The sequence below is a fragment of the Curtobacterium sp. MCBA15_007 genome (assembly GCF_001864905.1).
GTDB lineage: Bacteria > Actinomycetota > Actinomycetes > Actinomycetales > Microbacteriaceae > Curtobacterium > Curtobacterium poinsettiae.
Genome location: NZ_MJGM01000015.1, coordinates 1 through 115,343, shown reverse-complemented (window position 1 = coordinate 115,343; position 115,343 = coordinate 1). Strand labels below are relative to the sequence as shown.

The window sequence follows — 115,343 nt, the reverse complement described above, 5'->3', positions numbered from 1 at the left end:
CACGACCGCGTGGTGGCGCTCGAGGAGCGCGAGTCGTTCGGCGTCATCGGCACCGGCTCGGTACGCGGCCGCGTACTCACGCATCTCCCGCACGTTCATCCCCGTACCGCGGAGCATCACCGTCCCGGCGAGCCAGCGCAGCGCAGCCGTGTCGTACCGCCGCCATCCATCCGGACCACGCTCGGGCGCGGGCGCGATGCCTTCCTTCTCGTAGTAGCGGATCGTGTCGATGGTGATCCCGAGCACGTCCGCCGCGACGCCGATCGTCACCGGTTCGACGACGTGGACCTCGGGAAGCAGCACAGGGCGCAGTCTCGCACTTGACATGGTGTGCGCACCAGGGTGGATCGTCATCCTCGCCCGGGTCCTCCCCGGAGAAGAACGGAGCACTCCCGTGCAGCAACTCCCCCTCGGCTCGCAAGGCCTCGTCACGTCCGCACTCGGGCTCGGGTGCATGGGGATGAGTGCCTTCTACGGCGGTGCCACCGAAGCCGGGTCCGTCGAGACCATCCGCCGCGCACTCGACACGGGGATCACCCTGTTCGACACGGCAGAGGCGTACGGGCCGTTCGCGAACGAGGAGCTGCTCGGCCGGGTCCTCGGCGCCGACCGGGGCCGCGTGGTCGTCGCATCGAAGTTCGCCACCGACTTCGCCGACGACGGCACCCCGATCGGACTCGACGGGTCCCCCGAGCACGCCCGCCGCGCGATCGACCGCTCCCTCAGCCACCTCGGCACCGACCACGTCGACCTCTGGTACCTGCACCGCGCCGACCCGAACGTGCCGATCGAAGACACGATCGGTGCGATGGCTGAAGCCGTCACCGCCGGCAAGGCCCGTGCCATCGGCGTCTCGGAGACCTCCGCCGAGACCCTGCGCCGTGCGCACGCGACGTTCCCGATCACCGCGATCCAGTCGGAGTACAGCCTGTTCGAGCGTGACGCCGAACACAACGGCGTCCTCGACACCGCCAGGGAGCTCGGCATCGGGTTTGTGCCCTTCTCACCGCTCGGGCGGGGGTTCCTGTCCGGGAACATCACCAGGAAGGACGGCCTCCCCGCCGGCGACGCCCGACGGAACCTCCCCCGGTTCTCCGACGAAGCCATCGACGCGAACCTCCGCATCGTCGACGCACTCACGGTCATCGCAGACGAGAAGGGCGTCACCACGGCGCAGCTCGCCCTCGCGTGGCTGATCCGGGCCGGTACCGTGCCGATTCCCGGCACCACGAGGGCATCGCGTGTCGAGGAGAACGTCGCCGCTGCCGACGTGGTGCTCACCGACGGCGACCTGGATCGCATCGAGGCGGCCGCACCGCACGGTGTCGTCGTCGGCGCCCGCAACACCGAGGCCGGGATGGCGCGAGACCGCGGCTGACCGAGGTGCGTGGCGGGAGTGCTCACTGCACCCTGCTGCTCGGAGGTTCGTCGCGGATCAGGTCGACGGGTCGAACCGGTACATCCACGCCGCAGGTCCCCCACGGTCTCGCCGCGCCGTGAACGCTGCGCCGGGCAGGACGAACCGATCGCGGACGATGGATCCCACCCTGCCGAGCGTCTTGCTCGTGTCCAACAACTCCCCTTGGCGCGTGATGGCGCGCACACGCTGACCGCGTCGCTCGTGCATGTGGACCGCAAGGGTCGTTGCCGGCACGCCACTCGCCACCAGCGAACCGAGGATGACGGCGTCCTCGAGAGCGAGGGAAGCACCCTGCCCCGCCGTCGGAGGAATCGCGTGTGCCGCGTCCCCGACGAGGACCACCCGCCCGCATCCCCACCGCACCGGGCGCGGCGTGGTGCGCGACGCCCACACGTCCACGTCGGCCGAGCCCGCCAGCAGGGCAGGCGTCGGCAGGACGTCCCGCCCGACGAGACGCGGGAGCATCGCGACCCACTCGGCTCCGGTCATCCCGACTGCAGCTGAGGCGCCGCCGTCCACGGCGCTGAGCCGGGGGTTCGCGAACCACATGACGGTGGAAGCGTCGACCCGCAACGTGCAGACGAAGCAATCCCTGCCGAACCGGAACTGCAGGGTGCCTGCGGGACCGGTCTCGGATTCCGTGAGCCCGGTGCCGGAGGAACTGCCACCGATGTTGACGACGGGAGCCAGCACATCCGTCGGGGTTGCGCCACCGTGCTCGGGTCCGTGGCTCCCGAAGGTGCGTCGGACAGCGGAACCGATGCCGTCGGCGCCGACGACGATGTCTGCGGTGAACCGCTCGAGCGTCTCGGTGAGCACGCTCGCCCGGTCACCCTCGTCGACAGCGCTCAGCACCCGGGCGCCCTGGATGATCGTGATGCCCCGCTGTTCCGTGTCGGTCCGGAGGAGCCGGTGGAGATCGGCTCGTTGCAGCGAACGGGTCGCGCCCTCCTCCTGCTGGAGCCCGAGCGGGAGCTCCGCGGTCAGCCGCCCCTTCGGGTCGAAGGTCTGCAACCGCGGCGTCGGGACCCCGATCTTCGAGACGGCGGCGCCGAGACCGAGCGCACGGAGCGCTCCGACCCCGTTGCTGGCCACCTGCAACCAGGATCCGGCGTCGTCTGCAGCGCCGGTGCTCCGCTCGAGCACGATCGGGACGTGCCCTGCTCGGTGCAGCGCGATGGCTGTGGCGAGGCCTGCGACACCGCCCCCGACGACGATTGCGTGCATGCGATGAACCCGTTCGTCTCGTCACGGAAGTCGTCGCACTCGCGCCGGACCTGCCGGGGTTGCGCTCGTGAGACGATCGTATGACCGGACGCGACCAGGTGCGCTGAGAAGCGTTGCAGGCTCACTCGCTGGACAGCGCGCCGTCGGACTCCCGCGCCCTTCGATCGCCATCCGGCAAGGTGGATGCATGACCGACTCCGACCCGTCCACCGTCCACTTCCACCAGAAGCACCACGAAGCGATCATCAGCGGCGAGAAGGTCACCACCGTCCGGTGGAACGAATCCGTGCGGGTCGGCGATGCGACGTTCGTGTTCGACGACCACCCGGCTGCCGAACCGCTGGCCGGCACGATCACCGCCGTGCACCAGTACCGGCTCGACACCCTCACCGCAGAACAGGCGCGCCAGCCTCCTGAGACGGACATGCGGCTCTTCGGGCAGCAGCTCCGCGAGAACTACTACCCCGACATGCCGGACGATGCTGTCGTCGAGGTGGCCGAACTCTCGATCAAGCCCGCTCGATAGCCGTTCCGGCTGCGTGTCGTCGCGGTCCGCTGTCCGGGGATCGAGCGCGTGCGGAGCGCTGCGGGTCTCGGGAACCTGGCCAGCACCCCGACAACACGTCTCGCTCGCCGATCTGCTGGCGGCGTCGTCCCGCGAGCCGATCGACCTTCGGGCGGTGGTCTTGCCTGCGACGGCTGGCCGAGCTCCACACCAACTATCTTGGGGTGAGCAGAAGTTGGAGGGAGCGATGTTGTTGCTGCAGTTCCTCGTGCCGGTCGCACTGGTTGTCGTCGTCGTGCTCATCTTCCTCGCCGCTCGCGGAAGCATGGGCCGGAGCCCGCTGCAGGATCAGCAGGACGCCGAGTGGCGAGCACGGCGTGACGAGCGACGGCGAGCCCGAGCAGCGCGTCGTTCCGGCGGCCGGTAGCCGATCCGCTGCCGACACCGCGTCTCGATGTTCGGCGTGCCGGTTCGTCCTACGCTGGCGGTGTGGACGAGTGGTGGGATCTTGTGGACGCGGCCGGGGTGCCGACGGGTGGGACGTTCCGGCGCGGTGACGCGGGTTGGCCGGGTGGGGCGTTCCATCTGGTGGTCACGGTGTGCGTCCACCGGGCCGACGGAACCGTCCTGCTCACGCAGCGGGCGCCGACGAAGGAGTTCGCCTTCGGGTGGGAGTTCCCCGGTGGGAGCGCGTTCGCAGGCGAGACTGGTCGTGCAGCTGCGTGCCGAGAGCTGCTCGAGGAGACCAACGTCACCGTCGAGCCCGAGGCGCTGCGCCGCGTCGGCCGCTTCACGGAGGAGACGGCGCTCGTGGACCTCTTCGTCGTGCAGGAGCCGAGTGGTTCAGCGGTGCAAGCGGATCCTGCCGAGGTGATGGACTGGCGCTGGGTCTCCCTGTCGGAGGTCAGCACGCTTCGCACGAGCGGGGTGATGGCGGCCCCGTGGGGGCCGCGGCTGGATGCGCTGTGGCCCGCGGCGACGGCAACGATCCTGGCCGCCGACGACTCCCGAGAGCGCACGTCTCCGCCGCACGAGAGCTGGTGACACCCTTGCGCCAGGCCGGAGACCCTGATCGATCGACCTCGCCGCCTCACCGCCAGCTGACGAGAGAACGATCGACCACAGCTCGCGCACGCGCGATGTGACCACGCACGGTCGAGTGCGGCAGACCCAGCGCCTCGGCGATCTCGGCGTAGGACCGACGCTCGAGATGGCGCAACTCCCAACACCGTCGCTGCATCGGCGCCATACCGTCGATGACCCGCTGCGCGGCTGCGACCAGCGATACTCGCTCCGCGACGGCTCCCGGGGCGTTGTCGACGGATTCAGGAGCCGTCTCATCGAGTTGCGTCCGGTACCGCGTCGCAGCACTCCGGAGCCGATCGAAGCTCCGGCGTCGGACCGTGGTCACGAGCCATGCCGTGACCGCGTCAGCATCGCGCAGCGCTTCGAGATGGGTCCACGCGGCGATGAAGGTCTCCTGCACGACGTCGTCGGCTTCACTGGACCCGCGCAGGATCCGCACGGCGATCGTTCGGAGCAGCGCAGCATTCCGCCCGACGATCATCGCGAACGCGCGATCGTCCACGGCGCCGGGAGCCACTCGCATCGGTGCCGCCGGCGGAGCGAATGCGTGCTGCTCCTTCACTGGGTTCCGTCGCCGGACCGGGGACTCGAGCACCCCGGTCGGGGCGGACGCGGTCTGCTGCAGTGTCATCATCGACATACGGGTCCACTCCTCGGATCAATTGCGTGAGGATGTTTCGGACTCGTGGAGCAGGAGGGTGGGTGGGCGAAGGTCCCCAGTGCGAGGGCCAGGACGCCGGAACGACAACCGCTCGCTGCGGAAGCGCGGTCCGGAACCGGACGTTCTACCGAGGCAGAGAACGGGACCGCGGCGATCCGGTCGGCGACGCGGTGGATGCGGCGGCGATCGTCTACGAGCCGACGAGCCCCGTTGCCAAGGCGACGATCACACCGACGCCGGCGAACACTGCAACCAGACCCCCGACGATCGCGGCGAGCTGCTGGTCCTTGTTCATCCCCATGGTCGGAGCATACGAGTTCCGACCGCTCGGTCGTGGCCTTCGGTCTCTGTAACGGACCCTGCAGCACCGTGGTCCCGAGCCGGACTGCATGCGTTGTGGCGCAGCCCCAGCACGTTCTGGTCCGGCCTCGTGAGTGGGCCCTGCCGGGATCGAACCGACGACATCCACGGTGTAAACGTGGCGCTCTACCAGCTGAGCTAAAGGCCCTCACCACGATCCTAGGGTGTCAGCGCTCGATCGTCGTCGAACCGAGCAGGCACGTCACGACGTCCCGCACCGGGGTCGATCGCACCGGATCACGAGGCCAGGCACGTCCTCGTCCCGGTCTTCCGTCGCACCACCGGACAGCACGATCGGGGTGTCGTCGGCGGTCAGGCCGATCGCCAGTGTGCCGGTGCTCGACCGTGCGTCCTGCAGCGGCGGGAACCGGGCGATCGTCGTCTGCTCGGAATCGGTGCACCGCGCATCACGGCACGACAGGAGTCCCAGGGTGCCGCGTTCCTCGTCACGGACCGCGACGAGTGGCCGCCCCGATCGGTCGATGACGAACGCCGGGAGCAGGTTCGTCGGCCCGTTCGGCGTGATGTCCGTGTGTGACGAAGACGAGCACGCCGCATCCGCGCAGAACGTCAGCCGTTGGGTCGCGATCCCGTTCGACCGCGCGAGCACGACCGGGTTCCCGTCGCCGCCGATCGCCACCCGTGCGTCGTACGCCTCGTCCCACGCCCGGACCGGCTTGCCCGGCGGGATCGCGTGCGACAGGTCGCGGACGACGGGCTGGCCGCCGTCCGGGCGGAACGACACCAGCTGCAGGGCGGAGAAGGTCGGTGAACCAGCGTCGGTCTCGGACACCAGCGAGACCACGGCGGTGCCGTCCGGCGCGACGGCGACGTCCACACCCTGGTGGTCCAGCGGCGGGATCCACGGCAGCGCCACCTGCCGAACCGTGTGTTCGGCGCAGGACACGTCCTCGCAGAACACGGCGACCAGGTGCGAGCGTCCTTCCGGTTCACCGCCGCGGGCGATCCCGACCACGACCGGCCGGTCGCCGGAACTCGCGACTGCCACGTCGGTCATCCAGTAGCTGACGCGCCCCTGCTCGGTCTCCACGATGTCGACGGCGGCGACCGTGGTGCGGCGCCCTTCCGGGCGGTCCACGGCCGGCGCCTCGTCGGCGGAGTCACGCTTCTCCGCCCGTCTCCCCGCGGGCCAGGCGGCACCGTCCGACTTCGGTGCCACATCGAGTTGGTCCGCGCGTGAGTGCACGACCTCGAGCTCGTACTGCTGCGCTTCCTCGCCGTCGAACCGCACCTTCCACTGGGCGGTGAGCAACCCACCGTCGCCGGCGCTCCCGATCGCGGAGCCGCCGGTCAGGCCGGGCATCTCGACGGGGGTGTCGCACGACGCGTCCCCACACATCCGCAGACGGCTGGGCGGTGTCGACGGCGTGCTCACGACCGCCGTCCGGCCTCCGACGTCCGCGATGTCGCCGCCGAGCAGGCCGCGCGCATCCGCAGGGGCGGCGTCGTACTGCACGACGCCGATCGGATTGCTCGAGACGATCACCGCGAACACCACCGCCGGGACGACCACCACGCCCGCTCCGACGAGTCCAGGTCGCGCCCGTCGTCCCCCGGCCACCGGGTCCGTCGTCAGCGGTGACCGGAGCCGACCGCCGTCGTTCCGTGTCGCGGCCCCGCGCACCGCGATCGCGACGACGACCAGCACCAGGCCGGTCACGGCGATGCAGCACCAGGCCACGACGACGCTGCTCCGGAGCGCCGACGGCGGCAACAGGCGCAGCAGCAGCAGGACGCCGACCCCGAGCACCGTCACCAGTGTCGCTCCCCCGACGAGCGCACGACGTGGCGTCGCCGTCGCCTCGTGTCCACCACGGACGATGACCCGACCAGATCCCCAGGCGCGACGGTAGGCCGATCGACGGGGCACACCGGCCACGACCAGCGCCCAGCCGAGCAGCAGCGGCGCCACGATGACGGCACCGACCGCCAGCAGCACGACGATCACGACGGTGCCCCATCCACCTGCCCGCCACCACACAGCGGTGGCCGTCACCACCGCCACCGCCACCAACGCGACGAGAGCGGCCTCGACGACGAGCCGCCGGTGGTGGACCGACCACCGCCAGGCGTCGCGCGGCCCCGCCACCGCATCGTCTGCGGCCGCGAGCACGACCACGGTGGCTGCGGTCACCCCGAAACCGACCCCGAGCGCCGCGATGACCGCGCCCACGGCGAAGAGGGGCGCAGGCACCCCGGTCCCGTCGAGGGCCGCGAACGCACCGTTCACCAGGGCGACCCGACCACCCGGTACGCCGAGCAACAGCACCACCCCGGCCAGCAACAGCCCGGCAGCGAACGGCACCCCGAAGGCGAACACCGCACGGCCACCGCTCCAGGCGATCAGCGGCACGGGTGGTGGGCCGTACTGCCGCCGCACCGCGGTCCCCGTCGATCCGGCGCCTGCGACACCCGTCCCCGGTCGTGCATCATCCATCTGCTCGTCCCCCTCCGACAGCGTCCGCCCATGCTGTCAGGTTCGACGGCACACGTCCAGAAGGTGACATTTCAGCCGTCAGCCCGCCCCGGTGCACAAGCAACCGACCCGAATGGTTTAGCCCAAACCTTACTTTCAACGATATGAAGCTCTACGCTTAACCCATGCAGCCCGAGCCCGTGTTCGCCGTGATCGTCGACCTGGTCGACTCCCGCACGCTCGCGGACCGCTCCGCAGCCCAGCACGACGTCGAGCGCGCGTTCGACAGTACCGCTGACGTCACCGCCCTCGATCCCCTGCGCGCCACCGTCGGCGACGAGTTCCAGGTCATCTACAACACGCTCACCGACGCGCTGCTGGCGACCACGGCAGCGACCCTCGCGCTCCCCCAGACGGTGCAGATCCGGCTCGGCATCGGCCGCGGACAGGTCCGGACGATCGGTACCGGCGGCGGGGGCCCCCTGCAGGACGGCCCCGGCTGGTGGTCGGCGCGGGACGCCATCAACGAGACCCACCGCCGCGAGGACGGCCGGACCGCGTTCCTCCGGTCCTGGTACCACGACGCGGACGACCGCCACGGAACGACAGAACGCCTCGTGAACGCCTACTTCCTCGGTCGCGACCACGTCGTCTCGCGGCTCGCACCCCGCGCCCGCCGGATCGCACTCGGGCTCGTGCAGGGCCGGACGCAGGCGCAGATCGCCGCGGACGAGGGGATCAGCCCGTCGGCGGTGTCCCAGACCGTGCAGAAGTCGGGCGTGGCAGCCGTGGTCGAGGGCCTCCGCGTCCTCGGGGACGGGGACCGCTGATGCTCGCCGGTGTCCTCCTCGCCCTCGTCGGGCTGGCCGACGTCGTCCGAGCACGGACCGGGACGGACGCGGCACCACGGCGCGTGCTGACCACCACCGTGATCGTCCTGCTCTGGGCCGCCGTGACGACGACGGCGGTGCTCGGCCTCGGCCTCGCCGTCTGGTCGGCGCTCGTCACGGTCGTCCTCGCAGCCCTGTGGGTCGCGACCACGATCCCGGTGCGCTCCGGCGGAACCCCCGGCGGTCGGGATCGACCACTCCCCTGGCTCCGCCGCTCGGGGTCCTGGCCGGCCGTCCTGCTCGCGGTCGCCGTCGCCGTGCTACTGCTCTGGGCGCCGGGCCCGGACGCGTCCGGCTTCGTGGTCGACTGGCACCGCGACGCCGGCCCGACGTTCGTCGGAGCCGTCCCGCTCGCAGCGATCGTCGCCGGCGTCGGCTCGGCGCTGTTCCTGGTCGACTCGGCCAACGTGGTCGTCGCCCAGGCGCTGCCACCGGGGCTGTCGTCCGACGCACGGCCCGACGCGGCGGCAGTGGCCGAGCAGACCCGCCGCAAGCGCTTCGGCTGGCGCCGCACCGCCAAGGCACCCGCGGCCGACGCAGCCGCAGCCGCAGCCGCGGACAGCACGGTCACCCTCAAGGGCGGACGCATGATCGGCCCGATCGAGCGGCTGCTGCTGGCCGGGTTCTCGTTGGCCGGCGCCTTCCCCGTCGTCGCCGCCCTGATCGCCGCGAAGGGGATCGTCCGGTTCCCCGAGATCCGCCGCGAGACGACCGGGTACCAGGCCGAGTACTTCCTGATCGGCAGCCTGGTGAGCTGGGCGATGGCCTTCGCCGCCGCCGGTATGTGCTGGTTGCTGGCCCTGGGCTGACGAACGCACCCGGCCCCCGATGTCCGCAGGTACGCTCTCCTGCGTGAACGGTGTCGGAGTCGGTGTGCTCGACGAAGCCGGGCGGCTCCGCCTGCTCGGTGCAGGTGTGACGGGTGCCGCCTTCGCCGTCGTGCTGGTCATGCTGGTCCTGTCGTCGTGGACCGAGGCGACGACCACCGTCCTGGTCTCGGTCGGCATCCCGACCGCGGCGGCCGGAGCCGCGATCGCCGTCGTCCTGCAGCGCCGAGCCTGGCGCGCCGAGGGCGGCTACGAACGGTCGATCGTCGTCCGCGAGTGGATCGCCGACGGCCAGGTGCCCGCCGGGGTGCCGGCAGACCAGTGGATCCCGCTCGTGCAGGCCCAGGCCGACCGCGAAGGCGCCGGCTGGGGCAAGGTCGTCCTCGGCGTGCTGTGGATCGCGATGACGTGGTCGATGCGCGACCAGCACGGCACGCTCATCACGACGATGCTCATCGTGCTCTGGAGCGCGATGGCCCTGTGGGCGGCCGTCTGGGTCATCCCCCGTGCCCGGGCAGCGCGAGCGCTCCTGCGTCGCGGCGTCTCCACGATCGGCTGAACCCCGCTCGGCTGAACCCCGCTCGTGCGCGCCTGACTACGCTCGGACCCATGCAGAGTCGCACCCTCGGCCGCACCGGCCGCTCCGTCTCCCCCATCGGCCTCGGCACCTGGCAGTTCGGCGGTGACTGGGGTCCGGTCTCCGAAGCCGACGCGAACGCCGTCATGGACGCCTCCGTCGAGTCCGGCGTCACCCTGTTCGACACCGCCGACGTCTACGGTGACGGCCGGAGCGAGCAGCTCATCGGCGCGTGGCGCGCCGCGAACCCCGACGTGCCGCTGACGATCACCACGAAGATGGGCCGTCGCGCCGACCAGGTCCCCGAGAACTACGTCGCCGCGAACTTCCGCGAGTGGGTCGACCGCTCCCGCCGGAACCTCGGTCAGGACACGCTCGACCTCGTGCAGCTGCACTGCCCGCCGACCCCGGTCTACGCGGACGACGCCGTCTACGACGCCCTCGACGCCCTGGTCGCCGACGGCTCGGTCGCCGCCTACGGCGTCAGCGTCGAGACCGCCGACCAGGCGCTCACCGCGATCGCCCGGCCCGGCGTCGCGAGCGTCCAGATCATCCTCAACGCGTTCCGGCTCAAGCCGCTCGACCGCGTGCTGCCGGCCGCTCTGGAGGCAGGGGTCGGCATCCTCGCGCGCGTCCCGTTGGCCTCGGGGCTGCTCTCCGGCAAGTACACGACCGACACGTCGTTCGCCGAGGGCGACCACCGCAACTACAACCGCCACGGCGAGGCCTTCGACCAGGGCGAGACCTTCAGCGGCGTCGACTACGACGACGGCGTGCGCGCCGCCCAGACCTTCGCGGCGTCCCTGCCGGACGCCGTCTCCGTCCCGCAGGCAGCGCTCGCGTGGATCATCGCGCAGGACGGCGTGACGGCGGCGATCCCGGGCGCGCGCAACCCGGAGCAGGCGCGTTCGAACGCCGCTGCCGGCGACCTGCCGCCGATCGAGGGACTCGACGCCACCGTCCGCGACCTGTACGACACGTGGTTCCGCGCGAGCGTCCACGACCGCTGGTGAACCTGCGGAGCGTCGCGGTCGCGGTGGCCGCACTCCTGCTGCTGTCCGGGTGCGCGGCGCCCGGAGCGGTGACCACCCGTGACGCTCCGCCGTGGCCACGCCCGACGGACCTGACGGCCCGCGCGGAGTCCGCCGGGCTGCACAACGTCTGGGGCGAACGGCTGGCCGAGCACGTGCACTCGCACCTGACGATCCTGGACGGCGACGAACCGGTGACCGTCCCGGCGAACATCGGTCACTCCGACGACCGCGAGTTCGCCGCCGAGATCCACACGCACGACACCTCGGGCATCGTGCACGTCGAGTCCCCGACGAAGCAGACGTTCACGCTCGGGCAGTTCTTCGACGAGTGGGGTGTCTCGCTCGGCCCGGAGCACGTCGGTGGCCTGCGCGGCGAACTGACCGTGTGGGTCGACGGGCACCGACGGATCGGCAACCCGCGGTCGATCGAGCTGACGGACCTGCGGCAGGTCGTCCTCATCGTCACGACCGTGGGCGAGGTCCCCCGCCTGCCAGCTCCCTTCGACTGGCCGCCGCAGTACGACTAGCGCCGGAACCGGCTCGCTTCAGGCCTCCTTCGCAGCGACCCACGACAGGTCGAGGTCCCACTGCTCGACCGAGCCGGCCGGCAGCTGCCACACGTACTCGTTCTTGAGCTTCTTGCCGTCCTCACGGAACGGCCCCGTCCGGTACGGGTAGAACGCGACCGTCGGCAGTGTGCCGGGCGGGGCCGTGCGGATCGCGTTCGAGAAGTCCTTGTTCAACCGGCGGAGCTCGGCGATCACGGCGCCGCGAGCGGCATCGGCGTCGAACCCACCGGCGCCCGAGGCGAGCTGGAACGCGATGTGCAGCTGCCGGTCCCCGTGGTCGTCCTCGTAGCTGATCAGCCGGTGGTTCTCGACGGCTTCGAGCAGCTCCGGGTCGCCGTACACGACGTCCCGCACCACGTCGGGCGCGACGACGGCCCCGTTGTAGTCGACGGACAGGTCGGACCGGCCGTAGTGGAACAGCAGCGGCAGGTCGAGCTCGGCCTCGGCGGCGAGCGCCGCGTGCCCCGTCGCCCGCAGCACGGAGCGGAGTTCCTTCATCCGCACCACGTGTCCGCGGTCGTGGATGTTGTACCGGATGCGGGGGCTGATGTTCTCGGAGCGGGCGATCGTCACGACGAGTTCGCCGAGGTCGTTCGTCTCGATCAGGTAGCCGAACGGGTTGAACTGGAACACCATCGGGAGCACCCCGTACTCGCCCTGCTTGGTCAGGGCGGCGGAGAGTTCCGGTGAGGCGGCGATCGCCCGGCGGAGCTGCACGCTGAACGGTGTCTCGATGCCGAGGTTGATCTCGAGGTCGCTCGCCCCGTAGGAGCCGAGGACGGCCTGCGCGTACTGCTCGATGTGGGCGCGCATGTTCTCGCTGATGCCCTCGCCCCCGAACGCGGCGACGATCGTGTACTGGCTCCAGTCGAGCCGGTCGTCCTCGAACAGGGCCTTCAGGAACGGTGGGTAGCTGCAGATGATGTAGGTGAAGTCGGTGCCGAACTCGCGCATCGTCTGCACGATCTTGTCGCGGTCCGGGCCGATCGACTTGATCATGGAGGACTCGGTGAGCGAGGCGGTGACGTTCATCCCGGTGGCCCAGGCCCCGAGCGAGAAGGCGTTGAGCACGAACGGCTGTTTGGACAGGTCCTTCGCGGTGCGGGAGAACCCGAGCTGCAGCAGCTGTCGGGTGGCCTGGCGTTCGTCGGGGCCGCGCACCCAGCTGGTCGGGGTGCCGCTCGATCCGCTGGACTCGTCGACGACGACGCCGCGTCGGGGCAGGCGTCCGTCGATGCAGCGTTCGGGGATGCTCCAGCGCTTGACGTAGGAGTCCTTGTCCATCTCGGGCAGTCCGGAGATCGCCGCGGCGATCCCGCCGCGGGTGTCGAGCCTGGAGGCGCGTCCGGACTCCGCCAGGAACGCGCGGTAGGCGGGGACCCGCTTGGCGGCCCGTTCGGCGGTCCGCCAGGCGCGCCAGCGTCCGAGGGTCCAGCGGAGCGGCTCGATGCCGGGCGTGAGCAGGAGCTTGTGGGTGCCGACGCGGGGCATGAACAGTGCGACGAAGGTCTCGACCACCCACACCACCGTGAACACCGCTGCGCGCTTCACCGGGTCCCCCCGACGGTCATCGCTGCTGCGGGGCGGCGGTGTGCCAGGGGTGGTGGGTCGCTGTGTCCGAAGCGGAACAGCATCCAGGCCATCCGCCCGTCGGACTCGTCGACGCCCGCGCGTTCCACGAACGCGGCGTGTGACCGCGGGTTGGTGATCACGGTGCCGAAGGGGTGCATCGCGATGCCGCGTGCGGAGAACTCGAGCCAGATGCGCATGAAGACCCGGCCGGCCTCGACGTACTCGGCCGGGGTGCTGAACGGTCCTTCGAGCCAGGCGAGCTGTCGGACGCCCCGCATGGTGGACAGGTACACCCTGCGGAAGACCCCGCCGATGCCCGGTGCCTGCCAGAGTCCGCGGTGCTCCATGGCGAACCGGAGCACCGGGCCGGGCATGAGCATCGTCTCGGCGGACAGTCCGTCGCCGGTGGCCGCTGCCTGTCGCTTCGAGAACCGCAGCCAGTGCAGGATCTCGTCGTGCACGGCGTCGTGCTGCAGGTCGTCGAACAGGGTCTCCTGGTTGACGCGGACGATCTCGTCGACGGTGGCACGGTCGTCGGTGGTGCGGAAGCGTTGCCCGGCCGCCGAGGCGATGGCGGCTGCGGCCTCGATCGCGGTGGCGTCCACCAGGGTCGAGTCGTAGGGCCTGCGTGAGGTGCGCCGGGCGAGGAAGCCGGCCAGGGCCTCCCGGTCGTCGGCGGTGACCACGTGCGGACGCAACGTCACGGTGCCCAGCCGGTGCAGGTGGTCCTCGGCACCAGCGCCGAGCCGACCGAAGTCCATCTCGGCGTGGTCGAGCTGTTCCTGCACGGTGAACCCGTGCGCCCGTGCCACCACGTCGAGCCCGGCCAGGAACACCCCGGCGCAGACGTGCCCGAACGGGATGCCGAACGATTCCGCCGGCAGCCCCCGTCGCAGGTCGTAGAACACGGTCGCGGTGTGGTCGTCCTCGACGCGCACGACGATCGGTTGCGAGTTGTGCGGCGACGGGTAGTGCCGCGCGTCCTCGATGATGCCCGTCCACGGTGATGCCATCGTTCCCCCTCGGTGGTCCCTGGCGACGATCATACGAACCCCTGCCGTCCGCCATGCCCGTCGGGGCATGCACGGTGGAGGACTCCTGCGTACCCTGCTCCTCGTGCAGACCATCCGGACCGGGACCGACCTCGCCGCGGTCGAGGACGTCGTCGACGCCGTCGCGGCCCACGGCGAGCGGTACCTGGACCGCGTGTTCACCGTCCGGGAGCGCGCCGACACCGGTGACGACCCGGAGCGCCTGGCGGCTCGGTTCGCCGGCAAGGAGGCCGTGGTGAAGCTGCTCCGGCCGGCCCCGGACCAGGCGATCCCGCTGCGTGACGTCGCCGTCGTGCTCGACGCCGCCGGCGCCCCCACGGTCACGCTCTCCGGGGCGGCGGCAGCGCTGGCGGAGTCGATCGGGTGCGGCCCGATCGCGATCTCGCTGGCGCACGAACGGGGGCTTGCGGTGGCGACGGCGGTGGCCCTTTCCGAGTGGTGACCCGGGGCGCGTGACAGGGGTGCGGTTTCCCGCATCCGCACGGCGGTTTCCCGAGGGCTGTTCCTCCTTATGGTTGCCGTCATGGAACAGGACCCGAACCCCTCCAGCGCCACCGCGACGATCGCCGGACCGGCCACCGACCAGGCTGTCCGCCGCGCCCTCGCCGAGCACGGCCGGCTGACGGTCGACGCGTGGGACGTCGCGCCGATCGCCGACCTCTACGTCCTCGGCCTGACCTCGCACGCGACCGTCAACGTGATGCTCGCGGTGGAGTCCGAGCTCGACGTCGAGTTCCCCGACTCCGTGCTCAACCGGTCCACCTTCGCCAGCGTCGAGTCGATCACCGCCGCCGCGGAGCTCGCCGCGGAGCTCGCCTCGTGACCCTGGTCCTGCCGGCACCGTCGGTCGTCGACCGGTTCGCCGAGCGTGCGAGCGCGGTGGCCGAGGTCGCCGCGCAGTTCGCCGACGAGGTCGACCGCGACGCCCGGCCCCCGCGTGAGGCCATCGCCGCGATGCGGGAGTACGGCCTGCTCGCGGCAGCGGTGCCGACCGAGCACGGTGGCGAGGGCGCCTCCGTGGCCGAGCTCTCGGCGATCGCGACCGAGCTCGGCCGGGCCTGTGCCGCGACCGGCATGGTGTTCGCGATGCACCAGGGCCAGGTCATGGCGCTCTGGCGGCACGGCGGCGACGGTGCCGGCGTGCTCGAGACCATCGAGGCCGTCCGGGGCGGGGCACTCGTCGCGTCGGCAACGAGCGAGCGCGGCGTCGGCGGCGACGCCCGGCGTTCCACCTGCTCCATCGAGCCGACCGACGACGGCCGGATCCGCCTGCGCAAGGACGCGCCGGTGATCTCCTACGCCACCGAGGCCGACGCGGTGTTCGTCACCGCGCGACGCGACCCGGACGCCCCGGCGTCGGACCAGCGACTGCTCATCTGCCGCACCGACACGATGGTCCTGTCGCAGACGTCGACCTGGGACACCTTGGGGCTCCGCGGCACCTGCAGCAACGGGTGGATCCTCGACACCGAGACGACGACCGACCGGGTGTTCCGCGACGACTACGCCGCGATCTCCGCCCAGACCGTCCTGCCGGTGTCGCACGTGCTGTGGGCCTCGGTCTGGCTCGGCATCGCCGTGTCGTCCGCCGAACGTGCCCGCAGCGCCGTCCGCAAGCAGGCCCGGGCAGCCGTCGGCACGACCCCGCCCGGTGCCCTCCGGCTCGCCGAGCTCCTGGTCGACCTGCAGGCGCTGGCCGACTCGGTGCGCCACGCCGCCGAACGGTTCGACGCCGCCGCCGACGACCCGGACGTGCTGGCCTCGAGCGCGTACGCCCTCGCCGCGAACGCCCTGAAGATCGGTGCGTCCGAGCGCGTCACCGACATCGTCACGAAGGCGCTGCGCATCGTCGGGATCGCCGGCTACGCCGCATCGGGTCCGATGAGCATCGCCCGCCACCTCCGAGACGCCCACGGTGCCGCCGTCATGGTGAGCAACGACCGTCTCCTGGGGAACGACGCCGACCTGGCCATCATGACGGGAGTGATCCTGTGACCACCACGGACACCACCACGCACACCACCGACGCCTCCACCGCGGACACCGCGGACACCGCGGACACCGCGGACACCGCCGGCACGGACACCGCCACGGCGCTCGACGCCGCCCGCGCCGCCCTCCGCGCCCGCCTGCTCACCGACGGCGTGCTCCTCGACCTCGGCACGCCCGGCCTCTACGGCCGCACCGGGGTCTTCGAGCGCGTCTCCGCCGCGGTCGACGCCGCAGCGGTCCGCAGCCAGCAGCACCTCGGCGCCGAGGTCCTGCGTTTCCCGCCGGTCGAGCCGCTCGCGTCCTTCGAGCGCACCGACTACATCGCGTCGTTCCCGGACCTCGCCGCGTCGATCTCCGGGTTCACCGGCGACGACCGCACCCACCGCGCGCTGCTCGCCGCCCGCGAGCGCGGTGAGCGCTGGGAGGGCTTCCTCGAGCCGGCCGACCTCATGCTCACCCCCGCTGTCTGCCACCCCGTCTACGGCCTCCTCGGCGACACCGTCCCGCAGCAGGGTCGGTTCCTCGACGTCCTGGGCGACTCCTTCCGCCGGGAGCCCTCGCTCGACCCGATGCGCCTGCAGGCCTTCCACATGCACGAGTTCGTGCACGTCGGCACCCCCGCGTCCGCAGCGGCCCACCGCGACGGCAGCATCCCGGTGATGCGCGCCCTGCTCGAGTCAATCGGGCTCGAGATCGACGTCGTCCCCGCCAACGACCCCTTCTTCGGCCGCGTCGGGCAGATGCTCGCCCGCAACCAGGTCGAGCAGGCCCTGAAGTTCGAGTTCGTGACGAAGGTCTACGGCGCCGACCACGACGCCACCGCGATCAGCTCCGCGAACCTGCACGAGGACCACTTCGGCACCTCGTTCGGCCTGCGCACCGAGGACGGGCAGGTGGCGCACAGCGCCTGCATCGCGTTCGGCCTGGAACGCATCACCATCGCCCTGTTCGCCGCCCACGGCACGGACCTCGACGCCTGGCCGGCGTCCGCCCGCGCCGCCCTGGCACTGTGACCACGCTGCACGGCTGGTCCGGATCGCCGGCGATCCGCGCCGCGGTCCAGCTCCCCGCCGCCGCGCGCGCCGGTGTCGTCATCTGCCCGCCGCTCGGGCAGGAGGGCGTCATCGCGTACCGCACGCTCCGCCTGCTGGCCGACCGTCTGGAGGCCCATGGCATCGCCTCGGTGCGCTACGACCCGTCCGGACGTGGTGACGGCGCACCCGACACCACGTCCGACGCGCAGGTCCGGTCCGCGCGCCACGCCGCTGCGCTGCTCCGGTCGACGGGCATCCGGGACGTCGCGTTCGTCGGGCTGGCGTCCGCCGCAATCGTCGCCGCCGCTGCCGCCCAGGCGACCGACGGCCTGCTCGTCTGGGACGCCCCGGCGTCCGGCAGGGGCTGGCTCCGCCGACAGCGCGCCCTGGCGACGATCACCATCGGGGCCGATCGGGTCGTCGACGGTGTCGAGAGCCTCATCGGCATCGAGGTCGACACCGACGAGGCCGCCGCACTGTCCGCCCTGGCGTTCGCTCCGCGCACCGGACCGACCGTCGCCCTCGTCCGTCCGGGTACCCGTGCGCCGAAGCCCCTCGGTGGCGTCGAGGTGACCGAGGTCACCGGCAGCGCTGAGCTGCTCGACGGCACGAGCATCCACGCCCGGATCCCCGGCACCGCCATCGACACCGCCGGCGCCTGGCTCGGTGCCTGGGCACCCACCGCTGCGGCACCCGTCGCCCCGCCCGAGCTCGACGAGGTCCTCGACGTGGACGGCCGCGTCTCGGAACGGATCGTCCGCCTGGGCCCCGAGCGGCTGTTCGCCGTCGAGACCGTGTCGTCCGCGCAGCACCACGACGCCCCGCTCGTCGTCCTGCACAACGGCGCCGCGGAGCACCGCGTCGGCGCCACCGACTACCAGGTCGGACTCGCTCGGGCCCTGGCACGCGACGGCGCTCGGGTGGTCCGCGTCGACCGCCGCGGCACGGGCGAGAGCAGCGCCGTGCACGAGGACGAGCGCAGCTTCCTGTTCGCCCAGGAGTGGGTCGAGGACCAGTCCGCCGTCGTCACCGCCCTCGGCGAACCCTCGGACCGTCTGGTGCTCGTCGGCATGTGCGCCGGTGCCTGGCTCGCGGGCCGCTCGGCCGAGGAGGCCCCACGCCTCGTGGTCGAGATCAGCCCGAACGACTACCGGCGGCATCCCGCGGCCCCCGGGAGCTACGAGGACGCCGTCCGCGCGATCGACGCCCCCTCACCGACGCGACTCTGGATCCGGCACCGCTACAACGCCCTGGTGCCGAAGGCCCTCCGCGACCGCATCGCCCGACGCGACCGGGTCGGCGGCGTCGTCGAGCACGTGCGCCCCCTCGTCGAGCACGGCACCGACGTGGTCGTGATCGTGGCCCCGGACGACGCCGCACTGTTCGACCGTCTCGGCGGGCAGAAGGCCGTGCGTCGCTACACCGGCACCGGCCGCCGTGGCGCCCTGTCGGTCGTGCGGGTCGAGGCCGGCGACCACTCGCTGTTCTCCCCCGTGATGCGGCAGGCGGTGCAGGCCGAGGTGCGCTCCCGCGTCGCGGCGACGTTCCCCGTGCCCGCCTGACGGCTGCCGACCGTGCGGCAGGCCGGCGTGCAGGAGCTCAGACGAACCCGAGCTCGTGCGCGACCGCGTCGGGACGCTCGACGTGGGCGAAGTGCCCGCACGCCTCCAGCAGCACCGTGCGGGTCTGCGGCACGAGCGCCCGCACTGCGGCCAGGTCCGAGACGCGGGCGAACACGTCGTCGCGGCCCGCGATCGCCGTCACCGGGCACGTGATCGCGCGCCACCGGTCGACGTCGTACGCCGCCGCCGACCGTGCCGCCTCGGTGAACTGCTCCGGCCGGAGCTCGTCCACGAAGGCCGCCAGGACGCTCGGGTCCAGGCGTCGCACGTGCGTGAACACCGGCGCCGCGACGAGCGGCAGCAGGCCGATCCGGGCGATCCCCCGGAGCAGCGGACGAGCGGCGCCACCGGTCACCGTCAGGCCGGCTCGCAGCAAGGTGAACGCCGGCAGGGTGCCGAGCGCCCGGACGGGGTGCCGCGCCGCACCGGCCGTCGCGACCGTCGTGCCGGACACCAGCGCGAGCGACCGGACCCGCTCGGGCGCCACCACGGCCAGGTGCAACCCGACGAACGCGCCCATGGAGTGCCCGACGACGTCGACCGCACCGAGGTCCAGTGCTCCGAGGACCGCGGTCACGGCAGCCGTGACGGCGTCGAGCCCGAGCGGACCGTCGGGGGCCGGCGAGGACCCCCAGCCGGGCAGGTCGACGAGCACCAGTCCGCGGGCACCGATGCCGTCCGCGGCGCGCAGCAGCGGGGTCCACGTCGACCAGGAGCCGGCGATGCCGTGCAGCAGCAGGAGCGGGTCCGGGCCGACGCGGTGGTGCACCACCACTGGCCCGGTCGGGGTGTCGACGACCGTGCGGGTTAGGCCCCAGGCGCCGGGCGTGACGCGCACCGGGTACGGGGCGTAGCCGTCGGAGGCGACCCCGCGACCACGCGGGTCGGTGTCGATGGCGTGCACCGGGCCTCCTGTCCGACCGTCGACGCGGATGCGTCCGTCAGCAGGGATTCGGAACGCTAGCCGACGGGGACGGGTGCCGAGCAGGCGGCGAGCCGGTCGAGGGCCGCCTTGTACTCGGCCACGTCGCGCTGCAGGCCGGGCTCGGTGATGATCGAGGCCTTGATGCGGCCCTGCACGTCGATGACGAAGGTCGCGCGGGTGGCGAAGCCCTTGTGCTCGAGGAACACGCCGTACTCCTTCGAGACCGCGCCGTGCGGCCAGAAGTCGGCGAGCAGTTCGAAGTCGTAGCCGTTCGTCTCGGCGAACGACCGCAGCGTCGCCTTCGAGTCGACCGAGATGCCGAGGAGCTCGATGCGCTGGTCCTGGAACATCGTGATGTTGTCCTGCAGGGTGCAGAGCTCGTTCGTGCACCCGGACGAGAACGCCAGCGGGAAGAAGACGAGTGCGACCGGGCGGTTGCCGCGGAAGTCGCTGAGTCGGACGTGCTCACCGAACTGGTTCGGGAGCTCGAAGTCCGGCGCGAGTGAGCCGATCTCCAGTGCCATCGCTACGTGTGCTTCTTCCTCGGGCGTGGGGTGTGCCCGTCGGGTCCGTGCGCCGCGGATCGCGTGTGCACGATCGGCCATGCTACGCCGACGACACGCGAATGCAAGCACCCGTCCACCTGCACGTCACCATCAGCATCAGCGTCGGTCCTGGGGCCTAGAGTGGACGGGGCCCCAGCCGGTCGCGACCCGACCACCGGAGCCACCATGTCCACCACCACGAGAACGAACGAGGTCAAGGGTGACGGTGAACGACCAGGACCCGTACAGCACCGGGGCGAACGACCAGGATCCGCAGGAGACCGCCGAATGGCGTGAGTCCCTGGACGGGCTGGTCCAGACCCACGGACACCAGCGCGGTCGCGAGATCATGCTGAGCCTGCTCAAGCGGTCCAAGGAACTGCACCTCGGTGTGCCGATGGTCCCGACGACGGACTACGTGAACACCATCGCGCCGGAGAACGAGCCGGAGTTCCCCGGCGACGAAGAGCTGGAGCGCCGGTACCGCCGCTGGATCCGCTGGAACGCGGCCATCACGGTGCACCGCGCGCAGCGTCCGGGCATCGCGGTCGGCGGGCACATCTCGACGTACGCGTCGAGCGCCGCGATGTACGAGGTCGGCTACAACCACTTCTTCCGCGCGCAGGACCACCCCTCCGGTGGCGACCAGGTCTTCTTCCAGGGCCACGCCTCCCCCGGCATGTACGCCCGCGCCTACATCGAAGGGCGCCTGTCCGAGGACCAGCTCGACGGGTTCCGGCAGGAGAAGTCGCACGCCGGCGGCGGCCTGTCGTCGTACCCGCACCCGCGCCTCATGCCGCACTTCTGGCAGTTCCCGACCGTGTCGATGGGCATCGGCCCGATCAACGCGATCTACCAGGCGCAGCAGGCCAAGTACCTGTCGAACCGCGGCATCAAGGACGCCATGGACCAGCAGGTCTGGGCGTTCCTGGGCGACGGCGAGATGGACGAGGTCGAGTCCCGCGGCCAGCTCCAGGTCGCTGCGAACGACGGCCTCGACAACCTGAACTTCGTCATCAACTGCAACCTGCAGCGACTCGACGGTCCGGTCCGTGGCAACGGCAAGATCATCCAGGAGCTCGAGGCGTTCTTCCGCGGTGCGGGCTGGAACGTCATCAAGGTCGTCTGGGGCCGCGAGTGGGACGACCTGCTCGCCCGCGACACCGAGGGCGCGCTCCTCAACCTGATGAACCAGACGCCGGACGGCGACTACCAGACGTACAAGGCCGAGAACGGTGCCTACGTGCGCGAGAACTTCTTCGGGCGCGACCCGAAGGCGCTCGAGCTCGTCCAGGACTACACCGACGACCAGATCTGGAACCTCAAGCGCGGTGGCCACGACTACCGCAAGGTCTACGCCGCCTTCAAGGCCGCGACCGAGCACAAGGGCCAGCCGACCGTCATCCTGGCGAAGACGGTCAAGGGCTACGGCCTCGGCCCGAGCTTCGAGGGCCGCAACGCGACCCACCAGATGAAGAAGCTCACGCTCGACAACCTCAAGCAGTTCCGCGACGAGATGCGCATCCCGATCTCCGACGCGCAGCTGGAAGAGAACCCCTACACGCCGCCGTACTACCACCCGGGCAACGACGACGAGGCGATCCAGTACATGCACGAGCGCCGTCGCGCGCTCGGTGGCTACGTGCCGGAACGTCGCACGAAGTACACGCAGTTCACGCTGCCGGACGACTCGAAGTACCAGGTCGTGAAGAAGGGCTCCGGCAAGCAGGAGGTCGCCACCACCATGGCGTTCGCCCGCCTGCTGAAGGACCTGCTGCGCTCGCCCGACTTCGGCGACCGCGTGGTCCCGATCATCCCGGACGAAGCACGCACGTTCGGCATGGACGCCTACTTCCCGTCGGCGAAGATCTACAACCCGAACGGCCAGCACTACACGTCCGTCGACCGCGAACTCCTCCTCGCCTACAAGGAGAGCCCGCAGGGCCAGATCATCCACGTCGGCATCAACGAGGCGGGCGCCCTGGCGGCGTTCACCGCGGTCGGTACCTCGTACTCGACGCAGGGCGAGCCGCTCATCCCGGTCTACGTCTTCTACTCGATGTTCGGGTTCCAGCGCACCGGCGACGCCATCTGGGCCGCCGGCGACCAGATGACCCGTGGCTTCATGATCGGCGCGACCGCCGGCCGCACCACGCTGACGGGCGAAGGCCTGCAGCACGCGGACGGCCACTCGCCGCTCCTCGCCACGACGAACCCGGCCGTCGTCTCGTACGACCCGGCGTACGGCTACGAGATCGGCCACATCGTCAAGGCCGGCCTCGACCGCATGTACGGCACGAACGAGGACGGCTCGCCGAAGCACGCCGACCCGAACGTCATGTACTACCTGACGGTCTACAACGAGCCGCTGGTGCAGCCGGCCGAGCCCGAGGGCGTCGACGTCGAGGGCATCCTCAAGGGCATGTACCTGCTCAAGCCGAGCGAGCACGACGGCCCGAAGGCCCAGCTGCTCGCGTCCGGTGTCGCCGTGCCGTGGATCCTCGAGGCGCAGCAGCTCCTCGCCGAGGACTGGGGCGTGTCGGCCGACGTGTGGAGCGTCACGAGCTGGGGTGAGCTGTACCGCGACGGTGTGGCCGCCGAGCAGCAGGCGTTCCTCAACCCGAACGAGCCGGCCCGCACGCCGTTCGTCACCGAGCGTCTGCTCGGCACCGAAGGACCGGTCGTCGCCGTGAGCGACTTCATGCACCTGGTGCAGGAGCAGATCCGTCCGTTCGTGCCGACCGACTACGCCACCCTCGGTGCCGACGGCTTCGGTTTCTCGGACACCCGTCCGGCCGCTCGCCGCTTCTTCCACATCGACGGCCCCTCGGTCGTCGTGCGGACGCTGCAGCAGCTTGCCCGCCAGGGCAAGGTCGACGGCGCGCTCGTCCAGCAGGCGATCGACAAGTACCGCCTGCACGACGTGACCGCCGGCACCACCGGCAGCGCGGGCGGCGAGAGCTGATCACCCCGTGACGACGGTCCGCCCGGACCACGAGAGCCAGGAGAGCGCGCGTGAGCGTGCGCTCTCCTGGCTCCGTCAGGTGTCCGGAGAACTCTCCACCGCGACCATCAAGCGGCTCGAGGACACCCTCCCCTGGTACAGCGAGATGCCACCGGGGCGCCGCTCCGCCGTGGGCCTCGTCGCCCAGGCCGGCATCACGTCGTTCATCAGCTGGCTCGAGGGCACTGCGTCGACGCCGTGGATCGCCGCGGCCGACGTCTTCGGGTCCGCCCCACGGGAGCTCCTGCGCTCGGTGAGCCTGCAGCAGACCCTGCAGCTCATCCGCGTCGTCGTCACCGTGGTCGAGGAACGCGCCGCCGACGACGAGATGCTGCAGGAGGCGATCCTCAAGTACTCCCGTGACATCGCGTTCGCGGCCGCCGACGTCTACGCCCGCGCGGCCGAGGCCCGCGGCCTGTGGGATGCCCGGCTCGAAGCCCTCGTCGTCGACTCGATCCTCTCGGGCGAGTACGACGACGAACTGCCGTCCCGCATCGCCGCCCTCGGGTGGCACGGGCACGGCGAGGTCGCGGTGCTCGTCGGCACCGCGCCGAAGCAGCTCGAGGTCGACCAGGTCCGTCGCACCGCACGGCACATGGACGCCGACGTGCTCGTCGGGGTCCAGGGATCGCGGCTCGTCGTGGTCATCGGTCGCGCCACCCCGCGTGACGACGTGCCCGAGGGCGAGGAGCCCGTCTCCTTCACGACCATCGCGCAGGCCCTCGAACCGCTGTTCGGCGACGGCCACCTGGTCCTCGGCAACGAGGTCCCCGGGGTCGTCGACGCCTCGACCAGCGCGAAGGCCGCCTTGGCCGGGTTCGCCGTCGCGCGTGCCTGGCGCGGTGTCCCCCGTCCGGCCCTCGCCGACGACCTGCTCCCCGAGCGCGCCCTGGCCGGTGACCCGCTGGCCCGCTCGGCCCTGGTCCAGCGCATCTACGTCCCGCTCAAGGACCAGTCGACCGAGCTCCTGCAGACGCTGTGGTGCTACCTGGACACCGGCCGCTCGCTCGAGGCCACCGCCAGGGAGCTCTTCGTGCACCCGAACACCGTGCGCTACCGCCTGCGCCGCGTCGCCGACATCATCGGCTGGGACGCCACGAACGCCCGGGACGCCCTGATCGTGCAGTCGGCGCTCATCCTCGGCGCGATGTCGGAGTCCGCGACCGGCCGTCGCCGCATCACACCCCGACGCTGACGCGCCGGGACGTAGAGAACCGACAATGTCCCACCGGGATTCGTGTGGGAAGTCCACACGTGCCCTGCGGGGCGAGAACGCGAGGATTGTCCGGTGATCGTCGTCGTCGCGCCCGGACAGGGCTCCCAGACCCCCGGCTTCCTCGCCCCCTGGCTCGAGGACGCCTCCGTTCGTGAACGCGTCGGGCAGTGGTCGGAGTCGATCGGCGTCGACCTCGCCGAGCACGGCACGAACTCCGACGCGGACACCATCAAGGACACCGCGCTCGCACAGCCCCTCATCGTTGCCGCCGGCCTGGTGACCGCCGACGCGCTGCTCGCCGAGGGCCGTCGTGCCCTGGTGGGCGGGGTCGCCGGGCACTCGGTGGGCGAGTTCACCGCTGCCGCGGTCGCCGGGATCCTCGAGCCGACCGACGCCGTCGCACTGGTCGCCGAGCGGGGCCGGGCGATGGCCGACGCCGCCGCGCTCGAACCGACCTCGATGGCCGCCGTCCTCGGTGGCGACGCCGATGCGGTCGCCGCCGCCCTCGCCGAGCACGGCCTGGTGCCCGCGAACCACAACGGTGGCGGTCAGACCGTCGTCGCCGGCGCCGCGGACGCCATCGCCGCCCTCGCCGCGGCCCCGCCCGCCAAGGCCCGGGTCATCCCCCTCGCCGTCGCCGGCGCGTTCCACACCCGCTACATGGCGCCCGCCGTCGAGCGGGTCGCACCGGTGGCGGCCGCCGCGGCCGTGCAGGACCCGACCCTGCCGATCTGGACCAACGCCGACGGCTCCCGGGTGGACGACGGCCGACGCTTCGTCGACCTGATGGTCCAGCAGATCGCGAACCCGGTGCACTGGGACGCGGTCATGGAGTCCTTCTCCGCCGCCGGCGTGACCGGCATCATCGAGCTCGCACCCGCCGGTGCCCTCGTCGGCCTGGCGAAGCGCGGCCTCCGCGGCACGCCGACCGTCGCCATCAAGACCCCCGACGACCTGCCTGCAGCGATCGACCTGCTGCAGCGCGCGGGCCAGGAAGCAGACGCAACCGCATGACCGACCCGACCACCCCGACGGACGCCCCCACGGGCCTCCCGACCGGATCCGCGCGCCCGCTGCTCCAGCAGCGCCGCGGCCACGAGTTCACCCGGATCCTGGCGTTCGGCGCCGCCCGCGGCGAGAACGTCGTGCCGAACGACGACCTCGTCGGCCCGATCGACTCGTCCGACGAGTGGATCCGCCAGCGCACCGGCATCATCACCCGCAAGCGTGCCGGCGAGGACGTCGAAGCCGTCGACCTCGCCGAGACCGCCGCACGCGAGGCGATCGAGAAGGCCGGCATCGAGCCGTCCCAGATCGGCGTCGTGCTCGTGAGCACCGTCACGCACACCGTCGCCACCCCGTCGATGGCGTCGCTGCTCGCCGAACGCATCGGTGCCACCCCGGCCGCCGCGTACGACATCAGCGCCGCCTGCGCCGGGTACGCCTACGGCATCGCCCAGGCCGACTCGTTCATCAAGTCCGGGCTCGCCGACCACGTGCTGGTCGTCGGGGCCGAGAAGCTCAGCGACGTCGTCGACCCGACCGACCGCTCGATCTCGTTCCTGCTCGGGGACGGTGCCGGCGCCGCCGTGATCGGCCCGAGCGACTTCCCGGGCATCGCCCCCACCATCTGGGGCTCGGACGGCTCGAAGTGGGATGCCATCGGCATGACCGCGACCTACAACGAGTGGGAGGCCGGTGCACCCCGCCCGACCATGCGCCAGGCCGGCCAGACGGTGTTCCGCTGGGCCGTCTGGGAGATGGTCAAGGTCGCCCGACAGGCGCTCGAGACCGCCGGGGTCCGCCCCGAGGACCTCGCCGCCTTCGTGCCGCACCAGGCGAACATCCGCATCATCGACGAGTTCGCCAAGCAGCTCGGCCTGCCCGAGACGGTGACGATCGCCCGCGACATCACCACCACCGGCAACACCTCCGCCGCGAGCATCCCGCTCGCCACGCACCGCCTGCTCGAGGAGCACCCGGACCTGTCGGGCGGCCTCGCCCTGCAGATCGGATTCGGCGCCGGACTCGTGTTCGGCGCCCAGGTGGTCGTCCTCCCCTGATCCCACCCCGGTCGCGCACCCGCGCGACCGGTCCCCATCCCGACGAGCCTCCGCGCACCCGGACCCCGCGTGCCCTAGGCTGGTCAACGGTCAAACGACACCCCCCTTCAAGGAGAACACTCATGGCCCTGTCCAACGAAGAAGTCCTCGCCGGCCTGGCCGAGCTGATCAACGACGAGACCGGTATCGCCACCGACACCGTCGCCGCCGACAAGTCCTTCACGGACGACCTCGACATCGACTCCATCTCGATGATGACCATCGTGGTCAACGCCGAGGAGAAGTTCGACGTGAAGATCCCGGACGAAGAGGTCAAGAACCTCAAGACCGTCGGCAACGCGGTCGACTACATCGTCAAGGCCCAGGCCTGACACGAGCTTCCTGAGCGCCGCGGCCCGCGGACCCCTGCGGGCCGCGGCGTTCATCTTGTTCACCCCAACGAAAGAACACGTCGTCCCATGACCAAGAAGACCGTCGTCGTCACCGGGATCGGTGCGATCTCACCCCTCGCCGCGACCGCCCCGGACACCTGGGACGCGCTGCTCGCCGGCAAGTCCGGCATCACCCGCATCGAGGACCCCCGCTACGCCGACCTCGAACTCCCCGTGGAGTTCGCCGGCCAGGCGCGCACCTTCCTCACCGACCAGCTCACCCGCCCCGAGTCGAAGCGCCTCGACCCCTCGTCGCAGCTGTCGCTCGTCGCAGCGCGCGAAGCATGGGCCGACGCCGGCATCGACGACGAGTCGGTCGTCCCCGAGCGCTTGATCGTCGACTGGGCAACGGGCATCGGTGGCGTGAACACGCTGCTCGACGCCTGGGACACCCTGCGCGAGAAGGGCCCGCGTCGCGTCCTGCCGATGACGGTCCCGATGCTCATGGCGAACGGTCCCGCCGCCGCCATCGAGATGGAGTTCGGCGCCCGTGGCGGCGCCCGCACCTACCTGTCGGCGTGTGCCTCGTCGACCGAGTCGCTGGCCGAGGCCTACCGGCACATCGCCGACGGCGACGCCGACATCGTCATCACCGGTGGCGCCGAGGCCGCGCTGCACCCGCTCCCGCTGGCCGCGTTCGCCGCCATGCAGGCCCTGTCGCGCCGCAACGACTCCCCCGAGACCGCGTCGCGCCCCTACGACGTCACGCGTGACGGCTTCGTCCTCGGTGACGGCGCCGCGGCGCTCATCCTCGAGTCGAAGGAGCACGCCGAGGCCCGCGGCGCGACCATCTACGCCGAGGTCGCCGGCTCCGGCATCACCTCGGACGCCTTCCACATCACCGCGCCGGACCCCGAGGGCAGCGCCGCCGCCCGTGCGGTCCTGCAGGCCCTCGAGCACGCCGACGCGAGCATCGAGGACGTCGTGCACGTCAACGCGCACGCCACCTCGACCCCCGTCGGGGACGTCGCCGAGTACCACGCGATGCGTCGGGTCTTCGGCGACCACCTGGACAACGTCGTGGTGTCCGCCACCAAGGCGTCCACGGGCCACCTGCTCGGTGGTGCCGGTGCGATCGAGGCGGTCTTCACCGTCCTCGCGCTGCACAACCGCGTCGCGCCGCCGACGATCAACCTGCACGACCAGGACCCGGAGATCGTCATGGACGTCGCCCGCGAACCGCGTCCGCTGCCCGAAGGCGACCTGCTCGCCGTCAGCAACTCGTTCGGCTTCGGCGGACACAACGCCGTGGTCGCGTTCCGCAGCGTCTAGTCACGGCAGCACCTGCCAGGAGGCCCGTCCCGCGTCGTCGGGGCGGGCTTCCGTCGTTCCGGTGCCCGGGTCAGCCCCCCGTCCACACGCCGTCGTGTCGCTGCCGCGCCCTGGGAACGACGAGACGCCGCCGTATTCGGCGGCGTCTCGAGTCTGTGGCGGTGTCCGGGCGACACGCCGGCGTCTGGCGCACCCGACACGCCGGCGTCTGGCGCACCCGACACGCCGGCGTGCGGCGAGTCCGGGTCAGCCGACGCGGTGCAGCCAGACGACCGGGTTGCCCTCGGCGGCGTGGCGGAAGGGCTCGAGCTCGTCGTCCCAGGCCTGCCCGAGGGCCAGTCGCAGCTCACGGTGCAGTTCGAGGGCGTTGCTGCCCGCGACCTCCATCGCGTAGCGCACCCGGTCCTCGGGGATGACCATGTTGCCCGTGACGTCGGTCTGCGCGTAGAACACCCCGAGGTCGGGCGTGTGCATCCAGCGACCGCCGTCCGAGGCGCTCGTCGGCTCCTCGGTGACCTCGTACCGCAGGTGCTCCCACCCGCGCAGGGCAGAGGCGATCGCGGCACCGGCACCGACCGCACCGGTCCACGTGAACTCGGTCCGACGCGCACCGTCCTGCGCGGGCTGGTCGAGCCACGAGAAGTTCACGGCGCGGTTCATGGCGCGACCTGCTGCCCATTCGACGTGCGGGCAGAGCGCGCGGGGTGAGGAGTGCACGTAGAGCACTCCTGTCGTCGTTCCGTTCACGGTTCCTCCGATACGTCAGGTGCGACTTCCCCATCGACCTGGTGCGGAGGATCCTGACCCGAGGGGCCACGGAACCATCGGTATGCGATTGTGATGTCCCGACGGGACACGCCCATTATGCAGCGCCACGCCTGGGAACGGCAAGGACCCGACCGGGTTCAGTGCAGGACGGCACCGCTCGCGTCGACCGGGTGCCGCTCCCCCGCCGTGATCGGCACGGGGACACGGTTCTCCTCCGGAGGGATCGGGCAGGCGTACTGGTACGAGAACGCGCCCGGCGGCAGGACCAGCAGGTTCCAGTCGAGCTCGACCGTTGCCTCGGCACCGGGGTCGTCGAGGTACAGGAACCGACCCATCGAGTAGCTGCTGCTCGGGTCGTCCTCGGCCAGGGCACTCGTGGCGTCCTGCACGATGAGCTGCAGTCTCGCGACTCCGCGGAACGCGGCCGACCGGACAGCGACGAACCGCACCGTGGCGCCATCAACGACGGTCTCGACGTGTCCGGCAACCGGCAGGGCGTCGCCGGCGGCGTCGCGGACGCTGCCACGGGCCTCCTGGCCGTCGTCCACCAGCGGGACGTACGTGCCGGACGTCACCCGGTCGCCGGACCGCGCGAAGCGGGCGATGTGCGCGAAGCGGGCGATCGCCTCGGACGACGGGTCCCAGACACGCAGGGTGTCGCCGGTGACGGTGCCGGCGAAGCCGTCCGGCAGCGCGACAGTGGACGGGACGACGGCGGTGTCCCCCGCGACCAGCACCGTCCCGTCGACCGGCACGCCGTCCACGACGATGCCGTCGGACGCCTCGGCCGTGACGGTGAGTCCGCCGGGCGCCGGAGCCCAGGTGCCGGGGACCGGCCAGACCGGCTGCGAGTGGTCGACGTGTTGCGCGTTCACCAGGGCGAGCGGTCCGCGAGCACTGCGCGCCCAGCGGTCACGTTCGTCGACGTGCTCGGCGAAGGCGGCGACCGCGGCGCTCGCGCCGTCGCCGCGCGTCACGACTGTTCCTGGCGGGGGTAGATGACCTTCTGCACGATGATGATGACCGACGCCGCGACGGGCAGGGCCACGAGTGCGCCGAGCACACCGCCGATGGTGCCGCCCGCGACGGCGGCGATGACCACGAGCGCACCGGGTACCTGGACCGCTCGCGACATGATGCGCGGCGAGATCAAGTAGGCCTCGACCTGCATGTACACCAGGTAGTAGATCGCCGCGGCGAGGGCGGTCGCCGGTGACGCGAAGAAGCAGAGCAACGAGATCACGATCGCGGCGGCCAACGTTCCGACGAGCGGGATGAGCGAACCGAGGAACGCGAACGACGCGAGCAGCACCGGCAGCGGCGCCCCGATGATGAGCAGGAAGAAGAAGCTGAGGATGCCGTTGATGAGCGCCTGGGACACCTGCCCGACGACGTAGCGACCGACCGCCTGCGTGATCTGCTCGCTCACGTCGATGAAGTTCTGACGACGCGACGCCGGGACGAACCGGTACGCCGCACGCTTCATGCCCCGCATCGACGCGAGGAAGTAGAGCATCAGGATGATGACGATGAGCGCCCCGGTGACCCCGGACAGGATCCCGCTGCCGACCGCCAGGATCCCGCCGCCGACACTGAGCAGGTTGCCCGGCTTCTCGACGAAGGACTGCAGCGACTGCAGCGCGTGGTCGATGTCGAACGACCCGGCGAACTGCTTCGACAGGTCCTGCACCCACTGCTGCTGCGAGATGTCCTGCACGATCTCGGGGAAGTTCTGGATCAGGTTCGACGCCTGGTCCACCAGGATCGGCACCACCGCGAACACGATGCCGGCGAAGGCCCCGAGCACCCCGACCACGACGATCGTGATGGCCGCCCACCGCGGGATGATCCGCTCGAGGAACGACACGAGCGGGTCGATGCCGAGCGCCAGGAACAGCGCGACCCCGATGTAGACCAGGACCGTGCTCAGCTCGTTGATGATCGACCCGGCGAGCAGGGCGACGAGGACCCCGATGGCGCCCATGAACCCCAGCCGGAACGCGTTCACGCGCACGCCGGTACCGCCACGGGTCACCTCGAAGGTGACGTTCGGTGTCGGTGCGTGGTCGTCCTGCGACGTGTCGCGCTTCCTTGGCATGTGCACGTAGGGCGGGCGGGACTCGAACCCGCGGATCGTTCGGTTATGAGCCGACTGCCTTGACCAGCTTGGCTACCGCCCCTCGCCGGAGGCCCTCAAGCCACCGGCTCACCACGATACAGCGACTCGAACGTCGACAGCGTGCGGTTGATGTCGTGTGCCTCGATCATGGCCAGACTGCGTTCCCGCATCGCGACGTAGTCGGACTCCGGGGCGGTGAGCACCGTCGTGAGCTTCGCTGCCAGGTCGTCCACGTCGCCCGGGGTGAACAGGTACCCGTTGCCGTCGATCAGGTGCGGGAGCGCCATCGAGTCGGCTGCGACCACGGGGAGCCCGGACGCCATCCCCTCGAGCGAGGAGATGCTCTGCAGCTCGGCCGTCGACGGCATCGCGAACACCGTCGCGTTGGTCAGGGCCTCCTGCTTGCGCTCGTCCGAGACGAAGCCCAGGAACCGCACGCGGTCCTCGAGCCCGAGCTCCTTCGCCAGTGCGGTGAGCTTCGGGATCATCTCGCCGTCGCCGACGATGGTCAGGGTCGTGGCCAGCTCGGCCGGCAGCAGCGCCACGGCACGGACCAGGACGTCGAGGTTCTTCTCCGGGGCGACCCGGCCCACGAAGACGATGTCGTTGTTCACCGGGCGCCCCTCGCGCGCGACGTAGCGGGACGCGTCGATGCCGCACGAGATCGCCAGGACCTGCTGGCCGGCGATGGCCTTCCGCAGGTAGTCGGCGGCCAGGTTGGTCGGCGTCGTGATCGTGTCGGCCAGCCGGTAGGTCTTGGCGGCGTCGCTCCACGCGATCTTCAGCGCGAGGGGCAGCGTCCACTTGCCGAACGGCGTGTACTCGAGCAGGTTCTCCGGCATGAAGTGGTTCGTCGCGATGACCCGGATGCCGCGGTCGTTCGCCTCGTGCACGATGCCACGACCGATGACCACGTGCGACTGGATGTGCAGCACGTCGGGCTTGACCGCGTCGAGGATCGGGGCGGTCCACTTCCGGACGCTCCACGGCCACACGAAGCGCAGCCACGGGTGCAGCGGCCACTTGTACGACTTCAGGCGGTGCACGACGAGGGTGACGCCGTGGTGCTCCTCGTCGAAGGTGCCGTAGTGGCGGCTCGACGCCGGGGCCACGATGTGCACCTCGTGCCCGCGCTCGGCCAGTCCGACGGCGAGCTGCTCGGCGAAGGTCGCGGCGCCGTTGACGTCGGGGGCGAAGGTGTCCGCTGCGATCAGCACGCGCAGCGGTCGGTGACCGCCCGTCGCACCCGTCGGTCCGGCGGTGGCGGTGGTGGCGTCTCCTGACACGGCTGAGTTCGTCCTCTCGTGGGCGATGGCTGGTCGGCTGTGACGCTATCGCACCAGGATCGACGGTCGCGTCAGCCGCGCGGATGAGCGCCGCGACCACCGGGCGCCGAGCGCCGAGCGCGCCGCGGCCGTCAGGTCCGGGTCTGGGGGTGGTGCTTGGCGAGCAGGAACACCCCGGTGATGGCGATGCCCGCGGCGACCACGAACCCCGCCACCGCGAACCACGGCGCCCCCGTTGCCTCGCCGAGCACGATCACGCCGATGCCGACCGCGACGATCGGGTCGATGACGGTCAGCCCCGCGATCACCAGGTCGGCCGAGCCGCTGGAGTACGCGTTCTGCACGAAGTACCCCCCGAGCGACGCCGCGACGACCACGCCGACGATGGCGAGCACGGTCAACCAGTCGAAGGTGTGGTTCACGAACCGGTTCAGCACCACCTTGGCCAGCGTCGCCACGAAGCCGTAGAGCACGCCGGCGCCGACGATGTAGTACAGGGCGTTCCGGCGCTTGGCGACCAGGCGGAACGACACGAGCACCAGCACCAGCACGACCGCCAGGATCACCAGCACGGTGACGAGCTGCTGGCGGGTGATCGCGCTCTCGTGCCCGACGAACGCCGCGATCCCGACGAAGATGCCGACACCGATGATGCACGTCCACACGGCACGACGAGCACGACGGCCGAGCGGGATCCCCGACGCACGCGACGAGAACCACGTCGTGATCACCAGCGCCACGGCACCCAGCGGCTGCACGACGATCAGCGGCGCGAACGTGATGCTGATGAGCTGCAGCACCACCGCGATGCCGAGCATGAGCGTGCCGAGCACCCAGTAGCCGCTCGAGACGAGCCCCACCACGTGGCGGACGCTCAGCCCCTTCGACTGCCGACCGAGACGCGCTTCGACCCGCTGCACCCCACGGCTCTGGAACTGCGCCCCGAGCGACAGGAACACGGCACCGACCAGGGCCACCGGGATCATCAGCGCCTGGAACGGCGTGAGGTTGCTCACGGCGTCGGGCAGCTGGAGGTCCGTCGTCACGCGTCGAGGCTACCGTCCCCCGCCGGATAACCTGGGTGAATGGCCGTTCTCCCGATCCGCATCACCGGCGAACCCGTCCTGCACGAGCGTGCAGCCGAGGTCACCGCGTTCGATGACGACCTCCGTTCCCTCGTCGCCGACATGCTCGAGACCATGGACCTGGCACCGGGCGTCGGCCTGGCCGGACCGCAGGTGGGCGTCGGTAAGCGCCTGTTCGTGTACTCCTACACCGACGACGACGACGTGCTGCACCGGGGCGCCGCCGTGAACCCCGTCCTGTGGACCACGCCCCCGGTCCCCGAGTCCGTCGAGGAGCTCGACGAGGACGAGGAGTCCGAGGGCTGCCTGTCGATCCCGGGCGAGCGCTTCCCGCTCCGCCGCTCCGAGGGCGCCCTGCTGCGCGCCTCCGACGAGCACGGCACCCCGTTCGAGGTCGAGGCGCACGGCTGGCTGGCCCGCATCTTCCAGCACGAGTACGACCACCTGGACGGCTGGCTCTACGCCGACCGTCTCGTGCACCCCTACGGCAAGCAGGTCGCCAAGGCGATCCGCAAGAGCAGCTGGGGCGGCCCCGGCCAGTCCTGGCTGCCGGGTCGCGACCACCCCGAGGGCTGACGCCCGTCCCGCGGCCGTCGGTCGGTCGTGGGTCAGGCGGTCGGTCTGGAGGCCCGGGTCAGCCCCGGTACGCCGCCAGCGCGTCCCGCAGGCGGTCGGTCTCCGGGTGCCCCGGGCAGTACCGCAGGAGCCCCTCGGCCACGTGGGCACCGCGCTCGTCGGCGACCGCCGACGTCCACGGCGCCGAGTCCCGCACCGCGCAGGCGCTCGCGAGCTCGACCAGGGTCGCGTCACCGCGCGCCGCCGTCACCGCGGACTGCTGCTGGCTCGACGGCACCGAGCCGGTCAGCCGCTTCGCCGAGCAGTCGGCACGCGCGGCTTCCCACACCGCTGCGTAGGTCGTGTAGCTCGCGCGGTCAGCGCCGTCCCCGCCGCAGACGAACGCGAAGACGACCGGTGACGCGCCTGAACCCAGCCCGGTGTCCGAGCTCGTCGGGTCCTCGGACGCATCGGTGTCAGGGCCGACGCTGCTGCAGCCGGTGAGCACCGCCGTCACCGCCACGACGACGCCCAGCAGGGCGGATCGAGGGGAACGAGAACGGGGCACCTGTGAACGCTAACAGCATCCGCCGGGTACCAGCCGCACGAGCGACGTCGGTCAGGGTGTCGGGCCGGTGACCGTGATCGTCGCGCGCTGGTCGAGCCGACCACCGCGGTCGGCATCGGTGCTCATCCGGCAGCGCACCTGGGTGGTGCCGACCGGAGCCTGCACGTCCTGTCGGACGCAGCTCGTCGACGACACCCCGCGCGGCAGGTCGAGCCGGATGGGCACGGTCACCGGCTTGCCGTCGGGGCTCTGCAGCGTCCGGTCGGCGAGTTCCAGTGGCGTCCCCGTGACGGTCAGACCGGCCAGCTTCGCCTTGCTCAGGTCGATGCCGTCGATTTGCGCCCCGCTGATGTCGGCGACCGTCAGGTCCGCGCTGCCCAGGTCGGCGTCACGCAGGTCCGCCCCCCGCAGGTCCGCGCTGTACAGGTCGACACCACGCAGGTCCGCTCCGCGCAGGTCCGCCCCCTGCAGGTCGGCGCCGTAGAGCACGCTGTCACGCAGGTCCGAACCGCGCAGGTCCGCGCCGTGCAGGTCGGCCAGACGCAGGTCGACGGTGGCGAAGCGCACACCGGCGAGGTCCTGTTCCGGGCAGGTCGTGACGGCACCCGGCTCGGGCGCCGTGCGGACCGTGCACGAACCGATCTGGCGTTCCCCGGCGCTGGTCCCCCCGGTGCGCGCGAAGGCCGCGACGCCGATGACGACGAAGAACAGGATGGTCAGGGCAGCCACGACGACGCCGCGGAACCGTGCGGCGCGGTTCACGAGCGCACCCCCGTGAGCCACTGGGGCAGGACGTCGCGGGCCCAGCTCGAGTACCAGGCCGCCGAGTTGGCGTACGGGAAGAAGGCGCTGATCGGGTTGTAGAAGACGAAGAGCACGACACCCACCACGATCACGACGACCCACGCCACGGTGGCTGCGCGTCCGTGCAGCCGTCGGATCCACGAGGCGAGACCGAGCAGCACCACGGCCGCGATCATCGGCAGCACCGGCAACAGGTAGCGGCCCGAGAACGCGAAGTCCTGCCGGAGGTTCACCGCGGTCGCGGCGTTGAAGCACAGCACCGCCACCGTGTAGGCGACGGGGACGGCTGCCAGCCACCACATGGCCGCGTTCCGGAGCACCCGGCGCATCTGGGTCACCGCGATCGCCACGGCACCGACGCTGGCGACGGCGCCGAACAGCACGACGGCGGTGTTCGGGCGCCAGGGCAGCGACGGACCCCAGAAGAAGAAGAGCGACCGGAAGTAGGTGGTGATCCACATCCAGAGGAAGGAGACCGGCCGGAACGGTTCGAGCGTGCCGGCGGCGACCTCGAGGTCGTGGGTCCGGACCGCGTTGTAGTTCCGACGGAAGATGCCGAAGTTCATGCACGCGTCGCGGCTGTGGATCTCGGCGCAGTCGGGGTTGAGTGCCCGGTAGACGAGCAGGTTCACACCGAAGCGCTCGAGCACCAGGGCGAGCAACGCGCCGCCGATCACCACCAGGACGACGGACCGCCACGGCCGCTCGCGGAAGCCCGAGACGGCTCGACGCACGGGGTGCCGGAGCCACGAGAAACCGTCGACGCGGTACCGGAACAGCACGGCGAAGAAGGCTCCGGCCAGCACGAGCGGCGCCTGGGAGTACTTGAACATGAGCGCCAGCATCGCGGTGACGACCAGCCACGCGAGCGTTCGCAGTCCACCGCCACGGGCGACCTTGACCGCGACGGCGGCGAAGAGGAAGAAGGCGGCCATCGACGGCGCGTCGTAACTGATGGTGGCGGCCTGCCAGGCGTAGCGGCCGGTGGAAGCGGTCACCACGGTGGCGAGCAGGCCGATCGCCGTCGGGACCCCGGCGTTCCGGAACATCGCACGGAGGGCGTACAGACCGGCCCCGGCAGCCAGGACGTCGATGCTCCGCAGCACCATCACGGTCTGTTCCAGGTGGAGCCCGAGCGCCTGCGTCCCCTTCGCCGGGAACGACATCAGGTAGTAGTAGAGGTACGCCGGGAACCGCGTGACCTCGCCGAGCCACAGCTTCGACGCGTCGACGTCCTGCAGGAACGGGCCGGCGTTCCACGGGCGAGCCGCGTAGAGCATGATGTTGCCGATGTGCCGACGCTCGTCCGGGGCCGCCGAAGCAGGGACGTGGATCGTGACGGCGAACAGGAAGCCGACGAGCAGGAACGCCACGAGCACGACCACGAACGCGGTGCGGGAGGAGAGCACGCGGTTGGCCCGGTCCAGCAGACCCGTGGACCGGTCACCGGTCACACGTCCGGTGGCGGACTCGTGGGTCAACGACATCGAACAGTGGCCTTCCGTGGTTCTGGGTGCGCCCGCCCAGGCTAGCAGCGCGCCCCGCTGGGCCCGACGAGGGCATTCGGACCGTCGGGAACACAAAAGGTCCTCACCCCGAGGGGTGAGGACCTGTCGCTCCCCGAGTTGGACTCGAACCAACAACCTGCCGGTTAACAGCCGGCTGCTCTGCCAATTGAGCTATCGAGGATCACTGTCCGCTGGCGAATGACGTGCGAACAACGGGTAACAGCATAGCAGGACCCTGAGGCCCGCCACCGCATCGGACACGCCGCCCGGGCGCGCCGCGCGGCCGACCCCCGGAGTCAGTACCCGGCGACCGGGTCGACGACGCCGACGAAGCCCTCGCCGGCACCCCCGAGGAAGGCGGTGGTGTTGAGCCGGACGCGCTCGGCGAGCAGGGGCGCGACCATCTCCGGGGTGTCGGCCTGGTGCGGGGTGATGACCGCGCCGGGCTCGGACCAGAGCGGGTGGCCGTCGGGCAGCGGCTCCGGGTCGGTGACGTCGAGTCCCGCCGCGGCGATCTCCCCGGCACGCAACGCGGCGACCAGGGCATCGGTGTCGACGAGTCCGCCGCGCGCGATGTTCACGAGCCGAGCGGACGGCTTCATGATCCGGAATTGCCGCTCGCCGAAGAGCTTCGCGGTGCCCGAGGTCATCGCCGCCGCGATCATCACGACGTCGGCGTCGGGCAGGACCTGGTCGAGTTCGTCGGTGGTGACGGTCCGAGCGGCTCCCGGTACGGGGTCGGGCGAGCGACGCACCACGGTGGCCTCGACGTCGAACGGCGCGAGCAGCCGGAGGTACTCGAGCGCGATCCCGCCGGCACCGATGACGACGACGTTCCGCCCGTACAGCGAGACGCCCTCGGGCTCGGTCGCCCACGACGACGCACGGGCACGCTGCTGCAGGACCCGGAGCGTGCCGAGGGTCAGTGCCAGTGCGTGCTCGGCGACGGGCTCCGCGTAGGCGCCCTTCGCCGAGGTGAACAGCACGCGGTCGCCGTGCTCCTGGATCAGGTGCGCGAAGGCGTCGACGCCGGCGAACGGCAGCTGGACCCAACCGACCCCGGGCACGGACGACAGGGCGTCGGCCAGGCCGGACGGGTCGTGGGGGTCGAGCCAGACGATCCCGCGGGTGTCGGCGTCGAGCGGCGCGACGGTCCCACCGGCCGCGGTGACGGCGTCCACGTGCAGGTCGGTCGGCTCGGGCAGCACGGCGACGGGACCGGCCTGCGGGGCCTCGACCGGCAGCGGCGCACCCGAGGTGGGGACGACGGCACGGTGGCCGCGCGGGCCCTGGGTCGGGGTGCTCATGCGTTCTCCTGACGGTCGGTGCGCGGGCCGGTGCCGGCGGCGAGCGGACGGCGCGGCGCGGACGAGCGGCGGGCCGTCGTCGGCGCCGGACGGCGCTTCACACCACGCGCCGCGGTCGACGCGAGGGTCTTCACGTAGGGGTCGACGGGGTTGTCGAGGACCTCGTCGAAGGTGCCGAGCCCGACGAGCCGGGCATCGGCCATCACGGCGACGCGGTCGGCCAGCGCACGGGCCTCGCGCAGGTCGCTCGACACGACGACGGCGGAGAACTGTCGTCCGCGCTGCAGGGTCGCCAGGGCCTCGAGCACCGACTGCCGCACCAGGACGTCGACGCCGCGCGCGGGCTCGTCGGCGACCAGCAGCTGGGGTTCGAGCACGAGCGCCTTCGCCAGCGCCACCCGCTGGCGCTGACCGCTCGAGAGCTCCCACGTGTTCAGGCGCATCGTCCCGAGCGGCAGGTGCACGGCGTCGAGCAGCCGAGCCACGATGAGCCCTGCTTCACGCCGGTCGAAACGGCGGTCGCGTGCGTAGATCGGTTCGGCGACGGCCTCGCCGACGGTGAGGTCCGGGCTGAGCCGGTCTGCGCCGTCCTGCGGCAGGTAGCCGATCCGGCCGCTCAGCCGTTCGAGCTTGCGCGACGAGGGACGCAGGCCCCGGGTCTTCTGCCCGAGCACGGTCAGCTCGCCGCCGACGATGTGTCGGCGCAGCGCACCCTCGCCCTCGCCGTGGGATCCGAGCTGACCGGCGATGGCGGCGGCGAAGGTCGACTTGCCCGACCCCGACTCGCCGAGCAGGGCGAGGATCTCCCCCTGCCGCACCGACAGGCTCACGCCGTCGACGGCCCGGATGGACTCGCCCCCGCGTCCGCCCCGGTACTCGATCGACACGTCGTCCGCGACGACCGCCGGTCCGTTGACCGCGATCATGGGTCCCCTTCCACGCCGCCCCCTGGCGACGGTTCGCGACGGGCCGCCCTGGCAGGCCCGTCGTGCGTACAGCAGTGGAGGTGACCACCCTGGAGGCGCGGCGTGCGTCGACGACGTCGGCCGGGCCTCCGGGGCGGGTCACGTCGGGTCAGGACCCGACGTTCTCCAGTCGCTCCAGCGTACGCCGTCGCTCCGCCTGCTCCGCTGGGTCGGGCACCGGCAGCGACGCGAGGAGTCGCTGCGTGTACGGGTGCTGCGGGGCGCCGAGGACCTCGGCCGTCGTGCCCGTCTCGACCAGGTCACCGCGGTAGAGCACGGCGATCCGGTCGGACAGCGCGCCCACGACCGCGAGGTCGTGGCTGATGAACAGCGACGCGAAGCCGAGGTCCTGCTGCAGTTCGAGGAAGAGCTCGAGCACCCGAGCCTGCACCGAGACGTCGAGCGCGCTCGTCGGCTCGTCGGCGATGAGCAGCTTCGGCCGGAGCGCCAGCGACCGGGCGAGTGACGCGCGCTGGCGCTGCCCACCGGAGAGCTCGTGCGGGTAGCGGTCGCCGTACGCTGCCGGCAGCTGGACGGCCTCGAGCAGCTCGTCGACCCGCTTGCGCGCGGCGCGGGGGCTCGAGACCTCCTTGTGCACGACCAGCGGCTCGGCGACGCACTCGGCGATCGTCAGCAGCGGGTTGAACGAGGTCGCCGGGTCCTGGAACACGAACCCGATGTCCTTGCGCAGGTGCTTGAAGTCGCGTTCGCGGTACCCGAGCATTTCCGCGCCGAGGACCGTGAGCGAGCCGCCCGTGACCTTCGTCAGACCGGCCATGGCGCGGCCGATGGTGGTCTTGCCCGAGCCGGACTCCCCCACCAGGCCGAGGACCTCACCGGGACGGATCGCCAGGTCGATGCCCTTGACGGCCTTGAACGCCGGCGAGCCGAGCCGGCCGGGGTACTCGATCTCGAGCCCCTTCGCCTCGACCAGGGGCGTGACGTCCTCGGAGATCGCGGCACGCCGGGCCACCCCGGTCGACGCTTCGAGCCGCGGCACCGCTGCGAGCAACCGCTTGGTGTAGTCGGCCTGCGGCGTCGCGAAGAGCGCCGTCGCCGTGGCCTCCTCCACGATCTCGCCCTGGTACATCACGGCGACGCGGTCGGCCAGGTCGGCGACGACGCCCATGTTGTGCGTGATGACGACGATCGCCGTGCCGAACTCGTCGCGGCACCGGCGCAGCAAGTCGAGGATCTCGGCCTGCACCGTGACGTCGAGCGCGGTCGTGGGCTCGTCGGCGATGATGACGCTCGGCTCCAGGGCCAGGGCGCTCGCGATCACCACGCGCTGCTTCTGCCCACCGGAGAACTGGTGCGGGTAGTGGTCGACGCGGGTCTCGGGGTCGGGGATCCCGACGCGACCGAGGTAGTCGATGGCCCTCGCCCGTGCTTCCTTCCTGGACACTCCGCCGTGGGCACGGAGCCCCTCGGCGATCTGCCACCCCACGGTGAAGACCGGGTTGAGCGCGGTCGACGGTTCCTGGAACACCATCGCCCCGGCCGTTCCGCGCAGGCTGCGGAGCTTCTGCGCGCCGACGCTCACCACGTCGGTGCCGTCGAGCAGCACCGCGCCGCCGAGCGTCGCCGTCTCCGGCATCAGCCGCAACATGCTGCGCGCCGTGACGGACTTGCCGGAGCCGGACTCGCCGACCAGGGCGAGGACCTCGCCGGGGCGGACGTCGAGGCTGACGCCCTTGACCGCGTCGACGGCGCCGCCGTCGGTCGCGAAGGTGACCGTCAGGTCGTCGACGACGACGACGGGTTCGGTGGTGGTGTCGCCCGGTTGCAGGCGGGTGGTCGGGGTCATGCGCCCGTCCCTTCCGTGTCGTTCCGCGTGTCGGGCGCTGCGTCGGCGTCGGGCGATGCCTTGCCGTCGGGGGTGTGGCGCGCGTCGCGCGCTGCCTCGGTGCCGCGCGCGTCGCTCGTCGACACCAGCTGCTTCAGCCGTCGGCGTGCACGCAGGCGGGGGTCGGAGATGTCGTTCAGGCTCTCGCCGATGAAGGTCACGCCGAGCACGAGCACCACGATCGCGACACCCGGGTACACCCCGGTCCACCAAACGCCGCTCGCGACGTCGGAGAGTGCGCGGCTGAGGTCGTAGCCCCACTCGGCGCCGGACGTCGGGCCGATGCCGAACCCCAGGAAGCCGAGCCCGGCCAGGGTCAGGATCGCGTCGCTCGCGTTGAGCGTCAGGATGAGCGGCAGGGAACGCGTCGAGTTCCGCAGGACGTGGCGCGTCATGATGCGCCACGGGTTCGTGCCCATCACGCGCGCCGACTCGACGAAGGCGTCGTTCTTCAGCCGGACGGCCTCGGCACGGACCACGCGGAAGTACTGCGGCACGTAGACGACGGTGATCGAGATCGCCGCGGCGATGATGCCGCCCGAGTAGCTCGAGTTGCCGCCGGAGATCACGATGGACACGATGATCGCGAGCAGCAGCGACGGGAACGCGTAGATGGCGTCGGCCACGACCACCAGGACGCGGTCGAGCCAGCCGCCCAGGTACCCGGAGACCATGCCGAGCAGGACGCCGACGATGATCGAGACGATCACGGCGACGATGACGACGAGTACGGCCGTGCGGGCTCCGTAGAGCACGCGGCTGAACACGTCGAAGCCGCCGACCGTGGTGCCCCAGATGTGCTCGGCGCTCGGTTCGCCAGTGCGGGGGAAGCTCTCGCCGTCCGCGCCCTGCAGCTGGCCGAAGCCGTACGGGGCGAGGAGCGGGGCGAACACCGCGACGAGCAGGTACAGGGCGCAGATGACGACGCCGACGATGAGCATCGCGCGCTGCCAACCGGTGCTCTTGCGGAGCTGGACCACCACCGGGAGCCGTTTCCAGAGCGGCTCGTGGCGGTCGACGAGGGTGGTGTCGGCCATCGTCAGAACCTCACTCTCGGGTCGATCAGGGCGGCGACGACGTCGACGATGAAGTTGGTCACCGCCACGATCACCGCCAGCATCGCGACGATGCCCTGCACCGCGACGAAGTCACGGGCCGACAGGTACTGGTTGAGTTCGAAGCCCAGGCCGCGCCACCCGAAGGTCGTCTCCGTGAGCACCGAGCCGCCCAGGAGCATCGCGATCTGCAGCCCCATCACGGTGATGATCGGCACGAGCGCCGGACGGAACGCATGGGTGCGCACCAAGCGCGACTCGCGCACACCGCGGGAACGGGCGGCGTCGACGTACTCGGAGCCGAGCGACCCGATCATGTTCGCGCGCACCAGGCGCAGGAAGATGCCGGCGGTGAGCAGGCCGAGCGTCAGCGCGGGCAGGACGGCGTGCTGGAGCACGTCACCGATGACCTCGGCGTTGCCGGTGCGGAGCGCGTCGACGATGTAGATCCCGCTCGCGCCGGGGATGCCGTCGAGGATGAGCGACACCCGGGTCGACGCGCGGTCGCCCAGGGGCAACCAGTCGAGCCACACCGAGAAGACGAGCTTGAGCAGCAGGCCGCCGAAGAACACCGGGGTGGCGTAGGTCAGGATCGCCAGCGCACGGAGCAGCACGTCCGGCCACTTGTCGCGGGTGTACGCGGCGAGCATGCCGAGCGGGATGCCGAGCACCAGCGCGACGATGAGCGCGTAGAACACGAGCTCCGCGGTCGCGCCGCCGTACGTGACGATGATGTCGGTGATCGGACGGTTGTCCGTCGACGAGGTGCCGAAGTCACCGCGCAGGATGTTGCCGAGGTACTCGAAGTACTGCACGAGCACCGGTCGGTCGTACCCGGCGGCGTGCAGGCGTTCCTGCAGCTGGCTCGGCGTGAGCCGGCCGCCGACCGACGCGGTGATCGGGTTCCCGATGACGCGCATCAGGAAGAACACGAGCGTCACCAGGATGAAGACGGTCGGGATGATGAGGAGGAACCTGACGAGGATGTACCGGCCGAGTCCGCCGCCACTGTTCTTGGCACTGCGTTGTGCCTGTGGCTTGGTGGGATCGGTGCCGTTCACGTCCTGCGTTGCCTCGGGAGTGCTGAGGGTCACGGGGTGGGTGCCTTTCGTCGCCGTTGCACAGGCACGCGGGCGTCCCTCGTGGGAACGCCCGCGGCCTGCACGTGGGGCTTGGTGCTACTTGCTCAGGGTGGCGTACCGGAACTTGAACGAGGCGTCGAGGGTCAGGCCCTTGACGTCCTTGCCGGCGACCGCGACGGACTTGCCCTGCAGCAGCGGCAGCGTCGAGATCTGGGTGGCCTCGCGTTCCTGGGCCTGCTCGATCAGGTCAGCACGCTTGTCCGGGTCGGACTCGGCCTGCTCCTTCGCGATGAGGTCCTGGATCTCCGGGTCGTCGTAGTGGTTCTGGACGAAGTTCTCCTTGGTGAAGAACGGCGACAGGTAGTTGTCGGCGTCGGAGAAGTCCGGGAACCAGCCGAGCTGGTAGACGGGGTAGGCGTCCTTGGTGCGCTCCTGGGCGTAGGTCGTGTAGACCGTGGACTGGATGTTGACGGTGAACAGGCCGGAGTCCTCGAGCTGCTGCTTGAGCAGCGCGTACTCGTCGTCCGACGCCGAACCGTAGTGGTCGGGCGCGTACTGGATGTCGAGCTGCACCTTGCCCGTGACGCCGGCGTCCGACAGCGTCTTCTTCGCCTTGGACACGTCTGCGCCGCCGTCGCCGTCGCCGTACATCTCCTTGAACGGCTGGACCGCGCCGGTCAGGCCGTCCGGGACCATCGAGTACAGCGGGGTGAAGGTGTCGTTGTAGACCTCCTTCGCGAGCTGGGCACGGTCGACGACGTCGGCAGCGGCCTGACGCACGGCCAGGGCCTTCGCCTCGTCGGCGTCGTCCTGCCCGGTGCCGAACGGCTGCGTCTTGAAGTTGAAGACCACGTAGCGGATCTCGCCGCCGGGGCCGTCGGTGACCTTGACGGAGTCGTCTCCCCGCAGGTCAGAGATGTCGGTCGGCGTCAGGGAGCGGTACGCCACGTCGACGTCGCCCTCCTGCACGGCGAGCTTGAGGTCGGTCTCCTTGGTGTAGTAGCTGGCGGTGACCTCGTCGGTCTTCGCCTTGCCGAGCAGGCCGTCGTACTTCGGGTTCGTCTTGTACTGGATCGTGTCGTTCTCCTTGTAGGAGCTGATCTGGTACTGCCCGGCGAAGGCCTTGCCCTTGACGATGTCGTCGGCACTGGTGAGCTTCGTCGCGCTGAAGACGTCCTCGTCGACGATCGGACCCGCGGGGCTCGAGAGCACCTGCGGCCAGGTCTGGTCGGCGTGGTCGAGGTTGAACACCACGGTGGTGTCGTCCGGGGTGTCGATGCTCTTGAGGTTGGCCAGCAGCGACTGCGGACCGTTCTCGTTGTTGATCTTCAGTTCGCGGTCGAACGAGAACTTCACGTCGCTCGACGTGAGCTTGTTGCCGTTGGCGAACTCGAGCCCGTCCTTGAGGGTGACCTCGTAGGTGGTCGGGTTCGTGAACTCCGCCTTCGTGGCGATGTCCGGCTCGACGTCCGGGCTCCCCACGGGTGTGTTCATCAGGAACGGGAACACCTGGTTCTGCACGGCGAAGGAGCCGTTGTCGTAGGAACCGGCCGGGTCGAGGGACGTGATCTTGTCCGTCGTCCCGATGCTCAGGCCGTTCAGTTCGGTGTCACTCACGCTGCTGCTCGCGCAGCCGGTCAGCACCAGCGCCGTCGCTGCTGCACCGGCGCCGAGCGCGATGCCGCGCTTGCCCCACTTGGTCACGGATGCCATGTCCGCTGCCTCTCTGGTCATGATTGCAAGAGTCCTGTGCCGGAGGGTGGAACGTCTGTGTGCCCGGCCAGGAACGCTCATTGGTATCACCCTGTCACGGAACAGAACGAACCGGGGGCGATTTGTTTACACCGCTGTAATGCACGGGCTGATCGCGTGATGCATGATTCCGCCGGAGTCGAGCGGCGCGTCACGCACGAAAGTTGCGCGGTGCAACCTGGGTGTTCGGGCGATCGAGGTCGCACGGACTGCCGGTTGTTGGTCCGTCGTGCACCGGTTCGCGCGACCTCGTCGAGGTGCCCGCCCCGCCCGGAGGCTCGTCCCCCTCCCGCCACGCCCCGCATCCCCGCCAACCGGTCACGACTCGCCACCCGCCCCGCCCCGCGCGGTCACGTCCCGTCGGCCGGACCCCGCCCAGCCGACGGTCTGCGACCACTCGACGCCTCACGCACGGCACGTCCTGACCACGCGCGGACCCCCCGGGGCCGCACGGACCGCCGCCCGCGGGCCCGCCGCACGACAGTTCACGCGCCCCCGGCGACGCACGCGCGCGTGTCGTGCGACCCCGCGCACCCCGCGCACCCCGGCCGGGAGGCCCGTCCCGGCGCCGCCGATTCCTCCCACCCCCGCCCACTGGTCACGACTCCCCGCCCGCCCCACCCCGCGCGGTCACGTCCCGTCTGCCGGACCCCGCCCAGCCGACGGTCTGCGACCACTCGACGCACCACGAGCGGCACGTCCTGACCACGCCCCGCACCCCCGCCGACCGGTCACGACTCCCCGCCCGCCCCACCCCGCGCGGTCACATCCCGTCGGCCGGACCCCGACCAGCCGACGGTCTGCGACCACTCGACGCACCACGAGCGGCACGTCCTGACCACGCACGGACCCCCGGGGCCGTACGGACCGCCGCCCGCGGGCCCGCCGCACGACAGTTCACGCGCCCCCGGCGACGCACGCGCGGCGTGTCGTGCGACCGGACGCGGGCACGTCGGCTCACCCCGGCCACAAGCCGCGCGACGAGCGGCTAGGACGCCTCGGCGTCGGCGCGCAACCGCATCCGCTGCCCGTCGATGTCGACGAGCTGCCGCTGGATCTCGGCGCGACGCTCGGCCTGCTCGTGCGGGTCGGCACGCTGCAGCTGCCCCAGCAACGAGGCCTTGCGGGCGAGCAGGTCGCGCTCGACCAGGGCCACGACGATGCTCCGGCAGTACGCCGCCAGGTCCTCCGCGTTGCGCGCTGGGATCGGCGCGAGAGCGAGCTCGTGGGTCAGGGTGCGCAGCGGCGCGGGCACGTCGGCGAGCAGCCGGTCGAGCCAGTCCCCCGCACCGATGACGTCGACGTTCGCGACGACGGCGTCCCGCACCGCGGCGAGCATCGGGGTCGAGAACGTGGCCGACGCAGCGAGTCCGAGCATCGGTGCCCCGACGGACGTGGGCTGCTGCACCATCGCCATCACGGCGTCGCGCTCCATGCGGCTGATGGGGTCGTTCGGCAGCGAGCGGATCCCGGCGACGGGCTCGTCGGGGGTGTCGGCTGCGTCGGTGCCGGTTCCGGCACGGCCGTCGCGCCCCGAGCCTGCGGACCGGTCGTCCTGCCCGGACCCCGCACGGCGTCGGGCGGTCTCGACCGACCGACGGACCTCGGGGATCTCCATGCCGAGCCACCCGGCGAGTTCGCGCACGTAGCCCTGCGTCAGCGAGCGGTCACGGATACCGGCGAGCACGGGCGCGGCCGCACGCAGGGCACCGACGCGCCCCTCGACGGTCTCGAGGTCGTGGCCGTCCAGGGTGCGGCGGATCATGAACTCGAACATCGGGCGCTTGTTCGTGACCAGTCGGCGGATGGCGTCGTCACCGCGCGCCAACCGGAGGTCGCACGGGTCGAGTCCGCCGGGCGCGACGGCGACGTAGGTCTGCGCCGCGAAGCGCTGTTCCTCCGCGAAGGCACGCGAGGCGGCACGCTGCCCGGCTTCGTCCGGGTCGAACGTGAACACGACCTCGCCGTTGGCGTTCGGGTCGGCGCCCGCCAGGTCACCGAGCATCGGCCGCAGCACCTTGATGTGGTCGACCCCGAACGACGTGCCGCAGGTGGCGACCGCGGTCGTGACGCCCGCGACGTGGCAGGCCATCACGTCGGTGTAGCCCTCGACGATGACGACCTGTTTCTGCTTCGAGATGTCGCGGCGGGCGAGGTCGAGCCCGTAGAGCACCTGGCTCTTGTGGTAGATCGGGGTTTCGGGCGTGTTGAGGTACTTGGGGCCCTTGTCGTCCTCGAGCAGGCGGCGCGCGCCGAACCCGATGGTGGCTCCGGTGACGTCGCGGATCGGCCACATCAGGCGCCCGCGGAACCGGTCGTACGGCGAGCGGTCGCCCTGGCTGACGAGACCGCCGGAGACGAGTTCTTCCATCGTGAAGCCGCGCCCGCGCAGGTGGTCCTTGAGCATGTCGTAGGACTTCGGGGCGAAGCCGACGCCGAAGTGCTGGGCGGCCGAGGGGTCGAACCCGCGCTCCCCCAGGAACCGGCGGGCGGGGTCGGCGGCAGCCGTGGTGAGCTGCCCCGTGAAGTACTCGAGCGCGGCTTCGTTCGCGGCGATCAGCCGTGCGCGGGTGTTGTAGTCGGTGCGCGGCCCGTCGCCCTCTTCGTAGTGCAGGGTGTAGCCGATCTTCGCGGCCATGCGCTCGACGGCCTCGGCGAAGGTGGTGTGGTCCTGCGCCATGATGAAGCTGAAGACGTCGCCGTCCTCGCCACAACCGAAGCAGTGGTAGCGGCCGACCTGGGGCCGGACGTGGAACGACGGGGAGCGTTCGTCGTGGAAGGGGCAGAGGCCCTTCATCGACCCGACGCCCGCGTGCTTCAGCGTGACGTAGTCGCCCACGACGTCGGCGATGTTGACACGCGAGCGGACCTCGTCGATGTCGTTCCGCGCGATCCTGCCAGCCACCCCTCGATCCTAGTTCGTGGGACCGACGTCGGCGGACCGGTCAGACGGCGATGTGGACCGGTTCACGGTCACCCACCACCAGACGTCGGTGCCAGGCGAAGGCGCCCTGGTCGGTCAGGCTCGCGACCTGGTCGACGACGGCGCGCAGTCGGCCGGCGTCGTCGTCCGCGGCGTGCCAGTCGGCGGCGAACCCCGGCTCCAGGTCGGACGCACCGGTGGCCGCCAGTGCGTCGAGCAGTTCGGTGAGCACGCGGCGCTGGTCCTCGTACACGGGCTGACGGTCGCCCTGGGTCATCACGAAGGCCGCGACGATGCCCTTGAGCACCGCGATCTCCCCGATGATCTCGGGTGGGGTGACGACCGACGCGGCGAAGCGCACGAGCGACCCCGAGGCGTAGGACTCGCGGGTGGCGGCCGTCGCGGTGCGCGCGAAGCGTCCGATCAGCTGCGACGTCAGGTTCTTCAGGCGTGCGGCGTCACGGCGGGAGCCGTCGTACGCGGTCATCCACAGGGGCAACGCACGCAGGCGGTCGAACGCCTCGAGCAGCTCGTCGCGGCTCAGGTCGTCGCCGACCCAGGCGTGCATGGCGGTCACGATGTCGTTCTCGCCGACGCGGTCCCCCAGGGCCGCGACGTCGATGAACCCGGCGACGACGGCGTCCTCGAAGTCGTGCACGGAGTACGCGATGTCGTCGGCGAGGTCCATGACCTGCGCCTCGATGCACCGCTGACGACGCGGAGCACCGGCGCGGAGCCACTCGAAGGCGTCGTGGTCGTCGTCGTAGAAGCCGAACTTGGTGCGCCCGGACGACGACTCCGACACCCCCTGCGCAGCGGGCCACGGGTACTTGCAGCTGGCGTCCAACGATGCGCGGGTCAGGTTGAGCCCGAACGGACGGTCGACGTCGGCGCCGGCGCCGGGCCGGACGCCGTAGACCTTCGGCTCGAGCCGCGTGAGCAACCGGAGCGTCTGCGCGTTGCCCTCGAACCCACCGATGCCGCTCGCCCAGGCGTTCACCGCGGTCTCGCCGTTGTGCCCGAAGGGCGGGTGTCCGATGTCGTGCGCCAGGCAGGCGGTGTCGACCACGTCGGGGTCGAGCCCGAGCGAGTCGGCGAGCTCGCGACCGACCTGCGCGACCTCGAGCGAGTGGGTCAGCCGGTTGCGGGCGAAGTCGAGCCCCGCGGTCGGGCTGAGCACCTGGGTCTTGGCGGCCAGACGCCGGAGCGCGCTGGAGTGCAGCAGTCGGGCGCGGTCACGGGCGAAGTCCGAGCGGCGGTTGCCGTGCTCCTCGGGGAGCCAGCGCTCCGCGTCGGCCGGGCCGTACGAGGCGGTGGCGCTCATCCGCCGCTGTGGTGCAGTTCGGCGGCGGCCAGGACCTTGCGGAACTCGGAGTCGACGTCGCGGCTCTCGAGCCAGCGGTCGGGCAGGGCGGTGCGCTTGGGGTGACCGGCACGACCGCGCGGCCCCTCGGCGTCGGCACCCGGGTACGGCGCGTCGTGGTCGAGCTGGCCGAGGAAGTCGTCGATCTCCTGCAGGCTCGACGCCATCGCCAGGCCGGACCGGACGTCGCTGCCGATCGGGTACCCCTTGAAGTACCAGGCCACGTGCTTGCGGATGTCGCGGCAGGCGTGCTCTTCGTCGCCGAAGAACTCGACGAGCAGCTCGGCGTGCCGGCGGAACCCGTCGGCGACCTCGCCCAGGGACGGCATGTAGCGCAGGCCCTCGCCACGGAACGCCGCGGCCAGGTCGCCGAACAGCCACGGGCGGCCGAGGCAGCCACGCCCGACGACCACGCCGTCGGCGCCGGTCTCGTCGATCATCCGGAGGGCGTCGGCGGCCGACCAGATGTCCCCGTTGCCGAGGATCGGGATGTCGGTCACCGTCTCCTTCAGCGTGGCGATCGCCGACCAGTCGGCGTGCCCGGAGTAGTGCTCGTTCGCGGTGCGGGCGTGCAGCGAGACCGCGGCGACCCCGGCGTCACGCGCGATGCGGGCGGCGTCGAGGTAGGTCAGGTGGTCCTCGTCGATGCCCTTGCGCATCTTGACGGTGACGGGGACGTCGCCCGCGGCGCGCACGGTCTTGGTGACGAGTTCGCGGAACAGGTCGAGCTTCCAGGGCAGGGCCGCGCCGCCGCCCTTGCGGGTGACCTTGGGCACCGGGCACCCGAAGTTCAGGTCGATGTGGTCGGCACGGTCCTCGCCCACCAGGATCGACGCCGCTTCGGCCACGGTGTTCGGCTCGACGCCGTACAGCTGGATCGACCGCGGGGTCTCGGACTCGTGGTGCTGGATGAGCTGCATCGACACGGGGGTGCGTTCGACGAGCGCCCGCGAGGTGATCATCTCGCACACGTAGAGCCCGGCGCCGTACTCGCGGCACAGCCGGCGGTACGCCATGTTCGTGATCCCGGCCATCGGCGCGAGCACGACCGGCACGTCGACCTCGATCGGGCCGATGCGCAGGGGGCCGCCGACTCGCGAGGCGGGTGCTTGTGTGATCGTCATACCTGACCCATCTTCCCACGTCGGTGCGCGCCGGTAGCGTTCTCCACATGACGACCGACGCCAGCACCCGGTTCGACGCCGACGCCCAGGCCCGCCGCCTGCCGGTCGAGGTGGTCGAGCGCCCGGCCGCGGACTCCCTGCACCAGGCCGCCGAACTGCTCGGCATCGAACCCGGCGACATCGTCAAGACCCTGGTGGTGAAGCGCCACGACGGCGGGTTCCTGCTCGCCCTGGTGCCGGGCGGGCGCAGCATCGCCTGGAAGAAGCTGCGCACCGTCGTCGGGGTCAACAAGCTCTCGATGCCCGACGCTGCCACCGCGCTCGGCGCGTCCGGCTACGAACGCGGGACCATCACGCCGATCGGCGCCACGGGTGACCTGCCGGTGTACGCCGACGAGCGCATCGTCGGACGCAGGGTCGCCCTGGGCGCCGGACGCCACGGCGCGAGCGCCTTCGTGGACGCGGACGCACTCGTCGCCGCCTACGGCGCGACCGTCGCGGACATCACCGACGAAGAACCGCAGCGCGACTGATCGGCCTGGCGACCGACGGATCGCGCCCCCGCACAGCCGTCGCGCCCCGCAGGGTCGGGTCGCAACGACCGCACGGGGGCGCGGGACCACCGGCGCGCGACGCGCGACCGACGGAAGCGTCAGTCCGGCACCTCGGTCCAGTCGCCCTCGGCACCGGCGAACGATCCGGCGTCGATCAGGCACGAATCACCGTCGCAGACCGGCGCACCGCCGGCCGTGACCAGCGTGAGCAGGCCGGGGCGCGCCTCCAGACCGGAGATCGCATCCGGGACCGACGGGGCGGACGGGAGGCCCGCCCCACCCCCGACGGTGGCCGTCGCGTCCGTCATCGGGTCGCCGCCACGTCCGCGCTCGCGTCGTCCGCAGCGCGCTCGGCCGCCGAGGCGACCTCCTCCGGCGTGGTCTCGCGGAGCGCGACCACCTGGCGGAGCACCTGCTCGAACGCCGAGGGGTCCTGGGCACCGGAGACGCCGTACTTGCCGTCGATCACGAAGAACGGCACGCCGTTGATCCCGTAGGCCTGCGCCTGGGCCTGGTCGGCACGGACGGCGGCGAGCTGGGCGTCGTCGCGCAGGGTGCTGAGGACCTCGTCGCGGTCCAGGCCGATCTCCGCCGCCAGGTCGGCCAGCGAGGACTCCTGGCCGACGTGCTCGCCGCGCTCGAAGTAGGCGGTGAACAGGCGCTCGACCATCTCGAGCTGCTTGCCGTGCTGCTTGGCGAGGTGGATGACCTGGTGGGCCTTCACGGTGTTGGTGTGGTGCATCGCCTCGAAGTCGTAGTCGAGCCCCACGCCTGCGGCGATGCCCGTGACCTGGTCGAGCATCTGCTGCGCCTGGTCGACGGGCATGCCCTTGTGGCCGGACAGGAACTCGGCCTCGGTCCCCTCGAAGTCGACGGGGGTGTCCGGACTCAGCTCGAAGGAGTGGTACTCGACCTCGACCGGACGGCCCTCGGTCGAGGCGCCGAACGCGGCCACACCGGCCTCGAACTTGCGCTTGCCGATGTAGCACCAGGGGCAGGCGATGTCCGACCAGACATCGACCTTCACGGAGTCGTTCATGCTGACCCCAACGCGCTCGTGCGCCGCGCATTCCCGTCGCCGGCAGCAGAACACCGGTGTTCGCAGGTCGAACACCCGATTGCGGGTGTGCAACGCACGAACACCGGTGTCGTGCGGAACAGGAACCCCTCCGCGCGGAACCGGAACCCCTACGCGCCGAGCAACCGCTGCGCGAGGTACCCCTGCAGCTGGTCGAGCGAGACGCGCTCCTGGCTCATGGTGTCGCGCTCGCGCACCGTGACGGCCTTGTCCTCGAGCGTGTCGAAGTCGACCGTGATGCAGAACGGCGTGCCGATCTCGTCGTGGCGACGGTAGCGACGGCCGATCGCGCCGGCGTCGTCGAAGTCCACGTTCCAGTTCTTGCGCAGGTCGTCGGCCAGGCCGCGGGCGACGGGCGAGAGCTGCTCGTTGCGCGACAGCGGCAAGACGGCGGCCTTCACCGGGGCCAGGCGCGGGTCGAGGCGCAGGACGGTGCGCTTGTCGACGCCGCCCTTCGCGTTGGGCGCTTCGTCCTCGTGGTAGGAGTCGAGCAGGAACGCCATGAGCGCACGGGTCAGGCCGAACGACGGCTCGATGACGTAGGGCACGTACTTCTCGTTGGCGGCCTGGTCGAAGAACCGGAGGTCCTGGCCGGACGACTCGATGTGGTTGTTGAGGTCGAAGTCGGTGCGGTTCGCGACGCCCATCAGCTCGCCCCACTCCGAGCCGGTGAAGCCGAAGCGGTACTCGATGTCGGCGGTGGCGTCGGAGTAGTGCGCCCGCTCGCCGTCCGGCACGTCGAAGCGACGCAGGTTCTCGGGGTCGATGCCGAGGTCGGTGTAGAACGCGACCGAGTCGGCGATCCACTGCTCGTAGTGCTCCCCCGCCTCGGCCGGCGGCACGAAGTACTCGATCTCCATCTGCTCGAACTCGCGGGTGCGGAAGATGAAGTTGCCGGGCGTGATCTCGTTGCGGAACGCCTTGCCGACCTGGCCGATGCCGAACGGGGGCTTCATGCGGCTGGTCGTCACGACCTGCGCGAAGTCGACGAAGATGCCCTGCGCGGTCTCGGGGCGCAGGAAGTTCAGGCCCTCTTCGGACTCGACCGGGCCGAGGTACGTCTTGAGCATCCCGGAGAACTCGCGGGGCTCGGTCCACTCGCCGCGGGTGCCGCAGTTCGGGCAGGCGATCTCGGCCATGCGGCCCTCGGGGTCGCGGCCCTTCTTGGCGACGAACGCCTCGATCAGGTGGTCCTCGCGGAAGCGGTGGTGGCAGTGCAGGCACTCCACGAGCGGGTCGGTGAAGGTCGCGACGTGGCCGGAGGCCTCCCACACCTTGCGGGGCAGGATCACCGCGGAGTCAAGGCCGACCATGTCCCCGCGGCCTCGGACGAACCGCTGCCACCACTGGCGCTTGATGTTCTCCTTGAGCTCCACACCGAGGGGCCCGTAGTCCCACGCGGAGCGGGAGCCTCCGTAGATCTCACCCGACTGGAAGACGAAGCCGCGGCGCTTGGCCAGGGCGATGACGCTGTCGAGACGGGAGGGCTGTGCCAAAGGGTGCTCCAGAGGTCGCCGAGCTGGGTGCTCGGTGCGGAAACGGTCCGGGCAAGACTACCGGCGATCGTCGGCCGGGAGGCCCGCCCCGCGTCCGCCCGCCGCGCTCACCTGGCCGACGTGGTCGGCCCCACCCCGCCGAGCGCGGCCGCGACGTCGGTCACGTCCGACTCGTCGTTCCACAGGTGGAACGCGATGCGCAGCCGACCGGCACGCCCCGAGGCGGTGAGCCCGGCGGCGGTGAGGGCCCGCAGGGCCGAACCGTCGGCGTCCGCGAACGTCACGATCGCCTGCCCGTCGCCCTGCCCGTCGCCCTGCCGAGGCGACCCCAGGGCGTCGCACAGCCGGTCCGCGAGACCGGTGGCGTGCCTCCAGACCGCATGCTGGTCGAGCGCGACCGCGTGCTCGAGCGCGGCCACGGCGCCGGGCCACGCCTGCCAGGCCGGGGAGACGTCGAAGCGGCGGGCGTCGTCGGCCAGGTGCATGGCGGGTCCGTAGCAGGAGGACCACACGTCCGCTCCCGCGTACCAGCCGGCCTGCACCGGGCGGAGCCGGCCGAGGGCGGTGTCGGAGAGCGTCATGAAGGCGACGCCGCGCGGTGCGCAGAGCCACTTGTAGGTGTGCGTGAGCGTCACGTCGAACGGTGCGGCGTCGACGGGCAGGACGCCGGCGGCCTGCGTGAGGTCGCAGAGGGTCAGGGCACCGACGCGTCGCGCGGCGGCGACGACCGGGTCGGGGTCTGTGACCACACCGGTGGCGGACTGCACCGCGGACCACGCGACCAGGGCCGTGTCGGGTCCGACCGAGGCGGCGAGCCGGTCCAGCGGGACGCTCCGGACCCGGATGCCGCGGTGCGCCTGCGCGAGGAACGGGAAGACGACCGAGCTGAAGTCGCCGTCGGGGACGACCACCTCGGCACCGTCCGGCAGCGCGTCGGCGACGACGGCGGCCATCACCGAGGTCTGCGAACCGGTCGCGACACGCTCCGCGGGGACGCCGACCAGCGCGGCGAAGAGCGTGCGGCCTTCCTCGACCAGGGCCCCGTACCGGGCCGGTGAGGTCTCCGCACGGGACCACGCGTCGAGGTCGGCTCGCTGGGCGGCGAGGGTGCCGCGGGTCGGCAGGCCAGCGGTGCACGCCGCCAGGTAGCCACGGCCGGCCGGGAAGGAGTCCATGCGGACAGCGTCCCGGTTCTCGCCCCATCACACCAGGGCCGGTTCGTTGTGCCACCGATAACATTGCGTGATGGACGAGATCGATCCCCAGCTGCTCCGGGTCCTGCGCGCCGTGGCCGACGGCGGGTCGATCACCCGCGCCGCCGCCGCGATCGGGTCGAGTCAGCCCGCCGTCAGCCAGCTGGTGGCCCGGGCCGAGCAGCGCCTCGGGCACGCGCTGGTGCTGCGGGGCGGACGCGGGGCCACACTCACCCACGCCGGCCAGGTGCTCGCGGACCACGCCCTGCACGTCCAGGCCGCACTCACCGCCGCGCGCGAGGACCTGGACGCCGTCGGCGGGCTCAGCCGCGGTCGGGTGCGCCTCGCCGGGTTCCCGAGCGCGTCCTCGGCGCTCGTGCCCGCCGTGCTCGCCCGGCTGGCGGCGACGGCACCGGGCGTGACGACCTCGTACGTCGAGGTCGAACCGCCCGAGGCGCTCGACCTGCTGCGCGGCGGTGCGGTCGACGTCGCCCTCACGTTCACCTACGTCGGGGACGAGATCGGGTCGGCACCGGACCCCGGGCTCGTCACCCGTGCGCTCGGGCGCGATCCGCTCGCCCTGGTGACGCCGGTCGAGCCGGGAGGCGCGGAACGACTCCGCCCCGTCGGCTCCACCGTCGTGGACCTCGCGTCCCACCACGACGCCCGGTGGATCGGAGGCTGCCCGCGCTGCCGAGGCCACCTGCTCGCCTCGTGTGCGAGCGCGGGGTTCACGCCGGACATCGTGCTCGAGACGGACAACGCGGCCGCGGTGGTGGGACTCGTCGCCGCGGGGCTCGGGGTGGCGCTGCTCCCCCGGCTGGCACTCGCGACGACGGTCATCCCCGCGGGTGTCGCGATCGATCCGGTGGACGACGACCTGGCCCGACGCGTCGAGGTCGTCGTGGCGCGCGGGGCCGAGCGGGTCCCCAGCGTGCTGGCCGCGCTGGACGCCGTGCGGTCGGCGGCGCACCTGCTCGACGGGGCGCTGCCGGGCTGAGGTGTGGCGCGCAGCCGAGTCTCGGCTGCGCGGACATTCCGCGCCGCTCAGACGGCGCAGCCTGTCCGCGGATCCGAGACTCGGCCCCGGCCCGGCGTCCGCCTCGGCTCGGGCTACGCCGTCGGGGTGTCGACCGCGCCGCCGTAGCGACGGTCGCGGCTGGCGTACTCCTCGATCGCACCCCACAGGTCGGTGCGGCGGAAGTCCGGCCAGAGCCGGTCGAGGAACACCATCTCGGCGTAGGCGGACTGCCAGAGCAGGAAGTTGCTCGTGCGCTGCTCGCCGGAGCTCCGGAGGAACAGGTCGACGTCGGGCATCTCCGGCACGTACAACCGCTTCGCCAGGGCCTTCTCGGTGACCTGGCTCGGCTTCAGGCGACCGGCTGCGACGTCCTCGGCCATGCCCCGCACCGCGTCGACGATCTCGTTCCGGCCACCGTAGTTCACGCACATCGTCAGCGTGAGGACATCGTTGCCCGCCGTCATGCGCTCCGCGGTCTCGAGCTCGTCGATGACGCTCCGCCACAGCCGCGGACGCCGGCCCGCCCACCGCACCTTGACGCCCCACTGGTGCAGTTGGTCGCGGCGCCGACGGATGACGTCGCGGTTGAAGCCCATCAGGAACCGGACCTCTTCCGGGGAGCGCTTCCAGTTCTCCGTCGAGAACGCGTACGCCGACACGTGCCCGACGCCGATCTGGATCGCGCCCGCGACGACGTCGAGCAACGACGCCTCGCCCGCCTTGTGCCCCTCGATCCGGGTCAGACCGCGGCCGTTCGCCCACCGGCCGTTGCCGTCCATGACGATGGCCACGTGCTCCGGCACGAACCGGGCCGGGATCGCCGGGGGCGTCTCGCCGGTCCAGTCGATCGGGCGGAACGGTTCGACGTCGTCGGGGCGGCGGGGGCTCATGCGGTGGGGGCTCCTTCGACAGCGGGATCGGGGTCGGGCACGGCGGGTGCCGGGGTCGAGGCCACCGCGCGCGCTGTCGCCTCGGGTCCGCCGTGGGTCTGGGGCACGGGCATCGGGTGCTCGGAGCGGTCGACGTGCGGCAGGGACCGGAGCGATCGTTCCAGGTGCCACTGGGCGTAGGCCGCGACCACGCCGGAGGCCCGCGAACGCGTCCGCTCGTCGGTGGCGTCCACCGTCGCCCAGTCACCCGCCAGCAGGGAGCCGAGCACACCGAGCGTCGCCGGGTCGAGCCGGGGAGTCCCCGGGGGCGCCGCACGGTCGGCGACGACACCACCGAGCTGCACCACGAAGGCCGAGTGCGGGCCGGGCTCCCCCGTCACCGCGCAGTCGCTGAACGAGGGCGCCCACCCCGCGATGCTCATCGCGCGCAGCAGGTACGAGTCGAGGGTCGCGCTGGACTGGTGTTCGCCGCGGGACAACGAGCGGAGCGCCCCGACGAGCAACAGGTACTGCTGCAGCCCGGCGTCGGCCTCGCTCAGTCGGTCGGCGGTCTCGACCATGGCGCTGGCCGCCGTGTACGCGCCGTAGTCGGCGACGATCTGGGCCCCGTACGCACCGAGGGACTCCGCCTGGGTGACGATGTCGAGCGACCGGCCCTCGTAGAACTGGGCGTCCACGACCATGAACGGCTCGAGCCGGCTGCCGAACTTCGACGCCGTCCGCCGCACGCCCTTGGCCACCGCGCGGATCTTGCCGTGCTGCCGCGAGAGCATCGTAACGATGCGGTCGGCTTCACCGAGCTTGTGGGTGCGCAACACGACGCACTCGTCCCGGTACAGCGGCATGACCCCAGTATCCCCCGCCCCGCCGACAGCCGCGTGCGGTGCGGGGCGGGGGCACTGCGACAAGACGCCGTCGTCTTCGCCGGACGCCGCGCACTCGTCGAGACGCCGCGACTTTCGGAGGCGCCTCGGCAACACGACGGCGTCTTGCGTGAGGCAGTGAACGTGCGCACAGACGGGAGGCGCGGTGCGGGACGGACCCACACCTGGGCCCACACCGGCCGGTACCTGGTCGACGCGCCAGCGGCGATCAGGCCGTGCCCGGTGGGGAGCCTCCTGTCTGGTTGCGTCTCAGGCGGAGACGAGCTCCGGCGCGTCTGCTCCGGCCGCGGCACCCGCGCGCACTGCGCGGTTCACCGCGGACACGATCGCCTTGAGCGACGCCGTCGAGATGTCGGCGTCGATGCCGACGCCCCACAGGCGCACGCCGTCGACGTCGAGCTCGACGTAGGACGCGGCCTTCGCGTCACCGGAGGCGCTCATCGTGTGCTCGGAGTAGTCGTACAGGGTGACCTGGACGCCCTGCTCAGCGAGCACCTTCAGGAACGCGTCGATGGGACCGGTGCCGACGGCCTCGGCCGTGACCGCGCCCTCGTCGACCCGGAGTGCCACGGACAGCGAGGTCGTGCCCTCGAAGTCGCTCGACGTCGCCGTCTTGGTGAGCTCGTAGCGGCCCCACTTCTCGTCGTCGATCGACGCGGGCAGGTACTCGTCCTGGAACACGTCCCAGATGCGCTGCGACGAGAACTCGCCGCCCTCGGTGTCGGTGTGCCGCTGGACGACGCCGGAGAACTCGATCTGCAGCTTGCGGGGCAGGTCGAGGGCGTGGTCGGTCTTGAGCAGGTACGCCACACCGCCCTTGCCGGACTGCGAGTTGACGCGGATGACGGCCTCGTACGACCGGCCGATGTCCTTCGGGTCGACGGGCAGGTACGGCACCGCCCACGCGATCTCGTCGATGTCCTTGCCCGCAGCGGCGGCCTTCGCCTTCATCGCCTCGAAGCCCTTGTTGATGGCGTCCTGGTGCGAGCCGCTGAACGCCGTGTACACCAGGTCACCCGCCCACGGCTGGCGCTCGGGCACCGGCAGCTGGTTGCAGTACTCGACGGTGCGCTTCACCTGGTCGATGTCGGCGAACGAGATCTCCGGGTCGATGCCCTGCGTGAACAGGTTCATCCCGAGGGCGACCAGGTCCACGTTGCCGGTGCGCTCACCGTTGCCGAACAGGCAGCCCTCGATCCGGTCGGCGCCGGCCAGGTAGCCGAGCTCGGCGGCGGCGACCGCGGTGCCGCGGTCGTTGTGCGGGTGCAGCGACAGGATGACGTCCTGGCGGTGGGCGAGGCGGCGCGACATCCACTCGATCGAGTCCGCGTAGACGTTCGGCGTGGCCATCTCGACGGTGGCGGGCAGGTTGATGATGACCTTGCGCTCGGGCGTCGGCTCGAAGACCTCGAGCACGGCGTTGCAGATCTCCAGCGCGACCTCGAGCTCGGTGCCCGTGTAGGACTCCGGCGAGTACTCGTAGTAGATCGTCGTGTCGTGCTGCAGCGTCGCCTCGGCAGCCTTGCACAGCTTCGCGCCGGCGACCGCGATGTCCACCACGCCCTGCACGTCCGTGCGGAAGACGACCTCGCGCTGGACGATGCTCGTGGAGTTGTACAGGTGGACGATGGCCTGCTTCGCGCCGTCGATCGCTTCGTAGGTGCGCTGGATGAGGTGCTCACGCGCCTGGGTCAGCACCTGGATCGTGACGTCGTCGGGGATCGCGCCCTCGTCGATCAGCGACCGGACGAAGTCGAAGTCGGTCTGCGAGGCGCTCGGGAACCCGACCTCGATCTCCTTGTAGCCCATCCGGACGAGGAGGTCGAACATCGCGCGCTTCCGCTCGGCGTCCATCGGGTCGATGAGGGCCTGGTTGCCGTCACGCAGGTCGACGGCACACCAGCGCGGGGCCTTGTCGATGCGCTTCGTGGGCCACGTGCGGTCCGGCAGCTCGACGGCGATCTGCTCGTGGAAGGGGACGTACTTGTGGATCGGCATCCCGGAGGGCTGCTGCGTGTTCTGCATCGTTCTTCGCTTTCGTCGCGTGTTCGTGAGCCGGTGTTCGTGGGCTCTGGTCAGTGCGGCCACGACGGACTCCGCGACGAGGTGGGCCGGAGTGTCAGGCCTCGTCGCGGCAGCGAAGGAGGAGCAGTGCGGAGTACATCGGGACCCACGGTAGCACCGGAGCAGCGGGCAGGCGCAAGCGTGTGACGCAGGACCTCGGCGCGCTCGAGCGGGGATGCAGGCTGGCGTGCCGAGCGGGTTGCCGAGTGGCTCCGAGCAGCTCCGAGCGGTCACGACATGCCGCGGGTCGGTCGCCGAGTGGTCACGTTCTGTCGCCCGGACCGCGTCCAGACGACAGTTCGAGACCACTCGGCGGACGTGAGCGGCGTGGCCGCGCCGTGCAGAGGACGTCGGCGTGACGCCACGACGAGACGGGAGGCCCGGTGCCAGCTGGCACCGGGCCTCCCGTCTCGTCGTGTGGTGCGCCGAGGGCGCCGGGTCAGTCGACCGCGAGCGCCTCGGTCGGCGGGACGCGCATCGCGCGGCGCACCGGGGCGATGGTCGCGACGACCGCCAGGACCAGCGCGCCGACCACCACGATGCCGATCGTCAGCGGTGGGAGCACCGGCGACACGGGAGTCCCGAGCGAGCCGAGGAGCGTCTGCCCGCCGACCCAGCCGTACAGGGTGCCGAGCGCGAGACCCGAGACGACGGCCGCGACGACCATCTGTACGGCCTCGGTGACGATCATCCGGCGCACCTGGGCACCGGTCAGGCCGAGCACGCGGAGCAGCCCGAGTTCGCGTCGACGCTGGAGCACCCCGAGTGCCAGGGCGTTCACGACCCCGACGGCGGCGATCACGGCGGAGAACCCGACGATCACGCTGACGACGGCGTTGATCTGCACGAACAGGTCACGCTGCGCCTCGATCATCGCCGGTGTGGCACTCCCCTCGCTCAACGCGCGCATCTGGGTCTCGAGCACGTGCTGCATGATCCCGAGCGCCACCGCGAAGGTGACGAGCAGGGTGACACCGATGACGAGCCCGATGGTCGCCCGCGAGGACCGCCCCGGCGCCCGCATCGCGTTGCGCCCGGCGAGCAGGACCACCGGGTCGTGCGAGCCGATGCGCCCGATGAGCTGCAGCACGGGCGGCATCACGATCGTCGCCCCGACCGCGACCCCGGCGAAGGAGACGAACCCGCCCAGCGCCGCCGGCAGGACCGCGACCGGGGACACCGAGCTGACGGCGAGCCCGAGCGCCATCAGCAGCGCACCGCCGGCCATGAGCACGATCGCCCAGACCTTGCGGGCGGTGCCGGACCGGACGTCGTCGTGGCTGGGCTCGACGGACGACGAGAGCGCTTCGAGCGGGGTGACGGTGAGCACGCGACGCGACCCGGACGCGAAGGCGCCCCAGGTGGCGAGGACGACGGCAACGACCGGCAGGACGAGCTCCCACGGCACGTACGTGTACTCGGTGTCGGGCAGGACACCGTTGCCCCGCAGGACGACGACGAAGAGTGCCGAGAGTGCGGTCCCGACGACGGCACCGATGACCCCGCCGAGCACGCCGACGACCAGACCGGTCCGGGTGATCCGCGCACGGAGCGTGGCTCCGGTCGCCCCGACGAGCCGCTGCAGCGCGATGATCCGGGTCTGCCCGGCGATCAGGGTGGCGCAGGTGTTCGCGGTGACGATCGCGCCGACGTAGAGCGCGATGCCGAGGAACAACCACCCGACCACGGACAGGATCGCCTTGATCGGCCCGAGGTCGGCGACGCCGGCTGCTCGGAGCGCTTCGGTGACGATGCCCGGTGCGATGACCAGGGCGGAACCGAACGTGGTGCCGAGGGCGGCGACCAGGACGGTGGGGGCGAAGGAGCGGACGCCGTTCACGCTGCCGCCTCCATCCCGAGCATCGTGGTGGAGATCGCGCCGGCGTCCATCGCCGGGCGGTCGGCGACGATCCGGCCGTCGGCCAGGAACAGGATGCGGTCGGCGTTCGCGGCGGCCACCGGGTCGTGCGTGACCATGACGACGCTCTGGCCCCATTCCTGCACGGCACCGCGCAGGATCGACAGGACGTCGCGACCCGTGCGGGAGTCGAGGGCACCGGTCGGCTCGTCGGCGACGACCACCGCCGGTCGCGAGGCGAGGGCCCGCGCGATGGCGACGCGCTGCTGCTGCCCGCCGGAGAGCTGGTGCGGCCGGTGGGTCAGCCGGTTGCCGAGTCCGAGCATCTCGACCAGACGGTCGATCCAGGCGGTCTCCTCGCGCGAGGGCTTGTGCCCACCGAGCAGGAACGGCAGCCGGATGTTCTCGCTGACATCGAGCGTCGGGACGAGGTTGAACGACTGGAAGACGAAGCCCAGTCGGCGACGGCGCAGCTCGGTGAGGTCCTTGTCGCCCAGCGCCGTGATGTCGACGCCGTCGATGTGGATCCGGCCGGTGGTCACGGCGTCGAGGCCGGCCGCGACGTGCATGAGCGTCGACTTGCCGGACCCGGACGGCCCCATCACCGCGGTGAACTCCCCCGCGCCGATGTCGACGCTGACGTCATCGAGCGCGGTGACGCGTCGGGCGGCGTCGCCGTAGTGCTTGGACACGTGGTCGAGGCGGATGATCGGAGCGTGGCTGGTGGTCATGCATCCACGATGGCCGCCGCCGGCCCCGTCACGCGTCGCTCGGACGGCTCCTGTTGATCGTCCGCTCGGCTCGGTTGTCTGTGGAGGGGTCATCCGTCGGGATGACCCGGCGTCACTCGGCCTTGGTGACGAGCCCGTGTTCGTGGGCGAAGACGACGAGACGGACCCGGTCGCGGAGCTCGAGCTTCGTCAGGACCCGCGAGATGTGCGTCTTCACGGTCGCCTCGCTGACGTACTCGTGCTGGGCGATCTCGCTGTTGCTGAAGCCGCGGGCGGCCAGGTCGAAGATCTCGCGCTCACGCGGGGTGAGGTCGGAGAAGGCCGCGGGCACCGCAGCGGCGCGTCCGACCGAGTCGTCGTACCGTCGCAGGAGCTCACGGGTCGCCGAGGCGGCGAACACCGCGGTGCCGGCGTGCACGGTGCGGACCGCGGCGAGCAGGAACTCGGGGTCGGCGTCCTTGAGCACGAACCCGCTCGCTCCGGCACGGATGGCCTTGGCGGCGGCCTCGTCGAAGTCGAACGTCGTCAGCACGAGGACCTTCGCGCCGTCGGTGCCGGACTGCTCGACGATGTGGCCGGTCGCCGTGATGCCGTCCATCACGGGCATCCGGACGTCCATCAGCACCACGTCGGGGCGGGTCCGGCGGACGAGCTCGACCCCCTCGGCCCCGTCGCCGGCCTCGCCGACGAACCGCAGGTCGGGCTGCGAGTCGATGAGCATCCGGATGCCGGTGCGGAAGAGCGCTTGGTCGTCGACGAGGGCGACGCGGATCGCATGATCGTCGGTCGGGGTCGTGGTCATCGGGCGCTGCGCTCCTGCTCGGTGGGGGTGATGCGACCGCGGGGCATCTGCCCACTGGCCGGGACGGTCGGCATCCGGACGGCGACCGCGAAGTCGTCGCCCCGGGCTCCTGCGGTCATCGTGCCACCGGTCATCACGGCGCGCTCGCGCATGCCGACCAGTCCGTGGCCCGTGCCCGGGCCGCGGACGCCGTCGTCGGCTCGGCGGTTCACGACGGCGATCTCGACCGTGTCCGGTCGGTAGGTCAGAGCGGCGTGCACCGGACTGCCCGGCTCGCCGTGCTTGTACGCGTTCGTCAGGCTCTCCTGCACGATCCGGTACACCGCGAGCTGCGTGGTGGTCGGCAACCCGCCGGGGTCGCCCTCGCGCTCCACCCGGACGTCGAGCCCGAGTTGGCGCATCTCGTCGACGAGCCGGTCGATGTCGTCGATCTCGGGCGTCGGCGCGGTCCCCTGCTCGTGCCGGAGCGCGCCGAGGAGTTCACGGACATCACCGAGCGCCCGCCGGGCCGTCGTCGAGATGGTGCTGAGCGCTTGATCGGCGACGGCGGGGTCGGCCTTCAGCGCGTACCGGGCGCCGTCGGACTGCGCGATGACGACCGCGAGCGAGTGGGCGACGATGTCGTGCATGTCGCGGGCGATCCGGACACGCTCCTGCTCGACGGCCACGGCCCGGTCGGCCCGCGCGGCGTCACGCTCGGCGAGCAGCTGGGCTTCGCGGCTCATGCTCGCCGACCGACGGGTCCGGACCACGAGCCCGGCGAGCCAGGGCAACAGGAGCAGGAGCAGGACGACGGCGAAGAACGAGAACGTGACCTGCAGCGACTCCTGCAGCGGGGTCGAGGCGGTCTCGTACGTGAGCCGGTTCTGGTAGTCGTCGAAGCCCAGGTAGGCCGCCGCGGTCACCGAACCGACGATCGCCGACACGAGTCCGGCCAGCCGCACACGACGGCTGCCGTACGCACTCGTCGTGTACATCACGCCGGCGATGAACGCGTTCGAGACGTCCGGCACCTGCAGGGTGACCATCTCGAAGACCGCGAACGCCCACGCCACGGCCAGTGCCAGCCCCGGTGACGACCGACGGAGCGCCAGGGCGGCGGTCATGCCGACGACCGTGATCACCGACAGCGGACCGTCGATGCCGCGCCCGCTGGCGATCAGCACCAGGCCGCCGAGCAGCACGGCGATCACCAGGTCGGTGATGACCTGCGCACGGAGCATCGGACGGAACACCCGTCCACGGTACGGCGGACCGCTCACCAGCGCGTCCCTCGCCCGGATGACCCGGGCTGCAGGGGTCCGACGATCAGAAGCCGAGGCGTCCGAGCTGCTTCGGGTCACGCTGCCACTCCTTGGCCACCTTCACGCGGATGTTCAGGTAGACGTGCCGGCCGCCGAGCAGCGACTCGATCTCGACGCGGGCCCGCGAGCCGACGTCCTTGAGACGCTCGCCCTTGTGCCCGATGACGATCGCCTTCTGGCTGTCGCGCTCGACGAACAGGTTCGCGAAGATGCGCAGTGGCCCGTCGGCGTCGTCGTCCTCGTCGGGTTCGACGATGTCCTCGATGACGACGGCCAGCGAGTGCGGCAGCTCGTCACGGACACCTTCGAGCGCCGCCTCACGGATGAGTTCGCCGATGCGCTCCTCGTCGGTCTCCTCGGTCACCGCACTCGAGTCGTAGAGCTGCGGGGACTCGGGCAAGAGGCTCGTGACGACGCCCAGCAGGTCTTCGAGCTGCATGCCCCGTGTGCCCGAGGTCGGCACCACGGCGTCCCAGTCGCGGAGCTTCGAGACGGCCAGCAGCTGCTCGCCGACGCGGTCCTTCGAGGTGCTGTCGATCTTGGTGACGATCGCGATCTTCTTGGCGCGCGGGTACTGGTCGAGCGTGTCGTTGATGAACCGGTCGCCGGGACCGACGGGTTCGTTCGCCGGCACGCAGAACCCGATCACGTCGACGTCGCCCAGCGTGGACTGGACGAGGTCGTTCAGCCGTTCGCCGAGCAGCGTGCGCGGACGGTGCACGCCCGGCGTGTCCACGATGATGACCTGCCCGTCGGGCCGGTGCACGATCCCGCGGATGGCACGCCTGGTGGTCTGCGGCTTCGACGACGTGATCGCGACCTTCTCGCCCACCAGGGCGTTGGTCAGCGTCGACTTGCCGACGTTCGGACGGCCGACGAACGAGACGAAGCCCGCGCGGTAGGGCTTGTCCGAGCCGGCTGGGGTGGTGTCGGGGTCGGTCATGCGTGCGTGGTTCCCGTCGTGGTGGTTTCGGCGTCGTCGAAGGCGTCCTCGACGTCGGCCAGGGCATGGGTGCGCTCGGCGAGCACGGTGATCAGGTGGCGGCGCTTGCCCTCGACACGGTCGGCGGTCAGGACGACGCCGGACACGGTGACGGTCTCGCCGGACACGGCAAGGTGTCCGAGCTCCTTGGTGAGCAGCCCACCGGCGGTGTCGACGTCGTCGTCGTCGAGCTCGATGCCGAACAGGTCGCCGAGCTCGTCGACCGGCAGTCGTGCGGAGATCCGCCACACACCCGGCTCGACCTCGGTGCGGTCGACGACGGCGCGGTCGTACTCGTCGGAGATGTCGCCGACGAGCTCCTCGATGAGGTCCTCCATGGTCACGAGTCCGGCGACTCCGCCGTACTCATCGACCACCAGCACCAGGTGGTTCTTGGCGAGCTGCATGTGCCGCAGGGTGTCGTCGGCGTGCTTCGACTCCGGCACGAACTCGGCGGGGCGGAGCAGCCGGCTGACCCGCTCGCCACGGGACGCGGGCCGCTCGTACAGCGACCGCGCGACGTCGCGGAGGTACAGGACACCGCGCACGTCGTCGCTGTCCTTGCCCGTGACCGGCATGCGGGAGACACCGGCGGCGAGGAACTGCTCCATGGCCACACCGAGGGTGTCCGCGCCGTCGACGGTGAGCATGTCCGTCCGCGGCACCATGACCTCACGCACCAGGGTGTCGCTGAACTCGAACACCGAGTGGATGAGCTCGCGGTCCTCGTCCTCGAGCACGTTGCTCTCGGTGGCCTCGTCGACCAGGGAGAGCAGCTGTTCCTCGCTCGACACCGTGGACGCGCTCCGGCCGCGGCCGGGGGTGACCCGGTCGCCGATGTGGACGAGCAGCCCGGCGAGCGGTCCGAGCACGATGCGCACCCCGCGGACGATGCCGCCGGTGGCACCGATGAGTCGCTCGGCGTGGGCCCGCCCGACACTCCGCGGGCTCGACCCGACCAGCACGAACGACACCGCGGTCATGATCGCGGCGGAGACGACGAGCGCCACCCACCAGCTGTCGAAGGCACGCACCAGGGCGATCGTGACGAGCACAGCGGCGGCCGTCTCGGCCAGCACCCGGAAGAAGTTCAGCGCGTTCACGTGCGCGCCGACGTCGTCCGCGATCGCCTCGATCGACCGACGGCGCTTGTTGCCCCTGGCGATCTCCTCGAGGTCGGCTCGGGACACCACGGAGAGCGCGGCGTCGCTCGCGGCGAGGAGCCCGCCGAGCACGACGAGCCCCAGCGCCACCGCGAGGAGTCCGGCGACGACGACCATCGGCTACCGCCCTCGGTGCTGGGCGGCGAACGCGGTCAGGATCTCGCCCTGGATGCCGAACATCTCGGCTTTCTCGTCGGGTTCGGCGTGGTCGAAGCCGAGCAGGTGCAGGATGCCGTGGCAGGTGAGCAGGAGCATCTCGTCGGTGCTCGAGTGCCCGGCGGTCTTCGCCTGCTCCTCGGCCACCTGCGGGCAGAGCACGATGTCGCCGAGCAGTCCGGCCGGCGTCGGGTCGTCCTCGGTGCCGGGCCGCAGTTCGTCCATCGGGAAGCTCAGGACATCCGTCGGGCCGGGCTCGTCCATCCACCGCACGTGCAACTGCTCCATCGCGCCCTCGTCGACCAGCACGATCGCGAGCTCCGCGTCGGCGTGGACGTGCATGGCGTCCAGGGCGAACGCGGCGAGCCGCTGGATCGCGGCCTCGTCCACCTCGACGCCGGACTCGTTGTTGAGCTCGATGCTCACCGGTTGCCTCCTCGGGCGTCGTTCTGGGGGTACGGGGGCCGTGCACGGTCCTGCGGCGGGCGCCCACGACGCTCGGCGCGGTTGGCGCCGTCGGGGTTGCCGACCGGAGCGGTTCCGCGGCCGCCGGGGCGCTGGCCGGCCTGCTCGGCGAGGCGCTCTTCGTCGTAGACCGTGTAGGCGTCGACGATCCGACCGACGAGGGTGTGGCGGACCACGTCCTCGCTGCCGAGACGGGCGAAGTGGATGTCATCGACCTGGTCGAGGATGCGGGTCACGAGCCGGAGACCGGACACGTTGCCCGGCAGGTCGACCTGGGTGATGTCACCCGTGATGACCATCTTCGAACCGAACCCGAGACGGGTCAGGAACATCTTCATCTGCTCGGGCGTGGTGTTCTGCGCCTCGTCGAGCACGACGAACGAGTCGTTCAGGGTCCGACCACGCATGTACGCCAGCGGGGCGACCTCGACGGTGCCGGCCGCCAGGAGCTTCGGGACGAGCTCCGGGTCCATCATCTCGTTCAGGGCGTCGTAGAGCGGCCGCAGGTAGGGGTCGATCTTGTCGGTGAGCGTGCCCGGCAGGAAGCCGAGCCGCTCGCCGGCCTCGACCGCGGGACGCGTCAGGATGATCCTGTTGACCTCGCGCCGCTGCAGCGCCTGCACGGCCTTCGCCATCGCCAGGTAGGTCTTGCCGGTCCCGGCCGGGCCGATGCCGAACGTGATCGTGTGCTCGTCGATGGCGTCGACGTAGGCACGCTGCCCGTCGGTCTTCGGCCGGACGGACTTGCCGCGGCTCGAGACGATGGGGGTGCCGAAGGTGTCGGACGGCTTGCGGTCGTCGTCGAGGATCCGTGCGGACATCGGGATGTCGGACGGGCCGATCTCCTGCCCGCGCTTGACCATGCCGACGAGTTCGTCGACGAGCGCCTTCGCGCGGGCGACGTCGCGTTCGGGGCCGGTCAGCGTGACCTCGTTGCCACGGACGACCACCCGGACACCCGGGTACTGGCGCTCGACGGTCTTGAGCAGTCGGTCCTGGGGGCCGAGCAGCTGCACCATGGCGATGCCGTCGACCTGGAGCGAGACGGAGACGGGCTGTTCGTCGGCGGCGGTGGGCTGTGCTGGTTCGTTATCCGGCAAGGGTGCCTTCCTGCAGTTCACCTGCGAGTACGTGCGCGTGCACGTGGAACACGGTCTGACCGGCGGCTTCGCCGGTGTTGAAGACGAGTCGGAACTGGCCGTCGGCGCGCTCGTCGGCGATGCGCTGCGCCGTGGCGACCACGTGGGCCAGGAGGTCGGGGTCCCCCGCGGCGAGCTCCGCGACGTTCGCGTACTGCTCCGTCTTGGGCACGACGAGCACGTGGACGGGGGCCTTGGGCGCGATGTCCTCGATCGCGATGACACGGTCGTCCTCGGCGACGATGGTCGCCGGGATCTCGCGCGCGATGATCTTGGAGAAGACGCTGGGCGTGCTGGTGCTCATGGCTCCATCGTAGGACGCGTCCGACGGCGGGGTCCGGCTCACCAGCGACCCAGTCGCGCCTGCAGGACAGCGAGTGCCGCCGGTCCTGCGGTGGAGGTGCGGAGCACGCTGTCGCCGAGTCGGACACGCACCGCACCGGCGGCCTCGAGCCGGTCGAGCTCGGCACCGTCGATGCCGCCTTCGGGTCCGACGACGAGCGCGATGTCCTCGGCGTCCGTCGGTGGTTCCCAGGTGGCGAGCCGCACGGTCGCGGTGGGGTCGAGCACGACGAGTGCGGTCCCTGCTCCGAGAGCCGACACGAGCTGGCCCGTCGTCGCGAGCGGTGCCACCACAGGGACGCGCGGACGGATCGCCTGCTTCGCCGCCTCGTGCGCGATGGCGGCCCACCGCGCACGACCCTTCTCGACCTTCGCGCCGCCCCACCGGGAGACACTGCGCGCAGCCGACCACGGCACCACCCGGTCGACACCGATCTCGGTCGCCGCCTGCACGGCCATCTCGTCGCGGCCGCCCTTCGCCAGTGCCTGCACCAGCGTCAGCGACGGACGCGGTGCGTCCTGGTGCTCGAGGGTCTCGACCGCGAGCTCCAGCGTGTCCTTGCCGAGTGCCGTGACCGGCCCGGACACCACGGTGCCCCGACCGTCGGCGATCCGCAGGACCTCGCCGACCCGCACCCGCGCGACGGAGACCGCGTGCCGGCCCTCGGCACCGTCGAGCGACACCGTGTCGCCGACGACGACGTCGAGCGAGTCGACGAGGTACAGCGACGCCATCAGTGGTTGAAGAACCGGTCGCGGAGCTTGCCGAACATGCCCTGCTGGAACCGGGCGAGTTGCGGAGCCGTCGTCTTGTGCGACTTCGCGAGCTGCTCGACCAGCTGCCGTTCCTTGTGGGACAGCTTGGTCGGGGTGACGACCTGCACGCCGACCCGCAGGTCGCCGCGCCCGTTCCCGCGCAGCTTCGTGATGCCGCGGTCCTTGATGACGAGGACGTCGGCGCTCTGCACACCGGGTCGGATCTCGAGCTCGACCGGACCGTCGAGGCCGTCGATCGTGGTGGTCGTGCCGAGGACGGCGTCGGTCATGCCGACCTCGAGCGTGGCCAGCAGGTCGTCACCGTCGCGGCTGAAGACGTCGTCGTGGCGCACGCGGATCTCGAGGTACAGGTCACCGGACGGGCCACCGGCCGGACCGACCTCGCCCTGGCCCGGCATCTGCAGCCGTAGTCCGGAGTCGACGCCGGCGGGGACGTCCACCGGTACGGTGCGACGGGCGCGGACGCGGCCCTGGCCCTGGCAGGTCGGGCAGGGGCTCGGGATGACGGTGCCGTACCCGCGGCAGGTGCCGCACGGGGCGCTCGTCACGACGTTGCCGAGGAGCGACCGGACCTGGCGCTGGATGTGCCCGGACCCGCCGCAGATGTCGCACGTGCGCGGGCTGGTGCCCGGTGCGCAGCAGGAGCCGTGGCAGGTCTCGCACAGCACGGCCGTGTCGACCTCGACGTCCTTGTGGGTGCCGAAGACGACCTCGTCGAGGTCGACCTCGATGCGGAGCAGGGCGTCCTGCCCCCGTTCGGCACGGCTGCGGGGGCCGGAGCCACGTCCGCCGCCACCGCCACCACCGAAGAAGGCGTCGAAGATGTCGCTGAAGCCGCCAGCACCGCCTCCGAAGGGGCTGTCGGCCTGCGGTCCGGCGTCGTACCGGCGTCGCTGCTCGGGGTCGCTCAGCACGTCGTACGCGTGCGTCACGTCCTTGAAGCGCTCGGCGGCGTCGGGTGCCGGGTTCACGTCCGGGTGGAGCTCACGCGCCAGGCGGCGGTAGGCCTTCTTGATGTCGGCATCGGAGGCGTCTCGCTGGACGCCGAGGACGTCGTAGTGGTCTGCCACGTATCCCTCAGTCGGTTGGGTTCGGTCGGTTGGTCAATGTTCGCCCAGGAGTTTGGACAGGTACCGGGCGACGGCCCGGACGGCCGCCATGTTCGTGCCGTAGTCCATCCGGGTCGGTCCGAGGACGCCCAGTCGGGCCACCTCGCCACCGGCCAGGTAGCCGCCGGCGACGATGCTCGTGGCGTCGAGCCCATACTCGGCGTTCTCGACGCCGATGCTGGCCGCCACCGCGATGTCGTCCACCTGCATCTCCCCGAACAAGCGGAGCAGGGTGACTTGTTCCTCGATCGCTTCGAGCACGGGGAAGAGGCCGCCGGAGAAGTCCTGCTCGCTCTTCGCCAGGTTCGCCGCACCGGCCATCAGCAGGCGGTCCTGCCGGTTCGCAGCGACCTGCTCGATGAGCGTGGCGACGACGACCCCGCCGAGCGTCTGGGCGTCGGGGCGGAGCTGCTGCGGCACGGCCCGGAGTGCGGTCGGGACGTCCTGCAGCAGGAGCCCCACCGTGGCGCCGTTCACCACGGTGCGGAGTTCGCCGAGCGAGTCCTCGTCGAGCGCGACGTCGGTCTCGACCACGCGCTGCTCGACCCGGGCGGTGTCGGTGATGAGCACCACCATCAGCCGGGCGTCACCGAGCCGCACCAGCTCGACGTGCTGCACGCGGGCGCGCACCATCGACGGGTACTGCACCAGGGCGACCTGGTTCGTGAGCTGGCTGAGCAGCCGGACGGTGCGCCCGAGGACTTCGTCGAGGTCGTTCGGGGCGCCGAGGAAGGTCTCGATGGCGTGCCGCTGCGCGCTGGAGAGCGGACGGGCACCGGCGAGGTGGTCCACGAAGAGGCGGTATCCCTTGTCGGTCGGTACGCGACCGGACGAGGTGTGCGGGGCCGCGATGAGCTGTTCGTCCTCGAGCAGGGCCATGTCGTTGCGGATCGTCGCGGCGCTGACCCCGAAGGCGTGCCGCTCGACGATGGTCTTCGACCCGACGGGTTCACGCGACGCCACGTAGTCGCGCACGATGGCCTTGAGGACCTCGAGGCTGCGTTCACTGACCACGAGCGTCTCCTTCCCGATCGACCTGGCACTCGGACGTGTCGACTGCTGATCCTACGCCCGACCGCTGACGGCCCGGGACTTCCGGGCGGTCGGCCGATACGCTTCCGCCATGACCTACGGACAGCAGCCCGGCGGCCCTTCCGACCAGCAGCCCGGCGGGCCGCAGCAGCCCGGCGGGCCCCAGCAGCCCAGTGGCCCCCAGCAGCCCGGGGGCCAGTACGGCCCCGGCCCCGGCGGGCCGCAGCAGCCCGGCGGCCCCCAGTACCCCGGCGGGCCCCAGTACCCCTCCGGGTACACCCCGCCCCAGCCGATGAGCCCCGAGGACCAGCGCCTCTGGGCGACGCTGACGCACATCGGCGGCATCTTCTTCACCGTGGTCGCACCGCTGGTGGCCTACCTGGTCCTGCGCGACCGCGGCGGCTTCATCCGCGAGCACACCCGGGTCGCCCTGAACTTCCACATCACGATGGCGATCGCCTACGTGGTCGGTTCCCTCACCTCGGTGTTCGGGGTCGGGCTCCTGATCATCTTCGCCGCGGGCATCGTGTCGCTGATCTTCAGCATCATGGCCGCGATCGCCGCGAACCAGGGCCAGTTCTACCGCTACCCGCTCTCGATCGAGTTCATCAAGCAGTAAGCGGCACGCACTCGGCAGCAAGCAGTGCGCACGCCGCTCAGTCGAGCAGCTCCCGCACCACCGCGTCGGCGAGCAGCCGACCCTGCAGGGTCAGGTCGATGCGTCCCCGCACCGCGGCCGACCCGTCCACGAGCCCGCGTGCGATGAGGCCGGCGACCCGGCCACGGGCCTCCTGGCGGATCTCGCTCGTGGCGAGCTCCCCGCGGACCCGCGCGGCGAGCAGCAGGCGCTCGACGTACCGCGTCTCGTCGTCGATGGTCTCGCGGCCGGCGGCCGGCGACTCCCCCGACAGCACCCGGTTCGCGTAGGCGGCCGGGTGCTTGACGTTCCACCAGCGGGTACCGGCGACGGCGGAGTGCGCACCGGGGCCGACGCCCCACCAGTCGTGGCCCTTCCAGTAGGACAGGTTGTGGCGACTCGCGTGCCCGTCGCCGCGCGCCCAGTTCGAGACCTCGTACCAGGAGTAGCCGGCGTCGCCGAGCACCTGGTCGGCGAGCTCGTACATGTCGGCGGCCAGGTCGTCGTCGGGGGCGGGGAGCTCACCGCGGGCGACCATGCGGCCCATCGCGGTGCCGTCCTCGACGATGAGCGAGTAGGCCGACACGTGGTCGGGCTCGCACGCGATCGCGGCGTCGAGCGAGGTCCGCCAGTCGGCGAGCGACTCCCCCGGCGTGGAGTAGATCAGGTCGAGCGAGACGTCGAGCCCCTGCTGCTTCGCGAGGTCGACGACGACGGGGACCCGCAGGGGGTCGTGCGTTCGGTCGAGCGTGGCGAGCACGTGCGGCACCGCGGACTGCATCCCGTAGCTGATCCGGTTGAACCCGCCGGCCCGCAGGGTCTCGAGCGACGCCGCGTCGACGGAGTCGGGGTTCGCCTCGGTGGTGACCTCGGCCCCGGGCAGGATGCCCCACGTGTCGTCGATCGCCCGCAGGATCATCGCCAGGTCGGACGCCGGCAGCATGGTCGGGGTCCCGCCGCCGAAGAACACGGTCGACACCGGGCGCCGCGGCACGCCGGAACGGTCGAGCACGGTCGCGGCCCACTCGATCTCGCGCACGGCGTGGCCGGCGTAGTCGTCGCGACGGACGCCGCGGAGCTCGGAGGCCGTGTAGGTGTTGAAGTCGCAGTAGCCACAGCGCACACGGCAGAACGGGACGTGCACGTAGACGCCGAACGGGACGTCACCGGCGGCGGGAGCAGCGCCGGGGCCGGTGGCGGGGCCCGCTGCCGCCCACGGCGTGATCAGGCCGTCCGCGGGTGCTGGATCGGCGATCGGGAGAGCACTCGGCATGGAGTCCATTGTCCGTCATGATGGGAGCCATGGAGCACCATCCCGTCCCCACCACGGTCCTGTGGGACATCGACGGCACCCTCGTGATGAACGCGTCGTCCCCGGGCAACCTCTACCACCTGGCCCTCGAGCGGGCGGTGGGCCGCGACCTCACCCTGCGGGTGGGGCACCAGCACGGCCGGACCGACGCCGGACTCATCGCCGAGCACGTGCGCGCCCACGCGTTCGAGGACACCCTGATCCCCACGGTCAGTCGGCACCTGCACGACCTGACCGCCGAACGGCACGCCTCCGGCGACCACCGCAGCCCCGTCCCCGGAGCGAAGGCGCTCCTGACCCGGTTCGCCGAGCTCGGGTGGCGCAACGGGCTGCTCACCGGCAACTCGGAGTACCGCGCCCGGGTGAAGCTCACCGGCGCCGGGTTCGACCCCGACGGCTTCGACTGGGAGCACTCGTACTTCGGCGACACCGAGGTCGATCGGGCGGGGGTCACCCACCGTGCCGCCGCCGACCTGGTCGGCACCCGGGCGGTGATCGTCGGCGACACCCCGCGTGACGGCGAGGCAGCCGACGCCGCCGGCATCCCGTTCCTGGCCGTGGCGACCGGCATCTACGACGTCGACGCGCTCCGGCACACGAACGCCGTGACGGTCGCGCGCGACTGCCAGCAGGACGCGGCGCTCATCGAGGACGCGATCGCCGCGCTCCCGCCGCTGCGCTGAGCAGTGGCCGGACGCGCCCGGCGCGACGGCCACGACCCACGCGCGTCGCGCCCGGCGCGACGGCAACGACCCCCGCGCGACAGGCGCGGCCCCGGCGCGACAGGCGCGCCCCGGCGCCTAGTCGCCCCGCAGTGCCGCCAGGTACTTCTCCGCCATGACCTTCTGCTGCCGGCGTACGAACGGCGCGACGAAACGCCACTTCGCGCTCGACGGCTGCGAGAACTGCCGGATCTGCAGCCACACCGAGCCGTCCTGGGTGCGCTCGACGACGAACGACTCCTCGCCGGAGAGCGGATGCCCCTCGAGCGTGCCGTACGCGAAGCCCTTGCGGTCGTGCTCGTCGATGATCGACACGACCCGCACCGGTGCCAGCACGGTCTGCCCGAAGGCGTGGATCGTCAGGGTCGCGCTCGTGCCCGCCGTCAGCAGCGGTGTGCCGTCCGGTGCGAACTTCTCGACCCGGGGCGTCCCGATGGACGCCGGAGCGATCGGCACGCCGTCGTCGTCGAAGGTCACCGGGTTGTACCGGACCTCGTCGTCGTCGGGCTGCTCCTCGACGCGGACCCGCACGCCGCTGCGCTCCTGGATCTGCCACGTCAGTGCCTGCACCACGGCGGTCTCGAACCGCTGGTCGCCGTGTCCGATCCGCGCGCGCGACTCGGCCGGGGTGAAGCCCTCGGGCGGGTAGGTCATGAGGTCCGACGCCTGGGTCGCCCCCACCGCGCCGTACGTCAGGGCGGTCCGGTAGCTCCCGCGGATGCTCATGCCGCCATGCTACTTGGGCGGGCCGCCCCGGATCGAACCGATCCCCTCTCAGCTCCGCCCGACCGGCGCGGCGCCGGTGCGCCCCGAACTGGAGGCCCGACAAGCGCCCGCCACGCGGCTATCGTCAGCAGGTGCCCCACACCACCCCCGCCCGCCCGCGGTCCGTCGACCGCCGGACCGCTGCCCTCGCCGTGCTCACGCTCGTCGCGTTCGGCCTGGCGGCCGCCGCCCGGGTGCTGGTGGACGTGACGACCTCGGCTGCGGCGTCCCCCGCCCGGTACGCCGCCGTCGCACTCGCCCCCGAGGCGTGGACCGGCTTCGACACCGCGAACGTCATCGCCGCCGTCGGGGCCAGCTGTGCCGGCGCCGGGGTGCTGCTGTTCGGTGCCGCGCTGGTGTCCGCGGTGCGTCGTCACCCGGGCCGACGGCTCCCGCTCGCCCTCGCGGTGGTGACCCTCGCGATGGTGGTCGGCGCCGTGGCCGCCGGGGTCACCTCGGGCCGACAGAGCGACTTCGACGCGGCTGCCCACTGGGCCATCCTGCGGACCGCACTGGCGGGACTGGCTGCGGCGAGCCTCCCGGCTCTCGGCCTGGCCGCCCTGCGGGCCCGCGCCCGCCACACCGGCTGAACCGGCGCTACTTCTTCTTCTCTTCGACGTCGCCGGAGAGCGCCGCGATGAAGGCTTCCTGCGGGACCTCGACCCGACCGATGGTCTTCATGCGCTTCTTGCCCTCCTTCTGCTTCTCGAGGAGCTTGCGCTTGCGGGTGATGTCACCGCCGTAGCACTTGGCCAGGACGTCCTTGCGCATGGCGCGGATGCTCTCGCGGGCGATGATGCGGGCGCCGATGGCGGCCTGGATCGGCACCTCGAACTGCTGGCGCGGGATGAGCTTGCGCAGCCGCTCGGTCATGAGCGTGCCGTAGGCGTATGCCTTGTCGCGGTGCACGATCGCACTGAACGCGTCGACCTGGTCGCCCTGCAGCAGGATGTCGACCTTGACGAGGTCGGCGGCCTGGTCGCCGGTGGGCTCGTAGTCGAGCGACGCGTACCCCTGGGTCTTGCTCTTCAGCTGGTCGAAGAAGTCGAAGACGATCTCGCCGAGGGGCATCTCGTAGCGGATCTCGACGCGGTCCTCGCCGAGGTACTCCATGCCGAGCAGGGAGCCACGGCGCTGCTGGCAGAGCTCCATGATCGCGCCGACGTAGTCCTTCGGGGCCAGGATCGCGGCGCGGACCATCGGCTCGCGGACCTCGACGATGCGCCCGGTCGGGAACTCCGAGGGGTTCGTGACCTCGGTCACGGCGTTGTCCTCGGTCGTGACCTCGTAGATCACGCTCGGGGCGGTGGTGATGAGGTCGAGGCCGAACTCGCGGGACAGCCGCTCGGTGATGATCTCGAGGTGCAGCAGCCCGAGGAACCCGCAGCGGAACCCGAAGCCGAGCGCGACCGAGGTCTCCGGCTCGTAGACCAGTGCGGCGTCGGAGAGCTTGAGCTTGTCGAGCGCTTCACGGAGCACCGGGTAGTCGCTGCCGTCGATCGGGTACAGGCCCGAGAACACCATCGGCTTCGGGTCGGTGTAGCCGGGCAGTGCCTGGGTCGCCGGCTTCTGCGCGCTGGTGACGGTGTCGCCGACCTTCGACTGGCGGACGTCCTTCACGCCGGTGATCAGGTAGCCGACCTCGCCGACCGACAGGCCCTTGGTGGGCTTCGGCTCCGGGCTCGAGACCCCGATCTCCAGGATCTCGTGCGTCGACTTGGTCGACATCATCTGGACCTTCTCGCGGGGCGAGATGGTGCCGTCGATCATGCGGACGTAGGTGACGACGCCGCGGTAGCTGTCGTAGACCGAGTCGAAGATCATCGCGCGGGGCGCGGCCTCGGCGTCGCCGACGGGGGCCGGCACGCGGCGGACCACCAGGTCGAGGAGCTCGGACACGCCGACGCCCGTCTTGCCGGAGACCCGGAGGACGTCCTCGGGCTTGCCACCGATGAGCTGCGCGAGCTCGGCGGCGTACTTGTCCGGCTCGGCCGCGGGCAGGTCGATCTTGTTGAGGACCGGGATGATCTCGAGGTCGTTCTCGAGCGCCAGGTACAGGTTCGCGAGCGTCTGCGCCTCGATGCCCTGCGCGGCGTCGACGAGCAGGATCGCGCCCTCGCACGCCGCCAGGGACCGCGAGACCTCGTACGAGAAGTCGACGTGCCCCGGGGTGTCGATCATGTTCAACGCGAAGGTCTCACCGTCGAGTTCCCACGGCATGCGGACGGCCTGCGACTTGATCGTGATGCCGCGCTCGCGCTCGATGTCCATGCGGTCGAGGTACTGCGCACGCATCGCGCGGTCCTCGACGATGCCGGTGATCGACAGCATGCGGTCGGCCAGCGTCGACTTGCCGTGGTCGATGTGCGCGATGATGCAGAAGTTGCGGATCGCGTCGGCCGGGGTCGCTGCGGGCTCCAGCGGAGCGGATGCTTGTGGGCTCACGGTTCCTCAGGTGGGTCGGACGGTCGCAACAGTCTCCCACGCTTCACCCGCCCTGGAGGCACGGCGCGCGTCCGCCACGCACGGTGCGCGGTTGATCCGCTTCCGGTGCGCTCTCGCGTCGGCGTGCCGGACCCGCACGGTGCGAGGTCGGGGGGGCCGTGCGCCGTTGACCGCCCGGTGACCGGATGCTGCTCGGCACGGGGCGAGCAGCCTCGCACCAGGTGGAGGACTGCGTTCCGTGCGCCGTCCTGCCGACCGGCACCGGGCCTCCCCGCCGTGTGGACCGCGTCAGACGGCCGCGCGCGCCGGAGCCGGCAGCGCGCCCAGGCCGCGCCGCAGGTCGTCCGCGGTGGCTGCGAGGCAGACGCGGATCCACCCCTCGCCGGAGCGTCCGAAGGCGCTGCCCGGCGCGACGGCGACCCGTTCACGCTGCAGGAACCCGAGCGCCCACTCGGCGATGTCGCCGTCGGAAGCGTGCGACATGTCGATCCACAGGTAGAACGCCCCGCGCGGGTCGAGGTACCGGATGCCGGCGGCGTCGAGCGTCTCCTTCGCGACCTCGAGGTTCGCGCGGTAGTGCTCCCGGGCGTCGCGCACCGCGGAGTGGTCCCCCACGATCGCCGCAAGGGCCGCGTACTGGTCGGGTTCGGCGACGCAGCTGATCATCGCTTCCTGCGTGGTCCGCATCGTCGCGCCGAGGCCCTTCGGGGTGACGAGGTACCCGACACGGACACCGGTCATCGCGTACGTCTTGCTCAGCGAGAACGCCGAGAACACGCGGTCGTCCTCGTCGAGCGCGGCCAGGCTGACGTGGCGGGTGCCGTAGGTGAAGTACTCGTAGACCTCGTCGCTGATCACCCAGAGGTCGTGCCGCTTCGCGAAGGCGAGGAGCGCACGGAGGGTCTCCTCGCCGAACACCGAACCGAGCGGGTTCGACGGCGAGTTCACGACGAGCACCCGGGTGCGTTCGGTGACGCTCGCCTCGAGGGCCGGCAGGTCGGGCTCGAACCCGTGCTGCGGCTCCAGCCGGTACGGCACCGGCGTCGCCCCGATGATGTGGGCGTTCATCGTGAACGTCGTGTAGCCGGGGTCCGGCACGAGCACCTCGTCACCCGGGCTCAGGGTCAGCGTCATCGCCTGGAACAGCGCCTGCGTCGCGCCGATCGTCATCCAGATCTGCTCGAGGTCGGCCTCGATCCGGTTCTCACGGCGGAGCTTGTCGCGGACGGCCTCGCGGAGCGGCGCGATTCCGCCGTTCGGGGTGTACCCGGTGCGGTCCTCGGTCCACGCACGACGGGCCGCCTCGCCGATGTGCGGCGCCACCGGGACGTCCGGCTCGCCGATCACGAGCATCGTGACGTCGGTGCCGCTCGACTGCAGCAGGGCCGCCTGCTCGAAGACCCTCCGGATGCCGGAGGCGGGCACGGTGTCGATGCGCGGTGCGAGGGAGGGCATGTCCGTCACGCTATCCGCTGCGTGTTGCCACAGCGTTTCGGCGCGGTCGGCCGCGGGCTTCCGCCGATCCGGCGGAGTTTCGTGCTTTGGTGGCGGCCCCGCGGCCTGGTAGTGTTGGTGGCTGGCTTCCGCGTTCCCCGCCCACGGGTGGAACGCGATGCGACCAAGGGCCCCTCTACCCTGCGGTCGCGCCCACCCGTACGAGACGAGCAGGAGCAATTCATGGCGAACATCAAGTCGCAGATCAAGCGCATCAAGACCAACCTCAAGGCCACCGAGCGCAACAAGGCGTACAAGTCGGAGCTCAAGACGCACATCCGTCGTGCCAACGACGCCGTCGCCGCCGGTGACAAGGACAAGGCCGTCGCGGCCCTGGCCCTGGCGTCGAAGAAGCTCGACAAGGCCGTGAGCAAGGGTGTCATCCACAAGAACCAGGCCGCGAACCGCAAGTCGGCCATCGCGAAGAAGGTCTCGTCGCTCTGACGCCCTGACCCTTCTGGTACGAAGGCCCCGCACCGTTGGTGCGGGGCCTTCGTCGTGCGTGGGGCGCTGTGCGCGCTGCGCGCGTGTGGTTCGCTTCGTGAGCAGAAACGGTCGGGTCGCGATGGCGGACCCGACCCCTTCTGCTCACGAAGCGCCGGCCGACGGGCGCGGGAAAGCCGGGAGGCGCGACTCGCCTCAGCGGGGCTCGCCGCGTCGGGCGATGGTACGGACCATGACCTCGAGCGCGTAGTGCGCGTCGCGCGAGCCACCCTTCACCGCGGTGTCCGCCTCCGCGATGCTGATGATCGCGTTCGCCAACCCGGACTCGCTCCAGCCGGCGACGTCACGCTGTGCGCGCTGCACCTGCCACGGCGCCATGCCGAGCGCCGAGGCCGCCTGCCCGCTCGGGCCCCGGAACGCGCTGACCTTCGCCATCGTGCGGATCTTGCTCGCGAACGCGGCGACGATCGGCACGGGGGCTTCGCCGGTGGCCAGGGCGTGTCGCAGCTCGACGATCGCCGGTGCCGAACGACCCGCGAGCGCGATGTCGGCGACCTTGAACGCGTTCGTCTCGACGCGGCCGCCGTAGTACTTGTCGACGACCTTGTCGGTGATCTCCTCGGCCTCGTCCGCCAGGAGCTGCCGGCACGCCGCGGCCAGTTCGGCGAGGTCGTCGGCGAACGCGGTCACCAGGGTGCGGACGGCGGACGGGGCGATCCGGCGTCGTGCGGCCCGGAACTCGGCGTTCACGAAGTCGATGCGGTCGGTCTCGCGCTTGAGCTCGTCGCAGAGCACCTCGACCCCGCCGCCGACGCCGCTGCGGATCGTGTCGAGGAGCTTCTTGCCGCGCATGCCGCCGCCGTGCCGGAGCACCAGGGTGACGTCGTCGGCGGGGGCCTGCAGGTACGAGATCGTCTCGGTGATGAAGGCATCGGTGCACTTCTCGACGTTGGTCACCTGCACCAGTCGCGGCTCGCCGAACAGCGACGGGCTGGCGAGGGTGGCGAGCAGCCCGGGGGCGTACTGGTCGGCTTCGAGGTCGTGCACCTCGAGCGCGGGGTCCTCGCCCTGCAGCAGGTCCTTCAGCACACCGCGGGCGCGGTCGGCGAGGAACGCTTCGGGCCCGGTGATGAGCACGACGGGCGCCGGACGGATCCCCGACCAGGGCACCTGGTCGATCTTCGCTGCGGCGCGCGCGGGCTTCTTGGCGGCCATGTGGTCCTTCCGGTGGTGCCGGCCCGGACGGTGCCGGGTCGAGTGGTGCACCGTCGATCCTACGGGCGGCCGCCGACGGCGAGCGTTCCGTCCACACCCGCACCTCGTCGGCGCCGGACCGAGCGAGCACGACGGTTCCGCGCTGATCGGTGCGGAGCGGCAGCGTGCCGGCGGCATCGAGCACGTCGAGGGCCGACGCGGTCGGGTGCCCGTACGTGTTGTCCGCGCCGACCCCGATCAGCCCGACGCGCGCGGCGAGCCCCCGGTAGAGCTGCGGGTCCTGGTCCGCCGAGCCGTGGTGCGCCACCTTCACGACGTCGATCGGCCCCGCCGGCAGTCCCCCGGAGCTCCGGAGCCGGCGTTGCGACGACTCCCCCAGGTCACCGAGGAAGACCCCGGTCAGACACACGGCGCAGGCACTGCCGTCCGCCGGCCCGGTGACCAGCACGATGCTCGCGTCGTTGCCGGCGTCACGGCTGCCGGCCAGGGGCCAGGCGACCCGCCAGACGAGCGGCCCGAGGGTGCCGGAGACCCGGTCGTCGGCGGACCGGACGTCCACACCCGCGCGCCGCAGGTCGTCGACCACCCGGCCGTCCGACGCGCGTCCGACGGGTCCGACCAGGGCAGTCTCGACCGTGTCCGCCACGGCTCCCACCGCGCCGACGTGGTCGCGGTCGAAGTGCGTCAGGACGAGCAGGTCGATCCGGCTGATCCCGAGCAGGTCCAGGCACGCCAGGAGCCGTTCCTCGTCGTCGCCGGTGTCCACGAGGGCAACGGCGTCGTCGCCGCGGAGCAGCACGGCGTCGCCCTGCCCGACGTCGCACGCGGCCACCGACCAGTCGCCGGGGACGGAGCCGCGCACCACGAGCACCGGGACGGTGACCGCTGCGACACCGACCACGAGCACGGACCCTGCGGCGAGCAGCAACCGGGAGCCGATCCGGCCCCGGACCAGCACGGCCGTCGCGATGCAGCCGCACACCAGCACGGCGGCGGCCACGCCGAGCACTCCGGCCGGCCACGGCGCCGAGGCGTGCGGCAGGGCGGCCGCCCCGTGCGCGATGCCCCCGACGGCAGCAGCGGGCACCCACGCGACGGCCGCGAGCGCCTGGGCACCCGCCGGCCACACCGGTGCGACGGTGCACGCGGCGAGTCCGATCACCGTGACGACCGGCGCGAACGGCTCCGCCAGCAGGTTCGCCGGCACCGCGTAGGTCGGGAGCGCCGCCGACAGTGGGATCGTCACGGGCCAGCACGCCACCTGGGCCGCCACGGGGATCGCCAGTGCGGCGGCGACCGGCGGCCACACACGACGCGCCAGCAGCTCGGTGAGCGGTGGGCCGAGCACCACGATGCCGCTCGTGGCGAGCACGGACAGGGCGAACGCGAACGACCGCGCGAACCAAGGGTCCGCCACGAGCATGCCGATCGCGGCGAGTGCGATGAGCGGCACGCCCCGCACGGGTCTGCCGGCGAGGTGCACGACCAGCACCACGATCGCCATCACCGTCGCCCGGACGATCGAGGGGTCGGGCCGCACCAGGACGACGAACGCCAGGAGCACCACGACGGCCACCGCGGCCCGGAGCCCGCGCGGCAGCCCGCAGGCGCGGCCGAGGACGACCACCAGCCCGACCACCACGGCGCAGTTCGCCCCGGACACCGCCGTCAGGTGCGTCAGCGCCGAGGTCTCCATCGCCGCCTCGGTCCCCGGGTCGAGGCCGGAACGGTCGCCGATCGCCAGCCCCCGCAGCAGTGCCGCCCCCGGCTGCGGCAGGTCGGCCGTGGCCCGGACGAACGCCTGTCGGGCGGTGTCGGTGGCGCCGAGCAGCCCGGTGGCGGGCTCCGATGACGGTGTCCCGCGCAGGAACGCCACGAAGGCGGTCGCCGATCCCGGTTGGTCGGGCTGCACGGCGGCGGACCCGGTGACCCGAGCCCCGGCCGCCAGCACGGCACCGGGTGCGTCACCGTGCAGGTCGGGCACGAGCCGGACCGGCGCGCGGAGCCCGTCGAGCCCGTCGGCACGCACGAGCGTGGCGGTGACGGAGCGGTCCCCCGGCACGAGGTCGCGGGACAGCACCGCCTCGACCTCGACGCGCCCGGCGTCCGGACCGGCGACGAGGGCACGCAGTCCCTCCGGGGCCCGTCGGGAATCCCCCACGGTGACCGACACCGCGAGCAGCGTGGCCAGCGCCCCGGCGACGAGGACCAGCCCGGCGACGCCCCGCACGGCCCCGCCGCAGCGTCGCGTGCGGAGCGCGATGCCGCTCACACCGGTCACGAGCACGGCGACCCCGGCGACCACCGGGGCGACGTGGGGCGCTCCGATGAGCAGGGCGGTCAGGATCCACACGACGGCGACGGGCGCCGCGACCCGCAGGTCGATCGCGCTCGGTGCGAGCTGCACGCGCGCCTCAGACCCGCACGCGATCGCGCAGCTCGGCGAACCGCACGTCACCGATCCCGCTGACGTCGAGCAGGTCCTCGACCGAGCCGAACCGACCGTGCTCGTCCCGCCAGGCGATGATCCGTCGGGCCAGCCCGGGGCCGATGCCGGGCAGGGTCTCGAGGGCGGCCTGGTCGGCGGTGTTCAGATCGACGACCGACCCCTCGGCCCCGGTCTCGCCAGCCCCGGTGGCGGCGTCGGTGTCGCCTGCTGACCCGGCGGTGCCACCTCCCGTCACCGGTCCGAGCGCCTCGGGCACCTCCTGCTGGCCGACCCGCGGCACGTACAACCGCTCGCCGTCCGTCAGCACCCGGGCCAGGTTCAGGCGGTCGAGGTCGGCGTCGTCCGTCGCCCCACCGGCACGTCGAACGGCGTCACCGACACGACTCGCTGCCGGCAGCTCGACCACACCGCTCCGCCGCACCGCACCGAGCACGTGCACCACGACGTGCCCGGCACCAGGAGCGGACGGAGCAGCACCGGCAGACGGTGACGGCGCGCCTGACTCCCCACCCGCGTCGGCCGTCTGCGCCCCACGCACGACGACCCCACCGGTTCCCCCGGTCCCCTCGCCGCCACCCGACACCAGCGCCCCGACGAGCACCACGACGACGGCGACCACCACCACGACCGCCGCCAACACCACGGCTGCCCGTGGTGACAGCGCAAGGCGGGACCACCAGGGTCCGGAGGGCGACGGGGACGACATGCCCCGAACGCTACGGAGCCCGGCCGGTCGGCCGGGCTCCGGAGGTCACACCCGTGGACGGGTGCCGCGAACGCCCCTGCTGTGAGGGACGACGCCAGCGACGGTCGCTACCCCTTGATGGCGATGTTCACGAGCTTCGGAGCCCGGACGATCACCTTCACGATCTCGCGGTCGCCGATGTACCGCTGCACGTTCGCCGAGGACCGCGCCAGCTGCTCGAGCTCGTCCGCCTCGATCGACTTCGACACCTCGAACGAGTCACGCACCTTGCCGTTGACCTGCACGACGGCCGTCAGGGTCTCCTGCACGAGCAGCGTCGGGTCGGCCTTCCGCCAGCCGTACGTGGCGACGGTGGCCTCGTAGCCCAGCCGCTCCCACATCTCTTCGCCGGTGTACGGCGCGAAGACGCTCAACGCGAGGGCGATGGTCTCGACGGCCTCACGCACGGCGGGGTCGCCGGCGCCGGGGCCGCTGTCGATCGCCTTGCGGGTGACGTTCACCAGGTCCATCAGTCGTGCGATCACGACGTTGAACTTGAACGCCTCCATCATGCCGGGGGCGTCGGCGAGGAACCGGTGGGTGACCTGGCGGAGTGCCCGGTCCCCGTCGGCCCACACGGCGTCGCGCGACGACGTGACGTCGAGCGCCAGCCGGTACGCGCGCGCCAGGAACCGTGCCGACGCGGACGGGGAGACGTCCTCCCAGTTGATGTCGTCCTCGGGCGGACCGGCGAAGCCCATCACCAGGCGGATCGCGTCGACGCCGTTCGCGTCGAGCTCGTCACCGAGCGAGACGCCACCCTTCGACTTCGACATCTTCGAGCCGCCGGACAGCACCATGCCCTGGTTGAGGAGCGCCGAGAACGGCTCGGTGAAGTCGAGGTACCCGAGGTCGAACAGGACCTTCGTGACGAAGCGGGCGTAGAGCAGGTGCAGGATCGCGTGCTCGATGCCGCCGATGTACTGGTCGACCGGGGCCCAGCGCCGCGCGGCAGCCGGGTCGAACGCCTGGGTGTCGTCCTGCGCCGACAGGAACCGCAGGAAGTACCACGACGAGTCGACGAAGGTGTCCATCGTGTCGGTGTCGCGGAGGGCCGGGGTGCCGTCGACGGGGTTCGGGACGTTCACCCAGTCGGTCGCGCCGCCGAGGGGCGAGGTGCCCTTCGGCTTGAGGTCGAGGCCCTCGGTGTCGGGCAACACGATCGGCAGCTGGTCCTCGGGCACCGGGTGCTCCGTGCCGTCGGCGCCGTGGATGATCGGGATCGGGGTGCCCCAGAAACGCTGGCGCGAGATGAGCCAGTCGCGCAGGCGGTAGGTCTTGGCGGCACGGCCGGTGCCGCGCTCCTCGAGCAGGGCGATGGCCGCGGTGATGGCGTGCTGCTTCGACATGCCGTCGAGCGGCCCGGAGTTGATCATCCGGCCCTGACCGGTCAGCGCTTCGCCGGTGGCGACCGGGTCGAGGGTCGGTACGTCGAAGTCGTCGAGCGTCGCACCCTCGGGGATGACCGGGATCGCGCCGGTGACGGCGGCGTTGGTGTCGACGACGACCTTGACGGGCAGGTCGAACGCCCGCGCGAAGTCGAGGTCGCGCTGGTCGTGTGCGGGCACCGCCATCACGGCGCCGTGCCCGTAGTCGGCGAGCACGTAGTCGGCGGCCCAGATCGGCAGGCGCTCCCCCGTCAGCGGGTGGATCGCGGAACGGCCGAGCGGCACACCGGTCTTCGGGCGGTCGGCGTTCTGCCGGTCGATCTCGGACGTCTTCTGCGTCGCCGTCAGGTAGGCGTCGAAGTCGTCACGGACGGAGGACGGCACCGACGGGTCGGCGACCAGCTCGGCCGCCAGGTCGGAGTCCGGTGCGACGACCAGGAACGTGGCCCCGTGGATCGTGTCCGGGCGGGTGGTGAAGACCGTGACGGGCTCGTCACGGCCCTCGATCACGAAGTCGACGTCCGCGCCGACCGAGCGTCCGATCCAGTTGCGCTGCTGCGCGATGACCTTCGCCGGCCACCGCCCCTCGAGCTGGTTCAGGTCGTCGAGCAGCCGGTCGGCGTACTCGGTGATCTTGAAGTACCACTGCGTGAGCTTCTTCTTGACGACGACGGCGCCGGAGCGGTCCGAGGTGCCGTCGGCGAGGACCTGCTCGTTCGCGAGCACGGTCTGGTCCACCGGGTCCCAGTTGACCCAGCTGTCCTTGCGGTAGGCCAGGCCCTTCTCGTACATCTTCAGGAACAGCCACTGGTTCCACTTGTAGTACTCGGGGTCCGAGGTGTGGATCTCGGTGGTCCAGTCGAACGACGGCGCGTAGCGCTTGAAGGACGCCTTCTGCTGCTCGATGTTCGCGTAGGTCCAGTCCTTCGGGTCCACCCCGCGCTTGATCGCCGCGTTCTCGGCGGGCAGCCCGAACGAGTCCCATCCGATCGGGTGCAGCACGTTGAAGCCCTGCTGGCGCCAGTAGCGCGCGACGAAGTCACCGAGCGCCCAGTTCTCGGCGTGCCCCATGTGCAGGTCGCCGGACGGGTACGGGAACATCTCGAGGATGTACTTGCGCGGACGGGTGTCGTCGAGGTCCGTGGTGAAGAGCCCGAGCGCTTCCCAGCGGGGCTGCCACTTCTCCTGGATACGACGGAAGTCGTAGGCGTTCGGGTCCTCGGCGTGCTGGTCGGTGGTCACGGTCGTCAACGATACAAGCCGGGAGGCCCGTCCCGCGTCCGCCCGTCGGCTCACCCGGCGAGCAGGCGTCCGTCCCGCATCCGCAGGGTGCGGTCGACCAGGTCCGGCGCCACCGGGACGTGCGACACGATGACGACCGACCGACCCGCTGCGCGGGCGGTGGTGACGAGGTCGCGGAGCACCGAGTCGCCGAGGTCGGGGTCGACGTCGGCGGTCGGTTCGTCGAGCACCAGCACCGGGAACGCGTGCAGCAGTGCTCGGGCCAGGGCGAGCCGGTGCGCCTGCCCGCCGGACACGAGCACGCCGCGTTCCCCCACCGAGGCGTCGAGCCCACCCCGTCGGACGACCCAGTCCCCCAGGCCGACCCGGTCGAGCACGGCGAGGAGCTCGTCGTCGGTGGCGGTCTCGCGGGCGAAGAGCAGGTTCTGCCGCACCGACTGGTCGAACACGAACGGGTCCTGTTCGATCAGGCCGACACGGGCCCGCACGGCGTCCGGGTGCATCGTCCGCGCCTCGACGCCGTCGAGCGTGTAGGAGCCGTCGTGCTCCACGAACCGGACGAGCGCGTCGACGAGCGTGGACTTGCCGGCGCCGCTCGGCCCCTGCAGGACGACGACCTCGCCGGGGGTGAGCGTGAACGAGACCCCGTCGACCGCCGGCTCGGCGGCCCCGGGCCAGCGGACGGTCAGGTCCTGCACGGCGAGCGTGACCGACCCCTCGACCACGAGCGACGCCGGGTCGGCGTCCTCGTCGGGCTCGGGGACGATGCCGGCGGGCACCTCGGCGGGCACCACCTGCTCGACCCGGTCGGCGGCAGCACGTACCCGGCGGAGCGTCAGGACGGCGAGCGGGACGGTCCCGACGACCTCGAAGAGCGCGAGCGGCACGAAGACCGCCAGGGCCCAGAGCGGACCGACGAGCGCACCCGACACGACGGCAGGGGCACCGACGGCGAGGATCCCGATCACCGCACCGCCACCGACCAGTCCGACCAGGGCACCGACGAGCGACTCGACCGTGCCGCGGCGCCGGACGGCCCGGGTGACGCCGGCATCGAGCCGGGCGATGTGCGCGAGCCGTTCGTCGAGGGTGCCGTAGGCGGCGAAGACGTCGAGCGTGCGGACGGTGTCGAGCACGAGGTCGGCGACACGACCACGATCGGCGGCGGTCTCGCGGTCCGAGCGCTCGGCGATCGACCGGGTGACGATCGTGCCGATCAGGGCAGCGACCGCCAGCGCGAGGACGAGCACGAGCGCGGCCGGCACCGACACGAGCGCCACGGCGACGACCGACAGCACCGCGACGACCCCGGCGGACACGAGCGGGCCGACGACGCGGATCGGCAGGTCCTGCAGCCGGTCGGTGTCGGTCACCAGGCGCGTCATGAGGTCTCCGCGACCGGTGCGGCCGAGCCCGGCGGGCGCGATCGACGCGAGCCGCCGGTACATCTCGGTCCGCACCACGGCCAGTTGCCGGAACGAGGCGTCGTGCCCGGCGAGCCGGTCGACGTAGCGCAGCACGGCGCGCCCCAGCGCGAACGCACGCACGCCGACCATCACGAGCGTCAGGTACAGGATCGGCGGGTGCTCGGCGGCGCGGGTGATCAGGTAGCCACTGGCGGCGAGGAGCGCGACGGCGCAGACGGCGCTGAGCGAGCCGGCGGCGACCGCCTTCGCCCAACCCGACCCGTGCGGCATCGCGAGCCGCAGGACGGAGCCGCCACGGGCCTCCCGGCTCATGCGCGCACCCCCCTGCGGACCGTCACGGATCCGCCGACCGCGATGTCCACGCGGACGTCGGCCGCGGCGACGACCGCCGGTCGGTGGCTGGCGACCACGACGACGGCGCCGCCGGCCGCCAGGCCACGGACGGCAGCGACGACGCGCGCCTCGGCCTCGGCGTCCAGTGCGGACGTCGGCTCGTCGAGCAGCACGAGGGGTGTGGCGGCGCGGCGTACGCGGTACAGCGCGCGGGCGACGGCGACGCGCTGCGCCTGGCCACCGGACAGTCCGCTGCCACCGGCGCCGACCGGGAGGCCCGGGTCGAGTCCCAGCCCCGCGTCGCCCAGGGCGGTGCGCACGTCGGCGTCGTCCGGGGTCGCGCTGAGCGCGACGTTCTCGGCGATCGTCCCGCGCACGAGACGTGGCCGCTGGTCGGCCCAGGTGGTGCGCTCGGCGACGGATGCGCTGGCCGGGCCGGGCACGGTGACGGTGCCGTCGTGGGGCAGGACACCGCGGAGTGCGGCGATGATGCTGGACTTGCCGGAGCCGCTCGGGCCGGCGAGCACGACGACGGTGCCCGGTTCGGCGTGCAGGTCGAACGGCCCGATCACGACGTCGGGGCGGCGGACGGTGAGCCCGCGGACGTCCAGGGCGGTGGCGGCTTCGGCGCCGTCGGTGTCGGTCTCGCTCCCGCCGCTGTGCACCCGGATGCTGCGGCCCGGGGCCGGGGCCGGGGCCGGGGCGTCACCGTCGTCGGCGTCGTCCGCCAGGACGTCGAGCACCGCGGCCGACGCCTCGACGCCGTCCTGGGCGGCGTGGAAGTCCGCGCCGACCTGGCGGATGGGGGCGAAGGCCTCGGGTGCCAGGACGAGCACGAACATCGCGGCGCCGAGGCCGAGCGAGCCGTCCACCAGGCGGATGCCGATCGAGACGGCGACCAGTGCGACGGACAGGCTCGCGGCGAGCTCGAGCGCGAAGCCGCTCACGAACGACAGCCGGAGCACGCCGATCGTGCCGCGGCGGTACTCGTCGGTGACCGCCCCGATGCGACCGACCTGGCGGCGCGCACGACCGAAGACCTTGAGCGTGGCGAGCCCCTCGACCGCCTCGGTGAAGGCGCCCCCCAGCTTCGCGAGGGCGTCCGACTGCTTCCGCTGCAGCGACTGCGTGGCCAGGCCGATCAGGATCATGAAGACCGGGATCACCGGCAGGGCGAACAGGATGATCAGCCCGCTGGTCAGGTCGCCCACGCCGATCGCGACCAGGAGCACCGGCGTCGCGATCGCGGTGAGCGCGAGCTGCGGCAGGTACCGGCCGAAGTAGGCGTCGAGGGCGTCGAGTCCGGGGCCGAGCGTGGTGGCGAAGCCAGCGCTCGACCGGCCGGCGAGCCACGACGGACCGCGCTCGGCGGCACGGGCGAGCACCGTCGTGCGCATCTCGCTCTTCACCTTCGCCGCGGCGCGGGCTGCCAGGTCGTCGGTGGCCCACGCCGCCACTGCCCGCAGGACGAACGCCCCGCCGAGCAGGGCGAGCGCCTGCCCGAACGCGGCCGGCACCGTGCCGTCGTGCACGGCGTCGACCCCGAGGGTGACGGCCGCGGCGATCCCCCACGCGATCGCGATGGTCGCGAGCGTGCGCAGGACCCCCGTGCCGGCGGCCGCGACGATGAAGCCGCGCGCGGTCCGGGACAGCCGCAGGAGTCGGGGGTCGAGGGGCTTCATCGTCGGATGCCTAGTGCGCTGCCGCGGTGATCTGGGCGCGGGAGACGCGCTTGCGGAAGATCCAGTAGGTCCAGGCCTGGTAGGCGAAGACCAGCGGCACGAAGATCAGCGCGACCCAGCTCATCACGCTCAGCGTGTACGACCCGGACGAGGCGTTGTACACGTTCAGGCTGTTCGCGACGTCGTTCGAAGCGGGCATCACGTCGGGGAAGATCGCCGTGAACATCGCGAGCACGATCGCGGCGATGGTGACCGCCATCAGGGTGAAGGCGCGTCCCTCCTTGCCCCAGGCGTTGCAGAGCACCGCGAGCACCAGGGCCAGGGCGGCGACCACGGAGAGCACCAGCGAGGCCGGGGTGGCGCGGACGAAGGCCATCGACACCAGGAACGTGGCGCCGACGACGATCGTGACGATGCCGGCCCGGGTCGCCAGGCGCTTGGCGCGTTCGCGGATCTCGCCTTCGGTCTTCAGCGCGACGAAGACGACACCGTGGGTGAAGAACACCAGCAGCGTCGCGGCACCGGTCAGCAGCGCGAACGGGTTGAGCAGGTCGAAGAACGTGCCGGTGTAGTTGTGCCCGGCGTCCATCGGGATGCCACGGACGACGTTGCCGAACGCGACGCCCCACAGGAACGACGGCACGGCGCTGCCGACGATGATCATCAGGTCGAAGCGGCGCTTCCACTCGAGGTGCTTGTTCTGGTGCCGGTACTCGAACGACACCCCTCGGGCGATGAGCGCGGCGAGGATGAGCAACAGCGCCAGGTAGAACCCGGAGAACATTGTGGCGTACCACTCCGGGAACGCCGCGAACAGGCAGGCGCCGGCCACGATGACCCAGGTCTCGTTGAGGTCCCAGACCGGGCCGATGGTGTTGATCAGGACCCGACGGTCGGTGTCGTCCTTGCCGAGGAACGGCAGGGACATGCCGACACCGAAGTCGAATCCGTCGAGGACGAAGTAGCCGACGAAGAAGACGCCGACGATCGCGAACCAGAGAACGGGGAGATCCATCAGGCAGCGTCCATTTCTAGTAGACCGTCACTTCGTGCTTGACCTCGCCGGTCTCCTCGTCGACCTCGTCCGGGTCGGCGGGGCCTTCTTGCGCGACCTTCTTGATGAGCTTGAACTCGACGACGGCCAGCGTGCCGTAGATCGCGGTGAAGACCAGCAGCGAGATGAGGACCTCGAGTCCGGTCACGTTCGGGGAGACGCCGTCCTTCGTCCGGAGCAGCCCGAACACGAGCCACGGCTGGCGGCCCATCTCCGTGAAGACCCAGCCGACGATCATCGCGGCCATCGGCAGCGGCGCCGTCCAGGTGGCGATGCGCCACACCCAACGCTGCGTCGGGAACCGGCCCTTGCGGGTCAGCCAGAGTCCGACGAGCGAGACCATGACCGCACCGACGCCCAGGGCGATCATCCAGCGGAACGACCAGTAGGTGACCCAGATGATCGGCTTGTAGTCGCCGGGGCCGTAGACCTGGGTGTACTGCGCCTGCAGGTCGTTGATGCCCTCGACCGTGCCGTTGAACGTGTGCGTCGACAGGAACGACAGCAGGTACGGCACCCGGATCGAGAACAGCTCGTGGACGCCGTCGGGGGTGCCCAGCGTGAAGATCGAGAACGATGCGTCCTTGCCGGTGGCCGTGTTGTACAGCGCCTCGGCCGACGCCATCTTCATCGGCTGCGTGTCGACCATGGTCAGACCGAGCTGGTCGCCGGTCAGGACGGTGAGCGCCCCGGCCGCGAGCATGGTCCACATGCCGAACTTCAGCGCCGGCATCATCGTCTCGAGGTTCTGGTTGCGGGCCAGGTGGTAGGCAGCGACCGAGATGATGACCGCCGCGGCGACCATGAAGCAGGCGAAGAGCGTGTGCGGGAACGCGGCCAGCGCGACCTTGTTGCCGAGCACCGCCCAGATGTCGGTGAGCTCGGCGCGCCCCTTGGCCTCGTTCATCGCGAAGCCGACCGGGTGCTGCATGAACGCGTTCGCCGCGATGATGAAGTACGCCGACATGATCGTGCCCGCGCTGACGCACCAGATGCTGGCCAGGTGCAGGGCCTTCGGCAGGCGGTCCCAACCGAAGATCCAGATGCCGATGAACGCCGCCTCGAAGAAGAACGCCAGGATGCCCTCGAGCGCGAGCGGTGCGCCGAAGACGTCACCGACGAAGCGCGAGTAGTTCGACCAGTTCATGCCGAACTGGAACTCCTGCACGATGCCCGTCACGACGCCCATGGCGAAGTTGATGAGGAAGATCCGCCCGAAGAACCGCGTGAGCTGCAGGTAGTGCGCACGGCCGGTGCGGTACCAGGCGGTCTGGAACACGGCCACCACGGCCGCCATGCCGATCGTCAACGGGACGAAGAGGAAGTGGTAGATGGTCGTCAGACCGAACTGCCACCGCGACAAGAGGAGCGGATCGAGGAGGTCGTTCATGCGGCGTTTCCGAGACGGGTGGCCGCGCGCTGTTCGTGCACGTCAGTTGCTTCCTGTGGAACGGATACATCAGGTGTCACAGCCCTTGGGACACCCCAACGCTATCGCGACGTCCGTCGATTCGACAACTTGTAGAACCCTCGCGTGCACAAACGTGCAAAGCCCCTGCACGGCACAACCGTGCGGCACGGATGTTCGCTTCGCCCGGTCCGGAAACGACGACAGGCGCCAGGTGGACACCCGACGCCTGTCGCTTCGTTCGTGGAGCTGTGGCTACAGCAGACCCTCGGCCTTGAGCCAGTCCTCGGCGATGGTGGACGCCTTCTCCTTGTCGGCCGTGCTCTTGGTGTTGAGCTCGATCAGGGCATCCGTCGTGAGCTTCTCGTTGACCGAGTCGATCGCGTCGGCAGCCTTCTCGTTGACCTTCTTCGAGACGACCGGCACCACGTTCTGCGGCAGGATCAGGTTCTCCGGGTCCTTCAGCGTGACGAAGCCGTTCGCCTTGATGCTCGGGTCGGCCGTGTAGATGTCAGCCAGCTGGACGGTGTCGTCCTTGAGCGCCTTGACGGTCAGGGCGCCACCGCCGTCCTCGATCGCCTTGAAGTCGACGTCGACGCCGTAGACCGACTTGAGCCCCTTCGGCCCGTACGGCCGGGTCTGGTTCTCAGAGTTGGCACCCACGGTGAGCTTCTCGTCGACGTTCTTCAGGTCGGCCAGGCTCGTGACGTCGTTGTCCTCGGAGAACTTCTTCGTGACGGTGTAGCTGTCCTGGTCGGTCGCCTCGGCCTCGTCGAGGACGCGGAGGCCCTTCGGCAGGGCCTTGTCGAGTCCGTCGTCGATCTGGTCGGCGGTCTTCGCGTCGGAGTCCTTGTCGAAGTACTGCAGCAGGTTGCCGCTGTACTCGGGCATGACGTCGATGGCGCCCTTCTCGAGCTGCGGGATGTAGACCTCGCGCTGCCCGATGTTGAAGTTGCGCTTGACCTCGAAGCCGTCCTTCTCGAGGACCTGGGCGTAGAGCTCGGCGATGATCTCGTTCGAGTAGTACTGCTGCGAGCCGACGACGATGGTCTTCGAGTCGGACGAGTTGCTGGAGCCGCTGTCGAGCGGGTCGCTCGACGCGCAGCCGGCGAGGGCGGCGACGACGCCCACCGCCATCGCGGCGGCGACTCCGGCGCGGATCTTGGGTGCTGTGATCACGAGGGATTTCCTTCCGGGAGTGGATTGCGGGCTCGCTCTCGCGACCCCTGACGCTGTCGGGCCGACGGGTCCGCGGTGCCCTTCGGCACCGCCGCCCGCTGCAGCACGGCGAACACGATCTCGAACGCGATCGCGAGGGCGATCACGAGGATGGAGGCGCCGAGCATCTCGGCGTAGTCCTGGGTCTTCAGGCCGAGGAAGAAGTAGCCGCCGAGGCCACCGGCCCCGACGTACGCGGCGAGCGTGGCGGTCGCGACGACCTGCAGCACCGCTGCGCGGATCCCACCGATCAGGAGCGGGAGCCCGAGTGGGATCTCGACCTTCCACAGGATCTGCCACCCGGTCATGCCCTGGGCCTTCGCGGCGTCGACGACACCCGGGTCGACGGACTCGATGCCGGAGTAGGCACCGGCGAGCACCGACGGGATCGCCAGGATGACGAGCGCGAGCAATGGTGCCTGCAGCCCGATGCCGAGCAGCAGGCCGAAGAGCGAGAGCACACCGAGCGTCGGGAGCGCACGCACCCCGCCGGAGACGGCGATCGAGACACCGCGTGCTCGGCGGGTGTGCCCGATCGCGTAGCCGACCGGCACCGCGATGGCCGCCGCGATGAGCACCGCGAGCAGGGTGATCCAGACGTGCTCCCACACGCGCGTGGGGATGCCGTTGTAGCCGCCGTAGTTCGTGGGGTCGAACACCCACGCGAAGGCCTGTCCGATGATCACGAGGAGACCTCCGCTGCTTGCAGGACCCGACGGGACTGACGACGCGACACCGAGCTCGTGCGGGTCCACGGCATCACCAGTCGCCCGAGCAGCACCAGCAGGCCGTCGATGGCGAACGCGAGCACGAGCACCATGACGATGCCGGAGAGGATCTCTTCGTAGATCCCGCGACCCAGGCCGTCGGTGAACAGCAGGCCGAGGCTCGGGATCCCGAGGACCGCGCCGACCGTGGTCAGCGAGATCGTGGAGACCGCGACGACCCGGAGACCGGCCAGCAGCACCGGACCGGCGAGCGGGAGTTCCACCCGGAAGAAGCGCTGCGCCGGCGAGTAGCCCATGGCGGTCGAGGCGGACTTGGTCTCGGCGTCGATCGAGGTCAGCCCGTCGACCGTGGACCGCACCATGAGTGCGAGGCCGTACAGGGTCAGGCCGATGACGACGTTGATCGGGCTCTGCAGGCCGGTGCCGATGATGCCCGGCAGCGCCACGAACAGGGCGAGCGACGGGATCGCGTACAGCAGACCGGCGAGGGTCACGATGCTGCTCCCCACCCCGGACGCGAAGCGCGACCCACCGGGCCGCTGCAGTCGGACGACCAGCCACCCGATGGGGATCGACAGCAGGAACGCCACGATGATCGGCGGGATCGCGATCGCGAGGTGGGAGACCGTGTTGTCCCAGATCGTGTCGAGGTTCGCCAGCACCCACTTCACCGGGTGCCCCCACCTTGCGCCGGAGCACCCGGTGCGTCGTGCGACGCTCCGGCCTCTGCTGCTCGGGTGTCGGACTGGGGCACGGCCTGGGCGGCGTCGACGACCCCGACGGGGCCAGTCAGCACACCGGCTGCACGCCCTTCGCCGTCGACGACGATCGGACCGGTCGGGGTCTGCTCGACCCGCAGCGCACGGCGCCCGCGGCCTGCGCCGATGAACGTCGCGACGAAGTCGTCAGCGGGTGCGGCGAGGATCTCGGCCGGCGTCCCCTGCTGGGCGATCTCGCCGCCCTTCTTGAGGATGACGACCTGGTCGCCGAGCTTGAACGCCTCGTCGATGTCGTGCGTCACGAACACGACGGTCTTGCCGAGCTCGCGCTGCAGCCGGATGAGTTCGTCCTGCAGGTCGTTGCGCACCAGGGGGTCGACGGCCCCGAACGGCTCGTCCATGAGCAGGATGTTCGGGTCGACGGCGAGCCCGCGGGCGACCCCGACGCGCTGCTGCTGGCCGCCGGAGAGCTGCGACGGGTAGCGGTCTGCGAACGCGCGGTCGAGTCCGACGGTGTCCATGAGTTCGAGGGCACGCTTGCGGGCATCGGCCTTGGAGACGCCGGTCAGCAGCGGGACCGTCGCGATGTTGTCGACGACCTTGCGGTGCGGCAGCAGTCCGGAGTTCTGCATGACGTACCCGATGTGGCGACGGAGCTCGACGGGGTTGATCCCGGCGACGTCCGACCCGTCGATCTCGACGGTGCCGGAGGTGGGGTCGACCATGCGGTTGATCATGCGGAGCAGCGTGGTCTTGCCGCAGCCGCTGGATCCGACGAAGACGGTGGTGGTCCGGGACGGGATGACCAGATCGAAGTGCTCGACCGCAGTCGTGCCGTCCGGGTAGGTCTTGCGCACCGAGCGGAACTCGATCATGGGGTGCCCTTCTGTTCGGAGGTAGCCCGACTTCGGATGAGAGTACCCGGGGGTGCCGACATCGGTTCGGTCACGACGCCGCGTGACGGGTTCCGGACGACCGGGAGATCGTGGGACCACCACCGGTTCAGCGCGATGTGTCGGGGGACGACGACGCCCGCGCCTCCTGTTCGGAGGACACGGGCGGGTCGGTTCGGTCACCGGCGTGTCGCGCCGGTTCGACGGGGTCGTCAGGAGGCGGCGATCACCGATTCGAGGTGGGCGCGGTTCATCCGGCGGTACTCCTCGATCAGCTCGGTGTCGGGGTGCTCACGGTCGCGGTGTGCCCGCGCCAGCACCGCGTGACCGGACTCGGCGAGGACGACCCAGGCACGGGTGACGTGCTCGTCGTCCGGCAGACCGAAACGGTCGCGCATGATCTGGCCCACGGCAGCGCCGAGCGCACCCATGCGGTCTTCCGCGTCACCGGTCCCGGTGTCCGCCGGGTCGCCGAACCGGATCGCCCGGAAGCCGGGCTCGGTGCGGTACATCTCGGCGGTCAGGTCGATGAGCGCGTCGTTGGCGTCCTGCCAGGTCTCGGCGCCGCTGGCGTCGAGCGCCTCGACGAAGCGGGCGGCGAGCCGCTGGGTGCAGCGGATCGCGAGCGCCTCGACCACGGCGATGCGGTCCGGGAAGTACCGGTAGACGGTGCCGATCGACGCCCCCGCGCGCTCGGCCACCATGGCGGTCGTGAGCCGCTCGAACCCGATCTCGTCGATCACCGCGGCAGCGGCGTCGAGGAGGCCGGCGAGGCGCGCCGAACTGCGGGCTTGGACCGGCTCGTTCCTGAGCAGTGATGATCCCCCCGGCAGAGCGTTCGTTACCTCGGTGACGAGCACGTGTTCTCCTCTTGCGCTCCAGCGCGGTTCGTTGGCGTGACGGGGACAACTTTCGCAGAACGGACCTGGAACGTGGCTGCGACTCACCAGTTGCGACGCACCAGTTCTGTCCAGCGCGCGGGTTTCGTCAGCCGCCCGTGGGAGGATGACGCCATGCCCGACCCGACGCCCCACGAGCCGTCGTTGGCCGAGCCGCTCCTGCACCGCGCGGCCCGCATCGAGGACGCCGTCCAGGAGTTCCGCGAGCACCGTGCACGCCGCCGCGGCCTGGTCCCCACGGTGGTCCCGTACACCGGCTACGGCGCACCCGGATGGGTCCGCATCCTCTGCCGCGTGCTGCTGACGCGCCGCGGTCTCGCCTCCGACGTCTCCTACGCCGGCGTCCGCGGCTGGAAGAGCTTCACGAGCGTCGCCGTCGACCACGCCGAGGTCACCGTCACCGCCGGCGGGGTCTCGCACGTGGTGCAGACCGACCGTGGCGGCGTCGTCGACACCATCGTCCCGATCGACCTCGAGCCGGGCTGGCGCACGGTGCGACTCTCGGCGGGTGGCGGGCGTGACGTCGAGGCCGACGTGTTCGTGGTGCACCCGGACACCCGCTTCGGGCTGCTGTCCGACATCGACGACACCGTGATGGTCACCTCGCTCCCCCGCCCCATGCTGGCCGCCTGGAACTCCTTCGTGCTCACCGAGCACGCCCGCCGCCCGGTACCCGGCATGTCCGTGCTCTACGAGCGGATCCTGGCGCAGCACCCGGGATCGCCGACCGTGTACCTGTCGACCGGGGCGTGGAACGTCGCGCCGACGCTGCAGCGCTTCCTGTCGCGCAACATGTACCCGTCCGGCACGCTGCTGCTCACCGACTGGGGCCCCACCCACGACCGGTTCTTCCGCAGCGGCCAGCTGCACAAGCAGCAGAACCTGCGGCGGCTCGCCCAGGACTTCCCGGACATCCGCTGGCTCCTGGTCGGCGACGACGGGCAACACGACGAGAGCCTCTACGGCGACTTCTCGCGGGAGCACCCGGACAACGTCGCGGGCGTCGCCATCCGGCAGCTGTCCACGAGCGAAGCGGTCCTGGCCGGTGGTCGTTCGCGGGCGCAGGAACGCTCCCGCGACTCCTCGGCGCCGTGGGTCTACGCCCCGGACGGCGCCGGGCTCTGGAGCGAGCTCGCGCGCATCGGCATCATCGATTCCGACGCCTCCGAACCGGCCTGAGCGACCCCTCACAACGGTCTCGGCCAGGGCCACCCGTCGCGGACCGCGGCGCACGGCCAGCGGGTGTTCGATCGGTCCATGAGCACCGAGCCGGCAGCACCGCCCACCCCGCCGAACCGCATCGAGGACCACGCCCTGATCGGCGACACCGGGACCGCCGCCCTGGTCGGCCGGGACGGCACGATCGACTGGGCCTGCCTGCCGCGCTTCGACAGCTCGTCGACGTTCGCCTCGCTGCTCGGCACCGAGGACCACGGACACTGGACCCTGCGCCCCGTCGACGGTGACGCCACCGCGCGGTGGCGGTACCGCGGGGACACGCTCGTGCTCTCCACCGTGTGGACCACCCGTGACGGCGTGGTCGAGGTCACCGAGTTCATGCCCGTCGGGGCGCACCGGCCGTCGATCGTGCGCCGCGTCCGCGGCCTCCGCGGCACCGTCGAGATGCGCCAGACGCTCCGCATCCGGTTCGACTACTCACGCGCCCTGCCGTGGATCCGGCAGATCGGGGACGACGACGAACCGGCGCTCCTCGCGACGGCCGGCCCCGGCTCGGTGATCGTCCGCGGGCCGCGGTTCCGTGCCGACGACCACCGGCACACCGCCGTCACGACGATCCACGACGGCGAGGTGCTCGACACCGTGCTCACCTGGTACCCGTCGCACCGCGAACCGCCGGAACCCCTCGACGTCGACGCGGCCCTCGCCCACACCCTGTCGTGGTGGACGGGATGGACCGCGCCCGCACAGACCACCGGCCGGTACGCGGCCGCCACCCGCCGGTCGCTGGTGTTCCTCCGCGCGATGACCCACGGTGAGACGGGTGGCGTCGTCGCCGCTGCGACCACGGGCCTGCCCGAGGACCCCGGCGGCGAACGCAACTGGGACTACCGCTACGTGTGGCTCCGCGACGCGTCCCTCGCGCTCGCCTCGCTCATCGCCCACGGGTACCGGGACGAGGCCACGCACTGGCGGGGCTGGCTGCTGCGGGCCATCGCGGGCGACCCCGCGGACGTGCAGATCATGTACGGCATCGCCGGCGAACGCGAACTGCCCGAACGCGAGATCCCCGAGTTGCCCGGGTACCTCGGGTCGACCCCGGTCCGCATCGGCAACGGTGCCTCGACGCAGTACCAGGGCGACGTCTTCGGCGAGGTCCTGTCCGCGCTGCACGACGCCCGCGAGCTCGGGGTCGAGGAGAACGCCGACTCGTGGGCGCTGCAGCGGGCCCTGCTCGGCTACGTCGAGGAGCACTGGCAGGAGCCGGACAACGGCATCTGGGAGATGCGCGGTCCGCGCCGCAGCTTCACGCACTCACGGGTGATGATCTGGGCCGCCTTCGACCGTGGGGTCGCCGCGGTCGAGGAGTTCGGCCTCGAGGGTCCCGTCGACCGTTGGCGGACGTTGCGCGACACGGTGCGCGCCGAGATCGAGGAGCACGGCTGGAACGCCGAGCGCGGATCGTTCCGCCAGCACTACGACACCGACGAGGTCGACGCCAGCCTGCTCGTCCTGCCGCAGGTCGGCTTCTGCCGCGCCGACGACCCTCGGATGACCGGCACGGTGCGCGCGATCGAGGAGGACCTGCGGGTCGGGGACGACGGCCTCGTGCTCCGCTACCGCACGACCGCGGGCTTCGACGGCCTGTCGGGCGCTGAGCACCCGTTCCTGGCGTGCTCGTTCTGGCTGGTGGAGCAGTACGCCGCCTCGGGCCGCGTGGACGACGCCGAGCGCCTGATGGACGTGCTGGTCGGGTACGCGAACGACGTCGGCATGCTCTCCGAGGAGATCGACGTCGCCACGGGCCACCACATCGGCAACACCCCGCAGGTGCTGTCGCACCTCACCCTGGTGTCGGCGGCCGACGCCATCGAGCGCGCCCGGGGAGCCGCCGTCGGACACCGCACACGGTTGTCCGTGCACGACGGGGGCACCCGCTCGTGGACCGGCGAGGGTGAGCGAGCCGGCTCCCCCGCGTGACGCCTCGCTCCACCCCGCGAAGACGCCGTCGTCGTCGCACCACGCCTCGACAACGTCGAAACGCCGCCGGATCTGGCGGCGTCTCGACGACACGACGGCGTCTCGCGGTGCTCTGCACGCGACCCACAGACGGACGGGAGGCCCGGTGCCAGCTGGCACCGGGCCTCCCGTCCGTCAGGGCGTCCGTTCAGGACGTCGAGGACGCGTCCGTCAGGACGACGACTCCCAGTCCGCCGGGCCGCGCGAACCGGCGCGGTACTCCTCGAGCGGGACCTCGTCGGCCTTCCAGGCGGCGACGACCGGCTCGACGATCTCCCAGCAGCGCTCGGCCACGTCGCCGCGGATGGAGAGCAGCGGGTCGTCGTGGAAGATGCCGTTCAGGACCTCGCCGTACGGGGTGAGCTCGCCGTCGCTGAACGACGACGACAGGGTGACCTGCCCCATCTCGAACGGGTTGCCGCCACCGTTGGCCGACACCGTCAGCTCGATCTCGTCCGGGTTCAGGACGATGCGGAGCGTGTCGGTCTTCGGGCGACCACTCAGGCCGGAGGGCAGGCGCGTGACCGGCTTGAAGGTGATCAGCACCTCCTTGCGGCTGGCGCCGAGGGCCTTGCCGGAGCGCAGCGTGAAGGGGACGCCGGCCCAGCGGGCGGTGTCGACCTCGACCGAGATCTCGGCGAGGGTCTCCGTCTGGCGCGACGGGTCGACGCCGTCCTCTTCCTGGTACGAGGGCAGTTCCTTGCCGTCGATGGTGCCGGCCGTGTAGACCGCTCGGCGGGACGCGATCTTCGCGTCGTCGCCCTTCAGACGCGTGGAGCGCAGGACCCGGGCGAGCGACGAGCGGAACTCGACCGCGTCGATCGCGGACGGGGCGTCCATCGTGACCAGGCCGAGGATCTGCAGCAGGTGCGACTGGATCATGTCGACCATCGCGCCGGCCTCGTCGTAGTACTGGGCGCGGTTCTCGAGACCGAGGGTCTCGTCGTAGAAGACGTCGACCTTCTCGATGTTCTCGGCGTTCCAGATCGGCTCGAACAGGCGGTTCGCGAAGCGCAGGCCGATGATGTTCAGCACCGTGGTGCGGCCGAGGAAGTGGTCGGTGCGGTGCACGCGGTCCTCGGGGACGAGCTTGAGCACCGTCTCGTTGAGGGCCTGGGCACTCGCGACGTCGGTGCCGAAGGGCTTCTCGAAGGCAAGGGTCGTGCCCTCGGGGAGCTCGACGTGCTGGAGCGCCTCGCAGATGTCGGAGGCGATCTGCGGCGGGAGCGCGAAGTACAGGATCGGCTCGGAGTCGGCCGCGGCCAACAGCGCCTCGAGGTGCTTCGGGTCGGTGGGGTCGCCCTGGATGAACTGCGTCGACTCGATGGTCGCGTCGACCTCCGGCCCCTTGACGTCCTGCGACGCGAAGGACTGCGTGACGATGTCCTTCCACTTCTCGGGGCTGCGCTCGCTGCGGCCCGTGCCGATCAGCTGCACGGGGACGGCACGGCCGCTCTGCAGGAACGTGCCGAGGCCCGGCAGGAGCAGGCGGGAGGCGAGGTCGCCCGTCGCGCCGAAGATGATGAGGGTGCGCTTGTCGGTCACCTGAGGTGACTCCTTTCGCTGTGGTGGGAGGTCCGCTCCAGTCAAGTCGCGGGCGGGCCCGTTTGTTCCGGATCCGAACCGGAGATCTGTGCCCGGACGCACTTCGGGCGGCACCGTTCTGGTGCCGCCCGAAGTGTCAGGTGCGCTGCAGCGCCGGGTCAGTGCTCGAAGTTGCCGCGGTAGTACTCGTAGACCCAGCCGACCAGGGTGATCGCCACGAGGACGAGACCGATCGGGACGATCCAGAGGCCGGCTGCCACGCCGAGGAAGCACACGGCGACCGCGGCGGCCAGCAGGATGGGCCACCAGGACCACGGGCTGAAGTGCCCGAGTTCGGCGTCGCCGTCCTCGATGTTGGCGTCCGGGCGGTCCTCGGGCAGGACGCCGCCCTGCGACGACATCACCTTGCCGAGGTAGAAGGCGATGAACGCCGACATGATGCCCGTCAGGCCGATCGCCACGGTGCCGACCCACTCCGGGTGACCGTAGTAGAGCATCGCCCAGATCGTGTACGCGGCGTCCGCGAGGATGAAGAACCCGAAGAGGATCCAGAACAGGTTGGTGTTCGCGCGCATGGCGTTACTTCACCTCGCCCTTCGCGGCGTCGTAGGTCGGGGCATCGGGGGCGTCCTTCGCAGGACCGACACCGATCGGCACACCGGCCTCGGGGTGGTTCAGGTCGAACGCCGGGGACTCCGAACGGATGCGCGGGATCGACGTGAAGTTGTGGCGCGGCGGCGGGCAGGAGGTCGCCCACTCGAGCGAGCGGCCGTAGCCCCACGGGTCGTTCACAGCGACCTTCGGTGCGTTCCGAGCGGTCACGTAGACGTTGAAGATGAACGGCAGGAACGAGATCGCGAGGATCATCGAGCCGATCGTCGACAGCTGGTTCATCCACGTGAAGCCGTCGTTCGGCAGGTAGGTCGCGTACCGACGCGGCATGCCGATGACGCCCAGCCAGTGCTGGATGAGGAACGTGGTGTGGAACCCGATGAACAGGAGCCAGAAGTGGATCTTGCCGAGACGCTCGTTGAGCATCTTGCCGGTCCACTTCGGCCACCAGAAGTAGAAGCCGGAGAACATCGCGAACACGACGGTGCCGAAGACCACGTAGTGGAAGTGCGCGACGACGAAGTACGAGTCGGACACGTGGAAGTCGAGCGGCGGCGACGCCAGGATGACACCGGTCAGACCACCGAACGTGAAGGTGATCAGGAACCCGAGAGCCCAGAGCAGCGGGGTCTCGAACGTGACCGAACCGCGCCACATCGTGCCGACCCAGTTGAAGATCTTCACGCCGGTCGGGACCGCGATGAGCATCGTCATGAGCGAGAACCACGGGAGCAGGACGCCACCGGTGACGTACATGTGGTGTGCCCACACCGTGACCGACAGGGCCGCGATCGAGATGGTCGCGTACACCAGGGTCTTGTATCCGAAGATCGGCTTGCGGCTGAACACCGGGAAGACCTCGGACACGATGCCGAAGAACGGCAGCGCGATGATGTACACCTCGGGGTGCCCGAAGAACCAGAACAGGTGCTGCCAGAGCAGGGCCCCGCCGTTGGCCGGGTTGAAGATCTGGGCGTTGAACACACGGTCGAGACCGAGGCCGAAGAGCGCCGTCGCGAGGACCGGGAAGGCCATCAGGACGAGGAGCGCGGTCACGAGGGTGTTCCACGTGAAGATCGACATGCGGAACATGGTCAGACCCGGGGCACGCATCGTGATGATCGTGGTGATGAAGTTCACCGCACCGAGGATCGTCGAGAAGCCGGTCATGCCCAGGCCGAAGACCCAGAGTGTCCCGCCGAGCCCTGGTGTGAACGTCGTGTCACTCAGTGGCGCGTAGGCGAACCAGCCGAACGAGGCAGCGCCCTGCGGGGTGAGGAAGCCGCCGACCGCGATGAGCGAACCGAACAGGTAGAGCCAGAAGGCGAACCCGTTGAGTCGCGGGAAGGCGACGTCGGGCGCACCGATCTGGAGCGGCATGATCGCGTTCGCGAAGCCCGAGAACAGCGGCGTCGCGAACATCAGCAGCATGATCGTGCCGTGCATCGTGAACAGCTGGTTGTACTGCTCCTTCGTCGCGACCACGTGCAGGCCGGGTTCGAAGAGCTGGGCACGGATCACGAGGGCCATCACACCTGCGAGCAGGAAGAAGACGAACGACGCGATCAGGTACATGTACCCGATGGTCTTGTGGTCGGTGGAGGTGATCCACCGGACGACGATGTTGCCCTTCCGGCCCACCTTCGACGCCTGGAAGTCCGGCGAAGCGGTCTGGGTCGGTTGGCCGACGAGTGACGTTGTCATCTGACGAGCCCCTACTTGTTCTCGCTGGACGCCTCGACCGGCGCCTTGTTGTTCGGTTCGTTGGTGTTGGTGTTGTACTCGTTGCCGAGCAGACCGACCTTGCCCTGGTCCTTCAGGGTGCCGAGGTACGCCTCGTACTGAGCGGGCGTGACGACCTTCACCTGGAAGAGCATCAGCGAGTGGTACTCACCGCAGAGCTCCGCGCACTTGCCCTGGTACGTGCCGAGCTTCTCCGGGATGAAGTACTCCCAGTTGGTCTTGCCGGGGAGCATGTCCTTCTTGTACAGGAAGTCGATGACCCAGAAGGAGTGGTCGACGTCGCGCGACGAGAGTTCGATCGCGACCTTCTTGCCCTTGGGCAGGTAGAGGGTCGGCAGCTGCGACTCGTCGATCGCCCCCTTGGCGTTCTCTTCTTCCTGGGCCTGGATGCCCTGGTAGTAGACGCTCTCTTCGGGGTTGTCCTTGTTGATGTAGTTGAAGTCCCACGCCCAGCGCTTGCCGTACACGTGCACGGTGGCGTCGGGGTCGGCGAAGGGCTTCTCGATCGCGGCCTGGTCCTTCGCGGTGAAGGCGAAGAAGCCGAGCACCAGGATCAGCGGCACGATCGTGTAGAAGATCTCGAGCGGCATGTTGTACCGCATCTGCACGGGCAGGCCGGTCTGGCCCTTCCGGCGGCGGTAGACGATCGCGGCCCAGATGATCAGGCCCCACACGATCAGACCGACGGCGAGGAGCACGACCCAGCTGGTGGTCCACAGGCCGACGATGCGGCTCGTGTGGTTGGTGACGTTCTTCGTCTCCTCCGTGCCGGGGAGCCATCCGTTCATCTGCTGCTGCGTGCAGCCAGCCAGTGCGATGACCAGACCGACGGCCACCGGGACGGCCGCCCAACGTATACGGCGATTCGAACGCACTGTTACCTCTCGCAAAAGACGTGAGCTTCGGAAGTCAGTCCGTCGTGTCCGACGGCGAGCCGCACGAAGGCGGCGCTTGGCTGGCTCCCAGCTTGATTGGAACACTCCTAGCTTACTCGCAGCTCGCCGCCGCTCGCGCACACACGCCACGGTTCTGGCCTCGATCCGCACGTCGGCGGGCACGATTCCCCCCGGTTCCGCCGCGCCCCGGCGCGCCACGTCCGGTCACACGAACGCGAGCGGGAGCGACCGTTCCGGTCGCTCCCGCTCGCGTGTCGGATCGCTGGCGATCAGTGGAAGCTGTCACCGCAGGCGCAGCTGCCCTGCGCGTTCGGGTTGTCGATCGTGAAGCCCTGCTTCTGGATCGTGTCCTCGAAGTCGATCGTCGCGCCGTCGAGGTACGGGACGCTCATCTTGTCGACGACGACCTCGACCCCGTCGAACTCGGCGGTGACGTCACCGTCGAGCATGCGCTCGTCGAAGTACAGCTGGTAGATCAGGCCCGAGCAGCCACCGGGCTGCACGGCGAGGCGCAGGCGCAGGTCATCGCGGCCCTCTTGCTCGAGCAGGCTCGCCACCTTGCCGGCAGCGGCGTCGCTCAGGAGGACGCCGTGCGACGGGGTCTCGGTCGCCGGTGCTTCGGTGATGGTGTCGCTCATCGCGCGTCTCCCTCCGGGCGGTGCTGGTCACCGCGCCTGGCCTCGATTGTAAGCACCCTCAGCTGCGCGTCGCGAGCCTGGCGAGCAGGATCGTCTCCGACGCGATGGCACGGTGCAGGACGCCGAGGTGCTGCGACTCGTTCGGGCTGTGCGCGCGGGTGTCCGGGTCCTCGACGCCGGTGACCAGGATCTGCGCGTCCGGGAACTCCGCAGCCAGGTCCGACACGAACGGGATCGACCCGCCGATGCCCTGCTCGACCGCCTCGGCACCCCAGCCCTCGCGCATGGCCGTGCGGGCCTCCTGCACGGCCCAGCCGGCGGTGTCGACGAGGAATCCGTCGCCGCTGTCCGGCTCGGTGACCTCCATCCGTGCGCCGAACGGGACGTGCTCGCGCAGGTGCCGTTCGACGGCAGCGGCGGCCTCGCGGGCGTCCTGGCCGGGGGCGACGCGGACCGAGACCCGTGCCGAGACCGTGGGCAGCAGGGTGTTCGAGGCGTTCGCGACGCTCGGCACGTCCATGCCCGTCACCGTGATCGACGGCTGGAACCACATGCGGGACAGCACGGCGCCGGTACCGATCGGGCGCACACCGGGAACGAGTGCGGCGTCGACGGCGAGTTCGTCCTCGGTGCGCTCCGGCACGTCGGCTTCGTACGAGGCCAGCCCCTCGACGGCGACCGACCCGTCGGCGTCGTGCAGCGAGGCGAGCAGCCGCACCATCGGGATCATCGCGTCCGGGGCCGCTCCCCCGAACATGCCGCTGTGGCTGGCGTGCTCGAGCGTGGTCAGGGTGAGCTTGAAGGTGACGTTGCCGCGCAGCGACACCGTGATCGACGGCACCTCGGTCGACCAGTTGTCGCTGTCCGCCACGACGATGACGTCGGCGGCCAGGTGCTCCTTCTGCTCGCGCAGGAAGGTGCGGAACGAGCGGGAGCCGAACTCCTCCTCGCCCTCGACGAACAGCACGATCCCGAGGTCGAGGTCGTCGCCGAACTGGGCGTGCACCGCGCGGAGCGAGGCGATGTGGGTCATCACGCCGGCTTTGTCGTCCGAGGCGCCGCGACCGTACAGGCGGTCACCGCGGAGCGTCGGCTCGAACGGCGGGGTCTCCCACAGGGCCTCGTCGCCCTGCGGCTGCACGTCGTGGTGGGCGTAGAGCATCACCGTCGGCTTGCCGTTCCGCGCCGGGCGCACCGCGAGCACCGCCGGCTGGCCGAGCTCGGTCTCGGCGTCCGCCTCGGCGACGTCGGCGGTCGAGCCGGACACTGCCGACCGCACGATCCGGACGTCGTCCGGGCCGAAGACCCCGGTCGACCGCGCCAGGTCCGCGACGGCCTCGGCACTCGCGCGCACGTTCGACGGGTCGAAGGACGACCAGGAGACCGACGGCAGGCGTACCAGGGCGGACAGGTCGGCGATCGTCGTGGGCAGGGCCCCCTGGACGTGTTCGCGCAGGGCGTCGAGGAGCGCAGGGTCGGTCGCGGGGCTGTGCTGTTGGCTGTCGGTCATGCCCGGTAATCTAGAGGAGATCCCGCACGCACACCGCCGTTAGGAACGCACCGTGGCGAAGGCAGCCCCCAAGACCAACACGACCGTCAACCCGACCGAGGCCGAGCTCCTCGAGCAGGGCAAGGGCCGCCCGACGCCGTCCCGCCGCGAGCGAGAGGCAGCGAACCGCCGCCCCCTCGTCGGCAACACGCCGGTCGACAAGAAGGCAGCCCGTGCACGCCTCAACTCCGAGCGCGAGCGCGCACGGGTCGGCATGGCCAACGGCGAGGAGCGCTACCTGCCGGCCAAGGACCGCGGTGAGCAGCGACGCTTCGTCCGCGACTGGATCGACGCCCGCTGGAACGTCGGCGAGGTCATGATGCCCGTGCTCGTGCTGTTCCTCATCGTCGGGTTCGCCGCCGCGCAGACCGTGGTCGCGTCCTACTCGCTCCTGCTGGTGTGGGCGTTCGTGGCGCTGTTCGTCATCGACTGCGTGGTGCTCTGGCTGTCGCTCCGCCGCAAGCTCACCACCAAGTTCGGCGACTTCCAGCGCGGCACGTTCCTCTACATCCTGACGCGGGCGTGGCAGCTGCGGTTCCTGCGGCTGCCGAAGCCCCAGGTCCGGCGCGGCGAGTACCCCACGCTCTAGCCACACGCACACGAACCAAGCGCCGCCCGGCCTGCCGGGCGGCGCTTCGTCGTTCCCGCTCCCCTGTTCCCCGCTCCCCCGCTCCGCATCGGTGATCGAGTGAGCAGAACACGACGGGTCGACTGGCGAGCCACGGCGTGTTCTGCTCACCCGATGCGCAGGCGCGCCCCAGGACGGACGGGAGGCCCGTGGCGGCGTCGCCACGGGCCTCCCGTCCGGATGGTGGTCGCGACTAGCGCGCGGCGCGACGCAGCCGACGTCGGCGCAGCCGGTTGATGCGCGCTGCCCAGGTCGGCCCCTCGTAGAGGAACGCCGTGTAGCCCTGCACCAGCGTCGCCCCGGCGTCGATGCGGTCCTGCACGTCCTGCTCGGTGGTCACGCCACCGACGGCGATGACGCAGAAGTCCGCCGGCACGGCGGCGCGGACCCGACGCAGGACCTCGAGCGAACGCGCGGCGACCGGCGCACCGGAGAGTCCACCGGCACCCATCGCCTCGACGTCGGACGGGTCGGCCGTCAGTCCCTCGCGCGCGGTGGTCGTGTTGTTCGCGATCACGCCGGACAGGCCGAGCTCGACCGCCAGGCCCGCGATCGCGTCGATCTGCTCGTCGGTCAGGTCCGGTGCGATCTTGACGAGCACCGGGGTGCGCCCCGCGCCGTCGCGCACCGCGGAGAGCAGCGGTCGGAGCTGGTCGAGTTCCTGCAGTCCGCGCAGACCGGGCGTGTTCGGCGAGCTGACGTTGACCGCCAGGTAGTCCGCGAACGTCGCCAGGCGGCGGGTGGACTCGAGGTAGTCGTCGATGGCGTCCTCGACCGAGACGACCCGGCTCTTGCCGATGTTCACGCCGATCACGGGCCGGCCCGGGTTGCGGCGGGCGCGCTCGAGACGTCGGGCGGCCGCAGCCGCGCCGTGGTTGTTGAAGCCCATGCGGTTGATCAGGGCGCGGTCGCCGATCAGTCGGAACAGGCGCGGGCGCTCGTTGCCGGGCTGCGGCTTTGCGGTGATGGTGCCGACCTCGACGTGGCCGAAGCCGAGCAGGCCGAGCCCGGCGATGCCGCGGGCGTCCTTGTCGAAGCCCGCCGCCAGGCCGAAGCGCGACGGGAAGTGGATGCCCATCGTGGTGATGCCGTCGGCTGCCGACGGGCGGCAGTACCGCTCGACGACCCCGCTCAGGAACGGCACGCGAGGCAGCCCAGCGATGACGGCGAAGGCCAGGTGGTGGGCGCGTTCCGGGTCCATGTTCGCGAACACGGAGCGGAACACGACGCGGTACCCGCCGCGCACGATCCGTTCGGCGATGCCGCTCACGCGCGTGTGCCGGACGGTGCGGACGAGCCGGCGGCGCTGTCGGCCGTCCCGTGGTGGTCGCGACGGAGCTGGCCGATGGCGTCCTCGAAGTCCTCGAGCGAGTCGAACGCCTGGTAGACGCTCGCGAAGCGCAGGTACGCGACCTCGTCGAGCTCCCGCAGGGGCGCGAGGATCGCGAGGCCGATGTCGTTCGCGTCGATCTGGCTGGACCCGGAGGAGCGCACGGTCTCCTCGACGCGCTGCGCGAGGACGGCCAGGTCGCCGTCGGTGACCGGGCGCCCCTGGCACGCCTTGCGCACACCGGAGACGATCTTGTCGCGGCTGAACGGCTCGGTGACGCCGTTGCGCTTCACGACGTTGAGCGATGCGGTCTCGGTGGTCGAGAACCGTCGACCGCAGTTGGGGCACTGTCGACGGCGGCGGATGGAGGTTCCGTCGTCGCTCGTCCGTGAGTCGACGACGCGGGAGTCCGGGTGGCGGCAGAAGGGGCAGAACATGTCGTTCCCCAGGCTATCGGTTCGTGCGCTCCGTCACGGCGGCCCCGTGCGCGGGGAGCTGCTCCTCGGTGGACAGGGCGACGATGTGCGGCGCCACCTCGGCCAGGGCCTCGGGCGTGTACCGGACGATCTGCTGGGGTCGCAGGAACGTCGACGCGGACAGTCCGGACCCGAAGCGGGCCTGGCCGCCGGTCGGCAGCACGTGGTTCGACCCGGCCAGGTAGTCCCCCAGGCTCACCGGCGTGCTCGGTCCGACGAACACCGCACCGGCGGCGTCGATGTCGGCCAGCACGGCGTCGTCGTCGACCGTCTGGATCTCCAGGTGTTCCGGCCCGTACGCGTTGCTCACGGTCGCGGCGTCGGTCAGCGAGTCCACCAGGACGATCGCGGACTGCGGCCCGTCCAGGGCGGTCTGGAGGCGCGCAGCTGTCCCGAGCACCGCCGTGCGTTCCGGGATGGCGGCTTCCACCGCGTCGGCGAACGCCGCGGACGTCGTCACCAGCACGCTGCCGGCCTGCTCGTCGTGCTCGGCCTGGCTGATCAGGTCGGCGGCCACGAACCCCGCGTCGGCGGTGTCGTCCGCGATCACGAGGATCTCGGTCGCCCCGGCCTCGGAGTCGATGCCCACCACACCGCGCACCAGGCGCTTGGCGGCGGCGACGTAGTTGTTGCCCGGCCCGGTGACCAGGTCGACGGGCTCGAGGTCGAGCTCGGCGACGCCGTACGCCAGCGCGCCGACGGCTCCGGCACCACCCATCGCGTAGACCTCGTCGATGCCGAGCAGCCCCGCCGCGGCGAGGATCGTCGGGTGCACCGCGCCGCCGTGGTCGCGCTGCGGCGGCGACACGAGGGCGATCGAGGGCACGCCCGCGACCTGGGCGGCGACCACGTTCATCACGACGCTGGACGGGTAGACGGCCTTGCCGCCGGGCACGTAGAGCCCGACACGGCGCATCGGCTGCCAGCGCTGGTGGACCTCGGCGCCGTCGGCCAGGGTCGTCACGGACGGAGCGGGGATCTGCGCGGCACTCGCGGCACGGACGCGGCGGATCGCCTCGTCGAGGGCCGCCCGGACCTCGGGGGTGAGCCCGGCCACCGCGGCGGTGATCTCGGCGGCGGGCACCCGCACGTTCGCGGGGGCCCCACCGTCGAAGCGCTCGGCCTGGTCGCGCAGGGCCGCGGCCCCACGGTGTCGGACGTCCTCGATCAACTCGCGCGCGGCGTCGACCGCGTGCGACACGTCACCCGCGGCACGGGGCATGAGTCGGAGGAGTTCGGCACGGGCGGGGAGGCCGCCGCGGAGGTCGATTCGCTGCATCATGAGGCCTCCAGCGTACCGGCGGCGTGCTGCACGACCGCGTCGACCACGGGCCGGTGGTGGGCGACCTGGTCGGTGTCCCACGCGTCGAGCAGGTGCAGCGTGGCGATCCGGAACGCCAGCGCACGGACGAGCAGCTGCGGCCACTCCGGCACGCCGGTCCCGAGCACGCCGAGCCGGCCGACGGCGACCCGGTGCCAGGTCACGGCGTCGACCGCGGCGATCGCGGCACCGAGGCCCGCCGGGCGCCAGTACGGCGCCCAGTCGAACACCGTGGGTGGCTCCCCCGGCGTGAAGAGCACGTTGCCGAGCAGGTCACCGTGGACGAGCTGGGACGGGGACGTCACCGGCTGGAACGTCGCCGCCAGGCGGTCCAGCGTTGGATCGTCCGGCAGGGGTGCGTCGCCCCAGACCATCCGGTCCGCCCGGCTCCAGGGGTCGTCACGCTGATCGAGGACTTCGGGACGCGGCAGGTCCGCGACGGCCCGGTGGAAGGCAGCGCCCGCGGCGATGACGTGGTCCACGCGGGTCGGGTCGGTCCGGCCGTCGACCCATCCCCAGGCCTCCCACCCGCCGTCGCCGGTGCCGGTGCCGGTGCCGGCGTCCATGATCCAGTCCCCGGACTCGGCGGCGACCGGACGCGGGGTCCGGAACCCGGCCGTGTGGACGAGCCGGGCCAGCGTGGCGGACCGCCACCGGGCCTCCAGGGGGTCGCCGGACGGCCGGAGCACGACGTCCCCGGCGCGCCACGTCAGCCCGCGGCCGCCGCCGAGCCGCTCGAGCGGGCGGTCGTGCACGCCGAACGCCCGCAGCACGTCCGGGCCCGGCGGCAGCGGCGGACCGGCCATGGTCGACGCTCCTAGACCAGGCAGCGGGGTCCGAGCAGGCTCTTCAGCTCGCCGAACAGGTCCGGGGTGAGGTTCACCGGGAAGGGCAGCTCGAAGGTGCGTGCCACGTCGTCCTTCAGCAGCTTCAGCCGGACCTCGGTGTCGCCCTGGTGACGGCCGAGCACGGCGGCGAGTTCCGTCACCGTGGTCGTCGTGGCCTGCCGTTCGGGCAGTGACAGGGTGAGCGGGCCGGAACCCATCGCGTCGCCGACGTTCGGCTGGAACATGCTCACCGCGTGCAGGGCCTTGCCGTCGTCGCGGACGTTGACGCGGCCGCGCAGGACGACGATCGAGTCGGCCACCAGGGACGGGCCGAACTCCTGGTACGTCTTGCCCAGGAACATCACCCCGATCTGCCCGCCGAAGTCCTCGATGTCGACGATGCCGTACGGGTTGCCGCTCGTCTTCGCCACCCGGTGCTGCACGCTCGTCAGCAGGCCGGCGACGGTGACCGTCTCACCCTCGATCGAGTCGTCGGCGGTCAGCAGGTCGGCGATGGTGATCGACTGGTGCTTCGCGAGTTCGATCTCGAGCCCGGCGAGCGGGTGGTCGGACACGTAGAGCCCGAGCATGTCCCGCTCGAACGCCAGCTTGTCGCGCTTGGACCACTCCGGCCGGTCCGGCACCTGGGACACCGCGGCGCTCGGGGTGTCCTCGGCGGCCTCGGCGGCCTCGGCGAAGAGCGAGTCGAAGTCGAACCCGACGTTGCCGTGGGCCTCGTCACGCTTGACCTTCACCGCGCCCTCGACGGCGCCCTCGTGGATCTCCACCAGGGCACGGCGGGTGTCCCCGAACTCGTCGAACGCACCGGCCTTGATGAGCGACTCGACCGTGCGCTTGTTCGCCGACGAGATCGGGATCTTGCGCAGGAAGTCGTGGAAGGACTCGAACGCACCCTTCTCGGTCCGGGCCTTGACGATGTCGTCGACCACGTTGAACCCGACGTTGCGGATGGCACCCATGCCGAAGCGGATGTCGTCACCGACTGCGGCGAAGAAGCCGATCGACTCGTTGACGTCCGGCGGCATGACCTTGATGCCCATGCGCCGGCACTCGTTCAGGTACAGGGCGAGCTTGTCACGGGCGTCACCGACCGAGGTCAGCAGGGCCGCCATGTACTCAGCCGGGTAGTGCGCCTTGAGGTACGCGGTCCAGAAGGACACCACACCGTAGGCCGCCGAGTGCGCCTTGTTGAACGCGTAGTCGGAGAAGGGCAGCAGGATGTCCCACAGCGTCTTGATCGCCGCGTCGGAGTAGCCGTTGTCCTTCATGCCCTGCTGGAAGCCCGCGTACTGCTTGTCGAGCTCGGACTTCTTCTTCTTGCCCATCGCGCGGCGGAGGATGTCCGCCTGGCCGAGGGAGAACCCGGCGACCTTCTGCGCGATGGCCATGACCTGCTCCTGGTAGATGATCAGGCCGTAGGTCGTGCCGATGATGTCCTTCAGGGGCTCTTCGAGCTCCGGGTGGATCGGGGTGATCGGCTGCTCGCCGTTCTTGCGGAGCGCGTAGTTCGTGTGCGAGTTCGCACCCATGGGCCCCGGACGGTACAGGGCGATGAGCGCGGAGATGTCCTCGAAGTTGTCGGGCTTCATCAGCCGCAGCAGGCCGCGCATGGGCCCGCCGTCGAGCTGGAACACGCCGAGGGTGTCACCGCGCTGCAGGAGCGCGTACGCCTCGGGGTCCTCGAGCCCCATGTTCTCGAGGTCGAGCTCGGTCCCCCGGTTCGTCTTGATGTTGTCGAGGGCGTCGCTGATGATCGTGAGGTTGCGGAGCCCCAGGAAGTCCATCTTGATCAGGCCGAGCGACTCCGCCGCCGGGTAGTCGAACTGCGTGACGATCTGGCCGTCCTGCTCCCGCTTCATGATCGGGATGATGTCGATCAGCGGGTCGCTCGACATGATGACGCCGGCCGCGTGCACGCCCCACTGGCGCTTCAGCCCCTCGAGCCCGAGCGCCGTGTCGAAGACGGTCTTCGCCTCGGGGTCGGTCTCGACCACGGTGCGGACGTCGACGGCTTCCTTGTAGCGCGGGTGGTCCTTGTCGAAGATCCCGGTGAGCGGGATGTCCTTGCCCATCACGGGCGGTGGCATCGCCTTGGTGAGCTTCTCGCCCATGCCGAACGGGAACCCGAGGACGCGCGAGGAGTCCTTGAGCGCCTGCTTCGCCTTGATCGTGCCGTACGTGACGATCTGCGCCACGCGCTCCGACCCGTACTTCTCGGTGACGTACTTGATCGCCTCACCGCGGCGCCGGTCGTCGAAGTCGACGTCGAAGTCGGGCATCGAGACGCGGTCCGGGTTGAGGAACCGCTCGAAGATCAGACCGTGCCGGATCGGGTCGAGGTCGGTGATGCGCATCGCGTACGCCACCATCGAGCCGGCACCGGAGCCACGCCCCGGACCGACGCGGATGCCGTTGTTCTTGGACCAGTTGATGAAGTCCGCGACCACCAGGAAGTAGCCAGGGAACCCCATCTGGTTGATGATGCCGACCTCGTAGTCGGCGCGGTCCTGGACCTCTTTCGAGATGCCGCCCGGGTACCGGTACTCCAGCCCCTTCGCGACCTCTTTCTCGAACCAGGAGTGCTCGGTCTCGCCCTCGGGCACCGGGAACTTCGGCATGTAGTTCGCCGAGGTGTCGAACTCGACGTTGCAGCGTTCGGCGATGAGCAGCGTGTTGTCACAGGCCTCGAGGTTGTCGCGGAAGACGTGTCGCATCTGCGCCGGGGTCTTCAGGTAGAACTCGTCGGCATCGAACTTGAAGCGGTTCGGGTCGTTCAGGGTCGAACCGGACTGCACGCAGAGCAGTGCAGCGTGCGACTTGGCGTCGTGGGCGTGCGTGTAGTGCAGGTCGTTCGTGCCGACCAGCGGGATGTCGAGGTCCTTCGCCAGGCGGATCAGGTCGCTCATGATCCGGCGCTCGATCTCGAGCCCGTGGTCCATGACCTCGGCGAAGTAGTTCTCCTTGCCGAAGATGTCGCGGTAGTCGGCGGCGGCCTGCACCGCTTCGTCGTACTGGCCGAGGCGCAGGCGCGTCTGGATCTCCCCCGAGGGGCAGCCCGTCGTGGCGATGATGCCCTGGTGGTACTCCTGCAGGAGCTCGATGTCCATGCGGGGCTTGAAGTAGTAGCCCTCGAGCGACGCCTTGGACGACAACCGGAACAGGTTGTGCATGCCGGTGGTGTTCTCGGCGAACATCGTCATGTGCGTGTACGAGCCCGCACCGGACACGTCGTCGCCGCCGCCGTCACCCCAGCGGACACGGGTCTTGTCGGAGCGGTGCGTGCGGGGCGTGATGTACGCCTCGGTCCCGATGATGGGCTTGACGCCACCGGCCTTGGCGGCCTTCCAGAACTCGAAGGCGCCGAACATGTTGCCGTGGTCGGTCACCGCCACGGCGGGCATCCCCTGCGCGGCGGTCTCCGCCACGAGGTCGGAGAGCCTGGCGGCACCGTCGAGCATCGAGTACTCGCTGTGCACGTGCAGGTGGACGAAGGAGTCGGAATCCGACACGGAACCTCCGGTTCGTACGGTGTGCTGCGGGGTGGGAACAGCCTAACTGCGGCCGCCCACATTCCCGCGCGCGTCGTGGCGGACGGGAGGCTCGGGGCGGGCCCGCACCGCGCCTCCAGACCGGCATCGGATCGCGACACGCGCGGCGCGCGCCGCCGAGCGGGCAGGACACGCCACACGCGCGCCGCCGCGGGTGCAGAACGCGTCGCCTGACGGCTCCGCAGCCGACAGTTCGCGACCCCTCGGCGAAAGAGACCGGGCGGGGCGGACGGGAGGCTCGGGGCGGGCCCGCACCACGCCTCCAGACCGGCATCCGGTCGCGACACGCGCAGGGCGCGCCGCCGAGCGAGCAGGACACGC

101 protein-coding genes, 3 tRNA genes and 1 pseudogene (1 of these 105 running past the window's edge) are annotated in these 115,343 nt (G+C 71.1%); 30 read left to right on the top strand and 75 right to left on the bottom strand.

All coding sequences use genetic code 11. The features are described from left to right. Positions 1 to 303, bottom strand: partial view of a MerR family transcriptional regulator gene (locus BIU95_RS08560; protein ID WP_056068351.1) — the 5' portion only. It extends 117 nt beyond the left edge of the window; the window shows 303 of its 420 coding nt (coding positions 1–303); its start codon is at positions 301 to 303; its stop codon lies beyond the left edge, outside the window. A 91-nt stretch (positions 304 to 394) separates the two neighbouring features. Between BIU95_RS08560 and BIU95_RS08555 the strand changes: the two genes are divergently transcribed. Then, positions 395 to 1,378, top strand: a complete 984-nt coding sequence (locus BIU95_RS08555) for an aldo/keto reductase (protein ID WP_017885717.1) — start codon at positions 395 to 397, stop codon at positions 1,376 to 1,378. A gap of 57 nt (positions 1,379 to 1,435) precedes the next feature. Here BIU95_RS08555 and BIU95_RS08550 read toward each other — a convergent pair whose 3' ends face one another. Beyond that, the gene (locus BIU95_RS08550) at positions 1,436 to 2,647 is read right to left on the bottom strand and encodes an NAD(P)/FAD-dependent oxidoreductase (protein WP_071251454.1); all 1,212 of its coding nucleotides are present in this window, start codon (positions 2,645 to 2,647) and stop codon (positions 1,436 to 1,438) included. Between the two features lie 187 nt (positions 2,648 to 2,834). On the opposite strand from BIU95_RS08550, the gene BIU95_RS08545 reads away from it, so the two are divergent. The 3 genes from BIU95_RS08545 (at position 2,835) to BIU95_RS08535 (ending at position 4,196) form a co-directional block, all read left to right on the top strand. Then, the gene (locus BIU95_RS08545) at positions 2,835 to 3,173 is read left to right on the top strand and encodes an ASCH domain-containing protein (RefSeq protein WP_071251453.1); all 339 of its coding nucleotides are present in this window, start codon (positions 2,835 to 2,837) and stop codon (positions 3,171 to 3,173) included. Positions 3,174 to 3,399: 226 nt separating this feature from the next. Then, the gene (locus BIU95_RS08540; protein ID WP_071251452.1) at positions 3,400 to 3,579 is read left to right on the top strand and encodes a hypothetical protein; all 180 of its coding nucleotides are present in this window, start codon (positions 3,400 to 3,402) and stop codon (positions 3,577 to 3,579) included. Positions 3,580 to 3,641: 62 nt separating this feature from the next. After that, positions 3,642 to 4,196: an NUDIX domain-containing protein gene (locus BIU95_RS08535; RefSeq protein ID WP_052481779.1), complete on the top strand. Its 555-nt coding sequence runs from the start codon at positions 3,642 to 3,644 to the stop codon at positions 4,194 to 4,196. 46 nt (positions 4,197 to 4,242) lie between these two features. Here BIU95_RS08535 and BIU95_RS08530 read toward each other — a convergent pair whose 3' ends face one another. The 3 genes from BIU95_RS08530 to BIU95_RS08520 form a co-directional block, all read right to left on the bottom strand. After that, positions 4,243 to 4,878, bottom strand: a complete 636-nt coding sequence (locus BIU95_RS08530; RefSeq protein ID WP_083389302.1) for an RNA polymerase sigma factor — start codon at positions 4,876 to 4,878, stop codon at positions 4,243 to 4,245. Positions 4,879 to 5,334: 456 nt separating this feature from the next. Then, positions 5,335 to 5,407 (bottom strand) — tRNA-Val (locus BIU95_RS08525). Positions 5,408 to 5,461: 54 nt separating this feature from the next. Then, positions 5,462 to 7,717 carry a hypothetical protein gene (locus BIU95_RS08520; RefSeq protein WP_139179708.1) on the bottom strand — a complete coding sequence of 752 codons (2,256 nt, stop codon included), beginning with the start codon at positions 7,715 to 7,717 and terminating at the stop codon, positions 5,462 to 5,464. A 164-nt stretch (positions 7,718 to 7,881) separates the two neighbouring features. Here BIU95_RS08520 and BIU95_RS08515 point away from each other — a divergent pair, with 164 nt between their 5' ends. The 5 genes from BIU95_RS08515 to BIU95_RS08495 are packed head-to-tail and all read left to right on the top strand — an operon-like array spanning position 7,882 to position 11,551. Continuing rightward, entirely contained in the window at positions 7,882 to 8,526 is a 645-nt protein-coding gene (locus BIU95_RS08515; protein WP_071251449.1) for a SatD family protein, read from the top strand. Continuing rightward, positions 8,526 to 9,395, top strand: coding sequence for a hypothetical protein (locus tag BIU95_RS08510; protein WP_071251447.1), 870 nt, complete (start codon positions 8,526 to 8,528; stop codon positions 9,393 to 9,395). The genes BIU95_RS08515 and BIU95_RS08510 overlap by 1 nt, the downstream gene beginning before the upstream one ends. A gap of 43 nt (positions 9,396 to 9,438) precedes the next feature. Beyond that, a complete protein-coding gene (locus BIU95_RS08505) occupies positions 9,439 to 9,972 on the top strand; it encodes a hypothetical protein (RefSeq protein ID WP_071251445.1) in 534 nt (177 codons plus the stop codon). Positions 9,973 to 10,022: 50 nt separating this feature from the next. Beyond that, on the top strand, positions 10,023 to 11,003 hold the full coding sequence (locus tag BIU95_RS08500; RefSeq protein WP_071251443.1) for an aldo/keto reductase: 981 nt from the start codon (positions 10,023 to 10,025) through the stop codon (positions 11,001 to 11,003). Beyond that, on the top strand, positions 11,000 to 11,551 hold the full coding sequence (locus BIU95_RS08495; RefSeq protein ID WP_052481782.1) for a hypothetical protein: 552 nt from the start codon (positions 11,000 to 11,002) through the stop codon (positions 11,549 to 11,551). The genes BIU95_RS08500 and BIU95_RS08495 overlap by 4 nt, the downstream gene beginning before the upstream one ends. An 18-nt stretch (positions 11,552 to 11,569) precedes the next feature. Here the strand turns inward: BIU95_RS08495 and BIU95_RS08490 are convergent, their stop codons facing one another. Together BIU95_RS08490 and BIU95_RS08485 are read right to left on the bottom strand one after the other, a co-directional pair. Further along, entirely contained in the window at positions 11,570 to 13,144 is a 1,575-nt protein-coding gene (locus BIU95_RS08490; RefSeq protein ID WP_236559504.1) for a phenylacetate--CoA ligase family protein, read from the bottom strand. After that, entirely contained in the window at positions 13,141 to 14,178 is a 1,038-nt protein-coding gene (locus BIU95_RS08485; RefSeq protein WP_071251441.1) for a hypothetical protein, read from the bottom strand. Before BIU95_RS08485 ends, BIU95_RS08490 begins: the two co-directional genes overlap by 4 nt. A 103-nt stretch (positions 14,179 to 14,281) precedes the next feature. Between BIU95_RS08485 and BIU95_RS08480 the strand changes: the two genes are divergently transcribed. The 5 genes from BIU95_RS08480 (at position 14,282) to BIU95_RS08460 (ending at position 18,805) form a co-directional block, all read left to right on the top strand. Further along, the gene (locus BIU95_RS08480; RefSeq protein ID WP_175470742.1) at positions 14,282 to 14,659 is read left to right on the top strand and encodes a holo-ACP synthase; all 378 of its coding nucleotides are present in this window, start codon (positions 14,282 to 14,284) and stop codon (positions 14,657 to 14,659) included. Between the two features lie 81 nt (positions 14,660 to 14,740). Then, complete coding sequence (locus BIU95_RS08475; protein ID WP_071251437.1) at positions 14,741 to 15,040, top strand: acyl carrier protein; 300 nt, start codon at positions 14,741 to 14,743, stop codon at positions 15,038 to 15,040. Next, positions 15,037 to 16,212, top strand: coding sequence for an acyl-CoA dehydrogenase family protein (locus tag BIU95_RS08470; protein WP_071251435.1), 1,176 nt, complete (start codon positions 15,037 to 15,039; stop codon positions 16,210 to 16,212). Before BIU95_RS08475 ends, BIU95_RS08470 begins: the two co-directional genes overlap by 4 nt. After that, the gene (locus BIU95_RS08465) at positions 16,209 to 17,222 is read left to right on the top strand and encodes an amino acid--[acyl-carrier-protein] ligase (RefSeq protein ID WP_083389301.1); all 1,014 of its coding nucleotides are present in this window, start codon (positions 16,209 to 16,211) and stop codon (positions 17,220 to 17,222) included. Before BIU95_RS08470 ends, BIU95_RS08465 begins: the two co-directional genes overlap by 4 nt. After that, positions 17,219 to 18,805: an alpha/beta hydrolase gene (locus BIU95_RS08460; protein WP_071251432.1), complete on the top strand. Its 1,587-nt coding sequence runs from the start codon at positions 17,219 to 17,221 to the stop codon at positions 18,803 to 18,805. Before BIU95_RS08465 ends, BIU95_RS08460 begins: the two co-directional genes overlap by 4 nt. A gap of 37 nt (positions 18,806 to 18,842) precedes the next feature. Here BIU95_RS08460 and BIU95_RS08455 read toward each other — a convergent pair whose 3' ends face one another. Next, a complete protein-coding gene (locus BIU95_RS08455; protein WP_175470741.1) occupies positions 18,843 to 19,769 on the bottom strand; it encodes an alpha/beta fold hydrolase in 927 nt (308 codons plus the stop codon). Between the two features lie 56 nt (positions 19,770 to 19,825). Continuing rightward, the gene (locus tag BIU95_RS08450) at positions 19,826 to 20,314 is read right to left on the bottom strand and encodes a peroxiredoxin (RefSeq protein ID WP_017886715.1); all 489 of its coding nucleotides are present in this window, start codon (positions 20,312 to 20,314) and stop codon (positions 19,826 to 19,828) included. A gap of 241 nt (positions 20,315 to 20,555) precedes the next feature. Between BIU95_RS08450 and aceE the strand changes: the two genes are divergently transcribed. From aceE to BIU95_RS08420, 6 genes are all read left to right on the top strand, one after another. Beyond that, complete coding sequence (aceE, locus tag BIU95_RS08445) at positions 20,556 to 23,300, top strand: pyruvate dehydrogenase (acetyl-transferring), homodimeric type (protein WP_071251430.1); 2,745 nt, start codon at positions 20,556 to 20,558, stop codon at positions 23,298 to 23,300. Between the two features lie 7 nt (positions 23,301 to 23,307). Then, positions 23,308 to 24,534 carry a CdaR family transcriptional regulator gene (locus BIU95_RS08440; RefSeq protein WP_017886713.1) on the top strand — a complete coding sequence of 409 codons (1,227 nt, stop codon included), beginning with the start codon at positions 23,308 to 23,310 and terminating at the stop codon, positions 24,532 to 24,534. A gap of 93 nt (positions 24,535 to 24,627) precedes the next feature. Then, positions 24,628 to 25,569: an ACP S-malonyltransferase gene (locus tag BIU95_RS08435; RefSeq protein ID WP_017886712.1), complete on the top strand. Its 942-nt coding sequence runs from the start codon at positions 24,628 to 24,630 to the stop codon at positions 25,567 to 25,569. Beyond that, complete coding sequence (locus BIU95_RS08430) at positions 25,566 to 26,618, top strand: beta-ketoacyl-ACP synthase III (RefSeq protein WP_017886711.1); 1,053 nt, start codon at positions 25,566 to 25,568, stop codon at positions 26,616 to 26,618. Before BIU95_RS08435 ends, BIU95_RS08430 begins: the two co-directional genes overlap by 4 nt. Before the next feature lie 122 nt (positions 26,619 to 26,740). Continuing rightward, the gene (locus BIU95_RS08425; protein ID WP_017886710.1) at positions 26,741 to 26,989 is read left to right on the top strand and encodes an acyl carrier protein; all 249 of its coding nucleotides are present in this window, start codon (positions 26,741 to 26,743) and stop codon (positions 26,987 to 26,989) included. 87 nt (positions 26,990 to 27,076) lie between these two features. After that, positions 27,077 to 28,321 (top strand): beta-ketoacyl synthase, encoded by a 1,245-nt coding sequence (locus BIU95_RS08420; protein WP_071251423.1) that lies wholly within the window; start codon positions 27,077 to 27,079, stop codon positions 28,319 to 28,321. Between the two features lie 246 nt (positions 28,322 to 28,567). Here BIU95_RS08420 and BIU95_RS08415 read toward each other — a convergent pair whose 3' ends face one another. From BIU95_RS08415 to BIU95_RS08390, 6 genes are all read right to left on the bottom strand, one after another. After that, a complete protein-coding gene (locus tag BIU95_RS08415) occupies positions 28,568 to 29,068 on the bottom strand; it encodes a DUF3145 domain-containing protein (RefSeq protein WP_031259468.1) in 501 nt (166 codons plus the stop codon). Between the two features lie 158 nt (positions 29,069 to 29,226). Beyond that, positions 29,227 to 30,066, bottom strand: a complete 840-nt coding sequence (locus BIU95_RS08410; RefSeq protein WP_071251418.1) for a DUF1684 domain-containing protein — start codon at positions 30,064 to 30,066, stop codon at positions 29,227 to 29,229. After that, complete coding sequence (locus BIU95_RS08405; protein WP_017886706.1) at positions 30,063 to 31,187, bottom strand: AI-2E family transporter; 1,125 nt, start codon at positions 31,185 to 31,187, stop codon at positions 30,063 to 30,065. The genes BIU95_RS08410 and BIU95_RS08405 overlap by 4 nt, the downstream gene beginning before the upstream one ends. A gap of 7 nt (positions 31,188 to 31,194) precedes the next feature. Further along, a tRNA-Ile gene (locus BIU95_RS08400) sits at positions 31,195 to 31,269 on the bottom strand. A gap of 13 nt (positions 31,270 to 31,282) precedes the next feature. Then, positions 31,283 to 32,494: a glycosyltransferase gene (locus BIU95_RS08395; protein WP_042539008.1), complete on the bottom strand. Its 1,212-nt coding sequence runs from the start codon at positions 32,492 to 32,494 to the stop codon at positions 31,283 to 31,285. A 131-nt stretch (positions 32,495 to 32,625) separates the two neighbouring features. Next, positions 32,626 to 33,540 (bottom strand): hypothetical protein, encoded by a 915-nt coding sequence (locus BIU95_RS08390; protein WP_017886704.1) that lies wholly within the window; start codon positions 33,538 to 33,540, stop codon positions 32,626 to 32,628. A 39-nt stretch (positions 33,541 to 33,579) separates the two neighbouring features. On the opposite strand from BIU95_RS08390, the gene def reads away from it, so the two are divergent. Next, a complete protein-coding gene (gene def / locus BIU95_RS08385) occupies positions 33,580 to 34,155 on the top strand; it encodes a peptide deformylase (RefSeq protein ID WP_017886703.1) in 576 nt (191 codons plus the stop codon). Positions 34,156 to 34,213: 58 nt separating this feature from the next. On the opposite strand, the gene BIU95_RS08380 is transcribed toward def, so the two are convergent. The 13 genes from BIU95_RS08380 to dusB all read right to left on the bottom strand — a co-directional run bounded on the left by BIU95_RS08380 (position 34,214) and on the right by dusB (position 50,431). Then, positions 34,214 to 34,702, bottom strand: a complete 489-nt coding sequence (locus BIU95_RS08380; protein WP_139179706.1) for a hypothetical protein — start codon at positions 34,700 to 34,702, stop codon at positions 34,214 to 34,216. A gap of 51 nt (positions 34,703 to 34,753) precedes the next feature. Further along, positions 34,754 to 35,464 (bottom strand): pentapeptide repeat-containing protein, encoded by a 711-nt coding sequence (locus BIU95_RS19170; protein ID WP_302846964.1) that lies wholly within the window; start codon positions 35,462 to 35,464, stop codon positions 34,754 to 34,756. Further along, positions 35,461 to 36,993: a hypothetical protein gene (locus BIU95_RS19065; protein WP_017886700.1), complete on the bottom strand. Its 1,533-nt coding sequence runs from the start codon at positions 36,991 to 36,993 to the stop codon at positions 35,461 to 35,463. The genes BIU95_RS19170 and BIU95_RS19065 overlap by 4 nt, the downstream gene beginning before the upstream one ends. Before the next feature lie 129 nt (positions 36,994 to 37,122). Next, positions 37,123 to 37,195: transfer RNA gene (locus BIU95_RS08365), tRNA-Asn, on the bottom strand. Positions 37,196 to 37,310: 115 nt separating this feature from the next. Then, on the bottom strand, positions 37,311 to 38,321 hold the full coding sequence (locus tag BIU95_RS08360) for a D-isomer specific 2-hydroxyacid dehydrogenase family protein (protein WP_254783322.1): 1,011 nt from the start codon (positions 38,319 to 38,321) through the stop codon (positions 37,311 to 37,313). Then, positions 38,318 to 39,247, bottom strand: coding sequence for an ATP-binding cassette domain-containing protein (locus tag BIU95_RS08355; RefSeq protein WP_017886698.1), 930 nt, complete (start codon positions 39,245 to 39,247; stop codon positions 38,318 to 38,320). Before BIU95_RS08355 ends, BIU95_RS08360 begins: the two co-directional genes overlap by 4 nt. Positions 39,248 to 39,395: 148 nt before the next feature. After that, complete coding sequence (locus BIU95_RS08350) at positions 39,396 to 41,093, bottom strand: ABC transporter ATP-binding protein (protein ID WP_071251414.1); 1,698 nt, start codon at positions 41,091 to 41,093, stop codon at positions 39,396 to 39,398. Next, positions 41,090 to 42,169, bottom strand: coding sequence for an ABC transporter permease (locus BIU95_RS08345; protein ID WP_042539014.1), 1,080 nt, complete (start codon positions 42,167 to 42,169; stop codon positions 41,090 to 41,092). Before BIU95_RS08345 ends, BIU95_RS08350 begins: the two co-directional genes overlap by 4 nt. Before the next feature lie 2 nt (positions 42,170 to 42,171). Further along, a complete protein-coding gene (locus tag BIU95_RS08340) occupies positions 42,172 to 43,248 on the bottom strand; it encodes an ABC transporter permease (RefSeq protein WP_082046916.1) in 1,077 nt (358 codons plus the stop codon). 117 nt (positions 43,249 to 43,365) lie between these two features. Further along, a complete protein-coding gene (locus BIU95_RS08335; RefSeq protein ID WP_071251412.1) occupies positions 43,366 to 44,982 on the bottom strand; it encodes an ABC transporter substrate-binding protein in 1,617 nt (538 codons plus the stop codon). 1,027 nt (positions 44,983 to 46,009) lie between these two features. Further along, positions 46,010 to 47,926 (bottom strand): DNA primase, encoded by a 1,917-nt coding sequence (dnaG, locus tag BIU95_RS08330; protein ID WP_017886693.1) that lies wholly within the window; start codon positions 47,924 to 47,926, stop codon positions 46,010 to 46,012. A gap of 40 nt (positions 47,927 to 47,966) precedes the next feature. Then, positions 47,967 to 49,268, bottom strand: coding sequence for a deoxyguanosinetriphosphate triphosphohydrolase (locus tag BIU95_RS08325; RefSeq protein WP_071251410.1), 1,302 nt, complete (start codon positions 49,266 to 49,268; stop codon positions 47,967 to 47,969). Further along, complete coding sequence (dusB, locus tag BIU95_RS08320) at positions 49,265 to 50,431, bottom strand: tRNA dihydrouridine synthase DusB (RefSeq protein WP_017886691.1); 1,167 nt, start codon at positions 50,429 to 50,431, stop codon at positions 49,265 to 49,267. Before dusB ends, BIU95_RS08325 begins: the two co-directional genes overlap by 4 nt. Positions 50,432 to 50,478: 47 nt before the next feature. Between dusB and BIU95_RS08315 the strand changes: the two genes are divergently transcribed. Next, positions 50,479 to 50,964, top strand: coding sequence for an aminoacyl-tRNA deacylase (locus BIU95_RS08315; protein WP_071251408.1), 486 nt, complete (start codon positions 50,479 to 50,481; stop codon positions 50,962 to 50,964). Positions 50,965 to 51,083: 119 nt separating this feature from the next. Here the strand turns inward: BIU95_RS08315 and BIU95_RS08310 are convergent, their stop codons facing one another. The 4 genes from BIU95_RS08310 to BIU95_RS08295 all read right to left on the bottom strand — a co-directional run bounded on the left by BIU95_RS08310 (position 51,084) and on the right by BIU95_RS08295 (position 54,734). Beyond that, positions 51,084 to 51,293 (bottom strand): hypothetical protein, encoded by a 210-nt coding sequence (locus BIU95_RS08310; protein ID WP_071251407.1) that lies wholly within the window; start codon positions 51,291 to 51,293, stop codon positions 51,084 to 51,086. Continuing rightward, a complete protein-coding gene (locus BIU95_RS08305; protein ID WP_071251406.1) occupies positions 51,290 to 52,024 on the bottom strand; it encodes a DsbA family protein in 735 nt (244 codons plus the stop codon). Before BIU95_RS08305 ends, BIU95_RS08310 begins: the two co-directional genes overlap by 4 nt. 149 nt (positions 52,025 to 52,173) lie before the next feature. Beyond that, positions 52,174 to 53,559, bottom strand: coding sequence for a glycine--tRNA ligase (locus BIU95_RS08300; protein WP_071251405.1), 1,386 nt, complete (start codon positions 53,557 to 53,559; stop codon positions 52,174 to 52,176). A gap of 107 nt (positions 53,560 to 53,666) precedes the next feature. Then, entirely contained in the window at positions 53,667 to 54,734 is a 1,068-nt protein-coding gene (locus BIU95_RS08295) for an aminotransferase class V-fold PLP-dependent enzyme (protein ID WP_071251403.1), read from the bottom strand. Positions 54,735 to 54,804: 70 nt separating this feature from the next. Here BIU95_RS08295 and BIU95_RS08290 point away from each other — a divergent pair, with 70 nt between their 5' ends. Then, the gene (locus BIU95_RS08290) at positions 54,805 to 55,752 is read left to right on the top strand and encodes a LysR family transcriptional regulator (protein WP_071251401.1); all 948 of its coding nucleotides are present in this window, start codon (positions 54,805 to 54,807) and stop codon (positions 55,750 to 55,752) included. Positions 55,753 to 55,865: 113 nt separating this feature from the next. Here the strand turns inward: BIU95_RS08290 and BIU95_RS08285 are convergent, their stop codons facing one another. The 15 genes from BIU95_RS08285 to hrcA all read right to left on the bottom strand — a co-directional run bounded on the left by BIU95_RS08285 (position 55,866) and on the right by hrcA (position 71,453). Then, positions 55,866 to 56,663 carry an isoprenyl transferase gene (locus BIU95_RS08285; RefSeq protein ID WP_071251399.1) on the bottom strand — a complete coding sequence of 266 codons (798 nt, stop codon included), beginning with the start codon at positions 56,661 to 56,663 and terminating at the stop codon, positions 55,866 to 55,868. Then, on the bottom strand, positions 56,660 to 57,508 hold the full coding sequence (gene recO / locus BIU95_RS08280) for a DNA repair protein RecO (protein ID WP_042540155.1): 849 nt from the start codon (positions 57,506 to 57,508) through the stop codon (positions 56,660 to 56,662). The genes BIU95_RS08285 and recO overlap by 4 nt, the downstream gene beginning before the upstream one ends. A 288-nt stretch (positions 57,509 to 57,796) precedes the next feature. Further along, positions 57,797 to 59,572 carry a 2-isopropylmalate synthase gene (gene leuA, locus BIU95_RS08275; protein WP_071251396.1) on the bottom strand — a complete coding sequence of 592 codons (1,776 nt, stop codon included), beginning with the start codon at positions 59,570 to 59,572 and terminating at the stop codon, positions 57,797 to 57,799. A gap of 478 nt (positions 59,573 to 60,050) precedes the next feature. Next, positions 60,051 to 61,451 carry an ABC transporter permease gene (locus BIU95_RS08270; RefSeq protein ID WP_017886681.1) on the bottom strand — a complete coding sequence of 467 codons (1,401 nt, stop codon included), beginning with the start codon at positions 61,449 to 61,451 and terminating at the stop codon, positions 60,051 to 60,053. After that, positions 61,448 to 62,200 (bottom strand): ABC transporter ATP-binding protein, encoded by a 753-nt coding sequence (locus BIU95_RS08265; RefSeq protein WP_017886680.1) that lies wholly within the window; start codon positions 62,198 to 62,200, stop codon positions 61,448 to 61,450. Before BIU95_RS08265 ends, BIU95_RS08270 begins: the two co-directional genes overlap by 4 nt. Positions 62,201 to 62,312: 112 nt before the next feature. Beyond that, the gene (locus BIU95_RS08260; protein ID WP_017886679.1) at positions 62,313 to 63,002 is read right to left on the bottom strand and encodes a response regulator transcription factor; all 690 of its coding nucleotides are present in this window, start codon (positions 63,000 to 63,002) and stop codon (positions 62,313 to 62,315) included. Then, on the bottom strand, positions 62,999 to 64,237 hold the full coding sequence (locus BIU95_RS08255) for a sensor histidine kinase (protein WP_017886678.1): 1,239 nt from the start codon (positions 64,235 to 64,237) through the stop codon (positions 62,999 to 63,001). Before BIU95_RS08255 ends, BIU95_RS08260 begins: the two co-directional genes overlap by 4 nt. A 73-nt stretch (positions 64,238 to 64,310) precedes the next feature. Then, a complete protein-coding gene (gene era / locus BIU95_RS08250; RefSeq protein ID WP_042540163.1) occupies positions 64,311 to 65,249 on the bottom strand; it encodes a GTPase Era in 939 nt (312 codons plus the stop codon). Further along, a complete protein-coding gene (locus BIU95_RS08245; RefSeq protein WP_017886676.1) occupies positions 65,246 to 66,568 on the bottom strand; it encodes a hemolysin family protein in 1,323 nt (440 codons plus the stop codon). The genes era and BIU95_RS08245 overlap by 4 nt, the downstream gene beginning before the upstream one ends. Before the next feature lie 3 nt (positions 66,569 to 66,571). Beyond that, positions 66,572 to 67,033, bottom strand: a complete 462-nt coding sequence (ybeY, locus tag BIU95_RS08240) for an rRNA maturation RNase YbeY (RefSeq protein WP_017886675.1) — start codon at positions 67,031 to 67,033, stop codon at positions 66,572 to 66,574. Then, positions 67,030 to 68,091, bottom strand: a complete 1,062-nt coding sequence (locus BIU95_RS08235; protein ID WP_081612245.1) for a PhoH family protein — start codon at positions 68,089 to 68,091, stop codon at positions 67,030 to 67,032. The genes ybeY and BIU95_RS08235 overlap by 4 nt, the downstream gene beginning before the upstream one ends. A 70-nt stretch (positions 68,092 to 68,161) precedes the next feature. Continuing rightward, a complete protein-coding gene (locus BIU95_RS08230; protein ID WP_017886673.1) occupies positions 68,162 to 68,515 on the bottom strand; it encodes a histidine triad nucleotide-binding protein in 354 nt (117 codons plus the stop codon). 38 nt (positions 68,516 to 68,553) lie between these two features. After that, positions 68,554 to 69,288: a 16S rRNA (uracil(1498)-N(3))-methyltransferase gene (locus BIU95_RS08225; RefSeq protein WP_071251395.1), complete on the bottom strand. Its 735-nt coding sequence runs from the start codon at positions 69,286 to 69,288 to the stop codon at positions 68,554 to 68,556. Continuing rightward, entirely contained in the window at positions 69,288 to 70,400 is a 1,113-nt protein-coding gene (gene dnaJ / locus BIU95_RS08220) for a molecular chaperone DnaJ (protein ID WP_017886671.1), read from the bottom strand. Before dnaJ ends, BIU95_RS08225 begins: the two co-directional genes overlap by 1 nt. A gap of 33 nt (positions 70,401 to 70,433) precedes the next feature. After that, positions 70,434 to 71,453 carry a heat-inducible transcriptional repressor HrcA gene (gene hrcA / locus BIU95_RS08215; protein ID WP_017886670.1) on the bottom strand — a complete coding sequence of 340 codons (1,020 nt, stop codon included), beginning with the start codon at positions 71,451 to 71,453 and terminating at the stop codon, positions 70,434 to 70,436. 109 nt (positions 71,454 to 71,562) lie between these two features. On the opposite strand from hrcA, the gene BIU95_RS19220 reads away from it, so the two are divergent. Next, a complete protein-coding gene (locus BIU95_RS19220) occupies positions 71,563 to 72,090 on the top strand; it encodes a DUF4870 domain-containing protein (protein WP_017886669.1) in 528 nt (175 codons plus the stop codon). 37 nt (positions 72,091 to 72,127) lie between these two features. On the opposite strand, the gene hemW is transcribed toward BIU95_RS19220, so the two are convergent. Beyond that, complete coding sequence (gene hemW, locus BIU95_RS08205; RefSeq protein WP_031259452.1) at positions 72,128 to 73,381, bottom strand: radical SAM family heme chaperone HemW; 1,254 nt, start codon at positions 73,379 to 73,381, stop codon at positions 72,128 to 72,130. Between the two features lie 29 nt (positions 73,382 to 73,410). On the opposite strand from hemW, the gene BIU95_RS08200 reads away from it, so the two are divergent. Further along, positions 73,411 to 74,103, top strand: a complete 693-nt coding sequence (locus tag BIU95_RS08200) for an HAD family hydrolase (RefSeq protein WP_071251394.1) — start codon at positions 73,411 to 73,413, stop codon at positions 74,101 to 74,103. Positions 74,104 to 74,220: 117 nt separating this feature from the next. On the opposite strand, the gene BIU95_RS08195 is transcribed toward BIU95_RS08200, so the two are convergent. Further along, on the bottom strand, positions 74,221 to 74,868 hold the full coding sequence (locus BIU95_RS08195; protein WP_017886666.1) for a DUF1990 family protein: 648 nt from the start codon (positions 74,866 to 74,868) through the stop codon (positions 74,221 to 74,223). A gap of 131 nt (positions 74,869 to 74,999) precedes the next feature. On the opposite strand from BIU95_RS08195, the gene BIU95_RS08190 reads away from it, so the two are divergent. Further along, the gene (locus tag BIU95_RS08190; protein WP_071251392.1) at positions 75,000 to 75,497 is read left to right on the top strand and encodes a hypothetical protein; all 498 of its coding nucleotides are present in this window, start codon (positions 75,000 to 75,002) and stop codon (positions 75,495 to 75,497) included. Between the two features lie 7 nt (positions 75,498 to 75,504). Here the strand turns inward: BIU95_RS08190 and lepA are convergent, their stop codons facing one another. Together lepA and BIU95_RS08180 are read right to left on the bottom strand one after the other, a co-directional pair. After that, entirely contained in the window at positions 75,505 to 77,352 is a 1,848-nt protein-coding gene (gene lepA / locus BIU95_RS08185) for a translation elongation factor 4 (RefSeq protein WP_056068283.1), read from the bottom strand. A 288-nt stretch (positions 77,353 to 77,640) separates the two neighbouring features. Beyond that, positions 77,641 to 78,807: a pyridoxal phosphate-dependent aminotransferase gene (locus BIU95_RS08180; protein ID WP_071251390.1), complete on the bottom strand. Its 1,167-nt coding sequence runs from the start codon at positions 78,805 to 78,807 to the stop codon at positions 77,641 to 77,643. A gap of 222 nt (positions 78,808 to 79,029) precedes the next feature. On the opposite strand from BIU95_RS08180, the gene rpsT reads away from it, so the two are divergent. Beyond that, positions 79,030 to 79,290: a 30S ribosomal protein S20 gene (rpsT, locus tag BIU95_RS08175; RefSeq protein WP_017886662.1), complete on the top strand. Its 261-nt coding sequence runs from the start codon at positions 79,030 to 79,032 to the stop codon at positions 79,288 to 79,290. A gap of 195 nt (positions 79,291 to 79,485) precedes the next feature. Here the strand turns inward: rpsT and holA are convergent, their stop codons facing one another. The 13 genes and pseudogenes from holA to BIU95_RS18190 form a co-directional block, all read right to left on the bottom strand. Further along, on the bottom strand, positions 79,486 to 80,505 hold the full coding sequence (holA, locus tag BIU95_RS08170) for a DNA polymerase III subunit delta (RefSeq protein WP_017886661.1): 1,020 nt from the start codon (positions 80,503 to 80,505) through the stop codon (positions 79,486 to 79,488). Between the two features lie 301 nt (positions 80,506 to 80,806). Beyond that, positions 80,807 to 82,201 (bottom strand): annotated as a pseudogene (locus tag BIU95_RS19215) (ComEC/Rec2 family competence protein); the annotation flags it as partial. Between the two features lie 718 nt (positions 82,202 to 82,919). After that, positions 82,920 to 83,660: a ComEA family DNA-binding protein gene (locus tag BIU95_RS08155; protein ID WP_071251384.1), complete on the bottom strand. Its 741-nt coding sequence runs from the start codon at positions 83,658 to 83,660 to the stop codon at positions 82,920 to 82,922. Positions 83,661 to 83,767: 107 nt separating this feature from the next. Beyond that, positions 83,768 to 86,329: a leucine--tRNA ligase gene (gene leuS / locus BIU95_RS08150; protein WP_139179704.1), complete on the bottom strand. Its 2,562-nt coding sequence runs from the start codon at positions 86,327 to 86,329 to the stop codon at positions 83,768 to 83,770. 50 nt (positions 86,330 to 86,379) lie between these two features. After that, a complete protein-coding gene (gene cydC / locus BIU95_RS08145; protein ID WP_042537310.1) occupies positions 86,380 to 88,068 on the bottom strand; it encodes a thiol reductant ABC exporter subunit CydC in 1,689 nt (562 codons plus the stop codon). Continuing rightward, positions 88,065 to 89,771 carry a thiol reductant ABC exporter subunit CydD gene (gene cydD, locus BIU95_RS08140; RefSeq protein WP_071251382.1) on the bottom strand — a complete coding sequence of 569 codons (1,707 nt, stop codon included), beginning with the start codon at positions 89,769 to 89,771 and terminating at the stop codon, positions 88,065 to 88,067. The genes cydC and cydD overlap by 4 nt, the downstream gene beginning before the upstream one ends. Before the next feature lie 10 nt (positions 89,772 to 89,781). After that, entirely contained in the window at positions 89,782 to 90,786 is a 1,005-nt protein-coding gene (cydB, locus tag BIU95_RS08135; protein WP_017886655.1) for a cytochrome d ubiquinol oxidase subunit II, read from the bottom strand. A gap of 16 nt (positions 90,787 to 90,802) precedes the next feature. Beyond that, positions 90,803 to 92,215: a cytochrome ubiquinol oxidase subunit I gene (locus BIU95_RS08130; RefSeq protein WP_017886654.1), complete on the bottom strand. Its 1,413-nt coding sequence runs from the start codon at positions 92,213 to 92,215 to the stop codon at positions 90,803 to 90,805. Between the two features lie 273 nt (positions 92,216 to 92,488). Beyond that, a complete protein-coding gene (locus BIU95_RS08125) occupies positions 92,489 to 93,412 on the bottom strand; it encodes an ABC transporter substrate-binding protein (RefSeq protein ID WP_017886653.1) in 924 nt (307 codons plus the stop codon). Further along, on the bottom strand, positions 93,409 to 94,137 hold the full coding sequence (locus BIU95_RS08120; protein WP_071251380.1) for an ABC transporter permease: 729 nt from the start codon (positions 94,135 to 94,137) through the stop codon (positions 93,409 to 93,411). The genes BIU95_RS08125 and BIU95_RS08120 overlap by 4 nt, the downstream gene beginning before the upstream one ends. Next, positions 94,134 to 94,850, bottom strand: coding sequence for an ABC transporter permease (locus tag BIU95_RS08115; RefSeq protein ID WP_071251378.1), 717 nt, complete (start codon positions 94,848 to 94,850; stop codon positions 94,134 to 94,136). Before BIU95_RS08115 ends, BIU95_RS08120 begins: the two co-directional genes overlap by 4 nt. Beyond that, a complete protein-coding gene (locus tag BIU95_RS08110; RefSeq protein WP_017886650.1) occupies positions 94,847 to 95,773 on the bottom strand; it encodes an ABC transporter ATP-binding protein in 927 nt (308 codons plus the stop codon). The genes BIU95_RS08115 and BIU95_RS08110 overlap by 4 nt, the downstream gene beginning before the upstream one ends. A gap of 230 nt (positions 95,774 to 96,003) precedes the next feature. Then, positions 96,004 to 96,651, bottom strand: coding sequence for a TetR/AcrR family transcriptional regulator (locus tag BIU95_RS18190; protein ID WP_017886649.1), 648 nt, complete (start codon positions 96,649 to 96,651; stop codon positions 96,004 to 96,006). A gap of 153 nt (positions 96,652 to 96,804) precedes the next feature. Here BIU95_RS18190 and BIU95_RS08100 point away from each other — a divergent pair, with 153 nt between their 5' ends. Next, positions 96,805 to 97,869, top strand: coding sequence for an App1 family protein (locus tag BIU95_RS08100; RefSeq protein WP_042537314.1), 1,065 nt, complete (start codon positions 96,805 to 96,807; stop codon positions 97,867 to 97,869). A 78-nt stretch (positions 97,870 to 97,947) separates the two neighbouring features. Continuing rightward, positions 97,948 to 99,849 carry a glycoside hydrolase family 15 protein gene (locus BIU95_RS08095; protein ID WP_042537316.1) on the top strand — a complete coding sequence of 634 codons (1,902 nt, stop codon included), beginning with the start codon at positions 97,948 to 97,950 and terminating at the stop codon, positions 99,847 to 99,849. A 210-nt stretch (positions 99,850 to 100,059) separates the two neighbouring features. Here the strand turns inward: BIU95_RS08095 and BIU95_RS08090 are convergent, their stop codons facing one another. The 6 genes from BIU95_RS08090 to BIU95_RS08065 form a co-directional block, all read right to left on the bottom strand. Beyond that, on the bottom strand, positions 100,060 to 101,433 hold the full coding sequence (locus tag BIU95_RS08090) for a glucose-6-phosphate dehydrogenase (protein WP_017886646.1): 1,374 nt from the start codon (positions 101,431 to 101,433) through the stop codon (positions 100,060 to 100,062). Positions 101,434 to 101,591: 158 nt separating this feature from the next. Then, complete coding sequence (locus tag BIU95_RS08085; protein ID WP_071251376.1) at positions 101,592 to 102,008, bottom strand: cytochrome c oxidase subunit 4; 417 nt, start codon at positions 102,006 to 102,008, stop codon at positions 101,592 to 101,594. 4 nt (positions 102,009 to 102,012) lie between these two features. After that, entirely contained in the window at positions 102,013 to 103,749 is a 1,737-nt protein-coding gene (ctaD, locus tag BIU95_RS08080) for a cytochrome c oxidase subunit I (protein WP_017886644.1), read from the bottom strand. 11 nt (positions 103,750 to 103,760) lie between these two features. Then, positions 103,761 to 104,663 (bottom strand): cytochrome c oxidase subunit II, encoded by a 903-nt coding sequence (gene coxB, locus BIU95_RS08075; RefSeq protein ID WP_031259441.1) that lies wholly within the window; start codon positions 104,661 to 104,663, stop codon positions 103,761 to 103,763. Between the two features lie 290 nt (positions 104,664 to 104,953). After that, a complete protein-coding gene (locus BIU95_RS08070; protein ID WP_017886642.1) occupies positions 104,954 to 105,322 on the bottom strand; it encodes an iron-sulfur cluster assembly accessory protein in 369 nt (122 codons plus the stop codon). A 58-nt stretch (positions 105,323 to 105,380) separates the two neighbouring features. Continuing rightward, the gene (locus tag BIU95_RS08065) at positions 105,381 to 106,832 is read right to left on the bottom strand and encodes a dipeptidase (protein WP_071251374.1); all 1,452 of its coding nucleotides are present in this window, start codon (positions 106,830 to 106,832) and stop codon (positions 105,381 to 105,383) included. 52 nt (positions 106,833 to 106,884) lie between these two features. Between BIU95_RS08065 and BIU95_RS08060 the strand changes: the two genes are divergently transcribed. Next, positions 106,885 to 107,460, top strand: coding sequence for a DUF3043 domain-containing protein (locus tag BIU95_RS08060; RefSeq protein WP_017886640.1), 576 nt, complete (start codon positions 106,885 to 106,887; stop codon positions 107,458 to 107,460). A 232-nt stretch (positions 107,461 to 107,692) separates the two neighbouring features. On the opposite strand, the gene BIU95_RS08055 is transcribed toward BIU95_RS08060, so the two are convergent. From BIU95_RS08055 to dnaE, 5 genes are read right to left on the bottom strand one after another with little or no spacing between them, the layout of a single operon-like run. Next, positions 107,693 to 108,769: a quinone-dependent dihydroorotate dehydrogenase gene (locus BIU95_RS08055; RefSeq protein WP_082046807.1), complete on the bottom strand. Its 1,077-nt coding sequence runs from the start codon at positions 108,767 to 108,769 to the stop codon at positions 107,693 to 107,695. After that, a complete protein-coding gene (gene nrdR / locus BIU95_RS08050; RefSeq protein WP_017886638.1) occupies positions 108,766 to 109,266 on the bottom strand; it encodes a transcriptional regulator NrdR in 501 nt (166 codons plus the stop codon). Before nrdR ends, BIU95_RS08055 begins: the two co-directional genes overlap by 4 nt. Positions 109,267 to 109,279: 13 nt before the next feature. Further along, complete coding sequence (gene hisD, locus BIU95_RS08045; RefSeq protein WP_071251372.1) at positions 109,280 to 110,587, bottom strand: histidinol dehydrogenase; 1,308 nt, start codon at positions 110,585 to 110,587, stop codon at positions 109,280 to 109,282. After that, the gene (locus BIU95_RS08040; protein WP_071251370.1) at positions 110,584 to 111,432 is read right to left on the bottom strand and encodes a hypothetical protein; all 849 of its coding nucleotides are present in this window, start codon (positions 111,430 to 111,432) and stop codon (positions 110,584 to 110,586) included. The genes hisD and BIU95_RS08040 overlap by 4 nt, the downstream gene beginning before the upstream one ends. Before the next feature lie 11 nt (positions 111,433 to 111,443). Then, positions 111,444 to 114,983 (bottom strand): DNA polymerase III subunit alpha, encoded by a 3,540-nt coding sequence (gene dnaE / locus BIU95_RS08035; RefSeq protein ID WP_083389299.1) that lies wholly within the window; start codon positions 114,981 to 114,983, stop codon positions 111,444 to 111,446. Between the last annotated feature and the right edge of the window lie 360 nt (positions 114,984 to 115,343).

Coding starts and splice junctions, on each gene's coding strand:
- recO (WP_042540155.1), bottom strand. CDS start 57,508: ATGCCGCTGTACCGGGACGAGTGCGTCGTGTTGCGCACCCACAAGCTC.
- cydB (WP_017886655.1), bottom strand. CDS start 90,786: ATGGATCTCCCCGTTCTCTGGTTCGCGATCGTCGGCGTCTTCTTCGTC.
- hemW (WP_031259452.1), bottom strand. CDS start 73,381: ATGCCGAGTGCTCTCCCGATCGCCGATCCAGCACCCGCGGACGGCCTG.
- cydC (WP_042537310.1), bottom strand. CDS start 88,068: ATGAGCCGGGAGGCCCGTGGCGGCTCCGTCCTGCGGCTCGCGATGCCG.
- BIU95_RS08510 (WP_071251447.1), top strand. CDS start 8,526: ATGCTCGCCGGTGTCCTCCTCGCCCTCGTCGGGCTGGCCGACGTCGTC.
- era (WP_042540163.1), bottom strand. CDS start 65,249: ATGACCGACCCCGACACCACCCCAGCCGGCTCGGACAAGCCCTACCGC.
- BIU95_RS08230 (WP_017886673.1), bottom strand. CDS start 68,515: ATGAGCACCAGCACGCCCAGCGTCTTCTCCAAGATCATCGCGCGCGAG.
- BIU95_RS08110 (WP_017886650.1), bottom strand. CDS start 95,773: ATGATCGAGTTCCGCTCGGTGCGCAAGACCTACCCGGACGGCACGACT.
- BIU95_RS08550 (WP_071251454.1), bottom strand. CDS start 2,647: ATGCACGCAATCGTCGTCGGGGGCGGTGTCGCAGGCCTCGCCACAGCC.
- BIU95_RS08520 (WP_139179708.1), bottom strand. CDS start 7,717: ATGGATGATGCACGACCGGGGACGGGTGTCGCAGGCGCCGGATCGACG.
- BIU95_RS08305 (WP_071251406.1), bottom strand. CDS start 52,024: ATGAACGACTCCGTGAAGGTCGATGTCTGGTCGGACATCGCCTGCCCC.
- BIU95_RS08235 (WP_081612245.1), bottom strand. CDS start 68,091: ATGGTGCAGCTGCTCGGCCCCCAGGACCGACTGCTCAAGACCGTCGAG.
- BIU95_RS08450 (WP_017886715.1), bottom strand. CDS start 20,314: ATGGCACTGGAGATCGGCTCACTCGCGCCGGACTTCGAGCTCCCGAAC.
- BIU95_RS08485 (WP_071251441.1), bottom strand. CDS start 14,178: ATGGCATCACCGTGGACGGGCATCATCGAGGACGCGCGGCACTACCCG.
- BIU95_RS08100 (WP_042537314.1), top strand. CDS start 96,805: ATGCCCGACCCGACGCCCCACGAGCCGTCGTTGGCCGAGCCGCTCCTG.
- nrdR (WP_017886638.1), bottom strand. CDS start 109,266: ATGTTCTGCCCCTTCTGCCGCCACCCGGACTCCCGCGTCGTCGACTCA.
- BIU95_RS08260 (WP_017886679.1), bottom strand. CDS start 63,002: ATGACCACGACCCCGACCGACGATCATGCGATCCGCGTCGCCCTCGTC.
- cydD (WP_071251382.1), bottom strand. CDS start 89,771: ATGAAGCCCCTCGACCCCCGACTCCTGCGGCTGTCCCGGACCGCGCGC.
- def (WP_017886703.1), top strand. CDS start 33,580: ATGGCCGTTCTCCCGATCCGCATCACCGGCGAACCCGTCCTGCACGAG.
- leuA (WP_071251396.1), bottom strand. CDS start 59,572: ATGCAGAACACGCAGCAGCCCTCCGGGATGCCGATCCACAAGTACGTC.
- rpsT (WP_017886662.1), top strand. CDS start 79,030: ATGGCGAACATCAAGTCGCAGATCAAGCGCATCAAGACCAACCTCAAG.
- BIU95_RS08325 (WP_071251410.1), bottom strand. CDS start 49,268: ATGAGCGCCACCGCCTCGTACGGCCCGGCCGACGCGGAGCGCTGGCTC.
- BIU95_RS08310 (WP_071251407.1), bottom strand. CDS start 51,293: ATGACGGACGCGACGGCCACCGTCGGGGGTGGGGCGGGCCTCCCGTCC.
- BIU95_RS08130 (WP_017886654.1), bottom strand. CDS start 92,215: ATGAACGACCTCCTCGATCCGCTCCTCTTGTCGCGGTGGCAGTTCGGT.
- BIU95_RS08345 (WP_042539014.1), bottom strand. CDS start 42,169: ATGGCCGACACCACCCTCGTCGACCGCCACGAGCCGCTCTGGAAACGG.
- BIU95_RS08180 (WP_071251390.1), bottom strand. CDS start 78,807: ATGCCCTCCCTCGCACCGCGCATCGACACCGTGCCCGCCTCCGGCATC.
- BIU95_RS08350 (WP_071251414.1), bottom strand. CDS start 41,093: ATGACCCCGACCACCCGCCTGCAACCGGGCGACACCACCACCGAACCC.
- BIU95_RS08065 (WP_071251374.1), bottom strand. CDS start 106,832: ATGACCGACAGCCAACAGCACAGCCCCGCGACCGACCCTGCGCTCCTC.
- BIU95_RS08420 (WP_071251423.1), top strand. CDS start 27,077: ATGACCAAGAAGACCGTCGTCGTCACCGGGATCGGTGCGATCTCACCC.
- BIU95_RS08040 (WP_071251370.1), bottom strand. CDS start 111,432: ATGGCCGGTCCGCCGCTGCCGCCGGGCCCGGACGTGCTGCGGGCGTTC.
- BIU95_RS08405 (WP_017886706.1), bottom strand. CDS start 31,187: ATGCCAAGGAAGCGCGACACGTCGCAGGACGACCACGCACCGACACCG.
- BIU95_RS08295 (WP_071251403.1), bottom strand. CDS start 54,734: ATGGACTCCTTCCCGGCCGGCCGTGGCTACCTGGCGGCGTGCACCGCT.
- holA (WP_017886661.1), bottom strand. CDS start 80,505: ATGGCCGCCAAGAAGCCCGCGCGCGCCGCAGCGAAGATCGACCAGGTG.
- BIU95_RS08425 (WP_017886710.1), top strand. CDS start 26,741: ATGGCCCTGTCCAACGAAGAAGTCCTCGCCGGCCTGGCCGAGCTGATC.
- BIU95_RS08285 (WP_071251399.1), bottom strand. CDS start 56,663: ATGAGCCCCCGCCGCCCCGACGACGTCGAACCGTTCCGCCCGATCGAC.
- BIU95_RS08315 (WP_071251408.1), top strand. CDS start 50,479: ATGACGACCGACGCCAGCACCCGGTTCGACGCCGACGCCCAGGCCCGC.
- BIU95_RS08545 (WP_071251453.1), top strand. CDS start 2,835: ATGACCGACTCCGACCCGTCCACCGTCCACTTCCACCAGAAGCACCAC.
- BIU95_RS08540 (WP_071251452.1), top strand. CDS start 3,400: ATGTTGTTGCTGCAGTTCCTCGTGCCGGTCGCACTGGTTGTCGTCGTC.
- BIU95_RS08200 (WP_071251394.1), top strand. CDS start 73,411: ATGGAGCACCATCCCGTCCCCACCACGGTCCTGTGGGACATCGACGGC.
- BIU95_RS08085 (WP_071251376.1), bottom strand. CDS start 102,008: ATGCGCGCGAACACCAACCTGTTCTGGATCCTCTTCGGGTTCTTCATC.
- BIU95_RS08245 (WP_017886676.1), bottom strand. CDS start 66,568: ATGGTCGTCGTCGCCGGACTCCTCGCGGTGGCGCTGGGGCTCGTCGTG.
- BIU95_RS08070 (WP_017886642.1), bottom strand. CDS start 105,322: ATGAGCGACACCATCACCGAAGCACCGGCGACCGAGACCCCGTCGCAC.
- hisD (WP_071251372.1), bottom strand. CDS start 110,587: ATGATGCAGCGAATCGACCTCCGCGGCGGCCTCCCCGCCCGTGCCGAA.
- ctaD (WP_017886644.1), bottom strand. CDS start 103,749: ATGACAACGTCACTCGTCGGCCAACCGACCCAGACCGCTTCGCCGGAC.
- BIU95_RS08195 (WP_017886666.1), bottom strand. CDS start 74,868: ATGAGCATCCGCGGGAGCTACCGGACCGCCCTGACGTACGGCGCGGTG.
- BIU95_RS19065 (WP_017886700.1), bottom strand. CDS start 36,993: ATGTCGTTGACCCACGAGTCCGCCACCGGACGTGTGACCGGTGACCGG.
- BIU95_RS08335 (WP_071251412.1), bottom strand. CDS start 44,982: ATGGCATCCGTGACCAAGTGGGGCAAGCGCGGCATCGCGCTCGGCGCC.
- BIU95_RS08430 (WP_017886711.1), top strand. CDS start 25,566: ATGACCGACCCGACCACCCCGACGGACGCCCCCACGGGCCTCCCGACC.
- BIU95_RS08355 (WP_017886698.1), bottom strand. CDS start 39,247: ATGATCGCGGTCAACGGACCGGCGGTCGTCGCGGACGACGTGTCGATC.
- BIU95_RS08095 (WP_042537316.1), top strand. CDS start 97,948: ATGAGCACCGAGCCGGCAGCACCGCCCACCCCGCCGAACCGCATCGAG.
- BIU95_RS19220 (WP_017886669.1), top strand. CDS start 71,563: ATGACCTACGGACAGCAGCCCGGCGGCCCTTCCGACCAGCAGCCCGGC.
- BIU95_RS08500 (WP_071251443.1), top strand. CDS start 10,023: ATGCAGAGTCGCACCCTCGGCCGCACCGGCCGCTCCGTCTCCCCCATC.
- BIU95_RS08515 (WP_071251449.1), top strand. CDS start 7,882: ATGCAGCCCGAGCCCGTGTTCGCCGTGATCGTCGACCTGGTCGACTCC.
- BIU95_RS08290 (WP_071251401.1), top strand. CDS start 54,805: ATGGACGAGATCGATCCCCAGCTGCTCCGGGTCCTGCGCGCCGTGGCC.
- dusB (WP_017886691.1), bottom strand. CDS start 50,431: ATGACGATCACACAAGCACCCGCCTCGCGAGTCGGCGGCCCCCTGCGC.
- BIU95_RS08265 (WP_017886680.1), bottom strand. CDS start 62,200: ATGACCACCAGCCACGCTCCGATCATCCGCCTCGACCACGTGTCCAAG.
- BIU95_RS08360 (WP_254783322.1), bottom strand. CDS start 38,321: ATGAGCACCCCGACCCAGGGCCCGCGCGGCCACCGTGCCGTCGTCCCC.
- BIU95_RS08155 (WP_071251384.1), bottom strand. CDS start 83,660: ATGTCGTCCCCGTCGCCCTCCGGACCCTGGTGGTCCCGCCTTGCGCTG.
- BIU95_RS08475 (WP_071251437.1), top strand. CDS start 14,741: ATGGAACAGGACCCGAACCCCTCCAGCGCCACCGCGACGATCGCCGGA.
- BIU95_RS08530 (WP_083389302.1), bottom strand. CDS start 4,878: ATGTCGATGATGACACTGCAGCAGACCGCGTCCGCCCCGACCGGGGTG.
- BIU95_RS08225 (WP_071251395.1), bottom strand. CDS start 69,288: ATGGCGTCGCTGTACCTCGTCGACTCGCTCGACGTCGTCGTCGGCGAC.